Source organism: Stenotrophomonas sp. TWI273 (assembly GCF_039674765.1).
GTDB lineage: Bacteria > Pseudomonadota > Gammaproteobacteria > Xanthomonadales > Xanthomonadaceae > Stenotrophomonas.
Map to the genome: position 1 here is coordinate 1 of NZ_JBDJOA010000003.1, position 115343 is coordinate 115343.

General features: G+C 66.8%; 97 protein-coding genes, 2 tRNA genes and 1 pseudogene (1 of these 100 running past the window's edge). 45 read left to right on the forward strand and 55 right to left on the reverse strand.

Going from position 1 to position 115343, the window contains the following annotated elements:
* The first annotated feature begins 150 nt into the window (after positions 1 to 150).
* The 3 genes from ABE571_RS04585 to ABE571_RS04595 all read left to right on the forward strand — a co-directional run bounded on the left by ABE571_RS04585 (position 151) and on the right by ABE571_RS04595 (position 3646).
* Entirely contained in the window at positions 151 to 2022 is a 1872-nt protein-coding gene (locus ABE571_RS04585) for an ABC transporter ATP-binding protein (protein WP_346493299.1), read from the forward strand.
* Between the two features lie 95 nt (positions 2023 to 2117).
* Entirely contained in the window at positions 2118 to 2897 is a 780-nt protein-coding gene (locus ABE571_RS04590; protein WP_313210320.1) for a ferredoxin--NADP reductase, read from the forward strand.
* A 203-nt stretch (positions 2898 to 3100) separates the two neighbouring features.
* Positions 3101 to 3646: a TlpA disulfide reductase family protein gene (locus ABE571_RS04595; RefSeq protein ID WP_313210322.1), complete on the forward strand. Its 546-nt coding sequence runs from the start codon at positions 3101 to 3103 to the stop codon at positions 3644 to 3646.
* A 174-nt stretch (positions 3647 to 3820) separates the two neighbouring features.
* Here ABE571_RS04595 and ABE571_RS04600 read toward each other — a convergent pair whose 3' ends face one another.
* Positions 3821 to 4303 (reverse strand): glutathione peroxidase, encoded by a 483-nt coding sequence (locus ABE571_RS04600; RefSeq protein ID WP_313210324.1) that lies wholly within the window; start codon positions 4301 to 4303, stop codon positions 3821 to 3823.
* Between the two features lie 261 nt (positions 4304 to 4564).
* Here ABE571_RS04600 and ABE571_RS04605 point away from each other — a divergent pair, with 261 nt between their 5' ends.
* Positions 4565 to 6736, forward strand: a complete 2172-nt coding sequence (locus tag ABE571_RS04605) for a M3 family metallopeptidase (RefSeq protein ID WP_313210326.1) — start codon at positions 4565 to 4567, stop codon at positions 6734 to 6736.
* A gap of 122 nt (positions 6737 to 6858) precedes the next feature.
* On the opposite strand, the gene ABE571_RS04610 is transcribed toward ABE571_RS04605, so the two are convergent.
* The 5 genes from ABE571_RS04610 to ABE571_RS04630 all read right to left on the reverse strand — a co-directional run bounded on the left by ABE571_RS04610 (position 6859) and on the right by ABE571_RS04630 (position 10446).
* A complete protein-coding gene (locus ABE571_RS04610; RefSeq protein WP_346466671.1) occupies positions 6859 to 7254 on the reverse strand; it encodes a tetratricopeptide repeat protein in 396 nt (131 codons plus the stop codon).
* A 92-nt stretch (positions 7255 to 7346) separates the two neighbouring features.
* Positions 7347 to 7928, reverse strand: a complete 582-nt coding sequence (locus ABE571_RS04615; protein WP_346493300.1) for a hypothetical protein — start codon at positions 7926 to 7928, stop codon at positions 7347 to 7349.
* A 159-nt stretch (positions 7929 to 8087) separates the two neighbouring features.
* Complete coding sequence (gene cfa, locus ABE571_RS04620) at positions 8088 to 9206, reverse strand: cyclopropane fatty acyl phospholipid synthase (RefSeq protein ID WP_346493301.1); 1119 nt, start codon at positions 9204 to 9206, stop codon at positions 8088 to 8090.
* A 14-nt stretch (positions 9207 to 9220) separates the two neighbouring features.
* Positions 9221 to 10078 (reverse strand): DUF3298 domain-containing protein, encoded by an 858-nt coding sequence (locus ABE571_RS04625; protein WP_313218849.1) that lies wholly within the window; start codon positions 10076 to 10078, stop codon positions 9221 to 9223.
* A 65-nt stretch (positions 10079 to 10143) separates the two neighbouring features.
* Positions 10144 to 10446 (reverse strand): GNAT family N-acetyltransferase, encoded by a 303-nt coding sequence (locus tag ABE571_RS04630; RefSeq protein WP_121041132.1) that lies wholly within the window; start codon positions 10444 to 10446, stop codon positions 10144 to 10146.
* Positions 10447 to 10658: 212 nt separating this feature from the next.
* Here ABE571_RS04630 and ABE571_RS04635 point away from each other — a divergent pair, with 212 nt between their 5' ends.
* Positions 10659 to 10838 carry a hypothetical protein gene (locus tag ABE571_RS04635; RefSeq protein WP_313210339.1) on the forward strand — a complete coding sequence of 60 codons (180 nt, stop codon included), beginning with the start codon at positions 10659 to 10661 and terminating at the stop codon, positions 10836 to 10838.
* An 88-nt stretch (positions 10839 to 10926) separates the two neighbouring features.
* Here the strand turns inward: ABE571_RS04635 and ABE571_RS04640 are convergent, their stop codons facing one another.
* Complete coding sequence (locus tag ABE571_RS04640) at positions 10927 to 11550, reverse strand: rhomboid family intramembrane serine protease (protein WP_019182898.1); 624 nt, start codon at positions 11548 to 11550, stop codon at positions 10927 to 10929.
* Positions 11551 to 11557: 7 nt separating this feature from the next.
* Positions 11558 to 13120 (reverse strand): oligopeptide:H+ symporter, encoded by a 1563-nt coding sequence (locus tag ABE571_RS04645; protein ID WP_346493302.1) that lies wholly within the window; start codon positions 13118 to 13120, stop codon positions 11558 to 11560.
* A 177-nt stretch (positions 13121 to 13297) separates the two neighbouring features.
* Between ABE571_RS04645 and ABE571_RS04650 the strand changes: the two genes are divergently transcribed.
* Positions 13298 to 14146: an endonuclease/exonuclease/phosphatase family protein gene (locus ABE571_RS04650; RefSeq protein ID WP_313210343.1), complete on the forward strand. Its 849-nt coding sequence runs from the start codon at positions 13298 to 13300 to the stop codon at positions 14144 to 14146.
* Between the two features lie 81 nt (positions 14147 to 14227).
* Here ABE571_RS04650 and ABE571_RS04655 read toward each other — a convergent pair whose 3' ends face one another.
* Entirely contained in the window at positions 14228 to 14839 is a 612-nt protein-coding gene (locus ABE571_RS04655) for a superoxide dismutase (RefSeq protein ID WP_123730769.1), read from the reverse strand.
* Between the two features lie 268 nt (positions 14840 to 15107).
* On the opposite strand from ABE571_RS04655, the gene ABE571_RS04660 reads away from it, so the two are divergent.
* Both ABE571_RS04660 and ABE571_RS04665 read left to right on the forward strand, forming a co-directional pair.
* Positions 15108 to 15581: a ribonuclease domain-containing protein gene (locus ABE571_RS04660; RefSeq protein ID WP_313210346.1), complete on the forward strand. Its 474-nt coding sequence runs from the start codon at positions 15108 to 15110 to the stop codon at positions 15579 to 15581.
* Entirely contained in the window at positions 15578 to 16024 is a 447-nt protein-coding gene (locus tag ABE571_RS04665; protein ID WP_313210348.1) for a barstar family protein, read from the forward strand. The genes ABE571_RS04660 and ABE571_RS04665 overlap by 4 nt, the downstream gene beginning before the upstream one ends.
* A gap of 106 nt (positions 16025 to 16130) precedes the next feature.
* Here ABE571_RS04665 and ABE571_RS04670 read toward each other — a convergent pair whose 3' ends face one another.
* Together ABE571_RS04670 and ABE571_RS04675 are read right to left on the reverse strand one after the other, a co-directional pair.
* Positions 16131 to 17846 (reverse strand): hypothetical protein, encoded by a 1716-nt coding sequence (locus ABE571_RS04670; protein WP_346493303.1) that lies wholly within the window; start codon positions 17844 to 17846, stop codon positions 16131 to 16133.
* Between the two features lie 9 nt (positions 17847 to 17855).
* Positions 17856 to 18455 carry an NfuA family Fe-S biogenesis protein gene (locus ABE571_RS04675; protein WP_313210352.1) on the reverse strand — a complete coding sequence of 200 codons (600 nt, stop codon included), beginning with the start codon at positions 18453 to 18455 and terminating at the stop codon, positions 17856 to 17858.
* A gap of 90 nt (positions 18456 to 18545) precedes the next feature.
* Between ABE571_RS04675 and ABE571_RS04680 the strand changes: the two genes are divergently transcribed.
* The 3 genes from ABE571_RS04680 to zupT all read left to right on the forward strand — a co-directional run bounded on the left by ABE571_RS04680 (position 18546) and on the right by zupT (position 20228).
* Complete coding sequence (locus ABE571_RS04680; RefSeq protein WP_019182889.1) at positions 18546 to 18887, forward strand: 4a-hydroxytetrahydrobiopterin dehydratase; 342 nt, start codon at positions 18546 to 18548, stop codon at positions 18885 to 18887.
* A gap of 4 nt (positions 18888 to 18891) precedes the next feature.
* Positions 18892 to 19311 carry an energy transducer TonB gene (locus ABE571_RS04685; protein ID WP_313210355.1) on the forward strand — a complete coding sequence of 140 codons (420 nt, stop codon included), beginning with the start codon at positions 18892 to 18894 and terminating at the stop codon, positions 19309 to 19311.
* Positions 19312 to 19418: 107 nt separating this feature from the next.
* Positions 19419 to 20228 (forward strand): zinc transporter ZupT, encoded by an 810-nt coding sequence (zupT, locus tag ABE571_RS04690; RefSeq protein ID WP_019182887.1) that lies wholly within the window; start codon positions 19419 to 19421, stop codon positions 20226 to 20228.
* Positions 20229 to 20404: 176 nt separating this feature from the next.
* Here zupT and ABE571_RS04695 read toward each other — a convergent pair whose 3' ends face one another.
* Positions 20405 to 21343 (reverse strand): RluA family pseudouridine synthase, encoded by a 939-nt coding sequence (locus ABE571_RS04695; protein WP_019182886.1) that lies wholly within the window; start codon positions 21341 to 21343, stop codon positions 20405 to 20407.
* A gap of 443 nt (positions 21344 to 21786) precedes the next feature.
* On the opposite strand from ABE571_RS04695, the gene ABE571_RS04700 reads away from it, so the two are divergent.
* Positions 21787 to 25284, forward strand: a complete 3498-nt coding sequence (locus ABE571_RS04700; RefSeq protein WP_346493304.1) for an Rne/Rng family ribonuclease — start codon at positions 21787 to 21789, stop codon at positions 25282 to 25284.
* Positions 25285 to 25562: 278 nt separating this feature from the next.
* On the opposite strand, the gene ABE571_RS04705 is transcribed toward ABE571_RS04700, so the two are convergent.
* The 10 genes from ABE571_RS04705 to ABE571_RS04750 form a co-directional block, all read right to left on the reverse strand.
* On the reverse strand, positions 25563 to 26435 hold the full coding sequence (locus ABE571_RS04705) for an endonuclease/exonuclease/phosphatase family protein (protein WP_346493305.1): 873 nt from the start codon (positions 26433 to 26435) through the stop codon (positions 25563 to 25565).
* Entirely contained in the window at positions 26435 to 29617 is a 3183-nt protein-coding gene (locus ABE571_RS04710) for a discoidin domain-containing protein (protein WP_346464529.1), read from the reverse strand. The genes ABE571_RS04705 and ABE571_RS04710 overlap by 1 nt, the downstream gene beginning before the upstream one ends.
* Entirely contained in the window at positions 29614 to 30450 is an 837-nt protein-coding gene (locus ABE571_RS04715; RefSeq protein ID WP_123730759.1) for a carbohydrate ABC transporter permease, read from the reverse strand. Before ABE571_RS04715 ends, ABE571_RS04710 begins: the two co-directional genes overlap by 4 nt.
* On the reverse strand, positions 30447 to 31328 hold the full coding sequence (locus ABE571_RS04720; protein WP_123730758.1) for a sugar ABC transporter permease: 882 nt from the start codon (positions 31326 to 31328) through the stop codon (positions 30447 to 30449). The genes ABE571_RS04715 and ABE571_RS04720 overlap by 4 nt, the downstream gene beginning before the upstream one ends.
* Positions 31325 to 32647, reverse strand: a complete 1323-nt coding sequence (locus ABE571_RS04725; RefSeq protein WP_346493390.1) for a sugar ABC transporter substrate-binding protein — start codon at positions 32645 to 32647, stop codon at positions 31325 to 31327. Before ABE571_RS04725 ends, ABE571_RS04720 begins: the two co-directional genes overlap by 4 nt.
* A 27-nt stretch (positions 32648 to 32674) precedes the next feature.
* On the reverse strand, positions 32675 to 34288 hold the full coding sequence (locus ABE571_RS04730) for a glucoamylase family protein (RefSeq protein WP_121038093.1): 1614 nt from the start codon (positions 34286 to 34288) through the stop codon (positions 32675 to 32677).
* A gap of 226 nt (positions 34289 to 34514) precedes the next feature.
* Entirely contained in the window at positions 34515 to 37574 is a 3060-nt protein-coding gene (locus ABE571_RS04735) for a TonB-dependent receptor (protein ID WP_346464530.1), read from the reverse strand.
* Positions 37575 to 37664: 90 nt separating this feature from the next.
* Entirely contained in the window at positions 37665 to 38702 is a 1038-nt protein-coding gene (locus ABE571_RS04740) for a LacI family DNA-binding transcriptional regulator (protein ID WP_346493306.1), read from the reverse strand.
* Between the two features lie 148 nt (positions 38703 to 38850).
* Positions 38851 to 39120 carry a BolA family protein gene (locus ABE571_RS04745; RefSeq protein ID WP_070470362.1) on the reverse strand — a complete coding sequence of 90 codons (270 nt, stop codon included), beginning with the start codon at positions 39118 to 39120 and terminating at the stop codon, positions 38851 to 38853.
* The gene (locus ABE571_RS04750) at positions 39117 to 39416 is read right to left on the reverse strand and encodes a YciI family protein (RefSeq protein ID WP_019182875.1); all 300 of its coding nucleotides are present in this window, start codon (positions 39414 to 39416) and stop codon (positions 39117 to 39119) included. The genes ABE571_RS04745 and ABE571_RS04750 overlap by 4 nt, the downstream gene beginning before the upstream one ends.
* Positions 39417 to 39635: 219 nt before the next feature.
* Between ABE571_RS04750 and ABE571_RS04755 the strand changes: the two genes are divergently transcribed.
* Genes ABE571_RS04755 through ABE571_RS04765 form a run of 3 tightly spaced genes read left to right on the forward strand, consistent with a single transcriptional unit; the run spans position 39636 to position 43551 of the window.
* Positions 39636 to 40667: a ScpA family protein gene (locus ABE571_RS04755; protein ID WP_313218865.1), complete on the forward strand. Its 1032-nt coding sequence runs from the start codon at positions 39636 to 39638 to the stop codon at positions 40665 to 40667.
* A 15-nt stretch (positions 40668 to 40682) separates the two neighbouring features.
* Positions 40683 to 41702, forward strand: a complete 1020-nt coding sequence (scpB, locus tag ABE571_RS04760) for an SMC-Scp complex subunit ScpB (RefSeq protein ID WP_346493307.1) — start codon at positions 40683 to 40685, stop codon at positions 41700 to 41702.
* Positions 41695 to 43551, forward strand: coding sequence for a pseudouridine synthase (locus tag ABE571_RS04765; RefSeq protein ID WP_346493308.1), 1857 nt, complete (start codon positions 41695 to 41697; stop codon positions 43549 to 43551). Before scpB ends, ABE571_RS04765 begins: the two co-directional genes overlap by 8 nt.
* Before the next feature lie 86 nt (positions 43552 to 43637).
* On the opposite strand, the gene ABE571_RS04770 is transcribed toward ABE571_RS04765, so the two are convergent.
* The 3 genes from ABE571_RS04770 to ABE571_RS04780 form a co-directional block, all read right to left on the reverse strand.
* Entirely contained in the window at positions 43638 to 44072 is a 435-nt protein-coding gene (locus ABE571_RS04770; protein WP_123730749.1) for a hypothetical protein, read from the reverse strand.
* 368 nt (positions 44073 to 44440) lie between these two features.
* Positions 44441 to 45247: an amidohydrolase gene (locus ABE571_RS04775; RefSeq protein WP_313210395.1), complete on the reverse strand. Its 807-nt coding sequence runs from the start codon at positions 45245 to 45247 to the stop codon at positions 44441 to 44443.
* A gap of 17 nt (positions 45248 to 45264) precedes the next feature.
* On the reverse strand, positions 45265 to 46413 hold the full coding sequence (locus tag ABE571_RS04780) for a pyridoxal phosphate-dependent aminotransferase (protein ID WP_313210378.1): 1149 nt from the start codon (positions 46411 to 46413) through the stop codon (positions 45265 to 45267).
* Between the two features lie 102 nt (positions 46414 to 46515).
* Here ABE571_RS04780 and ccmA point away from each other — a divergent pair, with 102 nt between their 5' ends.
* From ccmA to ABE571_RS04835, 11 genes are all read left to right on the forward strand, one after another.
* Positions 46516 to 47145, forward strand: coding sequence for a heme ABC exporter ATP-binding protein CcmA (ccmA, locus tag ABE571_RS04785; protein WP_346493309.1), 630 nt, complete (start codon positions 46516 to 46518; stop codon positions 47143 to 47145).
* Positions 47142 to 47837, forward strand: coding sequence for a heme exporter protein CcmB (ccmB, locus tag ABE571_RS04790; RefSeq protein WP_313210382.1), 696 nt, complete (start codon positions 47142 to 47144; stop codon positions 47835 to 47837). The genes ccmA and ccmB overlap by 4 nt, the downstream gene beginning before the upstream one ends.
* A 123-nt stretch (positions 47838 to 47960) precedes the next feature.
* Positions 47961 to 48725, forward strand: coding sequence for a heme ABC transporter permease CcmC (gene ccmC / locus ABE571_RS04795; RefSeq protein ID WP_346493310.1), 765 nt, complete (start codon positions 47961 to 47963; stop codon positions 48723 to 48725).
* Positions 48722 to 48907, forward strand: coding sequence for a heme exporter protein CcmD (ccmD, locus tag ABE571_RS04800; RefSeq protein ID WP_346493311.1), 186 nt, complete (start codon positions 48722 to 48724; stop codon positions 48905 to 48907). The genes ccmC and ccmD overlap by 4 nt, the downstream gene beginning before the upstream one ends.
* Positions 48904 to 49365: a cytochrome c maturation protein CcmE gene (gene ccmE, locus ABE571_RS04805; RefSeq protein ID WP_121038127.1), complete on the forward strand. Its 462-nt coding sequence runs from the start codon at positions 48904 to 48906 to the stop codon at positions 49363 to 49365. The genes ccmD and ccmE overlap by 4 nt, the downstream gene beginning before the upstream one ends.
* Positions 49366 to 51279, forward strand: a complete 1914-nt coding sequence (locus ABE571_RS04810; RefSeq protein ID WP_313212256.1) for a heme lyase CcmF/NrfE family subunit — start codon at positions 49366 to 49368, stop codon at positions 51277 to 51279. It abuts the gene before it with no gap.
* A gap of 9 nt (positions 51280 to 51288) precedes the next feature.
* Positions 51289 to 51894, forward strand: a complete 606-nt coding sequence (locus ABE571_RS04815) for a DsbE family thiol:disulfide interchange protein (RefSeq protein WP_313212257.1) — start codon at positions 51289 to 51291, stop codon at positions 51892 to 51894.
* A 49-nt stretch (positions 51895 to 51943) separates the two neighbouring features.
* A complete protein-coding gene (locus tag ABE571_RS04820) occupies positions 51944 to 52345 on the forward strand; it encodes a cytochrome c-type biogenesis protein (protein WP_313212282.1) in 402 nt (133 codons plus the stop codon).
* A complete protein-coding gene (locus tag ABE571_RS04825; protein ID WP_346493391.1) occupies positions 52339 to 53355 on the forward strand; it encodes a tetratricopeptide repeat protein in 1017 nt (338 codons plus the stop codon). The genes ABE571_RS04820 and ABE571_RS04825 overlap by 7 nt, the downstream gene beginning before the upstream one ends.
* Positions 53356 to 53428: 73 nt before the next feature.
* Positions 53429 to 54541 (forward strand): homoserine O-acetyltransferase, encoded by a 1113-nt coding sequence (locus tag ABE571_RS04830; protein ID WP_346493312.1) that lies wholly within the window; start codon positions 53429 to 53431, stop codon positions 54539 to 54541.
* An 8-nt stretch (positions 54542 to 54549) separates the two neighbouring features.
* On the forward strand, positions 54550 to 55164 hold the full coding sequence (locus tag ABE571_RS04835; protein WP_313212259.1) for a cold shock and DUF1294 domain-containing protein: 615 nt from the start codon (positions 54550 to 54552) through the stop codon (positions 55162 to 55164).
* A gap of 52 nt (positions 55165 to 55216) precedes the next feature.
* Here ABE571_RS04835 and cydC read toward each other — a convergent pair whose 3' ends face one another.
* On the reverse strand, positions 55217 to 56890 hold the full coding sequence (gene cydC / locus ABE571_RS04840) for a thiol reductant ABC exporter subunit CydC (protein WP_346493313.1): 1674 nt from the start codon (positions 56888 to 56890) through the stop codon (positions 55217 to 55219).
* Positions 56887 to 58617: a thiol reductant ABC exporter subunit CydD gene (cydD, locus tag ABE571_RS04845; protein ID WP_313212261.1), complete on the reverse strand. Its 1731-nt coding sequence runs from the start codon at positions 58615 to 58617 to the stop codon at positions 56887 to 56889. The genes cydC and cydD overlap by 4 nt, the downstream gene beginning before the upstream one ends.
* A 226-nt stretch (positions 58618 to 58843) precedes the next feature.
* Between cydD and ABE571_RS04850 the strand changes: the two genes are divergently transcribed.
* From ABE571_RS04850 to ABE571_RS04870, 5 genes are all read left to right on the forward strand, one after another.
* Positions 58844 to 60433, forward strand: coding sequence for a cytochrome ubiquinol oxidase subunit I (locus ABE571_RS04850; protein ID WP_313212262.1), 1590 nt, complete (start codon positions 58844 to 58846; stop codon positions 60431 to 60433).
* A gap of 15 nt (positions 60434 to 60448) precedes the next feature.
* Positions 60449 to 61603: a cytochrome d ubiquinol oxidase subunit II gene (cydB, locus tag ABE571_RS04855; RefSeq protein ID WP_346493314.1), complete on the forward strand. Its 1155-nt coding sequence runs from the start codon at positions 60449 to 60451 to the stop codon at positions 61601 to 61603.
* 30 nt (positions 61604 to 61633) lie between these two features.
* Positions 61634 to 61747 (forward strand): cytochrome bd-I oxidase subunit CydX, encoded by a 114-nt coding sequence (gene cydX / locus ABE571_RS04860; RefSeq protein ID WP_019182852.1) that lies wholly within the window; start codon positions 61634 to 61636, stop codon positions 61745 to 61747.
* A gap of 48 nt (positions 61748 to 61795) precedes the next feature.
* A tRNA-Pro gene (locus tag ABE571_RS04865) sits at positions 61796 to 61872 on the forward strand.
* A 139-nt stretch (positions 61873 to 62011) separates the two neighbouring features.
* Positions 62012 to 62088: transfer RNA gene (locus ABE571_RS04870), tRNA-Pro, on the forward strand.
* A gap of 30 nt (positions 62089 to 62118) precedes the next feature.
* Here ABE571_RS04870 and ABE571_RS04875 read toward each other — a convergent pair.
* The 7 genes from ABE571_RS04875 to ABE571_RS04905 are packed head-to-tail and all read right to left on the reverse strand — an operon-like array spanning position 62119 to position 75013.
* Positions 62119 to 62514, reverse strand: a complete 396-nt coding sequence (locus ABE571_RS04875; protein WP_346493315.1) for a hypothetical protein — start codon at positions 62512 to 62514, stop codon at positions 62119 to 62121.
* Positions 62507 to 63025: a hypothetical protein gene (locus ABE571_RS04880; RefSeq protein ID WP_313212265.1), complete on the reverse strand. Its 519-nt coding sequence runs from the start codon at positions 63023 to 63025 to the stop codon at positions 62507 to 62509. The genes ABE571_RS04875 and ABE571_RS04880 overlap by 8 nt, the downstream gene beginning before the upstream one ends.
* A gap of 60 nt (positions 63026 to 63085) precedes the next feature.
* On the reverse strand, positions 63086 to 63469 hold the full coding sequence (locus tag ABE571_RS04885; protein ID WP_346493316.1) for a hypothetical protein: 384 nt from the start codon (positions 63467 to 63469) through the stop codon (positions 63086 to 63088).
* Between the two features lie 40 nt (positions 63470 to 63509).
* Positions 63510 to 63938: a hypothetical protein gene (locus tag ABE571_RS04890; protein ID WP_346493317.1), complete on the reverse strand. Its 429-nt coding sequence runs from the start codon at positions 63936 to 63938 to the stop codon at positions 63510 to 63512.
* Between the two features lie 14 nt (positions 63939 to 63952).
* Positions 63953 to 64360: a hypothetical protein gene (locus tag ABE571_RS04895; protein ID WP_019182850.1), complete on the reverse strand. Its 408-nt coding sequence runs from the start codon at positions 64358 to 64360 to the stop codon at positions 63953 to 63955.
* Complete coding sequence (locus tag ABE571_RS04900) at positions 64357 to 73209, reverse strand: hemagglutinin repeat-containing protein (protein ID WP_346493318.1); 8853 nt, start codon at positions 73207 to 73209, stop codon at positions 64357 to 64359. Before ABE571_RS04900 ends, ABE571_RS04895 begins: the two co-directional genes overlap by 4 nt.
* A gap of 55 nt (positions 73210 to 73264) precedes the next feature.
* Positions 73265 to 75013 (reverse strand): ShlB/FhaC/HecB family hemolysin secretion/activation protein, encoded by a 1749-nt coding sequence (locus ABE571_RS04905; protein ID WP_346493319.1) that lies wholly within the window; start codon positions 75011 to 75013, stop codon positions 73265 to 73267.
* A gap of 466 nt (positions 75014 to 75479) precedes the next feature.
* On the opposite strand from ABE571_RS04905, the gene ABE571_RS04910 reads away from it, so the two are divergent.
* The 5 genes from ABE571_RS04910 to pgaD all read left to right on the forward strand — a co-directional run bounded on the left by ABE571_RS04910 (position 75480) and on the right by pgaD (position 82713).
* Entirely contained in the window at positions 75480 to 76691 is a 1212-nt protein-coding gene (locus ABE571_RS04910; RefSeq protein WP_070470219.1) for an MFS transporter, read from the forward strand.
* 345 nt (positions 76692 to 77036) lie between these two features.
* Positions 77037 to 79070, forward strand: coding sequence for a poly-beta-1,6 N-acetyl-D-glucosamine export porin PgaA (gene pgaA, locus ABE571_RS04915; RefSeq protein WP_346493320.1), 2034 nt, complete (start codon positions 77037 to 77039; stop codon positions 79068 to 79070).
* Between the two features lie 10 nt (positions 79071 to 79080).
* Positions 79081 to 80976, forward strand: a complete 1896-nt coding sequence (gene pgaB / locus ABE571_RS04920; RefSeq protein WP_313212275.1) for a poly-beta-1,6-N-acetyl-D-glucosamine N-deacetylase PgaB — start codon at positions 79081 to 79083, stop codon at positions 80974 to 80976.
* 7 nt (positions 80977 to 80983) lie between these two features.
* Positions 80984 to 82231 (forward strand): poly-beta-1,6-N-acetyl-D-glucosamine synthase, encoded by a 1248-nt coding sequence (gene pgaC / locus ABE571_RS04925; RefSeq protein ID WP_313212276.1) that lies wholly within the window; start codon positions 80984 to 80986, stop codon positions 82229 to 82231.
* Positions 82228 to 82713, forward strand: coding sequence for a poly-beta-1,6-N-acetyl-D-glucosamine biosynthesis protein PgaD (gene pgaD, locus ABE571_RS04930; RefSeq protein ID WP_346482740.1), 486 nt, complete (start codon positions 82228 to 82230; stop codon positions 82711 to 82713). Before pgaC ends, pgaD begins: the two co-directional genes overlap by 4 nt.
* Before the next feature lie 96 nt (positions 82714 to 82809).
* Here pgaD and ABE571_RS04935 read toward each other — a convergent pair whose 3' ends face one another.
* The 11 genes from ABE571_RS04935 to ABE571_RS04985 all read right to left on the reverse strand — a co-directional run bounded on the left by ABE571_RS04935 (position 82810) and on the right by ABE571_RS04985 (position 94467).
* Positions 82810 to 84072 carry a glutamate-5-semialdehyde dehydrogenase gene (locus tag ABE571_RS04935; RefSeq protein ID WP_346493321.1) on the reverse strand — a complete coding sequence of 421 codons (1263 nt, stop codon included), beginning with the start codon at positions 84070 to 84072 and terminating at the stop codon, positions 82810 to 82812.
* A 115-nt stretch (positions 84073 to 84187) separates the two neighbouring features.
* Positions 84188 to 85336 (reverse strand): glutamate 5-kinase, encoded by a 1149-nt coding sequence (gene proB / locus ABE571_RS04940; protein ID WP_121038175.1) that lies wholly within the window; start codon positions 85334 to 85336, stop codon positions 84188 to 84190.
* 13 nt (positions 85337 to 85349) lie between these two features.
* The gene (locus tag ABE571_RS04945; RefSeq protein WP_313218896.1) at positions 85350 to 85610 is read right to left on the reverse strand and encodes a YciI family protein; all 261 of its coding nucleotides are present in this window, start codon (positions 85608 to 85610) and stop codon (positions 85350 to 85352) included.
* 69 nt (positions 85611 to 85679) lie between these two features.
* Entirely contained in the window at positions 85680 to 86975 is a 1296-nt protein-coding gene (gene argH / locus ABE571_RS04950) for an argininosuccinate lyase (RefSeq protein ID WP_293981763.1), read from the reverse strand.
* Between the two features lie 75 nt (positions 86976 to 87050).
* Positions 87051 to 88004 carry an N-acetyl-gamma-glutamyl-phosphate reductase gene (gene argC, locus ABE571_RS04955; RefSeq protein ID WP_346481715.1) on the reverse strand — a complete coding sequence of 318 codons (954 nt, stop codon included), beginning with the start codon at positions 88002 to 88004 and terminating at the stop codon, positions 87051 to 87053.
* Positions 88001 to 88600: a GNAT family protein gene (locus ABE571_RS04960; RefSeq protein WP_313212350.1), complete on the reverse strand. Its 600-nt coding sequence runs from the start codon at positions 88598 to 88600 to the stop codon at positions 88001 to 88003. Before ABE571_RS04960 ends, argC begins: the two co-directional genes overlap by 4 nt.
* Positions 88601 to 88605: 5 nt before the next feature.
* Positions 88606 to 89931, reverse strand: coding sequence for an acetylglutamate kinase (locus ABE571_RS04965; RefSeq protein WP_313212351.1), 1326 nt, complete (start codon positions 89929 to 89931; stop codon positions 88606 to 88608).
* 73 nt (positions 89932 to 90004) lie between these two features.
* The gene (locus tag ABE571_RS04970) at positions 90005 to 91093 is read right to left on the reverse strand and encodes an acetylornithine deacetylase (protein WP_313218901.1); all 1089 of its coding nucleotides are present in this window, start codon (positions 91091 to 91093) and stop codon (positions 90005 to 90007) included.
* A gap of 155 nt (positions 91094 to 91248) precedes the next feature.
* The gene (locus ABE571_RS04975) at positions 91249 to 92442 is read right to left on the reverse strand and encodes an argininosuccinate synthase (protein WP_313212353.1); all 1194 of its coding nucleotides are present in this window, start codon (positions 92440 to 92442) and stop codon (positions 91249 to 91251) included.
* Positions 92443 to 92522: 80 nt separating this feature from the next.
* A complete protein-coding gene (locus tag ABE571_RS04980) occupies positions 92523 to 93533 on the reverse strand; it encodes an N-acetylornithine carbamoyltransferase (RefSeq protein WP_123730719.1) in 1011 nt (336 codons plus the stop codon).
* Positions 93534 to 93894: 361 nt separating this feature from the next.
* Positions 93895 to 94467, reverse strand: coding sequence for a hypothetical protein (locus ABE571_RS04985; protein WP_313212372.1), 573 nt, complete (start codon positions 94465 to 94467; stop codon positions 93895 to 93897).
* A gap of 256 nt (positions 94468 to 94723) precedes the next feature.
* Here ABE571_RS04985 and cysS point away from each other — a divergent pair, with 256 nt between their 5' ends.
* The 3 genes from cysS (at position 94724) to ABE571_RS05000 (ending at position 97932) form a co-directional block, all read left to right on the forward strand.
* The gene (gene cysS / locus ABE571_RS04990) at positions 94724 to 96091 is read left to right on the forward strand and encodes a cysteine--tRNA ligase (protein WP_313212354.1); all 1368 of its coding nucleotides are present in this window, start codon (positions 94724 to 94726) and stop codon (positions 96089 to 96091) included.
* A 150-nt stretch (positions 96092 to 96241) separates the two neighbouring features.
* Positions 96242 to 96682, forward strand: coding sequence for a SufE family protein (locus ABE571_RS04995; RefSeq protein WP_313212355.1), 441 nt, complete (start codon positions 96242 to 96244; stop codon positions 96680 to 96682).
* Positions 96679 to 97932 carry an MFS transporter gene (locus ABE571_RS05000; RefSeq protein WP_123730715.1) on the forward strand — a complete coding sequence of 418 codons (1254 nt, stop codon included), beginning with the start codon at positions 96679 to 96681 and terminating at the stop codon, positions 97930 to 97932. Before ABE571_RS04995 ends, ABE571_RS05000 begins: the two co-directional genes overlap by 4 nt.
* Before the next feature lie 916 nt (positions 97933 to 98848).
* Here ABE571_RS05000 and dksA read toward each other — a convergent pair.
* Entirely contained in the window at positions 98849 to 100120 is a 1272-nt protein-coding gene (dksA, locus tag ABE571_RS05005; protein ID WP_346493322.1) for an RNA polymerase-binding protein DksA, read from the reverse strand.
* 272 nt (positions 100121 to 100392) lie between these two features.
* Between dksA and yidD the strand changes: the two genes are divergently transcribed.
* From yidD to ABE571_RS05020, 3 genes are read left to right on the forward strand one after another with little or no spacing between them, the layout of a single operon-like run.
* Positions 100393 to 100650, forward strand: coding sequence for a membrane protein insertion efficiency factor YidD (gene yidD, locus ABE571_RS05010; RefSeq protein WP_121038212.1), 258 nt, complete (start codon positions 100393 to 100395; stop codon positions 100648 to 100650).
* Complete coding sequence (locus ABE571_RS05015) at positions 100651 to 101997, forward strand: dihydroorotase (RefSeq protein ID WP_346493323.1); 1347 nt, start codon at positions 100651 to 100653, stop codon at positions 101995 to 101997. It begins immediately after the preceding gene.
* The gene (locus ABE571_RS05020; protein ID WP_313218910.1) at positions 101997 to 102842 is read left to right on the forward strand and encodes a M23 family metallopeptidase; all 846 of its coding nucleotides are present in this window, start codon (positions 101997 to 101999) and stop codon (positions 102840 to 102842) included. The genes ABE571_RS05015 and ABE571_RS05020 overlap by 1 nt, the downstream gene beginning before the upstream one ends.
* Positions 102843 to 102873: 31 nt before the next feature.
* Here ABE571_RS05020 and ABE571_RS05025 read toward each other — a convergent pair whose 3' ends face one another.
* The 5 genes from ABE571_RS05025 to efp form a co-directional block, all read right to left on the reverse strand.
* Positions 102874 to 103581, reverse strand: coding sequence for a squalene/phytoene synthase family protein (locus tag ABE571_RS05025; RefSeq protein ID WP_346481712.1), 708 nt, complete (start codon positions 103579 to 103581; stop codon positions 102874 to 102876).
* An 18-nt stretch (positions 103582 to 103599) separates the two neighbouring features.
* Positions 103600 to 104283, reverse strand: coding sequence for a phosphoglycolate phosphatase (locus ABE571_RS05030; protein ID WP_346493324.1), 684 nt, complete (start codon positions 104281 to 104283; stop codon positions 103600 to 103602).
* Positions 104276 to 105007 carry a bifunctional 2-polyprenyl-6-hydroxyphenol methylase/3-demethylubiquinol 3-O-methyltransferase UbiG gene (gene ubiG, locus ABE571_RS05035; protein WP_121038225.1) on the reverse strand — a complete coding sequence of 244 codons (732 nt, stop codon included), beginning with the start codon at positions 105005 to 105007 and terminating at the stop codon, positions 104276 to 104278. The genes ABE571_RS05030 and ubiG overlap by 8 nt, the downstream gene beginning before the upstream one ends.
* A 16-nt stretch (positions 105008 to 105023) precedes the next feature.
* On the reverse strand, positions 105024 to 106367 hold the full coding sequence (locus tag ABE571_RS05040; protein WP_346463774.1) for a TRZ/ATZ family hydrolase: 1344 nt from the start codon (positions 106365 to 106367) through the stop codon (positions 105024 to 105026).
* A 250-nt stretch (positions 106368 to 106617) separates the two neighbouring features.
* Positions 106618 to 107187 (reverse strand): elongation factor P, encoded by a 570-nt coding sequence (efp, locus tag ABE571_RS05045; protein WP_019182820.1) that lies wholly within the window; start codon positions 107185 to 107187, stop codon positions 106618 to 106620.
* A 126-nt stretch (positions 107188 to 107313) separates the two neighbouring features.
* Here efp and epmB point away from each other — a divergent pair, with 126 nt between their 5' ends.
* Positions 107314 to 108318, forward strand: coding sequence for an EF-P beta-lysylation protein EpmB (gene epmB / locus ABE571_RS05050; RefSeq protein WP_313212364.1), 1005 nt, complete (start codon positions 107314 to 107316; stop codon positions 108316 to 108318).
* Here epmB and ABE571_RS05055 read toward each other — a convergent pair whose 3' ends face one another.
* Genes ABE571_RS05055 through ABE571_RS05065 form a run of 3 tightly spaced genes read right to left on the reverse strand, consistent with a single transcriptional unit; the run spans position 108319 to position 112200 of the window.
* Positions 108319 to 110445 (reverse strand): EAL domain-containing protein, encoded by a 2127-nt coding sequence (locus tag ABE571_RS05055; RefSeq protein ID WP_346482746.1) that lies wholly within the window; start codon positions 110443 to 110445, stop codon positions 108319 to 108321.
* Positions 110442 to 111374: a phosphate/phosphite/phosphonate ABC transporter substrate-binding protein gene (locus ABE571_RS05060; protein ID WP_313212366.1), complete on the reverse strand. Its 933-nt coding sequence runs from the start codon at positions 111372 to 111374 to the stop codon at positions 110442 to 110444. Before ABE571_RS05060 ends, ABE571_RS05055 begins: the two co-directional genes overlap by 4 nt.
* A gap of 52 nt (positions 111375 to 111426) precedes the next feature.
* The gene (locus ABE571_RS05065; RefSeq protein ID WP_313212367.1) at positions 111427 to 112200 is read right to left on the reverse strand and encodes an RNA methyltransferase; all 774 of its coding nucleotides are present in this window, start codon (positions 112198 to 112200) and stop codon (positions 111427 to 111429) included.
* A gap of 119 nt (positions 112201 to 112319) precedes the next feature.
* Between ABE571_RS05065 and ABE571_RS05070 the strand changes: the two genes are divergently transcribed.
* On the forward strand, positions 112320 to 113147 hold the full coding sequence (locus ABE571_RS05070; RefSeq protein WP_019182815.1) for an inositol monophosphatase family protein: 828 nt from the start codon (positions 112320 to 112322) through the stop codon (positions 113145 to 113147).
* Between the two features lie 451 nt (positions 113148 to 113598).
* Here ABE571_RS05070 and htpX read toward each other — a convergent pair whose 3' ends face one another.
* Entirely contained in the window at positions 113599 to 114471 is an 873-nt protein-coding gene (gene htpX, locus ABE571_RS05075) for a protease HtpX (RefSeq protein WP_313212368.1), read from the reverse strand.
* A 93-nt stretch (positions 114472 to 114564) separates the two neighbouring features.
* Between htpX and gluQRS the strand changes: the two are divergent.
* A pseudogene (gene gluQRS, locus ABE571_RS05080) lies at positions 114565 to 115343 on the forward strand (tRNA glutamyl-Q(34) synthetase GluQRS) (its annotated part continues 141 nt past the right edge of the window); the annotation flags it as partial.

A 115343-nucleotide genomic window follows, 5' to 3' on the forward strand; every position in this document is an offset into this window, starting at 1 on the left:
GGGTGGGGCTGGGGGGGGGCGGGCGGGGGGCGGCCGCCGCTTGGTGGGGTCTCAACCGGGGGCCCCCCCCGGGCCGGCCACTACCGGGCTGCGGTCCGCGTGCACTGAATTCATGCATCAACCACGGTCACGGCGCGCACAATACCGCCCATGCCCGCCTCCCCCGCTGCCGGTGCACCCGGCCAGAAGAATCCCAGCCTGCGCGAGCGCGTCAATGCGATGCGCAACCTGCCCCCGTTCCTGCGCCAGGTCTGGCAGACCAGCCCCGGGCTGACCCTGGCCAGCCTCGGGCTGCGTGTGATCCGTGCGTTGCTGCCGGTGGCGATGCTGTATGTCGGCAAGCTGATCATCGATGCGGCGGTACTGCTCAGCCAGCACGATGCGGGCTTCCCGCCGTTCGGCGAGGCGCTCTCCAGCGGGCTGCTGAACCCGCTGCTCGGGTTGCTCGCACTCGAGTTCGGCCTGGCCATGGCCTCGGACCTGCTCGGCCGCATGGTCAGCTACGCCGATACGTTGTTGTCAGAGCTGTTCACCAACGTCACCAGCGTGCGCCTGATGGAACACGCCGCCGAGCTGGACCTGGAAGATTTCGAAGACCCCGACCTGCAGGACAAGCTGGACCGCGCACGGCGCCAGACCATGGGCCGGATGAACCTGATGAGCCAGCTGTTCGGCCAGGTGCAGGACAGCATCACCGTGGCCAGCCTTGCGGTCGGCCTGATCGTGTACGCGCCGTGGTTGATCCTGCTGCTCGCGGTGGCGCTGATCCCGGCGTTCATCGGCGAATCGCATTTCAACGCCGCCGGCTACAGCCTCAATTTCCAGTGGACGCCCGAGCGTCGGCAGCTGGAGTACCTGCGCCAGATCGGGGCCAGCGTGGAAACCGCCAAGGAGGTGAAAATCTTCAACCTCCATCGCTTCCTGATCGACCGCTACAAACGGCTGGCCGAGAAGTTCTACCTGGCCAACCGCGCCCTCGCGCGCAAGCGCGCGATCTGGGGCACGCTGCTCGCCGCGCTGGGGACGCTCGGGTACTACGCGGCGTATGCCTACATCGCCTGGCGCACGGTACGCGGCGATTTCTCGATCGGCGACCTCACCTTCCTGGCCGGCAGTTTCCTGCGCCTGCGCCAGCTGCTCGAAGGGCTGCTGATCGGCTTTTCGCAGGTCGCCGGGCAAGCGCTGTACCTGGACGATCTGTTCTCGTTCTTCCAGATCGAACCGGAGATCCATTCGCGCCCGGACGCGGTCGCCATCCCGCAGCCGATCACCCAGGGCTTCGTGTTCGAGAATGTCGGATTCCGCTACCCCGACGCCGAAAGCTGGGCGGTACGCCATCTGGATTTCGACCTGCGTGCCGGCGAAGTGCTGGCGCTGGTCGGCGAGAACGGTGCCGGCAAGACCACCCTGGTCAAGCTGCTGGCCCGCCTGTACGACCCCGACGAAGGCCGCATCCTGCTTGATGGCCGCGACCTGCGCGATTACGACCTGGATGACTTGCGCGCCAACATGGGCGTGATCTTCCAGGACTTCGTGCGCTACAACCTCAGCGCCGGCGAGAACATCGGCGTCGGCCTGGTCGAGGCGATGACCGACGACGCCCGCATCCGCGATGCCGCGCGCCGCGGCATGGCCGATGAAGTGATCGCCGGCCTGCCCGGCGGCTACGACCAGCTCATCGGCCGCCGCTTCAAGATGGGCGTGGACCTGTCCGGCGGTCAGTGGCAGAAGATCGCGATCGCGCGTGCCTACATGCGCGATGCACAGGTCATGATCCTGGATGAACCGACCGCGGCGCTGGATGCGCGCAGCGAGTTCGAGGTGTTCCAGCGCTTCAAGGAACTGTCCGACAACCGCACCGCGGTGCTGATCTCGCACCGGTTCTCCTCGGTGCGCATGGCCGACCGCATCCTGGTGCTGGCCGGCGGCCGGATCGAGGCCAGCGGCACCCATGCCGAACTGATGATCCAGGGCGGACGGTATGCCGAACTGTTCGAGCTGCAGGCCGCCGGGTACCGCTGAAACCCAGACGCGACAGGCCTGTCCGGCCAGTCAATGAGAATTTATCTCATTTGAGATAAACTAGACCCGACGAAACCGACCAGAACCCCACCCCCATGTCTTCCGCTTTTGGCGCCGAAACGGTGCTTGAGGTCCGTCACTGGACCGACGCCTACTTCAGCTTCACCACGACCCGCGACAGCGGCTTCCGCTTCGAGAACGGCCAGTTCGTGATGATCGGCCTGGAAACCGAGGCGCGCCCGCTGCTGCGCGCGTACTCCATCGCCAGTGCCAACTGGGAAGAAAACCTGGAGTTCTTCAGCATCAAGGTCCAGGACGGCCCGCTGACCTCGCGCCTGCAGCACATCAAGCCGGGCGACAAGGTGCTGGTCGGCAAGAAGCCTACCGGCACCCTGCTGATCAGCGACCTGCACCCGGGCAAGCACCTGTACCTGCTCGGCACCGGCACCGGCCTGGCGCCGTGGCTGTCGGTGATCAAGGACCCGGAAACCTACGAGCGCTTCGACAAGGTGATCCTCACCCACGGCGTGCGCTACGAAAAAGACCTGGCCTACCGCGACCTGTTCGAGAAGGAACTGCGCGAGCACGAATTCCTCGGCGATATGATCGGCGACAAGCTGCTGTACTACCCGGCCGTCACCCGTGAGGCGTTCCCCAACCAGGGCCGCCTGACCTCGCTGATGGAAAGCGGCGAGATGCAGAAGACCCTCGGCCTGCCGCCGCTGGATCCGGAAAACGACCGCGCCATGATCTGCGGCAGCCCGCAGATGCTGGCCGACCTGCGCACCGTGCTGGACAGCCGCGGCTTCCAGACCTCGCCGCGCATCGGCACCCCGGGCCACTACGTCTTCGAGCGCGCGTTCGTCGAAAAGTAATCGCGGCGCCGGGCTCCGCCCGGCTGATCGACGAACCTGCGCGCCAGCCGGGCAGCGCCCGGCTCTACGGGGCTGATTCGCCAACCGCAGCCCTGCCGGGTAGAGCCGACCGTTGGTCGGCTCCCGCGGCAACGATCGCATGCACGTTGGGCTATATTCCGCGTCAGCCCGGCAACGGCCGGGCCTGACCTGGAGCCGTACCGATGATCAGGAAGATCCGCCCCGCCCTCGCCTGCCTGCTGCTCGCCATGAGCCTGGCTGCCAGCGCCGCCGCGCCCGCAACGCCCTCACCGAAGGCCGGCGATATCCCGCCGCAGATCCTGGGCAAGGACCGCCGGGGCAATGTGGTGGACCTGGCCAGCCAGCGCGGCAAGGTCGTCATCGTCACGTTCTGGGCCTCGTGGTGCGGCCCGTGCCGCAAGGAACTGCCGATCCTGGGCCAGCTGCAGAAGGTCATCGGGCATGACGCGCTGCAGGTCTACGCGGTGAACCTGAAGGAACCGCGCGCCGATTTCGCCGCCATCGCCCGCAGCCGCAACGCCCCGCCACTGGACTACATCCACGACGCCAAGGGCGAGGTCAGCGACCAGTACGGCATCCAGACCATCCCGCACATGTTCATCATCGGCCACGACGGCAGCATCGCCGGCGTGCATCGCGGCTACTCCGAGCAGAGCCTGCCGAAAATCGTCGACGACATCCTCGCCCTCCTGCCCGAAGACGTGCGCAACCGCAAAGCAGGCGGCTGATTCCACCGCCGCGGTGTAGAGCCACGCCATGCGTGGCTGGAACGTTGGGCGAACCGGTGATGCGAGCCGGTAGAGCCACGCCATGCGTGGCTGGAACGTTGGGCGAACCGGTGATGCGAGGAGCCGGCCAGCGGCCGGCACTACCGGGATCACGGAGCCGGGCAGAGCCCGGCGTTACGCCAGCGCCGCCTCGATGTCGCCGCGCAGCGACTCGGGCTTGTCGGTCGGCGCATACCGCGCCAGCACCTGCCCATCGCGCCCGACCAGGAACTTGCTGAAGTTCCACTTGATCCCGCGCGTGCCCAATACCCCGGCCTTCTCGGCCTTGAGCCACTGCCACAGCGGATCAGCGCCGGCGCCGTTGACCTCGACCTTGTCCGACATCGGGAAACTGACCCCGTAGGTCAGCGAGCAGAATTCCCCGATCTGCGCCGCATCGCCCGGCTCCTGGTGCCCGAACTGATCGCAGGGAAACCCGACCACCACCAGCCCCCGTGGCCCGAACTCCCGCCACAGCGCCTCCAGCCCCTCGTACTGCGGCGTAAAGCCGCACTTGCTGGCCACATTGACCAGCAGCAACACCTTGCCCCGGTACTGCGCCAACGCCTGCGGCTGGCCGGACAGGTCCACGAACGGGAAATCGAAGGCAGTGGTCATGGCAGGGGATTCCGGTGGAAAGACCTCATCTTAGCTTGCCTGCTGGGCTCGTCCTGCACGGCTGGGGAGCCGGCCAGCGGCCGGCACTACTGCTCCCAATCTGGCCACACGCCGCTTTTTAAGGCGCCAATCAACTGTCCGGCGCCGCAGTTGCTTTCGCCATGCCCCGGCCGTGGTCCGGCCCAAACATGCCTTTCGACACAAGCCCCTCCGCAACGGCTCGGGTTACCCTCAAAGACTTGTCTGACCGGAGAATTCCCCTTGACCACCCGTCTTGCCCTCGCCGTCGCCGTGACCCTCGGCCTTGCCCTGCCCGCCTATTCGGCCACCGCCGCCACCCCGGCCGCGAACAGCGCCCAGCAGGCCAACCCGTTCTTCGCCGACAGCCCGCTGCCGCTGCACTTCCCGCAGTTCGACAAGATCAAGGACAGCGACTTCGCGCCCGCCTTCGACGCCGGCATGGCCCAGCAGCTGAAGGAAGTCGAGGCGATCGCCAACAACAAGGCCAAGCCGACCTTCGACAACACCCTCATCGCCCTGGAGAAGAGCGGTGAGACCCTGGACCGCGCCACCACCGTCTTCTTCAGCCTGGTCGGTGCCGACACCAACGACGCACGCAAGAAGCTGCAGGCCGATTACTCCGCCCGCTTCGCCGCGCACAGCGACGCGATCGCGCTGAACGGCAAGCTGTTCGCCCGCATCCAGACCCTGTACGACACCCGCGCCCAGCTCGGCCTCGACGCCGAGGGCGTGCGCCTGGTCGAGAAGTACTACGAGAGCTACGTCCGCGCCGGCGCCAAGCTGTCCGAAGCCGACAAGACCAAGCTCAAGGAAATGAACGCCGAACTGGCCAACCTGGGCACCAAGTTCAGCCAGAACGTGCTGGCCGAAGTGAACGCCTCGGCGATCACCGTCGATGACGTCAAGGAGCTGGCCGGCCTCTCGCAGGAACAGATCTCCGCCGCTGCCGAAGCCGCCAAGGCCCGCGGCCAGGACGGCAAGTACGTCATCACCCTGCTCAACACCACCGGCCAGCCGCCGCTGACCAACCTGGCCAACCGCGCGCTGCGCCAGAAGATCTACGAAGCCTCCATCACCCGCGGCAGCCGCGGCGGTGAGTACGACAACACCGCCCTGGTCTCGCGCATCATGCAGCTGCGTGCCGACAAGGCCAAGCTGATGGGCTTTGCGAACTTCGCCGCCTACAACCTGACCAACCAGACCGCCAAGACCCCCGAAGCGGTCAACGCCATGCTCGGCCAGCTCGCCCCGGCCGCCGTCGCCAACGCCAAGCGCGAAGCCGCCGACCTGCAGGCGATGATCGACAAGGAGCAGAAGGCCGCCGGCAAGCCCACCTTCAAGCTGGAAGCCTGGGACTGGGCGTTCTACAGCGAGAAGGTCCGCCAGGCAAAGTACAACTTCGACGAATCCCAGCTCAAGCCGTACTTCGAAATGAAGAACGTGCTCGAAAACGGCGTCTTCCACGCCGCCCAGCTTGAATTCGGCCTGACCTTCAAGCAGCGCACCGACCTGCCGGTCTACCACGAAGACGTCACCGTCTATGACGTGTTCGATGCCGACGGCAGCCAGCTGGCGATCTTCATCTTCGACCCGTACGCACGCGCCTCCAAGCGCGGCGGTGCGTGGATGAACTCGTACGTCTCGCAGTCCGAACTGACCGGCTTCAAGCCGGTGGTCGCCAACCACCTCAACATCCCCAAGCCGCCGGCCGGCAAGCCGACCCTGCTGACCTGGGATGAAGTGACCACCACCTTCCATGAATTCGGCCATGCCCTGCACGGCATGTTCTCGAACGTGAAGTACCCCTACTTCTCGGGCACCTCGGTGCCGCGCGACTTCGTCGAGTTCCCCTCGCAGGTCAACGAGATGTGGGCCGATGATCCGGTCATCCTGAAGAACTACGCCAAGCACTACCAGAACGGCACGGCCATGCCGCAGGCCCTGCTCGACAAGGTCGTCGCTGCCGCCAAGTTCAACCAGGGCTTCGCCACCACCGAGTACCTCGGTGCGGCCATGCTCGATCAGCGCTGGCACCAGATCGGCCCGGACCAGGTGCCGGCTGCCAAGGACGTCATGAAGTTCGAAGCCGATGCCCTGGCCAAGGACGGCATCTTCTACGCGCCGGTCCCGCCGCGTTACAAGACCCCGTACTTCAGCCACATCATGGGCGGCTACTCGGCCGGCTACTACGCCTACATCTGGTCCGAAGTGTTGGATGCCAACACCCAGAAGTGGTTCCGCGAGAACGGCGGCCTGAGCCGCAAGAACGGTGACCACTTCCGCCAGACCCTGCTCTCCAAGGGCGGCAGCGTCGATGCGATGGAGCTGTTCCAGAACTTCGCCGGCCACGCCCCGCAGATCGAGCCGCTGCTCGAAAAGCGCGGCCTGACCTCGGGTGACAGCAAGAAGTAAGCGTCCGCTGCAACGACGTGCAGTACAAAAAACGCCCGGCACTGCCGGGCGTTTTTTTTGGTTCTTCTACCCATGGCGATACGGACGTGACCGTAGGTACCAACCGTTGGTTGGTGCGACCCTCAATGCGCCTGCGGGTCGAACCAGGCTTCCCAGGTAAACGGTGAGGCAGCCATCGTGCGCGCCTGTTCGAACGCCGCCCTCGCCTGCGCCGTGCGCCCGGTATTGAGCAACGCCACGCCAAGGTTGAATGCCGCATGCCGATCGTCGCTACCCAGCGCCAACGCCCGCTGCAACACCTCACGCGCACGGGCGTACTGCGCGCGGTCACAGGCAACGGCGCCGAGCCCGGTCAGGAGCAGCGGATCTTCGCTGTGTGCCGACAACGCGGCCTCCAGCGTGGCCGTGGCCGTTGCAAGTGCAGCGTCCGCATCACGCGTACCGGCGAACGCGGCCTCCACCTCGCTGCGGGCGCTCAGCAACGCGTGGACTACGACGGAAGAAACGGCGTCATGCATGCGGCGCAATGCTAACGGGAAACACACCCGACCGGCGATGCCGGGCGGGATCAACGCGGCTGCCAGCGCTGTGCCGGCAGCCGCAACCGCGCTTAGTTCGAGGCGGTGGTATAGACGTAACCCAGCGGCGATCCTGCCTGGTCAACCTTCGCCTTCACCTTGAAGTGGAACGCCGGCAAGTTGGAGCCGCTCATCCGGCAGTTTTCGGTCTCGGTCACCTTGCAGGTGTACGCCTGCTCGGTCGGCTCGAAACCCATGCCGATGTACATGTCCAGATCTGGATTGGTGCGCAGCACGGTGGTGGTGTAACGGTTCGCCCTCGGCTTGATCACACCGGAGATCGTCTCACCTGCCATCAGCGTTACAGTCATGCCCGCCGTGCGTGAGCCGCCCGGCGCCGTCTGCAGGTTCCAGGACAGGCACACCATGTCGGACGGATCAGTGCACGCCACTTCTTCCACGTCGTAGGCCTTGCGCGCGGCCGACGCCTGGCTGGCCAGGGTGCAGGCGAACAGCACCGCGATGGCGCTGGCGAAATGGGTTTTCTTGTTGCTCGTCATCTGTTGATCAACTTCATGTTGGGAACGGATGCCATCGCGAACCGCAGCCGAGAGGCCACGGCGCGCAACGACCGCGCCAACTTGGCCATGCGGCGGCGGCGAAAAACTGCGCACCGAGCCACGTATCGTCCGGCCCCGCAGCGCAGCGTGCCCGCGAGGCATTGAACGACCCAACCGCGACACATCGTGATTCTTTCAGCCTATCGAAACTGAACGAATGCAATTTCGTAATAACGCCTCGAGGGGCGACACGCGGTATCCATGCCGATCCCGTCAGCGCGGCGCCACATACCCACCCGGCACCCCATGCGGCGACAGCACCAGCTGCCACAGCTGCGCATGCCGGCAACGGAAGCTGGCCATCGAGGCGGCCAGGTAGAAACGCCACATGCGCTTGAAGCGTTCGTCGTAACGCTGCGAATCCAGCTGCGGCCACGCGTTTTCCACGTTCAACCGCCACGCCTGCAGCGTCCGGTCGTAATCAGTGCCGAAGTTGTGCCAATCCTCCAGCACGAACAGCCCTTCAAACGCGGCGGTGAGCTGGGCGGCCGAGGGCAGCATCGAATTGGGGAAGATATAGCGCGCAATCCAGGGATCGGTGCGGTGGCGCGACAGGTTGCCGCCGATGCTGTGCAGCAGGAACAACCCGTGCGGATGCAGGCAGCGCCGCGCCACCTCGAAGTACCCGCGATAGTTCTTGTCGCCCACGTGCTCGAACATGCCCACCGAGAAGATCGCGTCGAAGGTCTCGTTGAGGTCGTGGTAGTCCTGCAGGCGGATTTCGATCGGCAGACCGGCACACAGCTGGCGCGCGTACTCGGCCTGCTCCTGCGAAATGGTGATGCCCACGCCGGAGACGCCATAGCGTTCGGCGGCGAACTTCAACGCTTCGCCCCAGCCACAGCCGATATCCAGCACATGCTGGCCGGGGCGCAATTCCAGTTTGCGGCAGATCAGGTCGAGCTTGGCCTCCTGCGCCCCGTCCAGGTCCTGCGCGTCGCGCCAGTAACCGCAGCTGTAGACCAGGCGCTGGCCGAGCATGGCCTCATACAGGTCGTTGCCGAGGTCATAGTGGCGCTTGCCGACTTCGAAGCTGCCACCGCCCGCCTGCAGGTTGAACAGGCGCGCCTTGAGTCCATCGGCCACTTCGCGCCAGCTGTGCACGCGCTCGTCCAGATGAGCCTGCATCAGGTGATACAGGAAGCCGTCCAGCAAGGCGGCGTCCCACTGGCCGTCCATGTAACTCTCGCCCAGGCCGAGCGAGCCCTGGGCCATGACCCGCGCGTAGAAGCGCGGGTCGTGCACCGTGATGTCCTGCGGCTGGTCACCGTCAACGGTGACCCCCGCCTCATGCAGCAACCCTGTGACCCGTCGTTGCAGCCCAGCGTCCACGTCGCCTCCGTCGATCAGCCCCGGGCGAACAACCCCGCGACATCCTGCCCCACGTGCGGCACCAGCACGGCGGCCGGGACGTCCACGGTCTGCGTGCCGTCCGAGTACGGCCCTACCTGGTAGGGCGGGAACACGAAGCGTATCGCAGAGATGCGCCCGTCGGAACCGGTCAGCGGCTGGAACTGGCTGAAGTTGTCGGCACTTGGCCCGGTGCCGTCGGCGATCATCCGGCTGGCATTGCGCAGCGATTCCTGCATCTGCGCCGGTTCCATTTCATCGCCGCTCAACCGGGTCGCCACGCGCTCGCGCAGCTGGTCGGCCACGTAATCGCTGATCGCCTTCCAGCCCTTGGCATCGGCCACCAGCTTGTCGGCGGTCAGCATCTGCTGCTGCTCCGGCAGCCACACAAAGCGCGCCACCAGCGGCTCACCGTGGGCGCCGCCGGTATAGCGGCTGCCGTCGGCGGTCACCACCACCAGCTGCGGCGTTTCCAGCACCTTCTCGAAGGTCAGCGAAAGCTCGTAGGGCATGGTCGGCTTGTCGTTGCCCAGCCCGTCCAGCGCCTGCTGCAGCTCTGCCCGCGCACTGTCGGCATAGCCACCCAGCGCCTTGGCCAAGCCCGGATACCGGGCGATGTCCGGCGGGTAGGTGATCCCGACCACGGCCTGCGGCGAGGTCTCGATCACATCGCGCAGCTCGACCGGTGCGTCTGGAGCCACCGCGGGCGCGACGGCTTCGGCGGCCGTGTCGACCGGCGCCGCCGGTGCTTGTGTGTCGCCGTCGTGCTTGTTGCAGCCTGCCAGCACCACCACGCCCATGGCCATGGCCAACGCGCTGGCGCGCAGCGCGCGACGGTTTCCTGCGATGTTCATCCTGAAATCCCCTTGTTGTAACCCACCATCATGATCGGCCATCCCTGAAGCATGACCCGCTGTCGTCATCGGACCAGCAGGTCGTCGTACTCCTCGTGCCGCTGCAGGAACGCCTCGGCGTAAGCGCAGGCCGGCACCACCTTGAATTTCTGTTCGCGCGCATAGCGCAGCGCCACCTTGGTCAACTCACCCGCCACGCCACGGCCGGCGATCGGCTCCGGCACCTCGGTATGGGTGATGATCATCCGCTTGCGCTTGATCTGGTAATCCAGCAGCGCCAGATGCCCTTTGACCCGGGCCTGGAAGCGGTGATTGGCCAGATCGTGCTCCACCTCGTAAGCCAGTCCGGGCGGCGTGACCGAAGCCATGAGCGGTGTCTCCTGCGGCGACTGCAGCGATAGTGCGCAGCCGGCCGCCATGATCGCGTGAAGCCTGAACAGGGGCAAGCAGCGACGTGCTGCGTCACATCCCGCCCTAAAGCCCGGCGCCTGCAGGCCGATACCGGAGTCGGACAGGGCGTGAAAGCTGGCATGGCTTTTGCGAAGACCTGCCTGTACGCACCCGCTTTCCGGAGGTCCGCATGGACAACACTGCACCTGCCCCCGCCCCCCACGGCGACGCCGACACATCGCTGCTGGAAGGCTTGTTCCAGTTGGCCGTGAATGGCCAGACCCAAGGCTGGGAATTCGACCAGATCGACAACGAGGTCTATGCCCGCCTGCTCAGCACGTATGGCGTAGACGGCAAGAAGGCCGCCTGACGGTTGCCGGGCTCACGACCAACGGTCGTGAGCTACCCCGGCCAGATACGTCGTCGTAGGTACCGACCGTTGGTCGGTACGCCCCGACTCAACCGCCGAGGCGGAAGGTCGGGTTGCTCAGCTCACGCAGGAAGTGGCTGAAGATGCTCGGCTGCATGGCCAGCATGAACAGCACACCGAAGGCCGCACCGGCCAGATGCGCGCTGTGGTTGATGCGATCGCCGCCGCGGCGGTCCATCCAGATGCTGTAGCCGACATAGAACACGGCATAGATGATCGCCGGCGCCGGAATGAACAGCACCAGGATGATCGACCACGGCTTGATCAGGATGAAGGCGAATAGCACCGCCGATACCGCGCCCGATGCGCCCAGGCTGAGGTAGTTGGGGTTCTTCTGGTTCTTCAGATAGCTCGGCAGGATCGACACCAGCAACGCACCCAGGTAGAACGCCGGATACGTCAGGTAGCTGCCGCTCAGCTGCAGCATCACCTGTTCGATGAAGCCGCCGAAGAAGAACAGCGTGATCATGTTGAACGCCAGGTGCGACAGATCGGCGTGGATGAACCCGTACGTGATCAGGCGATCGTACTGACGGTTGCGGTCCACCGCCGGCGGCCACAGGATCAGGCGGTCGGCGAGCGCACGGTTCTTGAACGCCATCCACGACACGATGACGGTAATGGCGATCAGCAGCAGGTTGACTGGGGTCATGTCAGGCTCAGGCGGTGCGGTAATTGTCGACCATACGATAGCGCTTGGCATACCAACCGAAGGCCAACGCCGCCAGGAACGCAAAGCCGGCGAAGAAGAACATCAGGAACGCCGCCTCGCTCAAGCCGGTACTGGCGATCTGGTGGGTCACCGTATCGTTGCGCACCGCCGCGTTGGACAGCAGCACCCACAGGTTGCCGATGGTGGTGGTCAGGTTCCAGAAGCTCATCACCACGCCCTTCATGGCCTGCGGCGCCTGGCTGTAGGCGAACTCCAGGCCGGTGGCCGATACCAGCACCTCACCGAAGGTCAGCAGCGCGTAGGGCAGCATCTGCCAGAAGATGGACATCACGTTGCCGCCATCAATCATCACCTGGATGCCACCGACCACGATCCAGGCCAGGCCGCTGAAGGCGATACCGGCGGTCATCCGGCGCAGCGCGGTCGGCTCGAAGCCGAAGCGGCGCAGCATCGGGTACAGCACCAGGTTGTTGAACGGGATCAGGATCATCACCAGCAGCGGGTTCAGCGCCTGCATCTGCGACGCAGTGAACCAGCTCGGCATGGCCATCTGCTGGCCCTGCAGCACCCAGGTCGAGGCCTTCTGGTCAAACAGCGAGAAGAACGGCGTGGTCAGGGCGAAAATCACCAGCACGCGCAGCACCGAGCGCACGCCCTCGACCGCTTCGGCCGGATGCACCGCACGGGCGCGGTCCAGCTGGATCCAGGTACCGCCACCGATACCGGCCAGCAGCAGGACCAGCGCGATGCACAGGCAGATCACGATGCCCAGGCTGCCCACCAGCCCCATCGAGGCCACCGCCAGCACCGCGCCGAGAATGGCCAGGGTACGCCCCGGACGGCCCTTGCCCGGCACCTGTGCCGACAGCGCGGTGCGCACCACGTTGCCGAACGAATGCGGGTCCTTCGGCGGCAGCGGCACAAGCACATAGCGCTTGCGGCCCATCCAGAACACGAAGGTGGCCACGAACATCAGAATGCCCGGGATGCCGAAGGCCCACGATGGGCCCAGGTTCTTCAGCGCCAGCGGGATCAGCAGCGAGGCGAACAGCGAGCCGAAGTTGATGATCCAGTAGAAGGCGTCGAACACGACCTTGGCCAGATGCTTGTTGCTCTGGTCGAACTGGTCGCCCATGAACGAGGCCACCAGCGGCTTGATGCCGCCCGCGCCCAGCGCGATCAGGCCCAGGCCGACGAAGAAGCCCTGGCGGCTGTCCTCGAAGATGGCCAGACAGGCGTGACCGGCGCAATAGATCAGGCTGAACCACAGGATGGTGTGGTACTTGCCAAAGAATTTGTCGGCCAGCCAGCCACCGAGCAGCGGGAAGAAATACACGCCGATCATGAAGCTGTGCATGATGTCCTTCGCCTCACCGGCGCGGCCATCGGCGGTGATCTCCTGCAGCAGCAGCGAGGTGATCAGGAACTGCACCAGGATGTTGCGCATCCCATAGAAGCTGAAGCGTTCGCAGGCCTCATTGCCGATGATGTAGGGAATCTGGCGCGGCATCTTGCCTTTGCCTGCGCTGGCGGCTGCGATATTGCTCATCCTGTGGGGCTGTCCTGCGAACACGAAAGGACCAAGATTACCGGAACCCCCTACCCCAGCGCACGCTGCACAGCTGCATGACAGGCGGCGCCGGACATGGCAGGCGGGCCCGAAACGACCGCGCGGGATGGCGCCCATGTCACGGATCGTCGACGGGGGAAGCGTAAACTTATCGTTATGCGCACGCACATCAAGGGTCAGACCCGACGTTGGACCGGCTGGATCCTGCTGCTGTTGCTGGCGGCCCCCGCCGCAGGCGCGCATGCGCGCCAGGCCGAGGAGGCCCTGCCCTCGCTGAAGATCGCCACGCTGGAACTGCCGACCCAGGACGATGCGCAGTGGCAGCAACGGCGGGACCAGGTGCTGCAGCTGCTCGAATCCATGCAGCCGGACGTGATCGCGGTGCAGCGCGTGCTGCAGACCCAGGGGCGCAATCCGGCCTGCTGGCTCGCCAGCCGGCTGCGCTACAGCTGCGATTTCGTCACCGCCGATCCGCCCAGCCAGCCGTTGCGCCATGGCAGCGCGATGCTGACCCGGTTGCCGGTCACCGATGACGCCGTCACCCTGCTGCATCCGCCCGGGCAGTTCAGCGCGGCCGGCATGGTACGGATCAAGCTGCGCGAAGAGCTGATCAACATCTACGTGGCCCGGCTGCGGCCGGAGCCGGATGACGCGCAGATCCGCCGGCACCAGACCAGCGACCTGATGACCTGGATCGGCGCGACCGCCGAGGGCCTGCCCTCGCTGATCGCCGGCGATTTCTCCGCGGAGATCACCGAACTGGTGGGCAGCACGCCGGGCTTCCAGCCAGCCCGCAAGAACCCCGGCGAACGCGTGGACCCGCCCTCACTGGCCGGCGCAGCGCGTGGGCACGGCCTGGACGTGCTGTTCCAGGTGAAGTACTTCGGCGGCATCCGCCAGGACAGCATCAAGCTGCCGGCCAGCGAGAGTGACCCCACCGCGATGCGCCTGGGAACCATGGCGACCCTGCGCCTGCAGACGCCGGAAAGCACCAGCGCGCCCTGACGTCGCAGCGCTGCGGGCGGCGCAACGAAAAACGGCCAGGCATCGCTGCCTGGCCGTTCGCGTTTCAGGTGACCGTGCCGATCAGGCAATGGCTTCCTGGTAACGACGCTCGACTTCATTCCAGTCGACGACGTTGAAGAACGCGCCGATGTATTCCGGGCGACGGTTCTGGTACTTCAGGTAGTACGCATGTTCCCACACGTCCAGGGCCAGGATCGGCGTGTTGCCGTCCATCAGCGGGCTGTCCTGGTTGGCGCTGCTTTCCACCACGACCTTCTTGTCCGGGGTGACGCTCAGCCAGGCCCAGCCGCTGCCGAAACGGGTCAGGGCCGCCTTGGTGAAGGCTTCCTTGAACTTTTCCAGGCCGCCCAGCTGCGAATCGATCGCCTTGGCGACATCACCGACCGGCGCGCCGCCGCCGTTGGGCGACATCACGGTCCAGAACAGGGTGTGATTGGCATGGCCGCCGCCGTTGTTGCGCACGACGCCCTGCAGATTTTCCGGCAGCGACTTGGTCTTCTTGACCAGTTCTTCCACCGGCAGGTCGGCGAACTCGGTGCCTTCCAGCGCGGCGTTGACGTTGTTGATGTACGTCTGGTGATGCTTGGTGTGGTGGATTTCCATCGTCGCTGCGTCGATATGCGGCTCGAGCGCGTCGTAGGCGTAGGACAGCTTGGGGAGGGTATAGGCCATGTGGTTCTCCTGGTAGCTCACTCACCCGGCAAAGACCGGGCGTTGCGGAGTCGATGATGGGGATGGCCGATAAGCTTACCAAGGGCCGTGTAAAGGAAACTTCGTCCTGCGCGGTCGATCGCGTGTCCGGATCGTGACGCGACAGTGACGGTGCACGCCGGGGGACGCGGGCTCCTTCGCCGTACAACACGCCTGTTCGGCTGGGCCTCACCGTGCGGGGCGATGATCGCAGTAGAGTAGTCGCCTCGCCCATCGCCCCTGGCCCCTCATGCGCAAGCCACTGCTGTTGTTGATCGCCATCGCGCTGCTGGTGGGCGGCCTGGCCGCCATCAAACTGGCCCAGCGCCCGCCCGCGCCGCAGTTCGCGCCCTCGCTGACGCAGCCGGATGCCGCGCCGCCCGCCGGCGCCGCGACGTCATCACCGGCATCGACCCAGGCAGTGCGCGATCCCCTGCCCCCCTTCCTGCCCGCCGAGGCGCGCGACACCATCGCGCTGATCCAGCGCGGCGGCCCGTACCCGCACCGGCAGGACGGCAGCATTTTCAGCAACCGCGAACAGCGCCTGCCGCAGCGGCCGCGCGGCTACTACCACGAATACACGGTGGACACGCCCGGCGCCGGCAATCGCGGCGCGCGGCGCATCGTCACCGGCGGCACACCCCCTACTGGCTGGTTCTATACCGATGATCACTATGAAACGTTCCGCAGTTTCGACGTTCCACCTGCCGGGAGCTGGCAATGACGCATGACGGATTCGAATTGGGCCTGCACGACATCAACAATGCCGGCATCTATGCGATCGGCAACGATGATGTCGCCCCGTTGTCGGCGGCGATGCGCGATGCCGGCCTGCGCGTGATCCAGATCGATCTGGACGGCTGCCACGACAAACGCACGCTGCTGATGCGCCTGGCCGCCCGCCTGGATTTTCCAACCGGCTTTGGCGGCAACTGGGATGCGCTGACCGACAACCTGCGCGACCTGGCCTGGCTGCCGGCCAACGGCTATGCGCTGTTCTTCAGCGACGCTGATGCCCTGCGCAGCGATGCCGGCGCCGATTTCGACACGCTGCTGGACGTACTCGACGAAGCCAGCCGGTACTGGAGTGACGGCAACGTGCCGTTCTGGGCGTTCGTGGCACTGCGCGATGCGGACGTGGAACCGGACGCGGACCCCGCACCGTAACGCCCAGCATCCGGTAGAGCCACGCCATGCGTGGCTGCGAGGCGCCTGATGCCTGACCCTAGGGCAGCCACCCATGGGGTGGCTCTACCGCCGATGAGGCGCAGCCTCATCGGCTGCCGTTGTCTTCCTGCAGCTCTTTCTTGAACGGGATGTCCGGCGGCGGCCGCGCGATGGCCGGCTGATCCTGCATGTTGGGATCGCTCAGGCCGCACCCGCCACCGAACTGCAACACGGAAATCACGCAGGAAATGGACGAACTCGTGCCCGGGATCGGAATCTCCACGGCCTTGATGCCCTTGCGCACCCACTCGGCCAGCAACGATTCGTTGGGGGCCCAGTACTTGTCGAACGAGGTCGGCGTGTAGTCGTACGGTGGGCGCTTGAGCCATGTGCCGGACTGTGCGATGCGCTCCTTGCTCCAGCCGTCCTTATCGCCGCCCGGTGCGCCACGCTCGCTGTTAGCGTGCCCGTCCTGGCCTGGCACGCGCACGCTGCCGTCGGCCTTGAACAGGCTGCCGCCCGTCCCTTGGGTCGCACTCACGGCCCGGCCATTGAGGTCGGCATCCTGCGGATGATTGGCCGCACCCCAGTCGTCGGACCGGTTGGGCGTGGTCCAACTGCCCGGGGGCGCCCTGGAGGGGCTCGACGCGGCGCGCGCTGCAGTCGCCGCCGTGGATGCACTCGCCGTACTGCTGGCATTGCTTGCCGCCGCCGGTGATGGCGGTGCCGGGCGCGGGGCGGCGTTGGGCACCGCGCGTTCGCGTACGGCGACCTCCGCCGATCGACCGGGCACCGCCACCTCGCGCGTGGGCACTGTGGCCACGCTCACCCCCGGCGCGGTCACCGGCCGGATCTCGCGTTCGCGCACCTGCACGTCACGTTGCGGAACGGCGGCCTCCACCCGTGGCCCGGGAATGGCCACGGTCGGTGTCGGCGCTTCTATCACGGTGACCTGCCGCTCCTGCACGCTCAGCTCGGGCGTGCGCACCTGCGGTTCGGCCGGGCGCGGCGCCGGTACGGTGGCACGCGGCGTCGGCGCCTCCACCGTGACCACGGTGCGCTCACGGACGGCAATGTCCTGTGGCTCGCGCGTCATGACACGCACGGCGGTGCGCGGGACGCTGGTCGGCGGCACCACGAAATCGGTCGTGGCCTGGGCCACCTCGGTCGCCTGGACGGGCTGTTCCACCGCGGGCGTGGCGGGCGCGGGTGGCGCCGGTTGCGGCTCGCTCGGCGGCGCCGGGGCTGCGGTCGGCTGCGGGGCCGAGGCTGTCTGCGCATCGGCCTCGGCCTGCGCCATCGCCTGGGCATTGGCCATCGCCGCAGCGATCGCCGCTTCCGCCGTGGCCGGCTCGGCAGCGGCGGGTTGCGCGCCTTCCTCCTGCTGCGGCGTGCCGCGTCCAACGAACGCCACCTGCACACGCCCGCTCTCACCGCCCTGGTCCGGTTCGGCAGGCGGCCGGATCAAGGCGACCCACAGCAGCAACAACGCGAACATCAGATGCAGCAACGCGCTGATCACGGCCGAGGTCCAGCGCATCCAGCGCTGATCGCGCGGCGCCGGATCCCAGCCCTGCCAGAGCAGGCGACGCATCGCCTGGACGAAACTCAGTTCCGGCAGGCGCCCGCCCCGCGGGAGCGGCTCGCGCTGGGCCAGCTCGGCCAGCACTTCGCTGGCCCGGAACGGCCGCGGCAATGGCGACAACGCGCGCAGCCACAGGCCCCATCCATAGGGGAGGCCGGTGGTTTTTTCGAGAATGCGCTTGTCCGGCTGGCGAGCCAGCAGCCAATCGAGGATGTCGTCAGCCCGGCGCAGTGGCACGCAGCGCGATCAGGCTGCCGTGCCGCGGGGAATGTACGGCGCGTCGCCACTCTCGTGGTCGGTCGCATCGCGTACCGCGGTGATGCCGGGCACACGCCCCATCAGGGTTTTTTCGATGCCCTGCTTGAGCGTGACGTCGGCCATGCCGCAGCCCTGGCAACCGCCGCCGAAACGCAGCAGCACCACGCCATCGGCCGAGACTTCCTGCACCGCGACCTTGCCGCCGTGCGAGGCCAGCTGCGGGTTGACTTCGTTCTCCACCACCCAGCGCACGCGCTCGACCAGCGAGGAGCCTTCGGTCGGCGCCTCGCCCTTGATCTTGGGGGCCTTGATGGTCAGCTGCTGGCTGCCCGTGGCATTGGTGACGAAATCGATCTCGGCACCATCGAGCCAGGCCACGCTGGTAGCGGCCACGTAGAGGGTGAAGCCATCGCAGTCCACGGCCCACTCGTCACCGAGCAGCTCACCGGGATCGGCGAACTCCAGGCGGGCATCGGCGCGCGGGGTACCCGCATCGACGGCGGTGAGGCGTACGCCCATGCCGGGCACGGCCTCACGTTCGATCAGCTTGCGGAAATAGGATTGGGCAGTGTCGGATATCTGGATCATCGGGCTATTCTAGCCAATCCCTTGTTATGCGCTCATTCGGTTTATACACCGGACCGCGCATTGTTCAGTCATACAGATGTGGAGGAACCCATGGCCGACCTGATTCCGCTGGCGCAAGCCCACTGCGTGCCGCGCAAAGGCAGCGACCACAAGCTCGGCACCGCCCGGGTCACCGAGCTGCTGGCGCAGATTCCCGGCTGGGAGCTGGCCGAGGCCGGCCAGGCGCTGACCCGCACCTTCCGCTTCGACAACTACCACGGCACCATGGCCTTCGTGAACGCCCTGGCCTGGGTGGCCCATCGTGAAGATCACCACCCGGACCTGGGCGTGCATTACGACCGCGCCGTGGTGCGCTTCTCCACCCACGATGTGGGCGGCCTGAGCGAGAACGACTTCATCTGCGCGGCGAAAGCCTCGGCCCTGACGGAGTAAGCCCATGAAACTGCAGTACCTCCTGCTGTCCAGCCTTGCCCTGGCCGCCCTGGCCGGCTGCAACAAGACACCCGCCGAACCGGCCGCCCCGGTCGCGGCACCCACCGAGGTCGCCGCGGTCAAGACGCCACCGCCGGAGTACCCGATCGAACTGGCCTGCCAGGGGATCGGCGGCACCAGCACCTTCAAGGTGACCATCGCCGCCGACGGCCAGCCCAGCCAGGTCCAGCTCGCCAGCGGCAGCGGCAACGCCCAGCTCGACGAGCAGGCGCAGAAGGCCGTACAGGCCTGGCAGTTCAAGGCGGCCACGCGCGCCGGGCAGACGGTTCCGACCACGATCCAGGTGCCGGTCAGCTTCAATCCGCCGCAGCCCAAGCCCGACCAGTGCTTCGCGGTCGAAGAACGGCTGCGTCGCGGCGGTTGATCGCCGCGTTGTGTTGAGGTCAGCCGCCGCAAACCTCGTGCTCCCTACTCCGCGCCCCGGTGATGTTGCCCGGGGCGCGCTGCACTTCTACAAGGACGCCTTGGCGGATGCCTGATATTTCCAGTGAAAACGTATGGATCGCCCTGGCGGTCACCCTGGCCGCCGGCCTGGCCACCGCCCTGGGCAGCCTGATGGTGCTGTTCTCGCGCCGGCCCAACCCGCGCCTGCTGGCGTTCGGGCTGGCCTTTGCTGGTGGCGCGATGGTTTTTGTCTCGCTGACCGAGATCCTCAACAAGGCGATCGACTCGTTCACCCAGGCCTACGACGCCCGGCTGGGCTTCGCCTATGGCACGGCGGCCTTCCTGGTCGGCGTGCTGCTGATCGTGGTGATCGACCACCTGATCCCGAACCCGCACGAGAGCCTGGACAAGCAGGACCCGCTGTTCCGCGACAACAACAAGGCCTACATCAAGCGGGTCGGCCTGCTGACGGCGGTGGCGATCACCGCGCACAACTTCCCCGAGGGCCTGGCCACGTTCTTTGCCACGCTGGAAAGCCCGTCGGTGGGCATGCCGCTGGCCTTCGCCATCGCCATCCACAACATCCCCGAGGGCATCGCGATCGCGGTCCCGGTGTATTTCGCCACGCAGAACAAGTTCTACGCGTTCGGCGCCAGCCTGCTGTCCGGCCTGGCCGAGCCGATCGGCGCGGCAATCGGGTATGTGGCCCTGTCCGGCGTGCTCAACCACGCCACGTTCGGCTGGGTGTTCGGGATCATTTCCGGGGTGATGGTGTTCCTGGCCCTGGACGAACTGCTGCCGGCGGCCAAGCGCTACGCCAAGGGCCACGAGACCGTGTACGGCCTGGTGGCCGGCATGGGCAGCCTGGCGATCAGCCTGGTGCTGTTCAAATGGTGAGGCCCGGGCGCTACCCCGATAACGCCGGACGCTGTTGCCCGGATAACGTCGGCGCCGGGCCCACCGCCCGGTAGTGCCGGCCGCTGGCCGGCTCTTCCCGATGTCGATCAAGGCTGGGCAGAGCCGGCCAGCGGCCGGCACCACCCGCCGTTCGGCGCGGGCTTATCCGCCGGCGCTTACTTCAACCGGTTCAACACCTCGACCAGCTCCTCGGCCAGCGGTGCATTGATCAGATACGGCGTCTTGCCTGCATCCAGCGCGAACTCCAGCGAGGCGGCGTGCAGGAACAGTCGTTTCAGGCCGATCTGCTCACGAAGTCGCTTGTTGACGTCCGGATCGCCGTACTTGTCGTCACCGGCCACCGGGTGACCCAGATGCTGGGCATGCACGCGGATCTGGTGGGTACGGCCGGTTTCGATGCGGACCTCGCAGTACGAATGCCCACCCTTGCGCTCCAGCACCTTGAAGTGGCTGATCGATTCCTTGCCGATCGGATTGACCTGCACGTGCCGCTCGCCGCCCTGGCGCAGACCCACGTGCAGCGGGGCATCCACGGTCATCGTGCCATCGGGCATGCGGCCGGCCAGCAGGGTCAGGTAGCGCTTGCGGATGCCGGCGCCGTGGTCTTCGCGCAGCAGTGCCTGCAGCTCGCTAAGCGCCGAGCGCTTCTTGGCCACGATCAGCAGGCCCGAGGTATCCCGGTCCAGCCGATGCACCAGCTCCAGGGTCTTGCCCGGGCGCAGGGCACGCAGAGTTTCGATGGCGCCGAAGCTGATGCCGCTGCCGCCGTGGCTGGCCACGCCCGACGGTTTGTTCAGGGCCAGCAGCCGATCGTCTTCGAACACGATGGCATCTTCCAGCCTTTTCATGAACGCCGCGGGCGGACCGGCCTTGTCGCCTTCCTCGTTGAGACGGACCGGCGGGACCCGGACTTCGTCGCCGCCCTCGAGCTTGCGCTCGGCCTTGGCGCGGCCGCCATTGACGCGGACCTGGCCACTGCGGACGAGCTTGTAGATCAGGCTGCGCGGTGCACCCTTGAGCTGGCCGAGCAGGAAGTTGTCCAGGCGTTGCCCGGCGCGGTCGGCCGGGACAGTGATGATACGTACGCTGGTCATGGCTTCAGCGGCTTTGGGGGTGGGCTCGGTAACGGTCATTGGCCTTTTATTCTGTTACACTCGGCGGGCGAGATAAGGGATTGATTTCGTTGGAAGTTGTTCTGGGCCAGAAGCCCGACTTCCCGCGATTCCGGCACAGTGCGCAGCCACCGCCCCCGGGGCGGCCATGTTAGCGGCTCACCGGCGGTCCCGGCCATCGCCGGATGTCTGACACGCATTCGCGCTGAACATGTCCCTGTGGCGCTCCAGCCTGGCTGAAAGCTGCCTCCGGCCCCGTTACACCCAAACCAAAACAAATGAAGCGCTCCCGCGGCCTGCCGTGGTGTTGTAGCGCTGGAAACCCCAAACCGCCCTCCCCGCGCATGCGCGATGGGCGGTGAAGCGTGACCAGAAGCGAAACCCCATGGCGTTCCGCGCGGTAGCAGCGCGCGAGGAACGCAAGAATGAAGCGAATGCTGATCAATGCCACGCAGGCTGAAGAGCTGCGGGTAGCCATCGTGGATGGCCAGACGCTGTACGACATCGACATCGAACAGCCGTCCAAGGAACAGAAGAAGTCGAACATCTACAAGGGCCGCATCACGCGCCTTGAGCCTTCGCTGGAGGCCGCTTTCGTCGAATACGGCGGCGAGCGCCATGGCTTCCTGCCGCTGAAGGAAATCTCCCGCGATTACTTCCAGGCCGGCGTCGACCACAACAAGGCCGGCATCCGCGAGCTGCTGCGTGAGGGCCAGGAAGTCGTGGTCCAGGTGGACAAGGAAGAGCGCGGCAACAAGGGCGCTGCCCTGACCACGTTCATCTCGCTGGCCGGCCGTTACATGGTCCTGATGCCGAACTCGCCGAGCGCCGGTGGCGTCTCGCGCCGCATCGAGGGCGAGGACCGCGCCGCGCTGAAGGAAGCGCTGGACAAGCTGAACATCCCCGACGACATGGGCGTGATCATCCGCACCGCCGGCGTCGGCCGCGATGCCGAAGAGCTGCAGTGGGATCTGGATTACCTGCTGCAGGTCTGGAAGTCGATCGCCGAAGCGGCGCTGACCAAGCCGGCCTCGTTCCTGATCTACCAGGAATCGCGCCTGATCGTGCGCGCCCTGCGTGACTACCTGCGCGCCGATGTCGGCGAGATCCTGGTGGACACCGAAGAGCTGTACGAGACCGCCCAGGAGTTCATGCAGCAGGTGATGCCGCAGACCCTGCGCAAGCTCAAGCATTACAAGGACGACATCCCGCTGTTCAACCGCTTCCAGATCGAATCGCAGATCGAAGGCGCGTATGAACGCAACGTCCGCCTGCCGTCGGGCGGCTCGATCGTGGTCGACCAGACCGAAGCGCTGACCGCCATCGACGTCAACTCCTCGCGCGCCACCAAGGGCAGCGACATCGAGGACACCGCCTTCCAGACCAACCTGGAAGCGGCCGAAGAAGTGGCCCGCCAGCTGCGCCTGCGCGATCTGGGTGGCCTGGTGGTCATCGATTTCATCGACATGGCCTCCAACAAGCACCAGCGCGAAGTCGAGAACCGCCTGCAGAACGCGCTCAAGTACGACCGTGCGCGCGTGCAGCTGGGCCGCATCTCGCGCTTCGGCCTGATGGAAATGAGCCGCCAGCGCCTGCGTCCGAGCCTGGGCGAATCCAGCCAGATCGTCTGCCCGCGTTGCGACGGCCATGGCCGCATGCGCAGCGTCGAGTCGCTGTCGCTGTCGATCATCCGCGTGGCTGAAGAGCATGCGATGAAGGAGAACACCGGGCAGGTGCTGGTCCAGGCCCCGGTCGAGATCGCCAACTACCTGCTCAACGAAAAGCGCAGCGCGCTGCGCGAGATCGAACAGCGCCATGACGCGCCGATCGTGATCGTCGCCGACGAGCAGCTGCACACCCCGCATTACGAAGTGACCCGCCTGCGTGAGAACGAGCTGGGCGAAGAAAGCGGCAAGCCGAGCTACCAGCGCGGCACCCCGCGCAAGCTGCCGGTGCACGCACTGACCAAGGCCCAGCTGAACATCCCGGTCGCCCCGGTGGTGACCCAGGTCAAGCACAGCCAGCCGGCCCCGGTGCGTGAAGCGCCGGAACCGGAAGCCGCACCGGCCCCGGTCGCCGCCCCCGTGGCCGCCCCGGCGGCAACCGGCGTGGTGGGTTGGCTCAAGCGCATCTTCGGTGGCGAACCGGCCCCGGCCGCCGCACCACAGCCGGGCAACCGCCCGGGCCAGGACGGCAACCGCAACGGTCGCAACAAGGACCGCAACGGCAAGGACCGCAACGGTCGCCGCGATGAGCGTGGCGACCGTGGTGGCAACGGCAATGCGCAGGCGCAGGGCCGTGGCAAGGACCGTGGTGAGCGCGGCGAACGCGGCCCGAAGGGCGAGCGTCGCGACGAGCGCCGCCAGGACACCGCCGCACCGGCCAACGGCAATGCGGCACAGGTGCAGGCACCCGCCCAGGGCAAGCCGCGCAACGAGCAGCAGCCGGCCAAGCCGCGCAATGAAGCGCGCAATGACCAGCAGCAGCCGAAGCTGAAGCAGAAGCAGGGTCAGAACGGCCAGGCCAAGCCGCAGCAGAACGACGGCGACAAGCCGGCCGTGAGCGAGAAGCCCGCGCGTCAGCCCCAAGCCGATGCACCGAAGCCGACCACCGCTGCGCCGGTCGCTGCCGACGCCGCCGTGATCGCTGCGGCTGCCGTGGTCGCCACCGATGCCGCCGCGCCGGCCGCCCACGTCCAGGAAACGGCCAAGGCCGCTCCGGCCGAGGACGCACAGCTGGGCGACACCGACGCCACCGAACAGGGTGACGCGCCGGCCAATGCCGAAGACGGTACCGGTGAAGGCGCTTCGCGTCGTCGTCGCGGCCGTCGCGGTGGCCGTCGTCGTCGTCGTGGCAATGGTGAGCAGGCTGCCGGCAGCGATGGCCTGAACGGTGACGACAACGGTCTGGATGACGAGGGCGACGACCAGGACGGCGATCAGGACGGCGATACCGCCGCCCCGGCCGAGCGCCAGGTCGCCAACAACGGTCAGCCGCAGCCGGAGTTCGAGTTCGACGACGAATCCGGCAACGCGCCGGCCGCCGCGCCTGCGCCGGTCCAGGCCCCGCGCCCGGCCCCGGTGGCGGCAGTGGCTGCCGCCGCTCCGGTCGCCGTGGTCAGCAGCCCGGTCGTGACCGCGGGTCATGCCGAGCCGACCCCGGCACCGGTGGCCGACAAGGCCCCGACCCCGGTCGTCGAGAAGGCTGCTTCCCCGGCCGTCGAGCCGGTCGCCGAGAAGGCCCCGGCCTCCTACAACGACCCGGTGCCGTTCGTGGAAAGCCCGAAGCCGACCCCCGCCGCTGCCCGGCCGGCTGCGCCGGTGGAAGCCGCGCGTCCGGTTGAACCGGTCGCTGCTCCGGCAGCCCCGGCCCCGGTCGCTGCTCCGGTGGCGCCGGCTCCGGTCGCTGCTCCGGCGGCTCCGGCGCCGGTCGCTGCTCCAGTGGCGCCGGCCCCGGTTGCTGCTCCGGCGGCCCCAGCCCCGGTCGCTGCTCCGGCGGCGCCGGCCCCGGTTGCTGCTCCGGCGGCTCCGGCTCCGGTTGCTGCTCCGGCGGCTCCGGCTCCGGTTGCTGCTCCGGCGGCTCCGGCTCCGGTTGCTGCTCCGGCGGCCCCGGTCGTTGAGACCACCCCGCAGGAAGTGAAAGAGCCGACCGTCGCACCGGTGCAGACCAGCATGCTGGATGCCGTGGATGCGACCCAGGCCCCGGCACAGCCGGCGGCCCCGCAGGCCCGCACCGAATCGGTCCCGGCCGGCCCGGTCGTGCACAACGGTCAGCTGTTCGGTTCGGCCGCCAGCGAAACCCCGGCGGCGACCAACGCTGCCGAACAGGCCGCGCAGGCCGAAGCCCGCGAGGACATCCCGACCGATGCCCCGCAGGCCGAGGAAGGCGACAAGGCCGACCAGGAAAAGAAAGACACGCTCTGATCCTGAGTGAGGGACGCAACAAACAGACAGCGGCCTTCGGGCCGCTGTCTGCGTTTGGGGTGTTGGATGACGCAGGCAGCGGCGTGCGTCAGGCGGTCATGAGGGCGGCACTGAGAGCAATCCACGCATGGCGTGGATCTACACACGCCATCGGACGCAACAAGGGTAGACCCACGCCACGCGTGGATCCTGCACGGGATACATCAAATGCAGAGCCACGCCATGCGTGGATGCGGCCGTTTGCGTGCTACGCCGTCACCGACGACGCGGCGCGCACCTCAGGGCGTCGTCGCGCCGGCGTTTCCGGTGCCCGGCGCGAACTGCAGCCGGGTCCACACGCCGTAATGATCCGACGCCCAGCGGCCGTCTGCGTACGGTTGGTCGAACAGGATCTTCGCCTCACGGGCGAGCAGTCGATCCTGCTGGAAGAAGATGTGGTCGATGCGCGAGGGCGCGTCGTAGTAGTGCCGGTTGAGCGTACTGACCTGGGCCAGTTCGTTGTTGACGTGCACGCTGCCGTAGCTGTCCCCGTAGTGGTTGCGCAGCTCGCTCAGGTCACCGGCATCCACCAGTGCATTGAAGTCCCCCGCCACGACCACCGGCGCGTCGCCTGCGCTCTGCGCGATGAAGGCCAGCAGATCCGCCACCTGCTCTCCACGGATGCGGCTGCCCACCTCGTCCGAACGCTCATTCAAGTGCGTTGCGTAGACGTTGACCGGGCGACCCTCCACGTCGATGCGCAGATGCGCCACGGTGCGGTAGTCGCCCAGCGGTGCCAGCAGATGGTCGTTGCGCGACAGCACCGGCCGCCGGGTCAGCAGGGCATTGCCGTAGCGCTTGAAACGCCCCGGCGGATCGGTCGAGACGAACTGATACTCATAGCCCAGCTTGCGCGCCAACCATGCGGCCTGGTTACGCACATGGGGCTTCTGGATCACTTCCTGCAGCGCGATCGCATCGGGCTGCAGTGCCTGCAGTTCACGCAGGATCACCTGGCGGCGGGCCGGCCAGTTCTCGCGATCGTGGTGAAGATTGAAGGTGACCATGGTCATCTCCTGCGCGGGTACCGCCACGGCGCTCTGCGCCAGTGCAACCAGGGGCGCGGACGCCAGCACCGCGGCCAGCAGGCCGCGCATCATCATCTTCCTCATTACGGTGCCTTGCGTTCCGCCCGGCGTACCGACGCCGGAATCTCGATCTCGACCTTGGCCGGCACCTGCATCACGCGCAGTTCGCCGCCCACCCATTCCGCCGGCTCACCATTGACGGTGGTGGCGCCCGGCTCGCCGCTGTACGGCCACGGCAGCACCACGCCACCGACCGGCGGCACCAGGCCGGCCGACACGGTCAGGGTGAGCTGCTTGTCGTTGCGGATCAGCGCGTAGTTGAGCTGCCCGTTCGGGGTGCGCAGGCCCTGCACGCCGACCCCCTTGCCTTCCAGCCAGCGCGACGGCACGCCCGCGGCCAGCACCAGGCTGTCGTCGATATCGCGGCTGTAGGCGAACATGTCCAATGCCGAACGCACGAAGTCCGAGGCCACCCACGCATGGGGCAGGTCCCCCAGGAAGAACGGTTTGCGCGGCGTGCGCGAGACCACTTCGGCCCACTGGTTCCACGGCTGCGGTGCACGGTCCTTGAAGAAGAACTCGGTCGCCTGCCAGGCGCGGTCGCGCCAGCCCAGGCGCACGAAGGCGGCCACGTTGCGCCACTCGTACGGGGTGTAGTCCTTCCACTCGCGCTTGCCATCGCGGCGCGCTTCGAACTCGCTCCAGTAGCGCTCGAACGTGTTGTTCAAGTAGGGCTGCGGCAGGCGCCCCTGCTCACCGGCCGGCGCCAGTGCGATGGTGGTCGATGTGGCATCGAAATCACCCAGCTCGGCCGAGCCGGGCAGGTAGTCGATCTTGTGCTGCGCGGTCGCCGCCAGCAGCGAAGCCTGCAGGTCGTCACGGAACTGATCGCGCGACTCACTGATCTGCATCGCTTCGGCCTTGCCGAGCGTGCTGGCGATGATCGCCGCGTCCTTGTAGCCGCGCAGCGCCCAGAAGTTGTCCCAGTACGAATGCATCGGCTTGGCCGAATAGCCTTCGTGGCTGATCGAGACCGGCATCATCCCGTAGAAGGCGGGGTTGCGCGCCCGATTTTCTTCGGTGCGTTCGCTCAGGCGCAACTGCTCCATGTACTGGTAGGCGCCCTGCACGTGCGGCCACATCACCTCCAGGAAGGTGGTGTCACCGGTGTAGCGCCAGTACTCGGCGATGTTGAAAATGAGCTCGCCATGGCTGTCGTTCTCCGGCACCGGATCGCTGCCGCGCGAATCGACGCAGCACGGCACCTTGCCATTGTCGAACTGATACGGCGCATACCAGTTCACGTACTGCCGCACCGCATCGCTGCGGCCCATGCGCAGCAGCCCTTCGGAGATCATTGCGCCATCGCGGATCCAGCTGCGCGAATACGAACGCGTGCCCGGCTGCAGGCTGGGGCCGATGCGCGAGATCAGCATGTGCGCCAGCGCGGTGCGCAGCGTATCGGCCAGCGGCTTGCCGGCCGCCGGGACCTGCAGCGTCACCTGGTCCAGCTTGGTCCGCCACATCGAGGCGACCTGCTGCTGCGCCTTGGCCGCATCGAAGGCCTTGGGCATCACCCAGTTGCCGGTCTGCGGCAGCACGATGGCGACCTCGCGGCTCTGGCCAGGCTCCAGCTTCCAGCGGTACAGCAGCGCGCCCGAGGCCAGGCCGGTGCTGTCCTTCACTTCGGTGGTGCCCGGCAGCTTGCCGCTGGCCAGGTGGACCACGTCGAACTTGCTGTCGAACGCGGTGGCGAAGGCCGCGTCCGGTGCCTGTGCCGGGTACAGGCGCGGCGTGCCGTTGACGTCGACATGGGTCGGGTCGAAGGACAGGTTGTTGATCGGGCTGACGCCGCCGACGGTGTTGAGGAACTGGGTCGGCGGGTTCACCTGCCACGGGCGCACGGCCAGGGCCAGGGTGTACTCGTGGGCGACCTTGTCGGGGTTGCGCAGGGTGTAACGACCGACCAGCTGCGCGTTGTCCGGCGTGCCCTGCACGAAGCCGGTCACCTGCAGGCCAGCCTTGTCGTGGGTCCAGCCGACGTTGGCGATCGGCAGGTAATCGTCCTGCAGCGACTGGTCGGTCTTGACGTCGGCCCAGCTCAGCAGTTTGTTGTCCACCAGCACGAACGGTTCGACGCTGAAGCTGGCCTTGGCGACTTCCAGCGCACCGTCTTCGCCGATCAGGGCCTGCTCGCGGCCGCCATCCAGACCCAGCAGCGTCCAGTACGGCTGCTCGCCGGTGAAGCCGCGCGGCACCGAACCGCGCGGCAGGTCGGCACCGACCGAACGGACGAAATCATTCGGGGTATCGGCGAACTCGAGCGGCTTGAGCGTGATATCGCGGATACCATAGCGCCAGCTCGGGCCGCCCTTGAGGTCGAAGCGCAGATAGCGCGCGTCCGTATCCGGCAGCGCCAGCCAGTCGCGGCCACCGCCGCCGGCGGTCACCTCACGCAGCGTATTCCAGCTGCGCCCATCGGCCGAGGAACGCACCACGTAGCGGGTGGCCTCCAGTCCGGGCAGCCATTCGATCACCGCCCCGCCAAACTCGCGCACCTTGTGCAGGTCCAGGCTGATGGTCTGTTCGGCCACGCCGCCGCTGATCCAGACCGTGTCCGGCTTGCCATCGACGATGCGGTTCTGCAGCGCGGTGGCGGTATCGGCGATCACCGACGGGCTCAGTGAAGACGTATCGGCCGGCGGCAGTCCCTGCAGCGTGAGCCGGTCGAAACAGACCGTGCCCTTGCCGCCGACCTTGCTGTAGATCGTGAATTCCACGGCCGCGCTGCGCTTGAGCGTCTTGTCGGTCTCCGGGCCCCAGGCCTTGTCGATCTGGCGCTTGCGGTACTGCACCGGCGTCCAGGTTTTGGGGAACGCATAGCCGGGGCGGTTGACCCACCACACGTTGTCGCCGCTGGCGTCGATCAGCTTGAACTGCAGATCGTTGGCAGGGGAATCGCCGCGCAGCTGGAAGCCGAACTGGTAATTCTCCGGGTACTGGATGCCCAGCTCGCGGCGGATGCCGACATAGCCGGACACGTTGTGGAAGTCGTAATCCACGCACAGCGCGCGGCCACCCCCACTACCGGCCACGCTGCGCAGCGAGCCGCTGACCTGGTCGGAGACGACCAGCTTCCACGGCGACATGTCATCGAAGCTGTCCAGCACCTTGGGTGCGGGCAACACCGGCGTCGCCGGCGGTGCGGCTGAGGCCGCCAGTGACCAGACCAGACCCAGACCCACCGCGACGACGGCATGCTTCACCCTTTGACACTCCCCAGCAACAGACCTTGGATGTAATAACGCTGCAATGCCAGGAACAGCAGCAGCACCGGAACCACCGTGACCACCGCGCCGGCCATCATCATTTCAACGTCCATGATGTGCTCGCGCGAGAGCGTGGCCAGGGCCACCGGGAGAGTGTAGTGCTCCTGGTCGGTCAACACGATCAAGGGCCACATGAAATCGTTCCAGGCAGCCATGAAGGTGAAGATCGACAGGGTCACCAAAACCGGCTTGAGCATCGGCAGCACGATCTGGAAGAAGATCCGCAGCTCCCCTGCCCCGTCGATGCGGGCCGCTTCGAGCAGCTCGTCCGGGATCGAACGGGCGTACTGGCGGACCAGGAAGATGCCGAACACCGTCGCCAGCGCCGGCACGATCACGCCACCGAAGTTGTTGACCAGGCCCAGCTGCTTCATCAGCAGGAACAGCGGCAGCATCGCCACCTGCGCCGGGATCACCAGCGCGGCCAGCAGCAGCTGGAAGATGCGCTCGCGGCCGGCAAAGCGCAGCTTGGCGAACGCATAGCCGGCCATGGTGTTGAGCAGCAGCGAGCCGAAGGTGATGGCCAGCGACACCATCAGGCTGTTGACGAAGTTGTTGGCCATGCCGGTGCGCGCGAACAACTCATGGTAGTTCGCGGTGGTCAGCGAGGACGGCAGCAGCGGCGGCGGAAAATGCGCCGCTTCGCCGGTCGGCATGAACGACACCGACAGCATCCACAACAGCGGCGCCAGGCTCAGGACCGCCAGCACCACCAGGCCACCATTGACCCACCAGGCATGCCAGCGCGATTGACCGATTTCACGACTCATACCAACTGCCTCTTGCGGCCGAAACGCAGCATGATGCTGGTCACGCCCAGGATGATCAGGAACAGCAGGAACGCCACCGCGGAGGCGCGCCCCAGGTTCCACCACTTGAAGCCTTCTTCAAACATGAAATACAGCACGCTGACGGTGCTCTGCAGTGGGTCGCCACGCGTCATCACGTAGGGCTCTGCAAACAGCTGGAAGTAGCCGGACACCGTGATCACGCCGACCACCAGCAGCACCGGGCCGAGCATCGGCAGGGTGATGTGCAGGAACTGCTTCCAGCGCGAGGCACCGTCGATACGCGCGGCCTCGTACAGGTCATGCGGAATCGCCTGCAGGCCGGCCAGGAAGATCACCATGTTGTAGCCGAAGTTCTTCCACACCGCGAACAGCATGATGGTCGGCATCGCCCAGTTCGGGTCGCCCAGCCAGTCGATCGGGCTGATGCCCAGATGGCCCAGGCCGTAGTTCACCAGGCCGTAGCTGGTATGGAACAGGTAACGCCAGATCACCGCCACCGCGACCAGGGTGGTCACCACCGGAGCGAACAGCGCGGTACGGAACAACGCTTTGAAACGGGCGGCCGGTGCATTGAGCAGGATCGCCGCACCCAACGACACCGCGATCGACAGCGGCACACCGACGATCACGAAGTACGTGGTATTCCACAGCGACTTCCAGAACATCGGGGTCTGCAGCAGATCGATGTAGTTGCCCAGGCCGACGAAGCGCAGGTTGTCACCGTCGGCCAGTGCGTACAGATCGAAATCGGTGATGCTCAGCGCCAGCGCCGAGAACACCGGCAGGCCGAAGAACACCGCGATGACCAGAATGGCCGGACCGGCGAACATCCAGCCGGCAAGCGAACGCTGCTTCATGGTGCCGCCTCCGTGGCCACCGCACTGGAGTGCGCCGTGTCGCTCGCCCCGGAGGATTCCTGCCGGTGCTGCTCATGCATCCAGCGGCGTTTGGCGAGGACCTTGTCCACGCGTTCGTCCAGCTCTTTCACTGCTTGATCCTGGTCTAGGCCACCACGCACCACCTGTTCGGTGGTGATCCGCATTTCCTGGGCGATCCGCTCCCACTCCAGCACCTTCGGGGTCGGCTTGACCCGCTCGAGCTGGTCGCGGAACGGCTGCGCCAATGGGTCGTTGGCCAGCGAGGGGTATTCCCAGGTGCTGCGCCGCGGCGGCAGGTCGCCGATGATCGAATGGAAGCGCTCCTGGATCGCCGGGCGCGACAGGAACTCGATCAGTTTCCACGAGGCTTCTTTCTGCTTCGAATCGCGGAAGATCACCAGGCTGGTCCCGCCGGCGATGCCCGCGCCCGGGCCATCCGGACCCGGCAGTGCGGCGGTGCCCCACTGCCCTTCCAGTTCCTTGGGCTGCAGCTTCTTGAACTCGCGGATGTTCCAGGGGCCGGACACGTAGAACACATTGAAGCCGCGGAAGAACTCGTCCCAGACGTTGGAGATCTGCGTCTCGGACATGCGCGGGGCCCAGCCCTGCGCGAACATGTTCTCGTAGAAGCCCAGCGTCCTGCGGAAGCCCGGGCTGCTGAAATTGCCACGGGTGTCTTCATCGCGCAGCAACGGATCGGGCTGCTGCAGCGCGAAGGAGAGCTGCTGCTCGAACTCGTTGATCGGCATCAGTACCGCGTAGCGGTTCGGGCCCTGCATGGCCTTGATCGCCGCCATCATCTCGTTCCACTCGGCCCAGCTGCGCGGCGGGTGGTCGTAGCCGGCCTTGGCGAGCATGTCCTTGCGGTAATACAGCAGGCGCGTATCCACGTACCACGGCACCCCGACCAGTTCGTCGTGGATGACGTTGGTATCCCAGATGCCCTGGAAGTAGTCGGCCGGGACCACCACCTTGGACTGCGCCACGTAGGGCTGCAGCGGGGTCAGGGTATTGAGTTCGGCGAACTCGGGGATCCAGGTATTGCCCAGCTGGCACACGTCCGGCAGCCCTTCGGCGGCGAACGCGGTCAGCAGTTTTTCATGCGCGGCCGTCCACGGGATGTTCTGCACATCGACATGGATGCCGGGATTTTCCGCTTCGAACTCACGGACCAGGCCGGTGACGACTTCGGCCTCGCGGCCCATCGCCCAGAAACGCACGGTGACCCCTTCCGGTTCTTTCCGGCAGGCACTCAACAACAGACTGCCGGCAATCAGCAGCAACAGACTCAACCCCAGCTTCGGGCGCGACGACAATGGCACTGCTTACTTCCCCTGCTGCTGGTTGCGGTTCGAATTGGAATTGTTTTTCTGTTCCTGGGCGGCCGCCGCGCGCGATTCGGCGATGCCGACCGAGCGGGCCGAGGCCGCCTTTTCATCTTTCTGCAGTTCCATCGGCTGATCCTCGCCTTCCGGGGTCAACCAGCCACCGCTGAAGCCGGCACGCTCCAGACCCTTGCGGATATGGGCGTTCTTCTTCATCACATCCCAGACGAAATCGTTCCGGTAGTTGGCGATCATGGTCAGGATCGGGCCCTGGTCGATACCGATGTAATCGCTGGCCACCCAGCCGCGATCCGGCACCAGGCGACCGGTCTTGATCGGAATGTCGTAGTTGAAACTCGGGTTGAACGAATCCAGGAAGCCGTAGCTGGAATAGATGTAGTCGCCGTAGCGCTTGTGCATCTCCACCGCGGCCGGGATGACTTCTTCCGGCGCGAACACGATCGAGGCGATCGCCGCGGTCGGCGCGATGGTGCCGTCATCGAAGTTCTCGCGCAGGCCCGCGCCGCGCGAAGAGTAATGGCGGAACTGGCGCTGCTCGCCGCGGTATTCCTGGGTGGTGTTCTGCGGGCCATCGCTGGCGGTCAGGCCCCACACGTTCTGGCCGTAATCCTTCCAGTTCATCGGGTTGGCGATCGCGTACTCGCGCTGCGCCAGGGCAGCCGAACGGCTGTTGAGGAAGTAGGTGCTGCCCCGCTCGCGCATGTAGGCATCCTGGATGTCGCGGAAGTCCACCCAAACATGCGTGTACTGGTGCCCGAACAGCGGGCCGAAGGACAGGTATTCCTGGCCCTGGTAGACGCCCCAGTCGTTGTCGTAGGTACGCGTCCAGACCGTCCAGGCGTCCGGGCTGACCGGGTGGGTCGGCGAGCCGAGCGCGAGGATGTAGACCATCATCGCCTCGTTGTAGCCCATCCAGTCGTGGTCGATGAAGCCGCTCTCCGGGAACCAGCCCATCGAGATCAGCGGCGCGCGCTGCTGCAGCCACGGCCAGTCCACGCGCTTGTACAGCGTATCGGCGATCTCGCGGATCTCTTTTTCGCGTGCGTCGTCACCATCGTAATAGGACTGCGCGAACAGCACGCCCATCATCAGCAGCGCGGTATCCACGCTGGACAGTTCCACCCAGCTGTCGTAGCGGCGGCCTTCCTGCATGTCCAGGAAGTGGTAGTAGAAGCCTTTGTAGCCGCCCTTGCCGGTGCGCTGCGGGCCCATCGGCAGGTCGCGGAAGAATTTCAACGTCAGCAGGGTGCGGTCGATCGCCTGGTTGCGGCTGACCCAGCCGTTCTCGATGCCGATCGGATAGGCGGTCAGCGCATAGCCCACCGAGGCGATGCTGGCGAACGGGCGCGACGGGTAACGGTCCGGGCTGAGCCCGTTGACCTCGTTGGTGGTATCCCAGAAGAACTGGAAGGTGCGGCGCTCGATATCGTCGAACAGCGGCGGCAGCTCCGGCTTCATCGGCCGCGGCGGCACATCCGCCTCGACCAGGATCACGGGCGGCTTGGGCTTGGCCGGCTCCTGCTGGGCCTGCGGCTGGCAGGCAGCGACGGCGAGACTGATCGTCGCAGCGGTCAACAGGTGGCGTGCCTGCATGGGCCAACTCCTTGTGCGTTGTTCGTGACTGGGAAGCATAACGTCCAATGACCTGAAATCGTTTACAGAACGCGTCCTTAAAAAACCACGCAGGCGTGGTCCAGAGCCGCGGGTCATTGCCCAGGCCGCTGCCACCCTCCGTGGCACCGGCCTGGACAATGGACTGGCCCGAAGGCCAGCCATTGCCATGAAACCGGCCCCGTCCGAAGACGGGGCCGTTGTTGCATCAGAAGCGGAAGCCGACTTCTGCCTTCACCTGACGCGGCGTACCGATGATGTCGCCGGTCTCGTTGTAGCTGGCCTGCAGCTTGCCGTTGGTCTTGACGTAGTTGTAGGTGGAGAAGTTGTCGAAGTTGAACACGTTGATGATGTCGATGCGCGCGTACAGCTCGGTCTCGCCCGGCATCTTGAACGTCTTCGTCGCCTGCAGATCGACCGAACGGTAGCCGAAGATCTTGCCACCCAGCAGGAACTTGCCATTGGCGTTGGGCACCGCGGCCTGCGGGGTCGGCAGGTTGTAGCCACTGGCCTGCGGCACGCCGTACCAGTCATTGACGGCAGTCGGGGTGGCCAGGGTGACCTTGCCACCGAAGGTGATGCCCCAGAAGCCCGCGTACGAACCGGTGACCACCAGGCGGTGGCGCGGCGCGCCGTTGGAACGGATGGTCGGGTAATCCTCGATCAGGCCGCGGTCGAACGCGTACTTCTCGTTGATGTCGCGGTTGTGGCGCGCGGTGGTCCAGGTGTAGGCCACCGAGGTACCCCAGCCGCTTTCCTGGGTGAACGGCTTCTGCGCCGACAGCAGGACCTGGGTCGCACGGGTCTTGATGCCCTGCTGACCGATGATCAGGCTGCCGAAGCCCGGCACGTTGCAGCTCCAGGCCTGGCTCAGGCCCGGGTCGGTGCCGCCGCACAGGCGCGGGTCATCGAAGAACTGGCCGGTCGGGTAACGGTTGCCCAGGGTGAAGGCGAAGCCGTCGTAGCTCAGGGTGCGGGAGATGGTGGCATCGGTCAGCCACTCACCCACCTGGTTGCTCATGCCGAAGCTGAACTGATCCGAGTACGGCACCTTGAGGTTGTTGTTCAGCAGATCGACTTCCAGACCGGCATTGCTGGTCGAGCCGACCAGGGTCTGCAGGTTGCCGATCCCGTTGAGCAGGTTCGGGTTCCAGTCGTAGCAGGCGGCCTGACCGTTGATGCAGGTGCCGGTCGACGGATTGCGGAAGTAGATGGTCGGCTGCGGCAGGGCCAGCTTGGTGGTTTCCAGCTGCAGGTTGTCGAACAGGTCGCGATCGTACGAACGACCGGCACCACCGTGGAACACGTGCTGCTCGTCGGCGTTGAGGTCATACGAGAAGCCCAGGCGCGGCTGCCAGGCATCCTTGAACGCCTTGCGGTTCTTGCCGGTGCTGATGTAATCGCCGATGTTCAGGCCACCCAGCGCCAGCGAATCGGCGTAGGTCTGGCCAGCGGCCGCACGCGGATCCTGCGAGTAGATCGCGTCGACCACCTGCTGCGGGGTGACGAAGTCCAGGTACGACGGGGTCTTCTCGTAGTCCCAGCGCAGGCCGAGGTTGAGCTGCAGGTGATCGTTGACCTGCCAGTCGTCCTGGATGAACAAGCCGATCTGCTTGGACTTCGAACGCACTTCGCCCGACACGCCCGACACGCCGGTCACCGGCTTGACGAACTGCGCCTTGTAGGGGATGGAATCCGGGAAGTCCGGATCGCCCAGGGTGTAGGTGAAGGTCGGGTTGATCTGCGCCGCGTCAGATGCGTACAGGTCGATCTGCTTGTACTTGGCGCCCATCTTGATGGTGTGATCGCCGGCCCACTGGATGCCATCCAGGGTCAGGTTGTCTTCGATCGACCAGCCCTTCTGGCCCTTCACCTGCGAATCCAGCGCCGATGCGCCACCGATCTTCACCACGGTGCGGTCTTCGGTGCCGTCCGGTGCGGTGTAGGTGATGCCGTTGGCCAGGGTCAGCGGGGTCGGGTTGTTGAACGAATCTTCATGGGTGACCATCAGTTCGTTGTAGTAACGCTCGCCGCTGTGGTTCCAGCGCAGGGCGTAACGACGGTCGGTGTTGACCACTTCACGGCCGGCTTCCGGCGCGGTCTGGCCGCTGAACTGCGACTGGGTTTCATCGCGATCCTGGAAGGTCAGCTCGATGCGATCGTTGTCGGTCGGCTCGAAGTCGACCTTGGCGAAGATCAGATCCTGCTGGAACGGCTGGCTGGCCGGGCCGAGACCGGCGGCGCCTTCCGGCGGCAGCAGGGCGGCAGCACGGCCGACCGCGCCGTCAGGCGCGATGGTGACCGGCAGGTCGAAGCGCTTGGCTTCATAGGTCACGAAGAAGTGAGCCTTGTCCTGGATGATCGGACCACCCAATGCAAACCCGTATTCCTTCTCGGCCGATGCCTCCTTCGTCTGGCCAGCCTGACGCTCGGCCGGGGTCTTGGCGCGCATGTCTTCGTTGGTGTAACGGTAGAAGGTTTCACCCTTGAACTCGTTGGTGCCGGACTTGGTGGCCGCGGTCACGGCCGCGCTCGACACCTGGCCGTATTCGGCCTTGTAGTTGCCGCTGATGACCTTGTATTCGCCGATCGCCAGCTGCGGGAACGGGTTGCCGGCGCTGCCGGACTGGCCGGCCACGCCGCCGCCCTTGACGTAGCTCTTCTGGCCCACGCCGTCGATGTAGACGTTGGTGCCGTCGGAGTTGGTGGCACCGCCACGCAGGGAGGTGTTGCCCTTGGCATCACGGGTGAAGATCAGGCCCGGCACCGCATCGGCGAATTCCAGGAAGTTGCGCGACACCTGCGGGGTGGTCTGGATCTGCTGCAGGCTGACGGTCTTGCCCACTTCGGAGGTACGCACTTCCTGCAGCAGGGTCGGTGCAATGACGTTGACCGTGTCCAGGTTGGTGGCGTTGGCGGTGCTGCCGTTGGCCGGCGCGCCGCTGAAGTTCAGGGTCGCGGTCGAGGCCACGGTGACGGTCACCTTCTGCGTCTGGCCATTGGCCACGACGTTGTAGGTGCCCGGGTCCAGGCCCATCAGCGAGTAGCTGCCATCGGCACGGGTGGTGGCGCGGCGCACGGTGCCGCTGGCCACGTTGGTGGCGGTGACTTCGGTGCCGGCGGCAGCCTCGGCGACCTGGCCGCGCAGCGACGAGGTGGCCGACTGCGCCATCACGCTCGGGGCGGCGCCCAGCATCAGGCAGGTGACCAGCGCGCTGGACAACAGACTGCGGGCGGGCGCGCGGTTGCGGTGATTGGAATACGTCATGTAACTCTCCGGGTGGTGGTGGCCGTCTTTGCGGCCCCTGTCGTTTTATGTGGTGCGTTGTTTTAGGGCGTCACGACCAACGGTCGTGACCTACTGCTCGGTTCTGGCTTTGCTCGAATCACGCACGATCAGGGTCGGCACGAGCGTCTGCTTGTCGCCGGCCCCTTCTGTGTTGTTGCCATCCATCAACTGCAACAGGCGCGTCGCGGCCTTATCGCCGAGGTCGGCGATACTCACCTGCATCGTTGTCAACGATGGGTGAACGAAACGTGCCAGCGGAATGTCATCGAAACCCGCCAAGGCGACATCGGTCGGCACACGGACACCTGCCTGCGCGAACGCATACAGACACCCCAGCGCCATCATGTCGTTGGCGGCGAACACCGCATCGGGCAGCGTGCCGGCTGCCAGCAACTCCTGTCCGGCGCGATGGCCGGAAGCTTCGTCAAAGTCACCGGGCAACTCGATCCCTTCGGCAGCATCGCCGAAGGCCGCCAGCGCATCGCGGAAACCGCGCAGGCGCTCACGGGCGTCGTAGTTGAGATCCGGACCGGAAATGAAGGCGATGCGCCGATGCCCGACGTCCAGCAGGTGACGGGTCATGGCCATCGCGCCGGCATGGTCATCGATGCTCAGCACCGGATGATCCTGCTCGGGCAGGTACGTGTTGATCAGCACCGTGGGCAACGACTGCGGCAGGTTGTCGGTCAGGAAGCCCGGGCTCTCGGCATACGGCGAAAGCACCAGCAACCCATCGACACGGCCGCGCATGGCCCGCAGGGCCGCGCCCTGCTGCTCCTGGTCACCGTGGTAACTGGACACGAGCAGATGCTGGCGACGCTCGCGGGCCACCCCGTCGATGCCACGCATCAGTTCGGAAAAGAATTCGCCATAGAGATCGGGCAACACCACGCCAATGGTGTTGGTCCGCCGGCTGCTCAGGCTCCGGGCCGCTGCATGCGGGGTGTAGCGCAGTCGCGCTGCCACCTCCAGCACCAGCTTGCGCACGGGCTCGGCAACATTTTCATGGCCATTGAGTGCGCGCGAGACCGTGGCAACAGAGACACGGGCCTCACGGGCGACATCTTTGATAGTGATCGCTGCCTTGTTCACTTCGCCGCCCTCCACGGCTTAGAGATCTGGGCTTGGCGCGGAATGTAAGCGTTTTCAAACCCGGATGTAAACACTACGTTAGCCTCATGTCGTACGGCGGTAACCAAAAGCTGTCCATGGCGGCCCCTTTCGGGACTGGCCAGGACAAGGCGGGACAAGGGTTTCAGCGGTTTTTGACCGGTGTCTCGGCTCGGATGGACAACGCATGGATATCGGTCTCCATCATCGTCCCCAGGGCCGCATAGACGGCCCGGTGGCGCGCCAGCGGGAGCTTTCCTTCGAAGGCGGCGCTGACCACGTGCACCTTGAAGTGCCCCCGGCCGTCACGCGCGCCCTCATGGCCGGCGTGGCGGTGGCTGTCGTCCTTGACCTCCAGCAGCTCCGGATCCAGTGCCTGCTGCAGCGCCTCGCGGATGCGCTCGACCCGGTTCACGGCAGGACCTTGCGGAACGGACGCACCTGGACGCGAACATAGACGCCCGCCTCTACATAAGGATCGGCGGCGGCCCAGTCCTGGGCGTGGGTCAGCGAATCGAACGCGGCGATCACCACGCTGCCACTGAAGCCGGCCGGGCCGGGATCTTCGCTGTCGATGGCCGGGCACGGGCCGGCCAGCAGCAGCCGCCCCTCGTCCTGCAGGGCCTGCAGCCGGGCCAGGTGAGCCGGGCGCGACGCCAGACGGGCCGCCAGCACATCCGTGCCGTCATAGCCTTCAATCACATACCACACGGGCAACTCCGAGGTCTTGTTGAATCAATCCCGGGCATTCTAGCGGGCTGGCTGGACACTGGCGCGGCAACCCCGTAGTCTTATGTCCATTGCACGTGGCTGGATGCAGCGCCCCGTCGGCAACCGGCTCCACCGCCAGCCGACGACCGATCCACTGCCCCACACCAGCACACGTAGACGACCTCCCCGTAGTTCTGTCGCTGCCCATCGCGGCGCGCCTTGCTGTTTGAAGTGTGGAATCGCGCCGACCCAGGCGTGTCATGGCTTGCCATCCTGCCGCCCGGGACCGTTCCGGACGCTGGCATGGTGCGGCGACCGGTCCGTTGCAATACTGACGTCTATTTGATGACTGCCGAACTCGCGCCCGACGCGAACCCGCCAATCCGAGTGCCCGCCCCACAGCAGCAGGAAATGCCGCTGGCCGTGGTGCATGGACAGCCGGTCCTGCAGATTCCGCAGGACCTGTACATCCCGCCGGACGCGCTGGAAGTCATCCTGGATGCGTTCGAGGGTCCGCTGGACCTGCTGCTGTACCTGATCCGCCGGCAGAACCTGGACATCCTGGATATCCCGGTCGCCGAGATCACCCGCCAGTACGTCGAATACATCAACGTCATGCAGGAGCTGCGCTTCGAACTGGCGGCCGAGTACCTGGTGATGGCGGCGATCCTGGCCGAAGTGAAGTCGCGGATGCTGTTGCCGCGGCCGCCCAGCATCGAGGGCGAGGAAGCCGATCCGCGCGCCGAGCTGGTGCGCCGGCTGCAGGAGTACGAACGTTTCAAGCAGGCCGCCGAGGACATCGACAGCCTGCCCCGCCAGGACCGCGACACCACCGTGGTCCACGCCTTCGTCCCCGACCGCGCGGCCGTCAAGCTGCCGCCGCCGGTGGATCTGAAGGAAATGCTGATGGCGCTGCACGACGTGCTCAAGCGCGCCGAGCTGTTCACCGGCCACGCGATCAAACGCGAGGCACTGAGCGTGCGCCAGCGGATGGGCGACGTGCTGGGTCGTCTGGAAGACGGCAGGTTCTACCGGTTTGAAACGCTGTTCACCGCCGAAGAAGGCAAGCTGGGGGTGCTGGTCACCTTCCTCGCCCTGCTGGAACTGGCCAAGGAACAGCTGCTGGACATCGTCCAGGAAGCTCCGCTGGCGCCGATCTATGTCAAGTCCCTGGCCGCCGGCAACACCAACGAACCGCTGCAGTTCAACAGCGAGTTCGACGACAACGACGCCGCCAACGCATCCGACTGAGCACCCGACCCACGTATGGATCAACCGCTGATCAACCGTATTGTCGAAGGCGCCCTGCTGGCGGCCAGTGAGCCGTTGACGCTGGCGCAGCTGCAGGGCCTGTTCCCGGAAGAGGAGCCGGCACCGCCGGGCAGCATCGAACGCGCGCTGGAACTGCTGCGCGAGGGCTGTCAGGACCGTGGCGTGGAACTGGTCGAGGTGGCCTCCGGCTTCCGCTTCCAGGTCACCAGCGAAGTGCATGGTTACATCACCCGGCTGTGGACGGAGCGCAAGACCCGCTACACCCGTGCCACGCTGGAAACGCTGGCATTGATCGCCTACCGCCAGCCGATCACCCGCGGCGAGATCGAACAGGTCCGCGGTGTGGCGGTCAGCAGCAACATCATCCAGGCCCTGGAAGAGCGCGAATGGATCCGCGTGATCGGCCACCGCGACGTGCCCGGCAAGCCGGCGCTGTTCGGGACCACCAAGGGCTTCCTGGATTATTTCGGTCTCAAGCGCCTGGACGAACTGCCGCCGCTGTCCGAGCTGCGCGACCTGGGTGAGCTGGAACCGCAGCTGCCGCTGGACAGCGAAGGCCAGCCGGCTGGTCGCCTGCCCGCCGGCGCGGCGAGCCCGGAGGCCGAACGGGATACGGACGCGGCCAATGACGACGCCACTCCGGCGCCGTCAGGTCCGTCAGACCCGGCAGACCCGCCAGGCCCGGTGGACCCTGTTGCCGCCCGGCTGGCCGCCCGCGTGGCGCTGGCCTCGGCGAGACTGGCGGAGCAACCGGCAGAACCGGACAATAGCGAGGCGGCCGATGCTTCGGACGCCTCCGACACCCCATCCCATGCGCCGTTGCCGCTTGCCGACGACGACGCGGATACGACCGCCAGCGATGGCGAACCCGATACCGCGCCGGGAGAGCGCGCGGCGCCCCAGAACGAAACCGAAAACAACGCCGTCGCGAAGACGACCGTGGCTGTTGACGAAGCCGATCCCGAACCAGAGGCCGACGCATCCGTTGCCGGCCGGAGCCAAGTAAATGAGTGACACCCCCCGCAAGCCATCGTTGAACAAGCTTTCGCTCAAGCGCGAAACCGCCTCCGAACAGCCCAAGCTCGAAGAGCGCCTGCACAAAGTGCTGGCGCAGGCCGGCCTGGGTTCGCGCCGCGCGCTGGAACAGCGCATCGCCGATGGCCTGGTCAAGGTCAACGGTGAAGTCGCGCAGACCGGCCAGTCGATCAAGAGCGGCGACAAAGTCGAACTGGACGGCCGTGGCTTCGTCGCCACCGCGCTGACCGAAACCTCCCGCGTGCTGGCCTACAACAAGCCGGAAGGCGAAGTGACCACGCGCGAAGATCCCGAAGGTCGCCCGACCGTGTTCGAAGCGCTGCCTGCCCTCAAGGGCGCGCGCTGGATCGCGATCGGCCGCCTGGACATCAACACCACCGGCCTGCTGCTGGCGACCACCGATGGTGAGCTGGCCAACGCGATGATGCACCCCTCCTACGAGGTCGAGCGCGAGTACGTGGTGCGCGTGCGCGCCCCGGAAGGCGAAGAGAAGGTGCCCGACAACATCGTTGACCGCCTCGCGCGTGGCGTGGCGCTGGAAGACGGCCCGGCCAAGTTCGACGAGATCGAACGCATCGGCGGCACCGATTCGCACGACTGGTTCCGCGTGGTGGTCAAGGAAGGCCGCAACCGCGAAGTGCGCCGCCTGTGGGAATCCCAGGGCTGCCAGGTCAGCCGACTGAAGCGCACCCGCTACGGCAAGGTCAGCCTGCCGCGCGAACTGCTGCGCGGCCAGTCGGTCGAACTGCCGGCCAAGCAGGTTGAAGCGCTGCGCGCCGAACTGAAGCTGGAAGAAGGTGCCCCGTCGGCACTGACCCTGCAGCCGGTGATCGGCCAGCGTCGTGCCGCCAAGACCACCGTGCGCGTGTCGCGCGACGGCGGCCGTGGCAACGCCTACGTCAACGGCCACAACTCGGCCGATGAAGGCCGCGAACTGCGTCGTTTCGACAATGTGCGCGAAGAGCGTGGCCGTGGCCGCGGTGGCAAGGGCGGCGGCTTCAAGGGTGGCCTGACGGTCAGCGGTGAAGCGGCGGCCAAGCAGTCGCAGCGCCCGTTCAAGGCGCGCCCGGACAAGGGCAACCGCGCGCTTCCGGAAGGCAACCCGGCCGCGTTCCGCAGCTGGTACGTGCCGGACGGTGTCAGCACCGGCCCGAGCGGCCACCGCAATGCCGGCCCGGGCGCAGCCCGCGGCCCGGGTGCGCGTGGTCCGGGCGCTGGCGCAGGCGCCGGTGGCCAGGGCCGTCCGTACGGCAAGCCGAAGGGTCCGGGTGGCGCAGGCGGCCCGGGGCGCGGCAGCTACGGCGGCGGTGCTGAAGGGCGTGGCGGTTACGCCGGCGGTGGCGGTGGTTACGGCGGCGAGAACCGCGGTGGCGAAAGCCGTGGCGGCTACGGCGGCCAGGGCCGTCCGGCCGGCGCCGGTGCCGGTGGCAACCGCGGTGGCCAGAGCGGCCAGGGTCCGTCGCGTCATCCGTACGGCCATCCGGGCAATGCCCCGAGCTTCCCGTCCGACCACGCCAATCCGGGCAGCAGCCCGTACGGCAGCGCGCGTCCGGCGGGTAACCGCGGTCCGGGTGGTCCGGGTGGCAATCGTGGTCCGGGTGGTCCCGGTGCGCGTGGCCCGGGCGCCAATGCGCGCGGCCCCGGCGGCCCCGGTGGCAACCGCGGTCCCGGTGGCCCGGGCGGCAACCGTGGCCCGGGTGGCCCGGGCGGCAACCGTGGCCCGGGTGGCCCCGGCGGTCGTGGTCCCGGCGGTCCGGGCGGTCGCCCGGGTGGCAACCGCGGCCCGGGTGGCGGCGGTCACCGTGGTGGCGGCCCGCGCGGCGGCTGATCAGTGAGATAAAAAAACCCCGGCTTCGGCCGGGGTTTTTTGTTGGGGCTGAGCGGTGCAGCCACGCAAGGCGTGGTCCTACCCCCTCAACGGCGTTCGATGGTGAACCGCCCCACGCCCACGCCCAGATCCCAGCCCTTGCCGGTTCCGGCCAGGGCCAGCGATACATCGCCCTTGGTCATCACCTGCGCATTGCTGGATTTGTCGGCGCCGGCGTGCGCTTCAACAGCCGCGTAGGAACCGATCAGGTCGTTGACCGAGTAGGCGCCGGAGAACTTGCCCTTGCCGTCGACGATCTTCGACTTGCCCACGGTGAGCCCGCCGCCCTTGGCGGTGATCTTGACCGGGATGCGGGTGCCGTTGTCGCACTGGATGGTGCCGGTACCCGAGGCGGTCTTGTACAGCACCGACCAGCCGGCGAGGTTGTAGTGCAGCTCGCAGTCAATGTTGCCGGCGGCCTGCGCGGCCGGGACGGCCGAGATGCCGGCCAGTGCGATCAATGCCAGGGAGAACTTCTTCATGCGGGTCCGCTCGTACTGAAGGGGTAACAAGCCGAATCTAGCAGCGCGCGCGTGTGGCGCGGATGATGCGCATCGCGCGCATCCGGCATCCGTTCAGCACGAGCGGCCCGGGTAGTAGTGCCGGCCGCTGGCCGGCTCCAGGCAATCCTGCAACGCCCATGAGTGCCGGCCGCTGGCCGGCTCCAGGCAATCCTGCAACGCCCATGAGCGCCGGCCGCTGGCCGGCTCCAGGCAATCCTGCAACGCCCATGAGTGCCGGCCGCTGGCCGGCTCCAGGCAATCCTGCAACGCCCATGAGCGCCGGCCGCTGGCCGGCGATGCGCACCGCCAGCAACGTGCAGAGCCGGCCAGCGGCCGGCACTACCGTTTCAGCTGCGTTCCTGCAGGCTGAAACTGTCGGCATCGAGCATCGCCGGGAAGCGCGCGCGGTGGGCGGCGAGTGCCGCGGCCGAGATCGTGGTGGTGACCACCTGCTCGGTTTCGCGCACTTCCACCTGCGGCTGGCCGAGGAAATCGATCACCGCACTGTCGCCGGCGTAATGCAGCTCGTTGCCGTCCACACCGATCCGGTTCACCGCCGCCACAAAGCAGAGGTTCTCGATCGCACGCGCACGCAGCAGCGTCTTCCACGCATAGGCGCGGGCCGATGGCCAGTTGGCCACGAAAATCTGCAGATCGAAATCCAGCTGATCGGCGCGCTCGACGTTGTAGCGGTTGCGGCAGAACACCGGGAAACGCAGGTCGTAGCAGACCTGCGGATTGATCCGCCAGCCTTTCCACTCCACGCACAGGCGCTCGCGGCCGGCGGCGTAGCGCTCGTGCTCGCCGCCGTAACGGAACAGGTGGCGCTTGTCGTAGTACTGCAGCTCGCCCTCCGGCGTGGCCCACAGCAGGCGGTTGTAGACGCCCTCGCCCACCCGCAGCTGCACGCTGCCGGTGACCGCCGCGCCCAGCCGCACGGCCTGCTCGCGGATCCAGGCGACGGTGGGGCCGTCCATGCCCTCTGCCTTGTCGATGGCATCGTTGGAGAAGCCGCTGGTGAAGGTCTCCGGCAGGATCACTAGATCGGTCTGCCCGGCCAGCGGCGCCAACAGCGCACCGTAATGCGCGCGGTTACCCGCCGGGTCGTGCCAGCGGGTGTCGCCCTGGATCAGGGAAATGCGCAGATCCTGCAGCTCGGTCACGGCACCCATCACAGTGCCCGCAGGCGGTCGATCGCCGCGTCCATCGTGGCGTCGTTCTTGGCAAAGCACAGGCGGACCAGACGCTGGCCGGCCGGGGCGGTCTCATAGAACGGCGACAGCGGGATCGCCGCCACGCCCTTCTCGATCGTCAGCCATTTCACGAATTCGTGGTCCGGCAGATCGCTGACGGCCGCGTAATCCACCAGCTGGAAGTAGCCACCCGGCACCGGCAGCGGTGTCAGGCGCGTGGTCAGCAGCTGCTCGCGGAAGCGGTCACGCTTGGCCTGGTAGAACGCACCGAGTTCCAGATGGTGCTCGGGCTCATCGCGGATCATCGCGGCGAAGCCGTACTGGGCCGGGCCGAAGCTGGTGAAGGTGTTGTACTGATGCACCTTGCGGAACTCGGCGGTCATCGCCGGCGGCGCAATGGCATAACCGATCTTCCAGCCGGTGCAGTGGTAGGTCTTGCCGAAGCTGGAAATCACGAACGCGCGCTCGCGCAGTTCCGGATGGCGCAGCGAGGATTCGTGGCGACGACCGTCGTAGATGATGTGCTCGTACACCTCATCGGAGATCAGGTAGATGTCGGTGCCGCGCAACACATCGGCCAGCGCCTGCATGTCCTCGGCGGTCAGCATCGCGCCGGACGGGTTGTGCGGGGTGTTGACCATCAGCAGGCGGGTGCGCGGGGTGATCGCGGCACGCACGCGGTCCCAGTCGACCGCGAAGGTCTGCGGGTCCAGCGGCACGTGCACGGCACGCGCGCCGGCCAGGTCGATCGCCGGCTCGTAGCAGTCGTAGGCCGGGTCGAGCACGATCACCTCCTCGCCGGGGCGGACCACGGCGTGGATGGCGTTGAAGATCGCCTCGGTGGCGCCGCTGGTGACGGTGATCTCGGTATCCGGATCCACCTGGGCGCCGTACAGATCCAGTGACTTCTGCGCGATGGCCTGGCGCAGCGGCGCCACGCCGGTCATTGGCGGGTATTGATTCAGACCGCCCTGCATCGCGGCGACGGTTTCATCGATCAGCCGCTGCGGTGCGGAGAAATCCGGGAACCCCTGGCCCAGGTTGACCGCGCCGTGTTCGGCGGCGAGCTGGGACATCACGGTGAAGATGGTGGTGCCCACCTTGGGCAGCTTGGTTTGCGGTTGCATCGGCAGCAGGGAAAGAACCGGGGGAACTCCCAGTGTACGCAAATCATCCTGCCCGTTCCCCCGATACAATGGCGGCCCATTCCGGTGCAAAGATCCCGCCCCTTGAACGCCCCTCCGTTGCTGGCCGCGCATGGCCTTGGCTTCAGTCGCAACGACGAACCCGTCTTCGGCCCGCTGGACCTGCACGTGGATGCCGGCGAAGCGCTGCTGGTGCAGGGCGACAATGGCGCCGGCAAGACCACCCTGCTGCGGGTGCTGGCCGGCCTGCTGCGCGCCGGCAGCGGCCAGGTCGATATCGATGGCAAGCGTGCCGGGCACAAGGAGCGCGCGAACTATGTGGCCTACCTGAGCCACCTGCCCGCACTGAAGCCGGACCTGGACACGCTGGAGAACCTGCATTTCCTGTGCGGACTGCACGGCCGCCGCGCCCGCCAGATGCCCGGCAACGCGCTAGCCATCGTCGGCCTGGCCGGCTATGAGGACACCTTGGTGCGACAGCTGTCGGCCGGGCAGAAGCGACGCCTGGCGCTGGCCCGCATCTGGCTCTCGCCCGCGCCGCTGTGGCTGCTTGACGAGCCGTACGCCAATCTCGATCTGGACGGCATCAACCTGGTGAACCGCATGATTTCCGCGCACCTGCGCAGCGGCGGTGCCGCCCTGGTCACCACCCACGGCGCGTACGCCGCGCCACCGGTGCGCACGCGCCTGCTGACCCTCGGAGCGGCGCCATGATCGCGCCGGGTACCGAACCGGGTCTATGGCAGACCGCGCGGGCGCTGGTCGCCCGCGACATGCGCCTGCTCTGGCGCCGCCGCGGCGATGCGCTGCAGCCCCTGCTGTTCGCGTTGCTGGTGGTGGTGCTGTTCGCATTGGCACTGGGCCGTGATCCCGAGGCGATGGCACGCGTGGCCGCAGCCGTGATGTGGCTGGCGGTGCTGCTGGCCGGCCAGCTGGCCCTGGATTCGCTGTTCCGCAGCGACGCCGAAGATGGCTCGCTGGAGCAATGGCTGCTGGCCCCCGTCCCGCTGGCCTGGCTGGTGCTGGTGCGGGTACTGGTGCACTGGGTCACCACCGCCCTGCCGCTGATCGTGATGTCGCCGTTGCTGGCGGAAATGCTGCATCTGCCGCATGACCAGCTGCCGATGTTGCTGGCATCGTTGCTGCTGGGAACGCCGCTGCTGAGCTTGATCGGCGGGGTGGTCGCCGCGCTGACGGTCGGCATCCGGCGCTCTGGTATTCTCGTGGCGCTGCTGGCCCTGCCGTTGTATGTGCCGGTGCTGGTGTTCGGTGCGGGCAGTGTGGCGGCGGTCGCCCGCGGCCAGGACCCGATCGGTGCGCTGCTGATGCTGGGCGCCGGGCTGGTGGTGGCGCTGGTGCTGGCCCCGCTGGCGACGGCCGCGGCGATCCGCATCTCGCTGAGTTGAGCGGTATGGCGTACTGTCGGTGGCGTGAACTGCGTTGTGAGCGTCACCTGCCTCCGCGTCAACCGTTGCCGAGCCACTCCACGTCCGTTCCATCGTCGCCCTTCGTTGGATAGCCACTGCCGCATGCACCCGATCGTCCGCTGGTTCCACCAACTCGGTTCGCCGCCCACCTTCGACCGCTTTGCCGCGCGCTGGTCGCGGGTGTTCTACCTGGCGGCGGTGCCGGTGCTGCTGGTCGGCATCTGGCAGGCGCTGGCGGTGGTGCCGGCCGACTCCAAGCAGCTGGACAGCTTCCGCATTCTCTATATCCACGTGCCGAGCGCGTGGATGAGCCTGTTCGTGTTCGCGCTGATGGCGCTGTACGCAGCGATCGCGCTGATCTGGCGGATCAAGACCTGCGAAATCCTGGCGATGGCCTGTGCCCCGCTCGGCGCCGGCTTCACCCTGATCACCCTGCTCACCGGCAGCATCTGGGGCAAGCCGACCTGGGGCACCTGGTGGGACTGGGACCCGCGCATGACCACCGAGCTGATCCTGCTGTTCCTGTACCTGGGCGTGATCGGCCTGTACCACGCCATCGAGGACCGTCGCAGCGCCGCGCGCGCAGCGGGCCTGCTGTCCATCGTCGGGGTGAGCCTGCTGCCGGTGATCCGCTATTCCGTGGAATGGTGGGGCAGCCTGCACCAGGGCCAGACCATCCGCCTGTTCGGCGAGTCGACGCTGGATGCCAGCATGGCGCTGCCACTGTGGCTGATGGTGATCGGCACCAAGCTGTGGTTCGCCGGCTCGCTGCTGGCCAAGGCCCGCGCCGACAACCTGCTGCGCGAAGCCGGCAAGGCCTGGGTCGCCGCCGGCCCCCGTGCCCCGCTGGAGGACAGCCGCCCATGACCCACCTGCCCTATGTGATTGCCGCCTATGCCGTGTTCGTGCTGGTGCTGGGCAGCGATGCCATCGGCTCCTGGCTGCGCCTGCGCTGGGCGCGCCGCCTGGCCGCGCGCCGCCAGCAGCGCCAGCAGGCCCGCGCTGCCGCCGGCCGCCCACCGCCGCTGGCACCGGAGCTGACCCGATGAATCCGGTCAGGCGTCGCCGCCTGCTCTGGGTGATGCTGCTCGTGCTGGCCTCCGGCCTGGCGACCGCGCTGGTCGCGATGGCCCTGCAGCGCAATATCGCCTACCTCTACACCCCCTCCGAAGTGCTGCGTGGCGATGCCGGCGATCACGCCCGGTTCCGTCTGGGCGGCATGGTGGTCAAAGGCTCGCTGCAGCGCGCACCCGGTTCGCTGGATGCGCACTTCGTGGTCACCGATGGTGACGCGACATTGCCGGTGATCACCTCGCGGATCCTGCCGGACCTGTTCGCCGAGGGCACCGCCGTGGTCGCCACCGGACGCCTGCAGGACGGCCGTTTCGTTGCCGAAGAAGTGCTGGCCAAGCACGACGAGACCTACATGCCCAAGGAAGTGGCCGACAAGATGGGTCAGGCACATATCAAACACGATGTGCCCGTGCCGGCGCCGGAGACGTACTGAGTGCTGCCGGAACTGGGGCAGATCCTGCTGGTCACCGCACTGTTGATGGCCGTGCTGCAGACCGTGCTGCCGCTGTGGGGCGCCCATCGCGGCCGCGCCACGTGGATGGCGGTGGCGCGACCGGCGGCGTACGCGCAGCTGGCGCTCCTGCTTGGGGCGTTCGGCGTGCTGACAGCGGCGTTCGTCACCCAGGATTTCTCGGTGCGCTATGTGGCGGAGAACTCCAACTCGCTGCTGCCGCTGGCCTACCGCTATTCGGCGGTGTGGGGCGCGCATGAAGGCTCCCTGCTGCTGTGGGCGCTGGTGCTGGCGCTATGGTGCGGCGCCGTGGCGCTGTGGTCCAAACGCCTGCCGGCCGAGGTGTCCGCCCGCGTGCTGGGCGTGCTTGGCATCATCAGCATCGGCTTCCTCGCCTTCCTGATCTTCACCTCCAACCCGTTCGCGCGGCTGCTCCCGGCGCCGCTGGAAGGGCGCGACCTCAATCCGCTGCTGCAGGATCCCGGGCTGATCATCCACCCGCCGATGCTGTACATCGGGTACGTGGGCTTTGCGGTGCCGTTCGCATTCGCGATCGCCGCCCTGCTGGAAGGCCGCGTGGATGCGCGCTGGCTGCGCTGGACGCGACCATGGACCAACGTGGCCTGGGGCTTCCTGACCATCGGCATCGCACTGGGCAGCTGGTGGGCGTATTACGAACTGGGCTGGGGCGGCTGGTGGTTCTGGGATCCGGTCGAAAACGCCAGCTTCATGCCGTGGCTGGCCGGTGCGGCGCTGATCCACTCGCAGGCGGTCACTGAAAAGCGCGGCAGCTTCGCCAGCTGGACGCTGCTGCTGGCCATCGCCGCATTCGCGCTGTCACTGCTCGGCACCTTCCTGGTGCGCTCGGGCGTGCTGACCAGCGTGCATTCGTTCGCGGCCGATCCTTCGCGCGGCACCTTCATCCTGATTTTCCTGGCCCTGGTGATCGGCGGCGCGCTGCTGCTGTACGCGCTGCGGGCCGGCGCGCTGACCAGCGAGGATCCGCGCCGCGGCTTCCTGCCGACCTCGCGCGAGACCCTGCTGCTGGCCAACAACCTGCTGCTCGCCGCCGCCTGCGGCATGGTTCTGCTGGGCACGCTGTACCCGCTGCTGGCCGATGCCTTGGGCCTGGGCAAGGTCTCGGTCGGGCCGCCCTACTTCGGCACGCTGTTCGTGGTGCTGATGGCACCGCTGGTAGCACTGCTGCCGTTCGGGCCGCTGGTCAACTGGCAGCGCGACCAGGCCTCGCGGCGGTTGGCGATGCTGGCACCGTGGGCCGGGCTGGCCCTGCTGCTGGGCGTGATCGCGTACTTCATGGCGCCGCAGGGCGCGTTGAAGACCGCCGCCGGCGTGACCGGTGCGGCCTGGGTCGCGTTCGGTACCGGGCGTTTCGTCTGGACCCGCCTGCGCGGCAATGGCAGGTTCACTGCCGAGATGGTCGGCATGCTGCTGGCCCATGGTGGGGTGGCCGTGTTCCTGGCCGGCGCGCTGCTGGTCGAAGCCTTGAACGTGCAGCGCGAAGTCGCGCTCGCCCCCGGGCAGTCGCTGGTGGTGGGCACCTATGAAGTGCGCTTCGAAGGCGTGGACCACCAACAGGGCCCGAATTACGTCGCCGATCGCGGGCACCTGCGCGTGCTTCAGCACGACCGCGAACTGGCCCTGCTGCATCCGGAAAAACGCCTGTACGCCAGTGGCGGACAGGTGATGACCGAGGCCGGCATCCACGCTCGCCTCAACGGTGATGTTTACGTGGCACTCGGCGAGTCGCTGGGCAACAATGCATGGGCCGTGCGCGTGCACATCAAACCGTTCGTCCGCTGGATCTGGCTGGGCGCGCTGCTGATGGCACTGGGTGGCTTCGTCACCGCCGCCGATCGTCGTTTCCGTCGTCCCTAGGAGTTTCCCGTGTCCGATCCCCGCCCCGCCTCCCGTCCGCTGCCGCCCGTGGCCATCGTCATCGGGGTGCTGTTCTTCTTCGGGCTGTTGGGGCTGATGATCTACGGGGTGATGAAATCCGGTGCGCCGGACCGCGATGTCCTGCCCTCGGCACTGATCGGCAAGCCCGCACCGGCCTTCGAACTGCCGGTGCTGCACGATCCGCACATCAAGGTCAGCAGCACCGAACTGCGCGGCGCCCCCTACGTGCTCAACGTCTGGGGCAGCTGGTGCGCGGCCTGCCGCGACGAACATCCGATCCTGACCAGATTCGCCGAAACCAAGCGCGTGCGCGTGATCGGCTACAACTGGAAGGACGAGCCGGCTGATGCCCTGCGTTGGCTGGAACAACTTGGCAATCCGTTCGTGCTGGTGCTGAGCGACATCGAAGGCCGCACCGCGATCGACTGGGGCGTCACCGCCGCGCCGGAGACCTTCCTGGTTGACGCCAGTGGCGTGGTGCGCTGGAAGTACAGTGGCGCGCTAAGCCAGCGCGTCATCGATACCCAGCTGATTCCGGAACTGGAAAAGGTGGAGCGTGCCAATGCCCAGCCGCAGCTGCCCGCCTCGCCGTAACCGGATGCTCCGCCAGGTCGGCGTGGCGCTGATCGCGCTGACGCTGTCCATGGCCTCGCCGGTGATGGCGCAGGCCGTCTCCGACCCGACCCCGTTGCAGTATCGCGATGCCGCCGAGGAAGCCCGCTTCCACGCGCTGGCCGCCGAGCTGCGCTGCGTGCAATGCCAGAACCAGTCGCTGGCCGATTCCAATGCGCAGATCGCACATGACCTGCGCCGCGAGGTGCTGGTGCTGATGCAGCAGGGCAACAGCGACGCACAGATCAAGCAGTTCCTGGTCGACCGTTATGGCGAGTTCGTGCTGTACCGGCCACCGATGGAGGCACGCAATGCGCTGCTCTGGTTCGGCCCACCGGTGGCGCTGCTGCTCGGCGCGGGCGTGCTGATCTGGGTGGTGCGTCGGCGCAGCCGCGGGATCGAACCGATGGACAAGAGCGAGGAGCGCTGGTGAGCCTTTGGATGGCCCTGAGTGCCGCGGTGGTCGCGGCGGCCGTTGCGGCATGCGTACTGTGGCCGCTGCGTGCGGGCGGCCAACACCGTCCCTTCGCGATCGCGATGCTGGCCCTTGGGTTGGCCGGTGGCGCGTTGTACCTGCTGGTCGGCACGCCGGATGCCGCCGAGCGGACGGCGGCCAGTAACGAACCCGCCACACTGGAAGATGGCGTGCAGGCGCTGGAAGAGGCGCTGGCGAAAGACCCGCAACGCGCCGATGGCTGGGCCCTGCTCGGCCGCTCGCAACTGGCGCTGGGCAAGCTCGCCAAGGCCACGGCCGCGTTCGACCGCGCGGTGCAACTCGCCCCGGACGACCCCGGCGTGCTGGTCGAAGCGGCACAGGCGCGCGCCCAGGCCGCACCCGGCAAACAGTTCGACGACCAGGCCCTGCAATGGCTGCGCCACGCCAACGCACTCGCGCCGGAGAGCGAACGCGCCGGCTGGCTGATCGGCATTGCCCTGCGCCAGCGCGGGCAGGACGCCGAGGCGGTAGCCGCCTGGGAAGCACTGCTGCCCCGCCTGGAGCCGGGTGCGGCGCGCGCGTTGCGCGAGCAGATCGCCATCGCCCGCGGCGCTGCCGGTCTGCCGCCGCTGGTGGAAACGCCTGCCCCTGCGGCGGCTGGCGACCACGCCCTCGCCGTGCAGGTGCGCTTCGCGCCCGGAACCGCAATGGATCCGGCCTGGGCCAACGCCACGGTCTTCGTGATCGCACGCGCGCCGGACGGCCCGCCGATGCCGGTCGCGGTGCAGAAGCATCCGGCCAGCCGGCTGCCGCTGCTGGTGACGCTCGGCGATGGCGACAGCCCGATGCCAACCAGCACGCTGTCCCAGCTGCAGGAGGTCGAGGTAGTGGCACGGCTGTCGCGCTCGGGCCAGGCCAACCGCCAGCCGGACGATGTGGAAACCGCGCCGGTACGGGTGCGCCTGCCCCACGCCGGGCCGGTCTCCCTGGTGTTTGATCGCCCCTGACCGATGCGCGGCCGCGACGCAGCGTGCCGCTCACCACTACGGCGCCATCGCGGCGCCCGGCTAAACTGCGTGCATGACTGAATTCATTCCCCCCGGCACCCGTTATCACGCCCTGCCCTCGCCGTTCGCGTTCAAGCGCGGCGGTGAACTGCACGATGCGCACGTTGCCTACGAAACCTGGGGCACGCTCGCTGCCGATGCCGGCAATGCGGTATTGATCGTCACCGGGCTCTCGCCCGATGCGCATGCCGCGGCCAACGCCAACAACCCGGCCGCCGGCTGGTGGGAGGCGATGGTCGGCCCGGGCAAGCCGATCGATACGGATCGCTGGTTCGTGATCTGCGTGAACTCGCTGGGCAGCTGCAAGGGCTCGACCGGTCCGGCCAGCATCGACCCGGCCACCGGGGAGCTGTACGGCCTGCGCTTCCCCGAACTGTCGATCGAAGATGGCGCACGCGCAGCGGTCGAGGTGGTGCGCGCATTGGGCGTGACCGAGCTGGCCTGCGTGATCGGCAACTCGATGGGCGGGATGACCGCGCTGGCGCTGCTGTTGCTGCACCCGGGCATCGCGCGCAGCCATATCAATATTTCCGGCAGTGCCCAGGCGTTGCCGTTCTCGATCGCGATCCGCTCGCTGCAACGCGAGGCGATCCGGCTTGATCCGCAGTGGAATGGCGGTCGCTACACCGACCAGGCCTATCCGGAATCGGGCATGCGCATGGCCCGCAAGCTCGGCGTGATCACCTATCGCTCCGCGTTGGAATGGGATGGCCGCTTTGGCCGCGTGCGCCTGGATTCGGACCAGGCCGATGACGATCCGTTCGGCCTGGAGTTCCAGGTCGAAAGTTACCTGGAAGGCCATGCCCGCCGCTTCGTGCGCTTCTTCGATCCCAACTGCTATCTGTACCTGAGCCGCTCGATGGACTGGTTCGACCTGGCCGAATACGCCGACGGCGACGTCATGGCCGGGCTGGCGAAAATCCAGGTGGACAAGGCGCTGGCGATCGGCGCGAACACCGACATCCTGTTCCCGGTACAGCAGCAACAGCAGATCGCCGATGGCCTGCGCGCCGGTGGCGCCGACGCACAGTTCATCGGGCTGGATTCACCGCAGGGCCACGATGCCTTCCTGGTCGACTTCGCCCGGTTTGGCCCGGCGGTCAGCGGCTTCCTGTCCTCGCTCTGAGTTTACCCATGCGCCTTCAAGGAAAGATCAGCGAGTGGAACGACGCGCGCGGCTTCGGCTTCGTACAGCCCAATGGCGGTGGCGAGCGATGCTTCGTGCATATCCGCGCCTTCGCTGCACGTGATCGCCGCCCGGTGCTGGGCGATGTGATCACCTATGACGTGCAGGCGGATGCACAGGGACGCCGCAATGCGGTGGCGGTGCGGTTCGCGCTGGCTCGGGATGGTGGTCGTCCTGCTGCACGCACTGCGGTGCGTGGTGCGGGGCCGGATCGACTGCCGCGCACCGCCATCGCACTGGTGTTCCTCGCAGGCCTCATTGCCGTGGCGATGTGGCAGCACTGGCCGACGTGGGTACCGGGTGCGTACCTGGGCCTGAGCGTGGTGACCTTTGCCTGGTACTGGTATGACAAATCCGCCGCCCAGAATGATCGCCAGCGCACACCGGAAAGCACGCTGCAGGGCCTGGCCCTGCTCGGCGGTTGGCCGGGTGCGTTGATGGCACAGGCCATGCTGCGGCACAAGAACCGTAAAGCCGCCTTCCAGCAGGTGTTCTGGGCGGCCGTAGTGATCAACATCGTGGCGCTGGGAGGGTTGATCCGCGACGGCAGGTTCTTCGGGTAGATCCACGCCATGCGTGGATGCTGTGCACGTAGTGTGCGGATCGCCTTCGGCGCTACCCTTCCAACCTTCCATCCCGCAACCGGTAACTCCGATGCACGATGCCCTCCGGCAATTCGTCGTGGGTGATCATCAACAGACTGCGCTTGCCCAGCGCATCCACCATGTCATGCAACAACGCATGCGCGGTGTCCACATCCAGGCCTTCGGTCGGCTCGTCCAGCAACAGGATCGGTGCGTCACGCAGCAGCGCGCGCGCCAGCGCCAGGCGCCGCGCCTGCCCGGCTGACATCGTGGCGCCGTTCTCGCCCACCCACGCCGCCAACCCGCCGATCTGCTCGGCCCAGGCATGCAGACGGACCTCCGCGAGCACCTGCCACAATCGTTCATCGCTGGCCCGTACATCGCCGAGCCGCAGGTTGTCGGCCACGGTGCCGGCGAACACGGGCGCGTTCTGCGGCAGCCAGGCGATCTGGCGATGCCAGTCGGCCTGGGCGAAGCGGCGGATATCGGTATCACCGTAACGCACGCTGCCGGCCTCCGGATCCCATAGCCGCAACAGCAGCGATGAGAGCGTGGTCTTGCCACTGCCGCTGTCACCGCGGATCGCAATCCGTTCGCCCGGCGCGAGTTCCAGTTGCACCTGGTCGAGCAACACACGGCCCTGGCCGGGCCAACGGAACACCACCTGATCGAACCGCAGCGTTGCAGGCACGGATGGCACGGTCACCGGCGCGGCGGCTTCCACCACGCCAGGCGCCTGGTCCACGATGGCCTCCAGCCGCACCGCGGCGACGCGGCCGGACAACCACGATTGCCAGGCCAAGCCGATCCCGGCCCACAGCTCCAGCAGTGCGACGGTCAGGAATACCAGTGCGGCCGCCAGCGCGGCATCCACGCTGCCGCGCTCGAAGGCATGCAGGGCCAGCCACAGCATCGCGACCAGGCCACCCGCGCCGCACAGACCGTGCAATGTATTGCCACTGATCAGCCGCCAGCGGCGACGCTTGTCACGCGACTTCAGCTGTTTGGCTGCCACCCGCACGCGCTGGTTCCAATGCTCACGTGCCTGCAGCGCGGCGAGGTCGGCCGCGCCTTCCAGCCCTTCGAAGGATTGGGTACGCAGCTGTGCCCGGTGCAGCGCGCGGTCGCGCTCCTGGTCGGCGGCGCCACGCACGGTCAGCCACGGTACCCCCAGCCCGATCAGCAAGGCGAGCACCGCCAGCAGAGCGGCCGCTGGCAGATAGATGATGCCCGCCGACACCACCGCGACCAGCGAGATGCCGCCCAGCGCCAACAGCGGGCCGATCGCGCGTACCAGCAGGCCATCGACCTCGCCGATATCCGACATCAGCCGCGCCAGCAGTTCACCGGTGCGTACACCGGCCAGACGGGCCGGTGCCAGCGGCAGCGCACGACGGAAGAACCACACGCGCAGGTCACGTGCGATGCGCAGGGTGACATCGTGGCCGACCAGCTTTTCGAAATAGCGCGACACGATGCGCGCCATGGTCAGCCCGCGGATGCCCGCCGAGGGCGAGAAAAAGTTGAACCCATTGCCGAGCCCGGCGGCACCGGCCAAGGCGGCGGCGGTGAGGAAACCACCGGACAGGCCGAGCAGCGCGGTGCCGGCCAGCATCGTCGTCCACAGCAGCAGCACGGTCAGCAGCAGCCGGCCACGGTGCCGGGCGAACACGCCCTTCAGCGAATCGATGTGCGCCGCCTTCATGGCGTTACCTCCGAGGCCAGGCGCGCACCACCGGCGGTCAGGGTCAGGCGGGTATCTGCCCAGCGCATCGCGGTCTCGCTGTGGGTGGCGATCACCACGCTGCGCCCGCGCGCGAACGCCGCCAGGGTACGCAGCAGATCGGCTTCGGTGTCCGGATCGAGGAAGGCGGTCGGCTCGTCGAGCAGCAGCAGCTGCGGATCGCGCAGCAGCAACCGGGCCAGGCCGATGCGGCGCGCTTCGCCACCGGACAATCCGAAGCCGCGCTCACCGATCACGGTGTCCAGCCCCTGTGGCAGTGCGGCAGCGAAGCGCATCACCTGGGCGGCCTCGGCCACGGCGCGCAGGTGCGCATCGGTCGCGCCCGGTGCGGCCAGGCGCAGGTTGTCGGCGATCGTGCCGTGGAACAGATAGGGGCGCTGCCCGGCGTAGCCCACGTCCAACCCCGGGCGCAGCACGATGCTGCCCTCGCGCGGGGGCAGCCACCCGGCCAGTGCTTCCAGCAACGTGCTTTTGCCACTGCCGCTGGGGCCGATCAGCGCCACGCGCTGCCCGGGCTCGATCTGGAATGAAAGCTGCTGCACCACATCGTGATGCGCACCCAGTGGTCGCAGGCTCACCCCACTTACGACGACCGGCGGGGCGTGCTGTTCGAGCAGTTCCGGAGCGCGCGCGGTGGCCGGCGATGCGTCCTCGGCCACGGGGGCGTCCGGCAACTCGCCAAGCAGGCGCTCCACTTCGGCCGCCGCGGCCAGCGCGTTGGCGCGGTCGTGGTAATGCGCGGCCAAGCGCCGCAGCGGTGCATAGAACTCCGGTGCCAGCAGCAGGCAGAACATGCCCACGCCGAGCGTCGGCACCTGTGCATGCAGCGACATCAGGCCGAGATAGCTCAGGCCCAGATAGAGCGCCACCATCGCCACGCTGACCGACGCGAAGAACTCCAGCACCGTCGAAGAGAGGAAGGCGATCCGCAGCACTTTCAAGGTGCGCTCGCGCACACCTTCTGCCGCCGTGGCCACACCGTCCAGCTCGGCCTCGCCTCGCCCGTACAGGCGCAGCAGACCGAGCCCCTTGATGCGATCGGCGAAGTGGCCGCTCATCCGCGCCAGTTCGCCCAGCTGCGCACGGCCGGCGGCTTCCGCGCCCCAACCGACCAGCATCATGAAAAACGGCACCAGCGGCGCGGTGAACAAGAGAATCAGTGCGATCACCCAATCGGTCCAGGCCACGGCGATGGCGATCAGCAGCGGGACCACGACCACTTCGATGCGGACGGGCTGATAGCCGGCGTAATAATTCTCAATCGCATCGGCATGGGCGAGCATTAGTTCACCGAGTTCACCGGTGCGCTGCTGGCGCAACCACAGCGGGCCACGCCCGAGCAGGCGCTGGTAAACCCGTTCACGCAGCGCCAGCCGCGCCGCATCGGCGACGTCACCAGCTGCCGCCTGGGTCGCGCTTCCCAGCAGGGTGCGGATGCCCAGCACCGCCAGCAAGCCCAGCAGCACGGGCGTGGCGTCGGCCAGTGGGCGGTGATCCACCAGCACCGCCTGGATCAACCAGGCGATGGCAGCCGCCTGCCCGATCAACAAGGCGCCGGACAGGCAGATGCAGATCGCCGCCAGCCGCTGCTTGCCGCGGGCGGCCGCCGCCAGCCCACCCAGCCAGTGCAGGCGACGGCGGCGCAGGGCGGTTGTCTCAACAATGGACGCGTCGGGGGGTATGCTCAAAACAAGTCACTGGCGGCCACAGGGAGGTTCCGTCGATTGTAGTAGGTGCTGGCCCCGCCCCCGTGCGGCCAGCGGTCGCAGGGGTGGGATGCATACGATCCCCGCGCAGGTCTGTTTGTACATTGATCTGAATCAAGGCTGTTTGAAGTTGCTGGTCACAGAATTCACCCCGTAGACCCCCCTTCCCGCCACCTGAAACGGCAAAACCCAACGAGGTAGCCAGGCCATGATTGATCAGACAGTCGTAGAACTGTCGCGGCTGCAATTCGCTCTGACCGCGATGTACCACTTCCTTTTCGTTCCCCTCACGCTTGGCCTGTCCTTCATGGTGGCCATCATGGAGAGCGTCTACGTCATGACCCGCAAACAGGTCTGGCGCCAGATGACGCTGTTCTGGGGCACGTTGTTCGGCATCAACTTCGCCATCGGCGTCGCCACCGGCATCGTGATGGAATTCCAGTTCGGCATGAACTGGTCGTATTACAGCCACTACGTGGGGGACATCTTCGGCGCACCGCTGGCGATCGAAGGCCTGATGGCGTTCTTCCTGGAAGCGACCTTCATCGGTCTGTTCTTCTTCGGCTGGAAGCGCCTGAGCCCGGTCAAGCACCTCACCGTGACCTGGCTGATGGCCCTGGGCACCAACCTGTCGGCGGTGTGGATCCTGATCGCCAACGGCTGGATGCAGAATCCGACCGGCGCGATCTTCAATCCGGAAACGATGCGCATGGAGGTGGTGGATTTCGCCGCCGTGCTGTTCAACCCGGTGGCCCAGGCCAAGTTCGTGCATACGGTCAGTGCCGGCTACGTGACCGGTGCGGTGTTCGTGATGTCGATCAGCGCCCTGTTCCTGCTGCGCAACAAGCACAAGGACATGGCACGCCGTTCCTTCGCGGTGGCGGCCGCCTTCGGCCTGCTGTCCTCGCTGTCGGTGGTGGTGCTGGGTGACGAAAGCGGTTATGCCGCCAGCGAACACCAGAAGATGAAGCTGGCCGCGATCGAAGCCATGTGGGAAACCGAGCGTGCGCCGGCCGACTTCACCGCCTTCGGCATTCCCAACCAGACCACCCAGCAGAACGATTACGCGATCAAGATCCCGTACCTGATGGGCCTGATCGCCACCCGTTCGCTGGACCAGCCGATCCCGGGCATCCTGGAACTGGTGGGGCGCGCCGAGAACCGCATCCGCGGTGGCCAGCTGGCCTACGGTGCACTGGAACGCGTGCGCAAGGACAAGAACGACGTCGAAGCGCGCGAGATGTTCGACCGCCATTGGCAGGATCTGGGCCACGGCCTGCTGCTCAAGCGCTATCGCGAGGACATCCTCAACGCCACCCCGGAAGAAATCTCCAAGGCCGCGATGGATACCGTGCCGCGGGTCGCCCCGCTGTTCTGGACCTTCCGCATCATGGCCGGGCTGGGCTTCTACCTGATCGCCTTCTTCGCACTGGCCTTCTACTACTCGTGCCGCCACAACTTCCAGGACAAGCGCTGGTTCCTCAAGCTCGCCCTGTGGTCGCTGCCGGCGCCGTGGATCGCGATCGAATGCGGTTGGTTCGTGGCCGAGTACGGTCGCCAGCCGTGGGCGGTGGACGGCGTGCTGCCGACCTTCTACGCCGCCTCGGGCCTGGCCCTGCATGAAATCCTGACCACGCTGGCGGTATTCACCGCGCTGTACACGGTGCTGCTGGTCATCGAAGTGAAGCTGATGCTCAAGGCGATCCGCAAGGGCCCGGACGACATCCTGCCGTCGCTGCAGGCTGCAGCCACGTCCCTTTCCCCCAATGCCGCTGCGCCGACCCACGGTCGGGCGTAAGGCAGGAGAACCCAGATGGAATTCATTGGACTCGATTACACCACGCTCCGCGTGATCTGGTGGCTGCTGCTCGGCATCCTGCTGATCGCCTGGGCGGTGATGGACGGTTTCGACCTCGGCGTCGGCACGTTGCTGCCGTTCGTGGCCAGAACCGATGACGAACGCCGGCTGGTGATCAACACCGTCGGCCCGGTGTGGGAAGGCAACCAGGTGTGGCTGGTGCTCGGTGGCGGCGCGATCTTCGCCGCCTGGCCGCCGCTGTACGCGGTCAGCTTCTCCGGCTTCTACCTGGCGGTGTTCCTGATGCTGTTCGGGCTGATCCTGCGCCCGGTCGCCTTCAAGTACCGCAGCAAGATGCCCGGCAAGCGCTGGCGCGAGAACTGGGACCGTGCGCTGTTCGTCGGCGGCCTGCTGCCGGCACTGATCGCCGGCGTGGCGGTGGGCAACGTGCTGGTCGGCGTGCCGTTCCACTTCGATGACAGCATGCGCATCTTCTACACCGGCACCCTGATCGGCCTGCTCAACCCGTTCGCGCTGGTGGCTGGGTTGGTCAGCGTGGCGATGGTGGTCTCGCACGGTGCCGCGATGCTGGTGCTCAAGACCGATGGCCCGGTGGCCGAGCGCTCGGCCCGCTACGGCAGCGTCGCGGCAATGCTGACCTTCGTGCTGTTCGCCCTGGCCGGCGTCTGGGTGGCCTTTGGCCTGCCGGGCTACCAGATCACCTCCCAGGTGGTCACCGATGGCCCGACCGACCCGCTGCTCAAGACCGCTGCCGTCGGTGCGGTCGCCGGTGGCTGGCTGCGCAACTACCAGAGCATGCCGCTGACCCTGCTGGCCCCGATCCTCGGGCTGGTCGGTGCACTGGCCAGCGCGGTGCTGCTGCGGGCCCGCCGTGGTGGCCTGGCCTTCCTGGCCTCGGGGGCCTCGATCACCGGCATCATCCTGACCGTCGGCTTTGCGATCTTCCCGTTCCTGCTGCCCTCCTCCAGCCAGCCGGGCTCCAGCCTGACCGTCTGGGACAGCTCCTCCAGCCACCTGACCCTGGGGATCATGCTCATCGCCACGGCCATCTTCCTGCCGATCATCATCGCCTACACCTCCTGGGTCTACCGCGTGATGAAGGGCAAGACCACGGCCGAAGAGATGGGCGACAACCCCAACGCTTACTGACGCGCCCCACGGCGCCATAGGAGACTTACCATGTGGTACTTCGCTTGGATTCTGGGTGCAGGGCTGGCTTCGGTCGTGGCCATTCTCAACGGCATGTGGTTCGAAGCCCGCGAGCAGAGCCGTACGGATCACGAAGAAGGCTAAAAAAAGGTTGCCGATCGGGTCTTCACACCGTATCCTTGTCGGCTCCTTCGGGGTGTAGCTCAGTCTGGTAGAGCGCTACGTTCGGGACGTAGAGGTCGCAGGTTCGAATCCTGTCTCCCCGACCACTTCGGTGGTCGTATTGAAGCCTGGGAACACGTTTCCAGGCTTCTTTATCAAGGGCCGTGGCAACACGGCACCGAAGGTGAAAAACGCGATCCCCCCTTGCCGCCGACCGGCGGGATCGATACAATAGGCGGCTCCTTACGGGGTGTAGCTCAGTCTGGTAGAGCGCTACGTTCGGGACGTAGAGGTCGCAGGTTCGAATCCTGTCTCCCCGACCATTTGATGGTCACAATCAAGCCTGGAAGACGTCACTGTCCTCCGGGTTTTTTTGTGCCTGGCGATTGGCAGGCCGGGTAGCGGCTGCGGATCTCCCCTTCGCAGCTGCCGGTGTAGCGGTACCCGCTGCGCATCATGCAGTGCTGGAGATCATCGAACGTGCGGCCCAGGGCCTGCTGGATCACCGCCGCGCTGGACTTCTGAGGCGTGGAGACGTGGTAACCACCATTGGCGGCCCCACCACATTCGCGCCAGTCGGCATCGCGGGCCGCGCCGTCATTGCCCATCTTCTGCCAGGTGTCGCGTGGCGGCACGAGGGTACGGCTGGCCGATGGATCGCCATTCATCCACATGCCGCCGATGCCGCAGGCGCTGAGGCTGAGGGCCAGGCACAGGGCGGTGACGGCGCGTGGGTGCAGCTCAATCACACACGCCCCGAAGATACGCATCCGCCCGTGCCTCGGGTGATGCGGCCGAGCGTTCAGGGGTCGCCGCGCGGAAAGTGATGCCAAGCTGCTCGGCGCTGCGTTGCAGCCCTTGCATCTTCGGCGACTGGCCTGCGACCGTGAGGGTCAGATAGGAAAGGCGCTGCTGCTTGAAGCTGCCGAGCGCCGACTGGACTGCTTTTCGTGTGACATCTTCGCTCTCACCGGCGACGACCAAGCGGGTCATCGGTGGCTCGGCACCCCGGGCCATGAGCGCCTTCAACTGATCCATCCATGCAGCCTTGCTCACCACCGAGCCCAGCATGAGGTTGGCCACGGGATTGCCTGCCGAGGGAACATCAATGTAGAAGGCCGCGCATCGCACCGCTTGTGCCGACTGCGGCGATTCGAGCAGCTCAGGATCAGCGCACGCTGCGCCGGCGATGCCCAGGAGAGTCAAACCAAGCGCGAGGCGGGCAGACGATCCAGATAGTGGACGAAAGAATGACTGCATGTTCTGGCTCCCAAGGATAGTGATACGCACTGGATGGAGGACCGCATACGCCTCGGCGCATCAGCGCTGCGACACGGACCCCTCCGCACGCTGGCATGCAGGGAAACGACTGGGAATCTCACCCTGGCAGGTACCGGTGTACTGATACTGTTTACCCAACATGCAACGTTGAATCTGATCGAATTTCGCACCGGAGCGCGCGGCCGTCTCAGCACCTGTAGTGCCTGGCAACACCGCATAGCTCCCCTTCTCCGTACCCCCGCAGGACACCCAGTCGAGCTGACGCGCTTCAGGTGTATTGGACGGGTGCTGCCAGCTTTCCATCAATGAAGGTGGGTTGGCCAGCCGCTCATACGCCGCTTTATCGCAGTAGATCATCGGTGTCTGCGGCCCACAGATGCGGCCATTGCCAATCACGCAACCGGACAGCAACGCGACTGCCAATGCAGCTCCAGCCGCTCTGATCTGTCGTTGCGCAGACGGCTCAATCAAGCAGCAATCTCCCCGAACCGGACTGGCAGGCGGGATAGCGGCCCGGAATATCGCCTTCGCAGGAACCGATGTAGTGATACTCCTTTCCCAACATGCAACGTTGCGCAGCGTAGAGTTTCTCGCGCGAAAGCTCGGCATCCTCTTGAGGAGTAGCCCCTCGCCGGTCTGCCGAAATGTTCCCACTTCGTTGGCCACCGCACGCCTGCCAATCCAGGTCGCGTACCAGGACGCTGGCATCCGGCCGGGTCCACTCGTGGCCCGGCGGGCTGAGGTGCCGGGTCGCAGCGGGATTGCCGTTCATCCACAACCCGCCTGCGCCGCAAGCGGTCACGCCCGACAGCACGGCCAGCACGGTCATTGTGCGACAAATGCGCAACGCGAAATGATTGCGGGAGATGAACGGCCTGGGGTAAAGCAGCATCCTGGTCACCGCACTCAGTCCACCGGGAACCCACCAGGCACGAACTCGAATCCTTTCCCGGTCATGCACGCATCACTCAGCTGACTCAGCCGCGTACCAATTTCCTTGCGCCGCTTTTTCTGCGCAGCGGTACGATCAGCGTGCCAGATCTTGGTAATCACAGAGCTCTCCTTCAGCAGCCCGGCGTACTCTTCATTGTTCCGCAATTCCTGACTGCATTGCTGCCTAGCCTGGTCCGCGTCGGCTTTGCTGGCACCTGCCTTACGCCAGTGCTGTTTGGTGGGCATGACGCGAACGGAACCGGCCGGAACGGGTCCAATGTCCGTTGTGGCCACCCGGCCCGGCGCCGCAGGTGCCGTGGCACATCCGGCAACAGTGATAAGCGCGGCCGCCGCCAGCATCGAGGTGTACTTCCTGATCATCGTTTTTCAGCCTCACGTTTGGGGACCTGCCTGACAGGTTGATTGATCTTACCGATGCCCCACACCTTGTCCGTGATGGACCGCAGCTCCGTACCGTCCGCGGGCAGGTAACCCACGTAGGCACTGTGCGACCCCGGGAAGCTGCCCTGATTCTTCTCGGAGGTCGCCGGGTTTCCGCCAAGAATGACGCGCCAGCTGCCTACGATGTCCGTCGGATGAGTGTTCTGCCATACCTCTCCCCTGGCGTCGCCAATCAACCCGACCAACCCCAGCGCTTGTTGTGCATTGGCTGCAGCCCCGTTGTAGAGGATGTAGCCGATGGGGAACATCTTCTGGTCGTCGCCTCGAAGCTGCAACATCGCATTGGTGAAGGTCATGCTGCCGCGGCTGTGATTGACGGCATTGAACTCCCATCCCTCCTCCCTGGCACGCTCCAGCAGCGCAATGTTGGCCTGCGATGCGGCCGTCACAGGCAGCATGACGCCCGTAAGGCTGCCCAGGATGCCATTGGCTTTGTCGTACATCGCATACAGCCCTTCGGCCACCTTGTTGCCGGTGTAAGGGTTCAGGATGTAATACACCCCGGACGCGTTGGCTTCATTGGTGTTCTGCTTCGCGCCTGTGGCAAGCGCGTAGGGCTCAGCGTTGAAAATGCCGTTGTTGAAGATGTACAGCTTGCCGTCAATGGCCTGGACATCCTCCAACGCCAGTTCGGTCTGACGGCAGTTGGTCCCGCCCGCTTCACAGGTCTGCAGGACAATGCGACTTTGCTCCGTCGCTGCTTTGTGCACCAGATCCGTCGTCCAGGCAGTGCCTTGGCGGAAGGCTTCGCCGGTGATCGCGTGCTCCGCAGCGGCACGCTCTTCGAGACGCTCAAGATCGATCAGCGCGGCAGATTGATGGGCGTTCAGCGTGTCGCGATTCAGCCCGGCCAGCTGTTGTTCTGCCCCCTTGCCAGTCAGCGCGCGCTGGAGCTCATCATCCGTGATCAACACAGCGCCATCGCTGATCGCCGCACGGGTTGTCCCCTGCGAGCCGTCACTGGCGTCGCCATGGATCAGCTTGTTGCCGATGATCGTCTTGGTGGCGCCATACAAGCCGGAGAAGGTTTCATCGGTGACACCGATTCCGCCGCTACTGGCCTTCGCGCTCGAAGCGTTCTCTATGTCGCTGACCACCAGTGCAGCTGTCTGAAGTCGATTCCTGCCGGCATCAATTGCTGCATCGCTGGAGCTGATCGCACCACCGACAAGCTGTGTCGTCCCATCCACATTGATCTGGAAGCCGCCGTCACCCGCACGAATGGCCGACTGCTCGGTGACACTGGCAAATTCACTGTCGCTCTTTTGGTTGAGCATGTAGGCACTGCCACTGAAACCCGCACCGAAAGTGACGCTGCCCCCGACGGTTCTGTCCTTGCTGTGGAAGCTGTGGGTATCCTGCAGACTCTCCACCGCCAGGTTGCCACCGACGTTCATTGCCACCTGCTCACCTGAAACTACCGCGCCACGCAGCGTGGTGTCGCCGCCCGATTCGATGACCAACGACTCTCCTGCAGTCAGGTGCGTCGTGTTCCAGTAGACGTCCTCGCCCTTGCCGCTGCCCCGCGAAGCACTGGCATTGGCCGTGATGCCGGCGCTGGCACCGCCCGAGCCCACAGCGATGGCCACGCCTACGCCGCCACTGGCGCTGCTGCTCTTGCGCTCCATCTCGATCACGTCACGGGACGCAAGAAGCGCGACGTCTCCGTCCGCCTTGAGGCGGATGTTGCCGTCTGCCGTTACGTCACTGCCCTGAATCGTGATATCCGACGCGTTGCCAGCGCCCGTGGCACTGACCCGGACGTCGCCGCCGGCCCGGATCGATGACGCTGCCGCCGTGTCGCTCTGCGTTGTCGTCCGGCTGTCGCTCTTGCTGGCCCCCACGGTGATGGAAATGTTCAACCCGCCAGCCGCGCCTGGATCCGCGCCGACCGCATCGACGCCTTCCTTCACCGCACCCGCTGCTGTCGCAGCACCCATCGCCTGCTTACGCCAGTCAGAGGTCTTGCTGGTCGCACTTGCCATGTTGCCGGCGGTCTGCAGTGCAGTGATCACCGGCGCAGTGACCGCAACAGTGAGACCGGCCTGCCTGAACTTGCTCTCCTGCGCCGTCGTCTGCGTTTCGCGGGCCTCCAGAATCGCGACCTCACGCGCGTGGATGTCCACATCGCCCTCCGGCGCGAGGACGTCACTGCCAATCTGGCGATACGCCCCGCCCGCCAGCAGCACGACATCGCCTGCGAGCGAGCCGACGGTCGACCCCGCCGCGGTGTTGCGCGCGGCCTTGTTGTCGTCGCTCTGCATCTGCGTGCCGGCCGTGATCGCAGCGCCACCGTTGTAGATCAGGCCACTCTGCTCCTTCTTCTTGAAGTGGCTTTCCGTCGCCGATTCGCGAGCGGCCTGGATCACCAGATCCTGGTCGGCGGCAATCGTGGTGCCGACATCGGAGATCACATCGCTGCCGGTGATGGTGACGTTGCGTCCTTGGATGGCCACTGTGTTCCCGCCAACCGTGCTGCCCTGGGCAACGGTTTCATCGAGGCTGTCGCGGGTGGTGCGGGTCGTGGTGTTGAGCAGGCCGCTATGCCGGTGCTTTCGACCCTCGCTCCAGTTGTAACTGTCTTCGGACACCCCGATGTTGAGGTTGCCGGTCGCCACCGCGACCAGGGCACCCTCGGCGCTGTTGACCGTCGCTGCCTGCAACTCCATGTCCCGACCTGCCTGTAGCTGGACATCGCCGACAGTCCGGACATTGGTACCAACGCCACGGCTGTACCCGCTGCGCAGATAGTTGTCGGCATTGCGCACGTTGTTCTCCTGCCGCGCCTCCCGTACGGTGCCCAGTGACAGGTCGCGGCCGGCGGCGATCACGGTTTGCCCACCGGAGCCCGCGTTGACGATCTCGGCTCCGTCAAGACGAACATCACGCACCGCGCTCGCCAGCAGCGTGCCCCCAGCCTCACTCACGAACAACCCGGCCACGCGGTCGATGTTGGTCCGGCTGAAGTCGCTCAACCCCGCGGTGTTCTGACCGCTGCGGGTGGTGGTGACCAGGTTCAGATCACGACCGGCGCTGGCGACCAGCACGCTGCGCGCATCGATCAGGCCGCCGAGGTTGTCCAGATCGGTACGCGCGTTGGCACTGACCGTGTCACCGCTGATGCGGCCGTCCAGGTTGCGCAGGTTCTGCGCGTCAATCTTCACCGCGGTACGGCCGGCGATGGTCCCGCTGTTGACCAGGTCGCCGCGCAGGTTCAGCTCCACCGAGCGGCCGGCCAGCAGCGTGCCGGTGCCGTCGATATCACCGGGGCGCACGCGAACGTACACCTGCGGAACCAGTGCGGTGGTGGTGCTGCCATCGGCCAGGGTCACGCGCTGCTCGACCAGCCAGACGATGTCGCTGGTGAGCTGGGCCATCTGTGCCGGGGTCAGCGCCACGCCGGGGCGCAGGCCCCAGGCGTCGGCGATGGTGGCCGCGTTGTCGAGCAGCGCGCGGTATTGCGCTTCATCGTCGGCATAGCCATCCAGGAAGCGGCGGCCGGTGAGCTGGGCGACCTGATCGCGGACCAGCTTCTGTTCGTAGAACCCATCGCCCAACCGCTTCTGCACGTTGGCCGGGTCCACGCCCATCTTCTGCAGCAGGTACTCCGAACCGAGCCAGTTGCGGTAATCGGCAAAACGCGGATCGGTTTCGACCAGGTATTGGCCGGCATTCGGCCCGCTCTGGAACAGGCTGGTCTGCGGCAGTTCGGCATCCACGCCGATGGTGCGGATCACGGTCGGCTGGTTGCCCGCCGCGCCCTGTGCACCGGTGCCCGCCGTGCTGCCGGGACCGGCCAGCGAGGCGACGCTGGCGCTGACTTCGGTCACCTGGCGCTGTCCACCGATGGCGCCGGCGTCGGCTGCGCCGCCGACCTGCCCACCGACGGTACCGGTACTGACCCCGCCCACCTGGTAGCCGCTGCCACCATCGCGCGTGTTCTGTTCGGTGCGGGTCACGCCCAGATTGATGGTGCGCACTTCATCGGCCGGGCGATAGGCGATCTTCCGGTCCCACTTGCGCTCGTGATAGCGCTTGAAACCACCGCGCCAGCGGCTGTAGGTGTATTGGCTGGTGCCTTCCTCGTGCACGCGGTACTCGCCGAATGCATCGATGTTGCGCAGGTTGCCGAGATCGCCCAGCAACGCGCCGCCAGCCAGGATCTGGCTCTTGTCGTTGATCAGCTCATCGCCACGCAGCGTCATGTTACCGCCGGAAATGATGCGACCCGGCGCGCTGGAGGTGACCTGGGTTTCGTACTCGGTGTGGGTGACGTCGTACTGCGTCCAATCCTTGACGTCGCCGCTGCCGTTCTTCCACCAGTACTTGCCGGCACGGCTCCAGCTGGACCAGGTGAACTCGCTGGCATCATGCATGCCGGGCGTGCCCTTGGGCTGGATGTACAGCTTCTTGGTCGGGCCCACCACCATCACTTCGGTGGTGGCGAAATGCTCGTTGCTGTTGAGCAGGCGCGTGGCATCGATACTCAAGCCACCCAGCGACTCGATGGTCGCGCTGGCGTTGTGCACCGAGCCGGCGCGACCGACTGCATGGCCCTGCGCATCCAGCGCACCGCCGATGTTGAGTGCGCTCTCGCCACCGCCAGCACTGAAGATCAGCGCCTGCTCGCGGTTGACCACGGTGCCGGCGCCGATGTCCAGGCGCTCACGCGCAGCAATGGTGGCCGCGCGGGTGACGCCCTCCAGCGTTTCATCACTGTTGACCAGGGTCGTGGCACCGATCGACAGGCGGTCGCCATAGATGCGGCCGGTGCCAACATTGAGGATCACATCGGCATCGATGCGGGTATCCACGCCGTCGATCAGCCCCCGGTTGCCAAGCACGCCATCGGCGCGCACCTGGGTGCGGAGGCCGCTGATCTCGCCGGTGGCGAGGTTGTCGATCTGGCGTGCATGCAGGTCCAGATCGCCGGCCTGCACTTTGCCTGCATTGGTCCACAGCCCCTGCGTGGAGACCGTGGCCTTGCCATTGGCGGTGATCTGGCCATCGTTGCGGTAATCCTGCTGCAAGGCCAGCACCAGATCGCCCTGCGACAACATCCGGCCGGTGCCATTGAGTGCGTTGGCATGCAGCGTCTGGTTGCCCGCGGACAGCAGCGTGCCGTCGGTGTTGCCGACCTGGCCGGCGCGCACGTCCAGACTGCCCGCCGAGGACACCAGGCCTTGCTGGTTGAACAGTGCATCGGTCGCCTGCAGCGCGATGCGCTGGTCGGCAGCGATCATGCCGCTGCTGTTGTCGATCTGCGCGGCGGTGAGGTCCACGTTGCGACCCTGCAGGCCGAGCGCGGTGCCGCCGCCGCTCGTGGCGCGGTTGTCGATGCGCGCGGCATGGGCGACCAGATCGCCACCGGCCACGGCCAGCCCGGCCTGGTTGACCAGCTCACCGCTCAGAGCGAGGGTCAGATTCTGGGCAGCCTGCAGGCGGCCGCCGCTGTTATCCAGGTGCTGCGCCTGCAGCAGCAGCGAGGAGCCGCTGCCGACCTGCCCGCCGCTGCGGTTGTCCAGCGAGGCCAGCCGCGCGTCCAGCGCCGTCTGCGCCTGGACAAGGCCGGCACGGTTATCCAGTCCACCGGCACGCAGGGTCAGCCCGGCACCGCTGACGATGCCGCCACGCGCGCCCGCGTCGGTATTGCCCAGCCGCTGGCCGTGCGTATCGATGCTCATCCCACCACTGGACTGCAGCAGGCCCGCGCGGTTCTCCAGCGCACCACTGCGGAGATCCAGGGTGCCGGCGGTGGCGGCGATGATGCCTTCACTGTTGTCCACGCCGCCCAGACGCGTATCCAAGGCGACGGAGGCGCCGGCCAGCGTGCCACGCACGTTGGTCAGCCCTTGGCTGGTCACCGACAGCGCACGCTCGGCCTGGATCACGCCGGCGCTGTTGTCGATGTCCGTCGCGCTGGCGAGGGTGACATCGCCCTCGACCGACGCCAGCGTGCCGGCATCGCGGTTGACGATGCGGCCGGCCTGCACGCGCAGCGCATCATTGGCGGCGATCGTGCCGGCACTGTTGTCCAGGGTCTGCGCGATCTCCACGTCGAGCATGTCGCCCGCGTTGACCGTACCGCCGCGGTTGTCGACGCTGCCCGCACGCAGCTGCTGCGCGCCACCGGAGGCGATCAGGCCGCCCTGGCGGTTGTCGAGCAGGCTACCCACGCCGAGTTGAAGCGCACTGTCGCCCGCCGCCTGGACGGTACCGGCCTGGTTGTCCAGCTGGCCTGCCTGCAGGTCCAGATCGCCCGCGCTGGCCAGCGTGCCGCGCTGGTTGTCGATCGTGCCGGTCACCTGCAGCGCGGAGGCCGCATCACCTGCTGCCAGAATCTTGCCGTCGCGGTTGGAAAGGTTGCCTGCCTGCACGGCCAGCGCGCCGTTGCCGACGATGCTGCCAGTGTCGTTGTACAGCGCGTTGGCCACGCGCAGGCCCAGCGCGTCGGAACCGGTGGCGATCAGTTCGCCACGGCGGTTGTCCAATTGGCCCGCATCGATCTCCATGCGGACGGCGGACGTCACACCACCGGAGACATCGAGGTTCTGGCCCTGCAGGTGCAGGGCGCCATTGCTGAGCAGCTTGCCGCCCGCGCCGGCCAGCGTCGCCGCGTTGATGTCCAGCCGCCCGCTGCCGGCCTGCTGCACCTGCCCGCCCGCGTTGTTCAACAGCGCTGTGGCGATCGCCAGGTCACCGTTGCTGGCGAGCGTGCCGCCACTGTTGTCGAGCGCGGTTGCCACCCCGATCCGGTTGGCCTGGTTGCCGGTGGCCAGCACTTGGCTACCGCGGTTGTCCATCGTATCCACCTGGAGGTCGAGCGTGCCCGCCTGCAGATCGGCCTGGCGATGATCGACCTGGCCGGCGCGCAGAGTGAGCGTACCGGCGGTGGCGATCTCGCCGCGCTGGCCCTCCAGCGTGCCGGTGGTGAGCTGCAGCCCATCGCTGCCGGCGTGCAGCAGCGCGCCATCGGTGTTGACCAGCACCGCGCTGGCCAGCGCCAGCGATGCCGCGTTGCTGGCAAGACTGCCGCCGGTGTTGTCGAGCGTGCCTGCCACCTGCAGCTGGGCCGGCGCGCTGCCGCTGTGGGCGATCCTGCCGCCGTGGTTGGACAGCTGCGCCGCGCGCACATCAAGCGCACCGCCGACATTCAGCACCCCAGTGTCGTTGCGCAGTGCCTCGCCCTGCACGCGCAGGTCACGCTGCGTGGTCAGCTCGCCCTGCCGGTTGGAGAGCGTGCCACCCTCCACGGCCAGATCGCGCACCCCGAGGCGACCGCCGTCGTTGTCCAGGTCGCTGGCACGCAGGTCGATGTCGCCCCCGGCCAGCACGGCGCCGCCATCATTGTCGAGCAGTCCCGCGATCACCACGCGGCCCTGCGCGAGCGGCGCGGTCGTCGGTGGAGTGATGACGGGCGTGCCGCCGTCGGTGCCCCCCGTGCCGGTCCCGGGCGTGCCGGGGCCGCCCGGGCCCGCCCCTTCGCCCGGCGTGGTCGGCGCGGTGCCGTCCTGTTGGGCCAGCGCCCCGATACTGCCCTTGTCACGGTTCTGCAGCCGCGCGCTCTGTACCGCCAGTGCCTGCACGCCCGCCTGTTCGATGCGCCCGTCGCGGTTGGCCAGCGAGGCGGCCTCCACATCCAGGCGGGTGCCGTTGAGCTGGCCGCCGCTGTTGTCCACGTCCTGGCCGGTGCGCAGGTTCAGTTCACGCCCGGCGCTGACCAGCCCTTCGTTGCGTACACCGCCGGTGGCAGCGATGCGCGTATCGTCGCGCGCCTGCAGTTTGCCGGTGTTTTCCAGCCGGCCATCGACAGTCACGACCAGCTCCCCGGTCTGCGCCCCGAGGTTGCCCGCATTGCGCACGCCCACGCCGTGCTCGGTGCCCATGAGCAGGATCTTGTTGGCGTACATGCCGCCCAGCTGGGCCACATCGAGCGCGTACTGCGGCGCATTGCCTTCGGCGGCCTGCGCCTGCACACGGCTCAGATCGGCGCTCACCGTATTGGCGCCGGTGGTGACCTGCAGCTGCTGTGCCCACAGGCCCGCGTTGAGCTGCACCGAGCGCGCGATCAGATCGGTGTAGTCGACCCGGCTGGCATCCATGCCGGCGCCGAAGATGTGGATCGCACCGCCTTGCACGCGGTATCCCTCCAGCGCGCCGCCGTTGAACATCGGGGTGCCGGTGGTCAGGGTGATGCGGTTGGCGTTGATGAAGCCGCAGCCGTCGCAATCGATACCAGCGGGGTTGGCGATCACCACCTGCGCACGGTCGCCGGCCACTTCCACGTAGCCGCGCAGCTGGCTCGGGTTGGCGCCATTGACCTCGTTGAGGATCACCCGCGCAGTGCCGCCGGCCAGCCACGGATTGCCCTGCACCCAGCCGCCGAGCTGGGACTGCGTGTTGCCGCGCGAATTGTTGAGGATGACGCCCTGCTGGTCGACATCGAAGCGCTGGTAGGTATTGCGCGAGACACCGGCCGCACTCGGGGTCTGGATGTTGATCTGCGGCGTGCCGTTGGCGGTCTCCAGCACGGTCGGGCGCTGGTTGCCGGGCGCATTCGGATCGGCCACCACCTGCGCCGCGGCCAGGCCGCTCACGCCGACCCAGCCCAGCATCACCCACAGCGCGAACGCCATCGGGCGCAGTGCCGCCGTGCGATCGCCATCCTGCCCGGTACCGGCGCCGCCGGGGCGCGGCGTGATTTCCGCGGCGACCTGCCAGAGCATGAGGGCGTGGTTGAACACGAGGCGGTACAGATGCTTGTTCATGACAATTCCTTTGTGTGCGTGCGGTCGGTGCGGCGCGAACGCGCCCGCACTGAAATCAGAACGACCAGCTCAGGGTGAATCCGGTGACGGTATAGGCGTTCTGGAAACCAGAGGGCTTGTTCAACGGGGCGCCGACGAAGCCGTCCCAGTACAGGCCGCGATACGACCCGCGCAGGCCGATCACGCTGCCCGCCAGGTCATTGCCTACCTGCCATTGCGTGGCGCTGCCGCCGACATGGCCGTAATCGGCGCCAACGTAGAATTCCTGCCCGCCGCCCAGGGCCAGGCCGATGTCGTTGCGGATGAGCCAGCCGCGCTCACCCATCAAGGACATCTCGCCATCGAACCCGCGCACGGTGTAGCGCCCGCCGATCGCGAAGCGGTCCTGCGGCACCAGCCCGCCACGGTTCCATTGCGCTCGCCAGCTGCCGGTGTAACGCAGGCGCTGCTGGCCGAGCTGGAACGGGACGCTCAGCTGTGCGTCGGCGAAGTAGATCTTCGGGTGCGAGGTGGCTTCACCGAACAGCTCCTCGGGCGCTGCGATCGAACCGAACGCCCCGGTGCCGCGGCGGAAGCCGACGGTGCCATCGAGCGTGGCCTGGCCGATGAAATGACGGTGGTTCAGGCCGAGCTCCCAGCCGCCCATGCGCCGGCGCTGGACCAGGATTTCGGTGTCGTCGATGAAGTTGCGCGAATCGCGCTCCCACGCACGCAGGTACATGCTGGTCTTGCTGTCCGCATTGCGGAACAGCAGGCGCGTGGCGCGCACTTCGGCGTTGTAACTCTCGCCGCTGTAGAGATACGACTGCTGGTTGCCGGCCACGGTCTGCTCGTACTCGTAGCCACTGCGCGTCGCGCCGAACAGCCAGTAGCCGACGGGAATCGAGTAGTGGAAGGTGAAGCCCTTGGTACCGCGCTTGCCGCCACTGAACACGTCGTGGTTGAGGTTGACGTAGAACAGGTCGTTCTGGCGCAGCGCGTGGTCCAGCGACATCGTCGCACCGGCCTGGGTCTTGCCGGTGGCCTTGCTGCCGGAATCGTCCAGGCTGAGGTTGAAACGGACCAGCCGCTGCTGCGACCACTGCACCACCAGGTCACTCTGGCCAGGTGCGGCGTCGTCACCTTCGGCCGGGCTGATCTGGATGTCGGCCTCGGCGGTCGGCACGCGCTTGAAATTCTCCAGCCCCTGTTCGATATCGCGCAGGTTGAGCAGGTCGCCACTGCGTGCCGGGATCGCGTTCCACAGGGTGGCGTCACGATGGGTGCCCTCGGCGAAACGGATCTGGCGGAGCGTGCCGGGCACCACGGTCAGTGCCAGGGTGCCGGTGGTGAGGTCCTGCGGCTGGGCCAACACGCGCGTGGTGACGAAGCCGCGCTCGACGATCGCGTTCTGTACCCGCGACATCACCACGTTGATACCGGCGGTGCCCAGACAGCGGCCGAGCGCCGGATCGCCTTTGACGTTGGCTGCGGGCAACGCCCACTGGAAACGCTCGGCCTGCTCGCCCTCCAGGGTGATGCGGTCGATCACGAAGCAGGGTGCTTCGTCCTGGGGCAGCCGCTCCGGTGCGGCCACCGGCGCGTCCTGCAGACGTGCATCGGGCCGGGTTTCAAGCTGCTCGCGCAGGGCGCGTTCGCGCTCCTGCTGGCGGAGCAGCTCCTGATCCGGGGCGGGCAGCTGCTGGGCACTGGCCGGCAGATAGACCAGGGCCAGCGCGGCCGCCAGCGGGGCCAGAAGGAGGGTGCGCCGGGAAGCGCCATGGGAACCGGCGCGAGCCGGGGTGGGTAGTACGTTGTTTGGCATGCAGGATCTCGAACGTGGGCTGGCACGAACCATCGTTCGCTATAGACCGCCCCTATGGAGGCCCGCCAATTTAAGAGCTATTCGCGACATGAGAACCGTCAAAAACCCCACCCTTCCGGTAAGACAACCACCCGTTCGCTTGTAGGAATTTTCCTAAATAGTCATTTTTTTGACGCAGCGCACATGAAAGGGGACCGCGTGGCCCTTGTTGTGAAGGCGTTTTCACACGTAGCACGGCGCGCGGCGGGGCATCGTGCCCGCGGCCGGTCCCCTCGCCTCCGAGCCGCACCACCGCGCCCCACCCCGCGCGACCTGCCGGGGTCTAACCCGTACAATGGCCGGTCCTGGCCCCGCCTTCGGCGGCGGCCAGTCCCCTACCCCGCAGACGCCGGCCACTGGCCGGTCTCTGCCGTTGCACCCGCGCGCCCGCATGGCCGCGGTGCGCCACCTGTCAGGAAACATGCTGATGACTCACCCCACCCCACCGTCCCAGTCCCTGCTGCACGGGCGCCTTCTCGCCTTCGCTGCGATCCTGCTGGCCGCGTTGAACCTGCGCACCGCGGTCACCTCGCTGACCCCGCTGCTGGATGTGCTCGGCCAGACCTTCGGCTTCGGCACCACCATGACGGGCGTACTCGGCATGCTGCCGACGGCGGCCTTCGCGTTGTTCGGGGTGACCACCCCGGCCGTCGCGCGTCGCCTGGGCCTGGAGCGCACCGCGCTGCTGGCGATGAGCCTGGCCACCGTGGGCCTGCTGCTGCGCTCGATGGCCGGCGGCGTGGGCAGCCTGCTGTTCGGCTCGGTGGTGGCGCTGGCGGGTATGGGCATCGGCAACGTGGTGGTGCCACCGCTGGTGAAGCGTTACTTCGCCAACCGCGTGGGCACCATGAGCACGCTCTACATCACGGTGCTGCAGATCGGCACGATGATGCCGGCCCTGTTGGCGGTGCCGGTCGCGCAGCAGGCGGGCTGGCGCGTATCGCTGGGCATCTGGGCGCTGATGTCGCTGGCTGCGGCACTGCCGTGGCTGATGCTCTCGCGCGCACGTCCGCACCCGGACACGATCAGCGCCGCCAACGATCCCTCCAGCGCGCCGCACGGCAAGGTCTGGAAGACGCCGCTGGCGTGGGGCATGACCCTGATGTTCGGCATGACCTCGTTGATGACCTATTCGATGTTCACCTGGCTGCCGCGGATCGTGGTCGAGGCCGGTGCAACACCGGCGTTCGGCGGCATCATGGTGGCGATCTTCGCGGCCTGCGGCCTGCTGCCATCGCTGACCATGCCGGCCCTGGCCGTGCGCCTGCGCAATCCCTTCGGGCTGGTGTTGATCGGCTTCAGCGCGTTCCTGATCGCCTTCGCCGGCCTGTTGTTCGCCCCGATGAAGGCCCCGTGGCTGTGGGCGGTGCTGCTCGGCATCGGGCCGTCCACGTTCCCGCTGGCCCTGACCCTGATCAACCTGCGGACCCGCACCCCCGCCGGTTCGGCCGCGTTGTCCGGCTTCATGCAGGGCGTGGGCTATGCCTTCAGCTGCCTGGGCCCGTTCCTGTTCGGCTGGCTGCACGCGGTCAGCGGCGGCTGGCACCTGCCGTTCGGCTTCCTGGTCCTGTGCGCGGTGGTGCTGTTGTGCGCCTCGTGGGTCGCCTGCAAACCGCAGAAGCTCGAAGACCAGTGGTAAGCGCCCCGGCGCGTCCATCTACACGCGTTGTGCGCAACTGCTGACGTAGCGTGTCGCTAACTGACCCGGTGGGCTGCACCGGGCAGCGTTCGGAGCCTCTGGCGTCGCCAGCAGGCTGAACAGCTTCATCGCGATGGAGTGCGCCGTCCTTGGTTGCGACATGGCCTGAATCTGTAGCGATTCAATGACTTGCCCCTCCCCTCCGGGTTCCACCCGGGGGCTGATGGGTCGTACCCGCGTCTTAACGATTTGGCAACAACTGCGCAGTCAGGCACGATTGGCATGTGATGTGCGTCACACTTTTGACGCAACACACCTTTGAAAGGATGCTCCAAGGGGGGTTCCATGTACGACCATCGGCCGCTGGCGCTCTGCGTCGGCCTGGCATGCGCGACACTCGCTTTTTCCGCTCCGGCGGCTGCAGCCACTGCGCGGGACAACGCATTGGCCGAGATCGGCCAGTTCCGGGACCATGCCCAATGGTTGGATGCACTGGCGGCGATCGAGCGGGCACGGGTGCAGTCGCCCGACGACGCATTGCTGTATCGCCTGCAGGTGCTGACCCTGGCGGACATCGGCAACGCGCACCGCGCCTGGCAGCTGTACCTGGCGCGCCCCACCCTGTTCGATGCGGCACAGAAAGAACGGCTGGAAGGCAATTATCTGGCCAAGCTGGTGGGCTGGAGTCTGGCCTATGGCCCCAGCGAGGACACCCGCCTGGATGAAGCCGATGCCGCGCTGGTGCAGATGCAGCAGTACCTCGAACGCGATGGCACCACCGTGCAGCAGGCGCCGCTGCGGATCCGCCATGACCGGCTGATCCTGCTCAACCGGCTGGGCCGCCATGCGCAGGTTCGCGAGGAGTACCGCACGCTGCTCGCCGACGGCCACCCGGTGCCGAACTATCTGCTGGCCGCCGTCGGCGATTCGCTGATGGCCACGCAGCATCCGGCCGAGGCGATCCCGGTGCTGGAAGCCGCACTCAAGGCTGACCCGTCGCTGCCGCAGGCGCGTTCGGAACTGGCCTATGCGTATCTGGAGGACGAGCAGGCCGACACCGCGATCGCCCTGCTGAAGAAGTGGCAGGCCGATGAGCCCGCGTGGCGCTGGGCCAACGGTGCCAAGGCACCCTATCCGAACTGGCCGCGCTACGAGGCCGACCTCAACCTGGCCATGGTGCGTGCCTACAGTGGCGACCTGCCCACTGCGCAGCGCGATCTGGAGAAGATGGTCGAGATCGGGCCAGGCAATACCGGCTCGCAATCCTCGCTGGGCAACATCTACCTGATGCGTGGCTGGCCACGGCGGGCGCTGGAGCGCTACAGCATGGCCAACACGCTGGACCCGCGCGACGTACCGGCGCGGCTGGGCCAGTACGACGCCTACGTGCAGGTGCAGCGCGATGACCTCGCGCGCCCCATCCACGACACGCTGCTCGCTGCCTACCCCAACCAGCCCTCCGTGCAGCGCATGGACCGCAGCTGGCGCGCGCACCGTGGCTGGCAGTGGCATGCCTACGCCGAAGGCGGGCGCAGCTCCGGCGGTGGCGGTGCGTCACCGCTGGGCAACGATGACGGCCGCTACGGCGTTGAAGTGCAGTCGCCGGTGCTGGACGACCGCTGGCGCCTGGTCGCGTTCGCCGATCGGCGCAGTGTGGATTTCCAGGACCAGACCATCGACCCGCTGCGGATCGGCGTGGGCACCCGTTACCGCTACGGGCGTGCCGATGCCGAAGCCTTCGTCAACCGCGCCAACGACCACATCGGCGATACCGGCCTCAGTGCCGGGTTCGGCTGGCAGTTCAGCGATCAATGGCATGCCGGCATCACCGCCGCACGCAATGATCCGGATGCCTCGATGCAGGCGCGCGTCTCAGGCATCACCGCCGACAGCATAGCGCTGACAGCCGACTATCGCCGCGATGAACGTACTCACTGGAGCCTGGGCGCCAGTCAGTTCCGCTACGACGACGGTAATCGCCGCGATACCGTCAGCACCGCCATCGAACAACGCCTGATGACCCGGCCGACCGTGTTCGTGGATGGCCTGGGCAGCCTGTACGCCAGCCGCGGCAGCCGCGACGACGTGCCCTACTTCAACCCATCCGAGGACCACTCGGTGGAGATCGGGCTGCGCGTGGACCAACAACTGTGGCGTCACTACGAACGCCACTTCCGCCATCGCCTGACGGTCTCGGTGGGGCAGTACTGGCAGCAGGGCTATGGCAGCGCGATCGTGCCTTCGGCCGAGTACCGCCACGAGTGGCAGCTCGGTGAAGGCCGCATTTTCGAGTACGGCATCCGCTGGTCGCGACCGGTCTATGACGGACAGCGTGAACGACATATCGGCCTGGATGCCGGCCTGCGGTGGGGAGAATGACATGCGGCACATGGACTTGAAGCGTTGGACCCACTGGCTGTTGCTGGCCCTGCTCACCGTGGTCCTGCCGGCCCAGGCACAGCAACCGCCGGCCGTACTTGATGCGGCCGACAACGGGCTGCTGGTGCTCAGCTACCACGACATCCGCGACGAGGTGGCCGAACGCGGCGACCCGGATGCCTATGCCGTCAGCACGCAGAACTTCGCCGCGCATCTGGACTGGCTGTCGGCCCACGGGTATCACCCGGTCTCGCTGTCGCAGCTGATCACCGCCTCGCAGGGCGGCACGCCGCTGCCGCCCAAGCCGGTGCTGCTTACCTTCGATGATGGCCTGCGCAGCGTGTACAGCAAGGTGTTTCCGTTGCTGCGCGCCTACAACTATCCGGCGCTGGTGGCGGTGATCACCGACTACGTGGATATGCCGGCCGGGCGCCAGATCGATTACGGCTACCGCCCGTTCACCCGCGAGGATTTCCTCACCTGGGCGCAGCTGCGTGAGATGCAGAAAAGCGGACTGATCGAACTGGCCAGCCATACCGACAACCTGCACCACGGCGTACAGTCCAACCCACAGGGCAACTCGACGCCGGCGGTGATCACGCGCATCTACGATCCTGCCCGCAAGACCTATGAAACCGCAGGCGAGTACGAGGCCCGCCTGCGCGCCGATCTGGGCCGCAGCGTGGAGCGCATCCAGCGCAATGTCGGCGTCAGCCCCAAGGCGATCGTGTGGCCGTACGCCGCCTACAACGCGCTGAGCAACGACATCGCCGAGCAGCTGGGCATGCCGGTCTCGTTCGATCTGGAAGGCCGCAGCACGCCGGTCAAGCGTGATCTTCACGGCCTGGCGCGCCTGCTGGTGACCAACAACCCAACCGTGGTGCAGCTGGCCTACGAGCTGCGCCGCGATGTCGAGCGCGATGGCATGCGGGCGCTGCAGATCGACCTGGATGCGGTCTACGATGCCGACCCGGTGCAGCTGGCCAAGAACCTGGATGCGCTGATCGAGCGGGTCAAGAAGATCGGCCCCACCCACGTCTTCCTGCAGGCCTTCGCCGATCCGGACGGCAACGGCTCGGCCGACGCGCTGTACTTCCCCAACCGCCATCTGCCGATGCGTGCGGACCTGTTCAACCGGGTGGCGTGGCAGCTCAAGACGCGCGCCGGGGTGAAGGTGTTCGCGTGGCTGCCGGTGCTGGGCTACGAGCTCAAGGACCCGGCCATCCGCAAGGCGCTGGCCATCGAGAGCCCGGAAAGCGACGGCATCTTCCGGCTGGACTTCACCCGGCCGCAGGTCCGCAGGATCATCGATGACATCTACGAAGACCTGGCGATCAACGCGTACTTCGAGGGCCTGCTCTTCCACGATGACGCCTACCTGCGCGACACCGAGCTGACCCAGTTGCCGCCCGAAGACGATGACGGTGCACGCACCCAGGCGCTGATCGACTTCACCCTGGAGCTGCGCACCGCGGCGCAGCGCTGGCGGCCGAAGCTGGGCACCGTGCGCAACCTGTATGCCCAGCCCGTGCTGGAACCGCAGAGCGCGAGCTGGTTCGCCCAGCGTCTGGACCTGTTCAACAAGGCCTACGACCACACCGCCCTGATGGCGATGCCGTGGATGGAAGGCAGCCGCAGCCCGGAACGCTGGCTGGACCGGCTGGTGGTGGCAGTGAAGCAGCACGATCCGCAGTTGTCGCAGACGATGTTCGAGCTGCAGACGCTGGACTGGCGCACCGGCAAGCCGATCCCCGGCGACCGCCTGCGCGCGCAGATCCGCCGTCTACAGGCGCAGGGCGTGCGTCATTTCGCCTGGTATCCGGATGACTTCATCGCCGGACGTCCCTCCACGTATGACGCGCGCGCGGCCATGTCGGCCCGCAGCTTCCCGTACGAGGAAAAGTGAGGTCGCCATGCATCCTCTTCTCTACACCTTGTTCCAGTTCGCCTTCTTCTACCCGATGGTGATGGCGTTCTTCTGGATGTCCGGCGGCCTGTATTACTTCTTCCGGCGCGAACGCAAGGCACGCGACCGCGATGATCCGCCGCCGATGGCTGAGTATCCGTTCGCGTCGATCCTGATCCCGTGCCACAACGAAGCGGAGAACCTGGAAGACACCCTCGGTTCGGCGCTGAAGCAGAACTACCCGGACTTCGAAGTCATCGCCATCAACGATGGCAGCAGCGACGATACCGGGGCACGGCTGGATGCCCTGGCCGCCCTGCACCCACGCCTGCGCGTGGTGCATCTGGACCGCAACCTGGGCAAGGCCAATGCGCTGCGCATGGGCGCGCTGGCGGCACGCTCGGAGTTCCTGGTGTGCATCGATGGCGATGCGATGCTGGAGGAGTACGCCACCCACTGGATGGTCTGGCACCTCACCTCGGGCCCGCGCGTGGGCGCGGTCACCGGCAACCCGCGCATCCGCAACCGTTCCACCCTGCTGGGCCGGCTGCAGGTCGCCGAGTTCTCTTCGATCATCGGCATGATCAAGCGCGCGCAGCGGGTGTATGGGCGCATCTTCACCATCTCCGGGGTGATCGCCGCGTTCCGCCGTACTGCGCTGCATCGGATCGGGTACTGGTCCGACGACATGGTCACCGAGGACATCGACATCAGCTGGCGCCTGCAGATGGATCATTGGGACATCCGCTACGAGCCCAATGCGCTGTGCTTCATCCTGATGCCGGAAACGCTGAAGGGGCTGTGGCGGCAGCGCCTGCGCTGGGCCCAAGGGGGCGTGGAAGTGCTGCTGCGGCACGGTGGCTCGCTGTTCCATTGGCGCAAGCGCCGCATGTGGGGCGTGCTGCTGGAGTACATCCTCAGCGTGCTGTGGGCGTACACGATGCTGGCCATCATCGTGCTGTGGGCACTGGGCAAATTCATGACACTGCCGCCCGAGCTGTACATCGCCACGCTGCTGCCGCAGTGGCATGGCGTGATCCTGGCGCTGGTCTGCCTGCTGCAGTTCGCCAGCAGCCTGATCATCGACCGCCGTTACGAAACGCATATTGGACGTAATTACTTCTGGGTGATCTGGTACCCGATGGCGTACTGGCTCATCAGTCTGTTCACGACCCTGGTGGCGTTCCCCAAGACGATCTTCAAGCGTCGTGGCAAGCGCGCGGTCTGGGTCAGTCCTGACCGGGGTATCCGATGAACACTGTCAAATCCACCCGCCGCTTCGACTCGCGGCTGATCCAGAAACCGCGCCAGCAGCCACGCCTGCAGCGTACTGCCTGGGGCTTTGTGACCATCGCCTTCTGGGCGTTCTACTTCTACCTGTGGGCACCGCTGGTCACGTTGGTTTCCTGGCTGCTGGGCGGGCAGATGGCCTGGACGCAGCTGTACGAACAGAAGCAGATGATCGACCCGTTCGTGGTGATCGCCCTGCCGGTCATGCTGCTCTGCTGCGCGGCGCTGCTGATCGCCTGGGCCGAGTACAACCGCATGCGCTTCACGGGCAAGGAGCGTCGGCTGCCGCATGACGATGTGACCCGCGAAGAGATGGCGCATGACCTCGGCGCGAGTGCCTCAGTGGCCGCGTCGCTGGCCGATGGCAAGTCGGTGACCCTGCACATGGATGAGCACGCGCGGCCGGTACGGGTCACCGCGCAGGCATTGGCGGGCGCGCACAGGTAATCGCGCGGGTGTTGCCAGACCGGTAGTGCCGGCCGCTGGCCGGCTCCACGGGTTGCCACGATGGGAAGGAGCCGGCCAGCGGCCGGCTCTACCGGGTCACGCGCGCGTCTGGCCTTCGCCGCGGACGACGAAGCGCTCGACCGTCAGTGCTTCCAGGCCCATCGGGCCATAGGCGTGCAGCCGGGTGGTGGAGATGCCGATCTCCGCGCCCAGGCCCAGCTCGCCACCATCGGAGAAGCGCGAGGAGGCGTTGACCATCACCACCGCCGAACGCAGCGCATGCACGAAGCGTTCGGCGGCGACCGCGTCCTCGGTGGCGATCACTTCGGTATGGTCCGAGCTGTACTGCTGGATATGCGCCAGGGCGGTGTCCAGGTCATCCACCACGCGCACGGCGATGATCAGATCCAGATACTCGGCGGCGTAATCGTCCTCGCTGGCCACGTCAGCATCGGGCAGCCACTGGCGTGCCACCGCATCGGCGCGTAGCTGCACACCACGTTCGGCCAGCGCCTTCGCCGCCAAGGGCAGGAAGGTCGGCGCGAGGTCGGCATGCACCAGCAGCGTCTCCAGCGAGTTGCAGGCCGACGGCCGGCTGCACTTGCCGTCCACCAGCAGGCGCAGCGCCAGCGCAGGATCGGCGGCGCGGTCCACGTACAGATGGCAGACCCCTTTGTAATGCTTGATCACCGGTACGCGGGCATGCTCGGCCACGAACCGGATCAGCCCTTCCCCGCCGCGCGGAATCGCCAGGTCGATCAGGTCGTTGAGCTGCAGCAGGGCCAGCATGGTCTCGCGGCGCAGATCCTCGACCAGCGTCAGCGCTGCATCGGCAATGCCGGCCTCGCGCAGCGCGCGCTTGAGCGACGCGGCAATCGCGGCATTGGACTGGATCGCCTCCGAGCCACCGCGCAGGATCACGCCGTTGCCGGCCTTGATGCACAGCGCCGCCGCATCGGCGGTCACGTTCGGGCGCGCTTCGTAGATCATCACGATGACGCCCAGCGGTACGCGCACCTTCTGCACCTGGATGCCATTGGGACGCACGTCATCGCGGGTCACCTGCCCGACGGGATCGGGCAACGCGGCGACCTCGCGCAGCGCGGCGGCGATACCGGCCAGCCGCTGCGGGTTCAGGGCCAGGCGGTCCAGCATCGCCGTGCCGACGCCCTTCTCCGTGGCGGCGGCCAGGTCGCGTGCGTTGGCGGCGAGAATCGCATCGGTATCCGCGTCCAGCGCCGCGGCCATCGCTTCGAGCAGATCGGCCTTGGCGGCGGAGGACAGCTGAGCAAGTTGCTGGGCAGCCTCGCGGCAGGCCAGCGCTTGGGTGCGGATGTCGGTAGTGGAACTGGCGACCATCTCAATATCCTTGAAAAAACACGGTAGAGCCACGCCATGCGTGGCTGGGGGAGGTCGAACGGCCCAGGCTGCGCAGCCACGCATGGCGTGGCTCTCCCGTGGATGTTCTTACGCTTTACAGCAACACCAGATCGTCACGGTGGATGACGTTGCCACCGTAGTTGTAGCCGAGCACGCTTTCGATGTCGCGCGAGTGGCGCCCGGCGACGCGGCGGATATCGCTGGCTGAGTACTGGCTGACACCACGGGCCAGGCAGACCTCGCCGGCCTCGGTGCGTTGCCGGATCTCGACCATGTCACCGCGGCGGAAGTCCCCTTCCGCGCCGACCACGCCGCCGGGCAGCAGCGAGGCGCCCTTGCCACGCAGCGCATCGGCCGCACCGGTATCGACCAGGATCGCGCCCGGTTCCAGCGGCGCGTGCCGCAGCCAGTACTTGCGCGCGGCCACGCGGGTCTGCGCGGCGTGGATGCGGGTGCCGAAGAGGCGGCCTTGGCTGAGCGCGCGCACCACCTCGGCGCTGCGCCCGTTGAACAGGCAGGTCTCGATGCCGACACGCCCGGCCTTGGCCGCGGCCTCCAGCTTGGTATGCATGCCGCCGGTGCCCGCGCCGCTGCCGGCCCCCCCGGCCATCGCCAGCACCTCGACGGTCAGCTCGGGCACATCGTGGATCGGCCGTGCCTGTGGATCACGCCGCGGATCGGCGCTGTACAGGCCGTCGATGTCGGTGGCGATGAACAGCACGTCGGCGTCGATCAGCGCAGCGACGGTCGCAGCCAGATTGTCGTTGTCGCCGAGCTTGAGCTCATCCACCGAAACGGTGTCGTTCTCGTTGACCACCGGCAGCGCGCCCAGCCGCAGCAGTTCGTTGAGCGTGGCGCGGGCATTGAGATAGCGGCGACGGTTGCGCAGGTCGTCATGGGTCAGCAGCACCTGCGCCACCGGGCGTTCGAAGAAGCGCTGCCACAGCCCGATCAACTGCGCCTGGCCCAGCGCCGCCAGTGCCTGCCGTGCGGCCATCGCCGCCCCGGCTTCCAGCGCGCGCGGCACGATCGCCCGACCCGCGGCAACCGCGCCGGAGGACACGATCACCACTTCACGCCCGGCCAGGACATTGGCCGAGACGAACTGGGCCAGCCCCAGTGCGTGGCGGGGCGAGAGGCCGCCGCCATCGGCCGCCAGCAGGCTGCTGCCCACTTTGAGGACGGCGCGTTTCCACTGCGGAACGGCTTGTTCGGTGAACGGCGAAGGCACGGACTGGTTCATGGGGTCGGTGCGCTCAGCGCGTACTCCATTCGTGGATACGGGCGGTGGCACTGCCCTGCACCAGCAGTGGATCGGTGTCGACCAGCGCCTGTGCAGCGGCCAGATCGGCGATGTCCTGCAGCACGTAGGCGCCACCGCTCTTGTCGGTGAAGCCACCGGTCAGCAGCAGCTGCCCGCGGGCCCGCACCTCATCGAGAAAGCGCACGTGCTCGGCACCGACCTCATCGCGGAAGTCCGGCGTGCGGGTGACCATCACCAGATAACAGATTTTCATGTGAGTCCTTTTCCCGGGCGCGCCCGGCAAGACGTTACAAGAACGGCGGCCTTGCGGCCGCCGTCGTGATCACACCAGTGCGGCCCAGCGGGCGCGCAGCTCATCCAGCCGCAGGTCGGCGGCCGCGCCGGGCGACACGCGCGCGGCCAGGCTGCCTTCGGGGGTCCGCCCCTGCCCGGCCGTATCCGCCGCCGCGGCGGCGGCCTTGTAGGCCTCGCGGAACGGCACACCGGCCACCGCCGCTTCCACGGCGACATCGGTGGCGTACATGCCCGAATCGATCGCCGCACGCAGCTTGTCGTCGCGCCATTCCAGGTTGGCCAGCAGCGCCGGCAGCAGTTCCAGCGCGGCCAGACCGCGGCCGAAGCCATGGAAGATCGCGCCCTTGCTGCTCTGCAGATCGCGGTGATAGCCCGACGGCAGCGACAGCAGCTGCTCGATCTCGGTGCGGGCCGCGGCCACGCTGGCGTGGGTGGCCCGCATCAGTTCGATCACGTCCGGGTTGCGTTTGTTGGGCATGATCGAACTGCCGGTGGTGTACTGCGCCGGCAGCGCGACAAAGCCGAACTCGCCGCTGGTGAACAGCGACAGGTCCCAGGCGATGCGGCGCAGATCCAGCGTGGCGCCGCCAAGCGCTTCCAGGGCGGCCAGCTCGAACTTCCCGCGCGACAGCTGGGCATAGATCGGCGAGATCTGCATCCGCGCGAAACCGAGTGCCTCGGTGGTGTGCGCGCGGTCCAGCGGCAGGTTCACGCCATAACCGGCGGCCGTGCCGAGCGGATTGGCGTCGACCAGGTTGAAGGTGTCGTGCGCGCGGATCGCGTTGTCGATGAAGGCTTCGGCCCAGCCGGCCCACCACATGCCCGCCGAGGACACGACGGCGCGCTGGATGTGGGTATAGCCCGGCACCGGCAGGTCTTTTTCGGCCTCGGCACGATCCAGCGCCACCTTGGCGATCTCGCGGCTCAGCTCGGCCACGCGCAGCAGCTTGTCCTTCAGCCACAACCGGGTCGCCACCAGGATCTGGTCGTTGCGGCTGCGCCCGGTGTGGATCTTGCGACCGGCATCGCCGAGGCGCTCGGTCAGGCGCGCTTCGATCGCCGAGTGGCAATCCTCGAAGCGCTCATCCAGCACGAACGCACCACTGCGGAAATCCTCGGCCAGCACATCCAGCTCGCGCTGCAGGCCGACGCGTTCGTCGTTGCCGAGAATGCCGATGTTCTCCAGCCCCTGCGCATGCGCCTTGCTGGCTGCCACGTCGTACAGGAAGAACTCGCGGTCCAGGATCACATCATCGCCGGCCAGGAAGGTCTGGATCTTGGCGTCTACCGCCACGCCGGGCTTCTGCCACAGAAGGTCTGCCATGTCTTGCTCCGTAGGCGGATTCGCTCCGCCGGGTTGTCAGGGCGCGCGCAGGGGGCCGCGCGGCGCCGTGGGAATTCAGTGCGGGATCGAGGCCAGTTCGTCCAGGCCCAGTGCCAGGTTGAGGTTCTGCATCGCCTGGGTGGCCGCGCCCTTGAGCAGGTTGTCCAGGGTGGCCACCACCACCACGCGCTTGCCGCCCGGGGCCACGTCGAAGCCGCCGATCTGCACGCCGTGCCGGCCCGCAATCTGGCTTACCCAGGGCGCTTCGTCGATCACGTCGATCAACGCTTCGTTGGCGTAGTACTTCTGATAGAGCGCGATCACGTCCTCGCGCTTGACCACCGTGTTGAGCCACAGGTTCACGGTCATGGTGATGCCGCGGAAGTGCGGCGCCACATGCGGCATGAACTCGACCGGCACGCGCAGGTGCGCAGTGACTTCGCGCTCGTGCACGTGGTTGGTCAGCGCATACGGCATGAGGTTGTCACGCAGCAGTTCCGGATTGTTCTTGTCCGAGGGCGTGGTGCCCGCGCCGGAGTAGCCGGACACACCAAAACACTGCGGCGGGCCGGCCAGCTGCTGCAGCAGCGGGCTGATCGCCAGCTGCATCGCGGTGGCGTAGCAGCCCGGATTGCTGAAGTGCTTCTGGCCCAGGTAGTCGCCCCGGGTCAGCTCCGGCAGGCCGTAATACCAGCTCGGCTCGAAGCGGTGATCGGCCGACAGATCGACGATCACCGTGTCCGGCCTGGCCGCGTCCAGCGCGGTGACGAACGGCGCAGACAGGCCATTGGGCAGTGCCAGGATCACCGCATCCATGCCCTTGGCGGCGACAGCGTCGGCGTCGAGGTTCTCGAACTGCAGTTCACCGTGCCAGTCGCTGTGGTGATCGCTCACGCGCTGGCCGGCCAGTTCGCGCGAAGACACGAAGCCCAGCTGCAGGTGCGGGTGGGCGGCGATCAGCTTGATCAGCTCGGCGCCGGTGTGCCCGCGGGCGCCGACGATGCCGACGGTGAAGGTCTTGGTGCTCATGCGTGTGCGTCCAGGCGGTGCTGCAGGTGGCGTTTCACCCCCTGCCATTCCGCATCGATGATGGAGAAGATGACGGTGTCGCGCGGGGTGCCATCCGGGTGGCGTTTGTGGTTGCGCAGCACGCCGTCCTGCTTGGCCCCCAACCGCGCGATCGCGGTGCGCGAGGTGAGGTTGAACCAGCTGGTCTCGAACACCACGCTCAGGCATTCCAGCCGCTCGAAGGCATGCGTGAGCAGCATCAGCTTGGTTTCGGTATTGATGCCGGTGCGCTGGGCGGCCTCGCCGTACCAGGTGTAGCCGATGCTCAGGCGCGGCACCTCGGCGTCCAGATCGTAGTAGCGGGTGGTGCCGACCACTTCATCGGCCTCGTTGAGGACCGCGAACGGCAACACCTTGCCCTCCGCCTGCGCCTGCAGCGCGGTCTGGACGTAGGCGGTCATGGTCTTCGCACTGGGCACCTGGGTGTACCAGAGCTTGGACAAGGTGCCATCCCCCAGTGCACCGCGCAGGCCATCGATATGCGCCATCTGCAGCGGCTCCAGCCGGGCGTGTGTGCCGGCCAGTGTGGGGACCTTGGTCCAATCGGCGAGATTCATGAGGTTCAGCCCTCCAGGCTGGGGGTGCGTGCGGCGCAATGCTCGACGTACGCTTTGATGCGGTCGAAGCCATCGGCGCCGAACCAGAACACCTTCCAGTGGCCCTGCTTGTAGCAGCCATCGGATTCGGCGTAGTAGAAGTGATTGATCGGGTTGCCGTTGCGTGAGCGCCAGAACAGCTGCGGGGTTTCGTCCAGCATGACATTCCAGACCGCGCGGCCCAGGCCCTCGCCCTGCGCATCGTCGAGCACCGCGAACTTGTCCAGGTAGACGCCTTCGGGCTCGTCGGTGAGGATCACCGCGGTGCGATAGTTCTCGCTCACATAGGCGCGCAGCAGCTTGGTTTTCTGGAAATAGTCCGGCACCAGGGTGCGGCCGAAGCTGGATTCGATCAGCTGCTTCAGGCGCGGCAGGTCCAGTTCGTCCCAGGCGGTGGCGCGCAGCACTTTCTCGCCCTTGCGCACCAGCGTGCCCGAACCCTTGTGGGTGAACAGCTCCTTGGCCAGGTCCGCCGGGCGCGTGATCGACACCGAGGACTCCAGTGGCAGGCGATCCAGAAGGTCCTTGATCTGTTCGATCTTGACCCGCATGCCGCCATGGATCCACGGCTGCTGCATCAGCTGGTCGTACTCGGTGGACAGGTTGATCGAGTCGATCACCTTGCCCTCTTCGTCGAGCAGGCCGCCGGTGCCGGTCAGGAAGATGATCTTGTACGGCTGCAGTTCCTGCACCAGCTCGTTGGCGGCGAAATCGGCGTTGACGTTGAGGATCTGCCCGCAGCGGGTTTCGCCCAGGCTGGTGATCACCGGGATCGAGCCGGCGCGCAGGCTGGCTTCGATCGGAGCCAGGTTGACCTTCTTGACCTCACCGACCAGGCCGTAGGTGGCCTGGTCCAGATACTCGGCTTCGAACACGCCGCCGGTGATCGAGGTTGCGCGCGCACCGTTCTGCTGCAGGGCTTCGACCAGTTGCAGATTGGAGGCCTGGAACACCCGGCGCACGATCGCCAGCCCTTCGGCCGAGGTCACGCGCAGGCCGTTGACGGTCTGCTTCTCGATGCCGGCCGCCGACAGTTCGGCATCCAACTGCGGACCGGCGCCATGCAGCACGATCGGGGTCAGGCCGACTTCCTGCAGGAACGACAGTGAGGAGGTCAGCGCCTCCAGGTCATCGCGCAGCACCGCGCCGCCGACTTTGACCACGGCGAAGCGTTTGGCGTCCAGCTGCGAGAAACGCTTGAGGTACTGGCTGATCTCCTTCGCGCTGGCCATGCTCGAGAGCAGGCGCACGATGGTCTGACGGGTCTGGCGGTGGGGCTGGGAAGAAGGCATTTCGATATCGTCGCAGGCGGCCGGGGCCGCGATGGGAGTTCCGTCAGTGGGGGACCACGACGGCGTCATTCGATCAGGCGCCGTGCGCGATGATGCGGTGCACGGATTCGGCGTAACGCTGTAACTGCTCCAGCGTCACGAACTCATCGGCGGTGTGGGCCTGGGCGATGTCGCCCGGGCCATACACCAGCGTGGTGTAGCCGCCGGCCGAGAACAGTGACGCCTCGGTCCAGAAGTCCACCGCGTTGCCGATCGGAATATCCAGCGCATCGGCCACGTCGCGCGCGGCCAGGCGGCGGTTTTCCGCTTCGGCGATGTCGCCGGCCGGGAAACTGGGGCCCCGGAAGGTCTCGGTGAACTGCGCCGCGGCCGGTTCGGCAAAACCGGCGAAGGTCGCCAGCAACGCATCGATATCCATCGACGGCAGCGGACGGAAGCCGAAGCGCACCTCGGCGGCGGGCGCGATCATGTTGGCCTTGATGCCGCCTTCCACGCGCCCGATGTTGAAGCGCAGGCCGGTCAGCCCGCCGAAGCGCGCATGCGACAACGACTCGACATGGTCCAACGCGCGGTTGCCCCAGCGCATCGCCTGATGCAGTGCACTGGCCGCCGCGTCCTGCTTGCCCGAGGCATGCCCGGCGCGGCCGGTGAACTGCATCAGCACCGAGCTGATGCCACGGTGCGCGAGCACCGCTTCGCTCATGGTCGGCTCGGCCACCAGCACCGCTTCATACGGAATGCCACGGGCCAGGAAGGCGGCGATGCAACGCGGATCGTTGGCTTCCTCGTCGCTGGAGAACAGGAACGCGGCATCGCCATCGCTGGCGTTGGCAGCAGCCACCAAGGCCGCCGCAGCGCCCTTGATGTCACACACGCCCAGCCCGATCACGCGGTCCTCGGCGCGCCGCATCACGTGCGGGTCGGCCGTCCAATGCGGCGAGTCCGGCACGGTATCCAGGTGCACGTTGAACAGGTACTTCGGGGTGCCACGCACCGCATACAGGCTGACCGCACCGTCGCCATGGTCGATCACCTCCACGTTGAACCCGGGCAGGTTCGCACGCAGGTAATCGAAGATGCCGCCGGTGGTGATCGCCCGCGGCGGATTGCGCGTGTCGAAGGACACGAGCTGCTGCAGATGATCGAGTGTCTGTTCCAACATGTGTCTGAGTATCCGTAGGGTTCAAAATCGGTAGTGCCGGCCGCTGGCCGGCTCTGCAATGATCCGGCCGTTCCAGGAGCCGGCCAGCGGCCGGCACTCCCCCTCCATCGGCTTTGCGAGGCGCCGGCCAGCGGCCGGCACCCCGGTGAATCGCCTTAGCGGTTGACCTGGGCGTACAAGGTCGAGCTCATACCAAACAGCTTGATGAAGCCTTCGGCCTCTTCCACGCCCCAGTCGGCCGACTGTGCATAGGTGGCGCCCTTGGCATTGAGCAGGTGCGGCGACTTCACGGCCACGGCATCGACACGGCCACCGCGGGTTTCCAGCACCACTTCACCGTTGACCTTGGCCTGCGAGGACTTCAGGAAGGCTTCGATGTCGGTCTTGAGCGGGTCGTGGTAGAAGCCTTCGTACACCAGCTCCACCCACTTGCGCGCCACGTCCGGCTTGAAGCGGTTCTGCTGCTTGGTCAGCACGGCGTCTTCCAGCGCGCGGTGCGCGGCCAGCAGCGAGACCAGGCCCGGCGCTTCGAACACGATGCGGCCCTTCAGGCCGATCACGGTGTCACCGGTGTAGACGCCACGGCCCACGCCGTACGGGGCGAACAGCTTGTTGAGCTTGGCCAGGATCTGCTCACCCGGCAGCGCCTTGCCGTCCAGCTCGACGGCTTCGCCCTCGACGAACTTCAAGGTGACCGTCAGTGCCTGTTCCGGCCATTCGCTGCGCGGTGCGCACCAGCCACGGGCACCCTCGCCCGGGGCTTCCCAACGGTCGATCTCGCCGCCGGACATGGTCAGGCCCAGCAGGTTCTCGTTGATGGTGTAGGCCTGCTGCTTGGCGCGCACGCCGAAGCCGCGCTCTTCCAGGTACTTCTGCTCGTAGGCGCGGGTCTGGGTGTGTTCCTTCTGGATTTCGCGGATCGGCGCGACGATCTGGTAGTCGCCCAGCGCCTTCACGGCCAGGTCGAAGCGGACCTGGTCATTGCCCATGCCGGTGCAGCCGTGGGCGATGATGTTGGTACCCAGCTCGGCGGCGCGCTTGAGCGCGGCATCCACGATCAGGTAACGGTCGGACACCAGCAGCGGGTACTGGCCCTGGTAGCCCTCACCGGCCCACACGAACGGCTTGACGAAGCCGCTCCAGATCGCCGGGCCACCATCGACGGTGACGTGGCTGGTGACGCCCAGTTCGGCCGCACGCTTCTCGATGAAATCGCGCTCCTCGTCATCCACGCCGCCGGTGTCGGCGAACACGGTATGCACGTTGTAGCCGCGCTCCTGCAGGTACGGCACGCAGAAGCTGGTGTCGAGTCCACCGGAGAAGGCCAGGACGATGTCTTTGTTGCTCATGGGGGTCAGGTCCAATAGGGAAAAAAGTTGGGTAGAGCCGACCGTTGGTCGGCTGCAATGTTCAATACCCGTTGATGGCGTTACCGGCCGATCAACGCCGACATGATCGCCTTCTGCACATGCAGGCGGTTTTCAGCTTCGTCGATCGCGATGCACTGCGCCGAGTCCATGACGCCGTCGGTGGCCTTCACGTTGCGGCGCAGCGGCAGGCAGTGGCTGAAGACGCCGTTGTTGGTCAGCGCCATCTTGGCTTCGTCCACGATGAAGTGCTTGTACTGGTCGCGGATCGGCTTTTCCGGTTCCCAGTTGCCGAAGAACGGCAGCGCCCCCCAGCTCTTGGCGTACACCACGTCCGCGCCGGCGTAGGCGCTGGCGATGTCATGGCTGACCTGCAGCGAACCGCCGCTCTCGGCCACGTTCTGCTCGGCCCAGCCCATGTAGCGCTCATCCAGGATGTAATCCGGGGTCGGGCACAGCAGGGTCACGTCCATGCCCATGCGGGTGGCGATGGTCAGCGCCGAGTTGGCCACCGCGGTGTTCAGCGGCTTGGGGTGATAGGTCCAGGTCAGCACGTACTTCTTGCCGCGCAGGTCCTGGGTACCGAAGTGTTCCTGCAGCGCCATCACGTGGGCCAGTTCCTGGCACGGGTGGGTGATGGTTTCCATGTTGATCACCGGCACCGGCGAGTACTTGGCGAAGCTCTTGAGCACTTCGTCTTCGCGGTCCTTGGTCCAGTCGATGAACTTCGGGAAGGCACGCACGCCGATCAGGTCGACATAGCGGCCGAGCACTTTGGCCACTTCGGCGATGTGCTCCTCGGTGTCCCCGTCCATCACCGAGCCCAGGTTGAACTCGATCGGCCAGGCGTCCTTGCCCGGCTGCAGCACGATCGCGTGCCCGCCCAGCTGGAACGCACCCAGCTCGAAGCTGGTGCGGGTACGCATGGAGGGGTTGAAGAACACCAGGGCAATCGACTTGCCCTTGAGCTCGTCACCCAGTTTGTTGCGCTTGAACAACGCGGCCTGGGTCAACAGGGCATCCAGGTCGGTGCGGCTCCAATCCTGGGTGTTCAGGAAGTGCTTCAGGGACATCGATCGATCCTTTGCGGCTGGTTTTCCACCGTCACCGGCGGAGGTTGGGGGCGCCGGGGCGCGTTCAGGGCTCAACAAAACGTATACAGATGAAACTTTTCAGATCGTAGAAACGAAAAAACCCAGCGCGGGGGCTGGGTTTTCCAAACAGGCAGCACGAAGCTCCGGTTACCCAGCGAAAATGTGGGGTTCCGGTCGGCGGGCACGCGACGTCATGCCCGTAGCCATACGGGCGGCGCTGGTGTCGTGCTGGAAGTCGGTGAGTTTCATGGCCGCCCATCTTTGCATGCACCCGGAGTGCGTGCAAGGCCTGAATGACAATTCAGGTTGAAGGCATCCACGCCCGGGGCGATGCCGGGGGTCACGGGTTGGCGCCACCGGCCTGATCGTTGCCCACCCAGGGGGTGATCGAGACCCGGATCTTGAGGCGGTTGCCCGGGTCTTCCGGCAGGCGGGAACGGTACTTGGTGCCCTTGTAGACGTAGTCCACGTCGTAGGCGATCGGGCGGCGGAACTCACGGCCGACCGGGATGATCTTGCAGTCCCGGGTCAACAACGGCCCGGTGTTGGCCGGCGTGGCCTCGACCACCACCGTCTCGGCGTAGCCGCTTTCGTCGGTGCTGCCGTCTTCCCGGCGGAAGATCGAGCGTACCGAATCCATGAAGCGGCCGAAGCGGCCTTTGTCTTCCTGCGGCTCCTCGCCGGTGACATTGACCGGCGCGAGCGTGCGGGTGGAGACCGGCTCGCAGTGCTCTTCGGTGCGGGTGGCGCGCAGGGTCTGGAAGACCGGCTCGACGTTGAGCACCTGGGCGTAGTCGAACTTGACGTTCTCCACGATCACCACCCGGTTGCGCACCTCACCCTCCTGGGCGCACGCCCCGAAGGCGGCACTTCCGAGCAGGCAGACCAGCGTCAACAACGAAGCGGATTTCATTGGCAACAGGGAAAAGGACAAGAGGGATAGTTTAGGCAGTGGCAAGCACAAGGGGCTGAACATTACCCTTCCGTGACGTTTCTGCCCATAGGCCGACCCCACCCGCGGGGCCGGAAGCCCGCCACGACGGGCCGGAACGCCTGAAGCCTTCAGCCACACCGCCAGCGGCCGAGGCCGCCGGCCTGCCGTGCCCCACATCCCCCCAAAGCCCCCGACACGTTCTAAAATCGACCGCTTACCCCCGCTCCCGACCCCCATGACCCTGCGCCTGCACAACAACCTGACACGCCAGCTCGAACCGTTCACCCCGCTCGATCCGACCTGTCCGACCCTGTATGTGTGTGGCCCCACGGTCTACAACTACGTCCACATCGGCAATGCCCGTGGGCCGGTGGTGTTCGGCGTACTGGCCGACCTGCTGCGTCGCCGCTTCGGCGGCCTGCGCTATGCGCGCAACATCACCGACGTGGATGACAAGATCAACACGGCCGCGCGCGAGCAGAACGTGCCGATCAGCACCATTACCGACCGTTTCGCCGCCGCCTACCGCGAGGACATGGCTGCACTGGGCGTGGTGCCGCCGGATATCGAGCCGGAAGCCACCGCGCATATCCCCCAGATCGTGACCATGATCGAGCAGCTGATCGCCAACGGGCATGCCTATGCGGCCGAAGGCCACGTGCTGTTCTCGGTGAGCTCCTACACCGACTACGGCAAGCTCTCGCGCCGCGACCCGGACGAGATGCTGGCCGGTGCCCGCGTGGATGTCGCCCCGTACAAGCGCGACCCGGGCGATTTCGTGCTGTGGAAGCCCTCCAGCGACGACCTGCCGGGCTGGGCATCGCCGTGGGGCCGTGGCCGCCCGGGCTGGCACATCGAGTGCTCGGCGATGGCCGCCGCGCACCTGGGGCCGACCATCGATATCCATGCCGGCGGCGTGGACCTGCAGTTCCCGCACCACGAGAACGAGATCGCCCAGAGCGAGTGCGCGCACGGCGGGCAGACCTTCGCCCGGTTCTGGCTGCACAACGGCATGCTCAACTTCGGCGGCGCCAAGATGAGCAAGTCGATCGGCAACATCGAGCGCGTGCACGATCTGGTCCGCCAGCATGCCCCCGAGGCGCTGCGCTATGCGCTGCTGTCGGCCCACTACCGGCAGCCGCTGGACTGGTCCGATGCGCTGATCGAGCAGTCGGTGCGCACCCTGGACCGCCTGTACGGCACGCTGCGCGATCTGGTCGAGGTGGACGCCGCTGCGGTGATTCCGACCGAGATCGAGGCCGCACTGGATGACGACCTCAATACGCCGCAGGCGCTGGCCGAGCTGGCCCGTATCGCCGGTGAGGCACGCAAGGCTGCCGACGCCGACAAGGCGCACTGGAAGTCCGCGCTGCTCGGTGCCGGCCTGGCGCTGGGCCTGCTGCAGCAGGATCCCGCGGCCTGGTTTGGCACCGCAGGCGGCAACGACGACGATGCGGCCATCCAGGCCCTGATCGATGAACGCGCCGCGGCCAAGCAGGCCCGCGACTTCGCCCGCGCCGATGCGATCCGCGACCAGTTGGCCGCCGAGGGCATCGTGCTGGAAGACACCGCCCAGGGCGTGCGCTGGTCGCGCAAGCGCTGAAAGACCGCCCGGCTGACCGTCGGGCGCTACCGGACACCGCCCGATCCACTGGGCACTGCCATGACATCGCCCCGGCCACGGACGGCCGGGCTGCCTCCCCCCGCAACTGCACGGTCACCCACGGACGGCGAACACCGACCCGGAGCCCCCATGACCCCCACCTCCCCGTTCCCGCTCGAACCCACCGCTGCTGAAGCCCAGGCCGCCATCGCCGAGGAATTCGCCTTCTTCGGCGACTGGTCCGAGCGTTACCAGTACCTGATCGACCTCGGCCGCAAACTGCCCACCTTCCCGGAAGCGTGGAAGACCGAGGAGCATCGTCTGCTTGGCTGCCAGTCCATGGTCTGGATCGTGCCGGAGGGCAATGCCGAGGCGCTGCGCTTCCACGCCATCAGTGATTCGGCGATCGTCTCCGGGCTGATCTACCTGGCCCTGCGCGTCTATTCGGGCCGTTCGGCGGCCGAGATTCTGGCCACCGAGCCGAGCTACATCCAGGACATCGGGCTGTCGCGCCACCTGTCCCCGACCCGCAGCAACGGCGTGGCGGCAATGCTGGCCTTCATCCGCGACACTGCCCAAGCGCAGTCGTGACGCTCTCCGCCGATCCGCAGGAGCCGGACAGCGCCCTGCAGCTGCTGGCCCGCCCGGGCTTTTCGCTGGTGCTGGCCTACCGCATCTTCGCGATGCTCTCCTACCAGATCGTCGCGGTGACGGTCGGCTGGCATATCTACGAAGTCACCCGCAATCCGTTCTCGCTGGGCCTGGTCGGCTTGGCCGAAGTGCTCCCGTTCTTCTGCGTGGCGCCGTTTGCCGGCTATCTGGTCGACCACCTTCCCCGCCGCCGGCTGGGCATGGTCGCCTGCAGCGGGCTGGTGATGACCGCACTGGTGCTGACCGCGGTCGCCCAGGGCTGGCTGCCGTTCCACGGGGTGTGGCCGATCTATGCGGCGATCGCACTGACCGGCATGGTCCGCGCGTTCCTCTCGCCGATCTACAACGCACTGTTCGCCCGCGTGCTGGAGCGCACGCAGTACGCGCGTGGCGCGGGACTGGGCGCGGTGGTGTTCCAGACCGGCATGGTGGTCGGCCCGGCACTGGGCGGCGCCCTGGTGGCGTGGGGCGGCAAGGGCGTCGCCTATGGCGTGGCGGTCGGCGTGTCGCTGATCGCGCTGGGCTGCCTGGCGGCGCTGCGCGTCTCCGAGCCGGTGCATACGGGCCCGGCGGCGCCGATCTTCAAGAGCATCGCCGAGGGCGGCCGTTTCGTGCTCGGCAACAGGATCATGGTCGGGGCGATGGCGCTGGACATGTTCTCGGTGCTGCTCGGCGGCGTGGTGGCGATGCTGCCGGCGTTCCTGCACGAAATCCTGCACCACGGGCCGGAGGGGCTGGGCGTGCTGCGGGCGGCGCCGGCGCTGGGCTCGGTGTGCGTGGGGCTGTGGCTGGCGCGTCGGCCGTTGCAGCGCAATGCGGGGCGTGTGCTGTTGTTCGCGGTGGCCGGCTTTGGTCTGTGCGTGATCGGGTTCGGCCTGTCATCGAATTTCTGGCTGTCGGCGGCGATTCTGTTGTTCTACGGTGCGTTCGACGGTGTGTCGGTAGTGGTGCGTTCGACGATTCTGCAGTTGGCGACGCCGGAGGAGATGCGTGGTCGGGTGTCGTCGATCAATGGCATTTTCATCAGTTCGTCCAATGAGTTGGGCGCGTTCTATGCGGGCACGATGGCGAAGCTGTTGGGGCTGGTCCCGGCGGTGGTGCTGGGGGGCTTTGCGGTGTTGAGCGTGGCGGGCATTACGGCCTGGAAGAATCCGACGCTGCGGCGGTTGAATCTGCGCGATCTGCATTGACGGATTTCCTGCCTGGCTGATCGGCTGATCAGCTGCCCGGTTGGTTGGCCGCTCGGCCGTTTGGCCGTTTGGCTAATTGACTGGCGCTGCGCGGTTGGGTTGCCGGGGCTGTGAGTCGGCGCCTGTTTATGCCTGGGGTTGGGCGGCCGGGCACCGCAGTGCAGGACCCGCCGTGAACCCATCCATGGGGGCTCGTAGTGCGGCATCCATGCCGCACACGGTCCTTCACTGCGCTACCCGTCCACCCATGGACAGTGGGTTGCTTGCGCGGAATCAACAGCGAAAAGCGAACGGCAAACAGCAGATAGCGGACGTCTCACGGCTTATCACTCACGGCGTACAGCGCCGGTTGATGGCTGTTGGCTGTTGGCTGTTGGCTGTTAGCTGTTGGCTGTTGGCTGTCAGCGCTTGGCTTTGGCTGTTAGCTGTTAGCTGCTGGCTTACGGCTTACGGCTTCGGCTTCCCTTCCGGGTGCCAGCGTATTGCGAATTACGAATTGCGCAATTCTCGGCGCGCCCGCCTCGCCGGTAGATTCACGCCATGCGTGGATATCGCGCGCACCGCTGCACAAGCATCCAGACCAGCGCGGCACCCAGGCAACCTTGGCGACTGACTCAGAGCGTGCCGAAAGCGGGAGTCCAGGCTCTTCCAGCCGCCCACCCGTGAACGTATCGGGAGTGGGTCGGGTAGCCCGGTCCGGGACCGTGTGCGGCATGGATGCCGCACTACGAGCCCCCATGGATGGGTTTACGGCGGGTCCCGGACCGGGCTGCCCGACCCACTCGAGCACCAGACAGCAAGGCGCCAACGCCCTTCACGACCAACCCGAACCAACCCGAACCAAAAACAAACAGCCAGCCAAAAAAAACCCGGCCGAAGCCGGGTTTTTCGTAGAACAGCACAACCAACAGCGCGATCAGTCGCCCTGCTGCTTCTGCAGATGCTCCCAACGCTCCTGCGCATCGATCGTGCGCTCAGCGGTCAGGCGGGCTTCCAGACGATCCAGGCCAATCTCTTCGCCCGTATCCACACAGAAACCGTAATCGCCATCTTCCAGACGCTTCAGCGTGCTGTTGATCTTGCCGATCAGCTTGCGATAACGATCGCGGGTACGCAGTTCCAGCGAGTTCTCGGTCTCGCGGGTGGCGCGCTCGGCCTCATCGCCGATATCACGCACTTCTTCCTGCAGGTTCGCGATGGTCTGCTTGGATTCCTCCACCAGATCATTGCGCCAGTGCTGCAGGCGCTGGCGGAAGTACTCCAGCTGCAGCGGGCTCATGTATTCCTCTTCCGCGCTCGGCTTGTAACCGTCGGGCAGGATCGGACGACCGGTGGCTTCGTCAGTCTTGTATTCCACCACCTTCACCTTGGTGCGAGGGGCCGGGGCGGCCGAACGCGCTGCCACGGCAACGGCGACCTTGCCGACCGGACGGGACACGGGCTTGGGGGCGGACTCGGACTTGGCGGGGGTTTTTGCAGGCGATTTCGAAACGGGCACGGGATTCTTGTTTTGCGGGGCCTTGGAGGCGGCGACAGGGGCGACCGGCGCCGGCGTGGACGCCGGAGAAGGTGCCGCCTTGGCCGGGCTCTTGGCCGGGACAGACTTGGCCGGCGCCGGCGATGCCGGCTTCGGTGCGGACTTCACTACGGGTGCTGCAACCGGCTTGGTGGCCGGCTTGGATGCCACGGGCTTGCTGGCGGTCTTGCTGGCCTTCACCGGCGTGGCCGGTACCTGCTTGACTGCGGTCTTCTTCGCCGGTGCCGGCTTGGACGCCGGTTTGGCGACAGCAGGCGTCACGGTCTTCTTGGCTGCCGTCTTGCTGGCAGCGGCTTTCTTGACGGGCGCCTTGCTCACCGGCTTGCCTGCCGCGCGCTTGGCGGGCTTGGCAACCGGCTTGGCGACCGTCGACTTCTTGGCAACGACCTTCTTGGCGACGGTCTTCTTGGCCACCACCGTCTTGGCAGCAGGCTTCTTGGCGACAGCCTTCTTGACGGTCTTGGCCGGCGACGTGCTGGCCGCCTTTTTAACGGGTGCCGTCCTGGCCGCCGGTTGTTTGGATGCAGGCTTGCCAGCCGGCTTGGCGGCCGACTTCTTGGCAACGGACTTGGCCGCCAACTTCTTTACAACAGGCTTGGCGGTTTTCTTGGCGGCCTTGACGGCCTTCTTTGCAGTTTTTTTAGCAGCCACGAAACGCTCTTCCTTGGATTCCCCGGGGCCCGGGAAAGCGGGCCTTTATAGCCTACCCGACCAGCAGCAGCAACCACACCGCCTACTCCGTTCAGCCCCGGAGTCGCAAGGCGTGCGACCGGCCCGCCTGGCAGGCGGGCCAACGTGCGCAGTTCGGTACCTGACCCGGCGACACCGCCGGGGCGGCCCGTCGCGCGCGTGGGTGCGGACGGGTCCAACGCCCCATCCTGCGACAAATGCGCCCTTCATGCCAACTGGAATAAGATTGGGGGGTGATCTCACGCCTGCTCATCGCCCTGCTGCGCTTCTACAAGCGCTTCATCAGCCCGCTGCTGGGGCCGCGTTGCCGCTTCATGCCCAGCTGTTCTGAATACGCCATGCAAGCCATCGCCACCCATGGCCCCGCGCGCGGCAGCTGGCTGGCCGCGCGCCGGCTGGGCCGCTGCCATCCCTTCCATCCCGGTGGCATCGACGAGGTGCCCCCGCGCGCCGCGCACGACGCCACCTGCCGCTGCACAGGAAAACACTGAATGTCCTCCACGCTCATCGTCAACGCCCGCCTGGTCAACGAAGGCTCCGTCACCCAAGGTGACCTGCGCATCGAAGATGGCCGCATCGCGCAGATCGGCCCCGGCCTGGACGCCCGTCCCGGCGAAACCGTGGTCGACGCCGCCGGCCGCTGGCTGCTGCCGGGCATGATCGACGACCAGGTCCATTTCCGTGAGCCCGGCCTGACCCACAAGGGCGACATCGCGACCGAATCGGCCGCGGCCGTCGCCGGGGGCCTGACCAGCTTCATGGACATGCCCAACACCAACCCGCCCACGCTCAACGCCGAAATCCTGCAGGCCAAGTACGATGCCGCCGCCGGCCGCGCGCGCGCCAACTACGGCTTCTACATGGGCGCCAGCAACGACAACCTGGCACACATCCAGTCGCTGGATCCCAAGACCGCGCCGGGCATCAAGGTGTTCATGGGCGCGTCCACCGGCAACATGCTGGTGGACAACCCGGAAACGCTCGATGCGATCTTCCGCGACGCGCCCACACCGATCATCACGCACTGCGAAGACACGCCGATGATCGATGCCAAGGCCAAGGAGTACGCCGAGAAATATGGCAATGCACTGAGTGCCGAGCAGCACCCGGACATCCGCTCGCGCGAGGCCTGTTTGAAGTCCTCCGAGCTGGCCGTGTCGCTGGCCAAAAAGCATGGCACCCGCCTGCACGTGCTGCATATCTCCACCGCCGATGAGCTGGCCCTGTTCGAACGCGGCCCGCTGATCCGCGCCGATGGCAGCCGCAAGCAGATCACCGCCGAAACCTGCATCCACTTCCTGCGTTTCGACCGCAGCGATTACGCGCGGCTGGGCAACCTGATCAAGTGCAACCCGGCGATCAAGGAAGCCAGCGACCGCGAAGCGCTGACCCGCGCCGTGGCCGATGACGTGATCGACGTGCTCGCCACCGATCATGCGCCGCACACCTGGGAAGAAAAGCAGAAGCCCTATGCACAGGCGCCGTCCGGCCTGCCGCTGGTGCAGTACGCACTGGTCGCCGCGCTGGAACTGGTGCACGAAGGCAAGCTGGAGATCACCCAGGTCGTGCAGAAGTTCGCGCACGCACCGGCGCAGCTGTTCGACGTGAGCCAGCGCGGCTACCTGCGCGAAGGCTACTTCGCCGATCTGGTGCTGGTCGAAGATGTGCCCTTCACCGTCAAGCGCGAAGACGTGCTGTCCAAGTGCGGCTGGTCGCCGTTTGAGGGCACCACCTTCCGTTCGCGCATCGCCTCGACCTGGGTCAACGGGCAGCTGGCGTGGGATGGCGAGAAACTGGTGGGTTCGCCGAACGGCCAGCGCATGAGCTTCGACCGCTGATGCGGGCACGGGTGTTGAGCGCGGCCCTGGCGGCCGCAGGCGTCGTGGCGATGGGCAGTCTGCTGCCCTCGCCCGCCGTGGCCCAGGCCGATGCGCGTGTGGTGTTTCCGGCCAGCGCCTCGCAGGGCGCGATGGTGATCGGCAAGGTGCCGGCCGGCAGCGTCGTGCAATACGGCGGCCGCACCCTGCGCGTGAGCGGGTACGGCAGCGTGGTGTTCGGCATCGGCCGCGATGAGAAAGGTCCGCTGCAGGTGCAGGTGACGCGCCCGGACGGCGGCAGCGAAACGGCCAGCATCGCGGTCACCCCGCGTGACTGGCCGACCGAGCGCGTCAACGGCGTGCCCCCCAAGACGGTCAATCCGCCGCCGGCGATTGCCGAGCGGATCAAGCGTGAGCAGGCGCAGGTCACCGCCGCGCGTGCCCGCGATGACAATCGCGCCGACTTCGCACAGGCCTTCATCTGGCCGGTGCAGGGCCGCATCAGCGGCCGCTTCGGCAATGCGCGCGTCTATAACGGCCAACCCGGTTCGGGCCACTCCGGCATGGACATCGCGGTGCCGACCGGCACCCCGGTGAAGGCACCGGCCGCAGGCGTGGTCACCTTTGCTGGCCCGGACCTGTACCTGACCGGCGGCACGCTGCTGCTGGATCACGGCTTCGGGATCAGTTCGAATTTCCTGCACCTGTCGCGCATCGACGTGAACGTCGGCGACCGCGTCGAGCAGGGTCAGGTGATCGCCGCCGTCGGTGCGACCGGTCGCGCGACCGGCCCGCATCTGCATTGGGGCATGAACTGGTTCGATACCCGCATCGACCCGCTGCTGGTGCTGGAACGCGGGAAATAACGAAGTGCCGGCTGCTGGCCGGCACGCACGCTCAGCCGCGCGCCGCCCACCAGGTCAGCCACAGCGTCCGCATCGGCGTGGCCTGGTACTGGCGGTCCTGCGCCCAGGTCTGCTGGCGGGCACGGGCCAACGCGGCGTACAGCCGGCGGGGCCGCGGGCCGGCAACCCGCGCCGGCCACTTCGCGAGCAGCTGCTGCGCCCACTTGCGCGGTGCCGCGGTGTCATCCTCGGCCAGCAGCGAACGCGGAATGGCGGCGACGCCACTCTCGTGCAGCCGCTGGGCCAGGGTCTGCACCAGCACCGGGGTGGCGACATCGCCACGCGCCGGGGTATCGAACATCACCGCCTCGACCGCGGCCACAGCGGCCGCATACGCCTGCAGCGAGCGCAGCGCCTGCGCCGGATCGACCGGCACCGCACGCGCGTCGATCAGATCCGGCAGCGTCTCGGCCATCTGCGCCCACGGCGCGCGCACCGGCTCGAGCACGCGGCCCAGCGGATGGCGCGAGCGCTGTGCGGACCAGCTGCGCAGCTCTTCGCCCCACCACGCCAGTTTGGCATCGGAGGGCATCGGGTCGCCGGCGGTATTGAGGATGTCGTCGAACTCCTGCAGCAGCGAGAACCACGCCACCACCAGGGTGCGCTGGTTCTCGGGCACGAAGCGTTCGGCCACCTGCCACTCGGGCCAGCGGGTCCGCCACTTGTCCAGGAAACTGTCCAGGGCGCTTGGAGTACTCACGGTGTATTCCTTGAAAGGCTAGAGCGTGCGCGGAAGCGGCCACGCCTTGGCATGTTGCAGGTGTTCGGGAAGTGCGATCAGCGTATCGGCGCCCCAGGCCACGGGATCGTCGGCATCGAGCCGATAGCCCCACAGCGCGGCGACCGAGGCCATGCCGGCGGCGTTGGCGGCGACGATGTCGCGCTCGTCATCGCCCACGTAGATGCAGGTGCCCGGGGCGATCCCCATGCGCTCGGCGGCGGCCAACAGCGGCAGTGGATGCGGCTTGCGCTGGGCCAGGGTGTCGCCGCCGATCAGCACCTTGCAGCGCTGTTCCCAGCCCAGCTGCGGCACGATCAGCCGGGCCAGATACTCGGGCTTGTTGGTCACGATGCCCCACGCGCAGCCGGCCGCATCGAGCGCGTCGAGCATGCCGGCGATGCCATCGAACAGCACGGCATGCTGGCCGATCAGGCCTTCGTAGCGCGCCAGGAACTCCGGCACCAGCGCATCACGCTCGGCCTGCCCCAGCGCGGGAAAGGCCACCGATACCATCGCGCGCGAGCCCTTGGAGACCACCGGGCGCAACGCCCCCAGGGTGATCGGCGCGCGCCCGCGAGCGGCCAGCATCGCGTTGGCGGTGGCCAGCATGTCCGGTGCGCTGTCCAGCAGGGTGCCGTCCAGATCGAACAGCACCGCCGGCGGGAAACCGAACTCAGACACGTGCCGCGTCGTCCGGCTTGACCGCGTGGGCCAGGTAATTGATGTCGGTGCGCGTGCTCAGGCGGGCACGGTTGCGCCACGGCTCGTAGGCCATGCCACTGACATCGCGCAGGTTGAAATCAGCCTCACGCAGCCACTTGCCCAGCTCGGCCGGCTTGATGAAATCCTGGTAGTGGTGCGTGCCCTTGGGCAGCAGCCGTGCCACGTACTCGGCACCGACGATCGCAACGGCGAACGCGGCCGGGGTGCGGTTCACGGTGGACAGGAACAGCTGCCCGCCCGGCTTGAGCAGACGGTGGCAGGCGGCGATGATCGCGCCCGGGTCCGGCACGTGCTCGAGCATTTCCATGCAGGTGACGACATCGAAGCTGCCCGGCTGTTCGGCGGCCAGGTCTTCAGCGGCCTGCACGCGGTAGTCGACCGTGACGCCCGACTCCAGCCCGTGCAGGCGGGCGACCTTGACCAGTTCCGGGGCCAGATCGATCGCGGTGACGTCCGCGCCTTCCTTGGCCAGCGCTTCGCTGAGCAGGCCGCCGCCGCAGCCGATATCGAGCACGCGGGCGCCACGCAGGGTGACGCGCTGGGCGACGTACTGCAGGCGCACCGGGTTCAACGCGTGCAGCGGCTTCTGCGGGCCATCGACGTCCCACCAGCGGTTGGCGAGCGCGGCGAACTTGTCCAGTTCGGCCTGATCGAAATTGGTGGAAGCATGGGGCGTGTTCATGGGGATCCTTGATGCATCAAGCACGGATGTGTCGGATACGCTCGCGCCACTGGCGGGCGTTGGCGACGATCGCGGCGGTGTCCATGCCGACCAGTTCGCGCTGGACCAGCTTGGGCTGGCCGGCGATCCAGACATCGCTGACCTGGTGGCGGCCGGCGGCGTAGACGAGCTGCGAAAGCACATGGTGCAGCGGTTGGGTTTCCAGCGCGGAGAGATCCACGCAGACCAGGTCGGCCTGCTTGCCGACCTCGATCGAGCCGATGCGGTCGCCGAAGCCCAGCGCCCGCGCGCCGCCGAGGGTGGCCGCGCGCAGCGTGGTGGCCGCGTCCAGCGCGGTGGCGTCATTGGCCACGGCCTTGGCCAGGATCGCCGCGGTGCGGTTCTCGCTGAACATATCCAGGTCATTGTTGCTGGCGCAGCCGTCGGTGCCGATCGCCAGGTTCACACCGGCGCGCTGCAGCGCGCAGGCCGGGCAGAACCCGGAGGCCAGCTTGAGGTTGGATTCCGGGCAGTGCACCACGCTGACGCCGCGCTCGGCGCACAGGTGGATTTCGGCCTCGGTCAGCTGGGTCATGTGCACCGCGATCAGGCGGTCGTTGACCAGGCCGAGCCGATCCAGACGCGCCAGCGGACGCTGGCCATGCAGCTTGATCGAGTCGCTGATTTCCTGCGCGGTTTCATGCGTGTGCAGGTGCACCTGCATGTCCAGCTGGTCGGACAGCATGCGCACGCGTTCGAAGTTCGCGTCGTTGACGGTGTACGGCGCGTGCGGGGCGAACGAGGTGCCGATCAGCGGATCGTTGCGCCACTGGTCGTGCAGCTCGCCGGCCTTGGCGAAGTACTCGTCGTCGGTCTTGGCCCAGGCGGTCGGGAAATCGATGATCACCGCACCGACCAGCGCACGGAACCCGTGCTGCTTGTAGACGGCGGCCTGGACGTCGGAGAAGAAGTAGTTTTCGTTGGCGCAGGTGGTACCGCCGCGCAGCATCTCGGCGATCGCCAGGGTGGTGCCGTCGGCCACGAACTCCGGGCCGATCACCGCCGCTTCCACCGGCCAGATGTGCTGCTGCAGCCAGACCATCAGCGGCAGGTCGTCGGCGACGCCCCGCAGCAGGGTCATGGGATTGTGGGTATGCGCATTGACCAGGCCCGGCATCAGGGCCGCGTCGGGGCGGGATACGGTCTGCTTGGGTGCAAAGCGCTCGCGCGCTTCGGCACGCGGCAGGATCGCGACGATCTCGCCGCCACGCACGGCCACGGCATGGTCTTCCAGCACCACCGCATGCGGCTCGATCGGGACCACGTAACCGGCTTCGATCAACAGGTCACAGGCTTCGGGAATGCGGGCGGTGTCGGTCATGCGGGCTCACTTGTCTGGGCGGACGACCCGAGGGTGTGGGCGACCGGGACGCTTGGAGGTGGAGCCGACCAACGGTCGGCTCTACCGGGTGCGGTGTCGGCCGGTGCTGCAGCCGACCAACGGTCGGCTCTACCGGGTGCGGTGGTCGGCCGGTGCTGCAGCCGACCAACGGTCGGCTCTACCGGGTGCGGTGTCGGCCGGTACCGCAGCCGACCAACGGTCGCCTCTACCGTAATCCGGCTTTGCCGGATTACTTGCCTGCGCGTGCGGAGTATTCGCCCGAGCGGGTGTCGACCTTGATGATTTCATCCTGGTTGACGAACAGCGGCACGCGGACCACGGCGCCGGTTTCCAGGGTGGCCGGCTTGCCGCCGCCGCCCGAGGTGTCGCCACGGACGCCCGGATCGGTTTCGGTGATCTTCAGTTCCACGAAGTTCGGCGGCTGGACGAAGATCGGCTCGCCGTTCCACAGGGTGACGATGCAGGACTCTTCGCCCTTCAGCCACTTCTCGGCGCCGCCCATGCCGGCCTTGGTGGCCTGGACCTGCTCGAAGGATTCGGGGTCCATGAAGTGCCAGAACTCTCCGTCGCTGTACATGAAGTCCATGTTGGTATCCACAACGTCGGCCTTCTCCACGTCATCGGTGGCCTTCATGGTCATTTCGACCACGCGGCCCGACTTGATGAAGCGGTACTTCATGCGGGTGAAGGCCTGGCCCTTGCCCGGCTTGACGTATTCGGTCTCGGTGATGACCGCTGGTTCATTGTTGACCAGGATCTTCATCCCGTTCTTGACGTCGTTCATGCCAACAGTGGCCATGCTGAAACTCCTGAATGGGCAAACGCCGCGCAGGCGCGGCGAGCCGGATAGAATGGGAAATCCCACCGACACCGGTGGGGTGACTCGATATTTCTGACCCACATGATAACCGCAGGCCCCCATTCCATGCAGCTTTCCGCCACGCCCCTGGCCGCCCCCGTCCGCTGGCAGCAACGGTGGCGCGAGGCGATCCGCGACCCGCGCGAGCTGCTGCGCCAGTTGGGGCTGGATCCGGCGGAACTGGGCGTTTCGGACGAGGCGGCCGGCCAGTTCGCGGTGCGTGTGCCGCAAGGCTTTGCAGCCCGGATGCGTCATGGCGACCGGCATGACCCCCTGCTTCGCCAGGTCCTGCCGATCACCGACGAGCTGAAGGTCGTGCCCGGCTTCAGCCTGGATGCGGTGGGCGACGGGGCGGCCAAGAAGGCCACCGGGGTCATCCAGAAGTACCGCGGCCGCGCCCTGCTGGTCACCACCGGCAGCTGCGCGATCAACTGCCGGTACTGTTTCCGCCGCCATTTCGACTACGGCACCGAGAACGCGGCCCGCGAGGGCTGGCGCGATGCCGTGGATGCGATCGCGCAGGACCCGGACATCGACGAGGTGATCCTGTCCGGCGGCGACCCGCTCTCGCTGGCCACCCACAAGCTGGTGGAGCTGACCCAGGCCCTGACGCAGATTCCGCACCTGCGCCGCCTGCGCATCCACAGCCGCCTGCCGGTGGTGCTGCCCGAGCGCGTGGACGACGCGCTGGTGCAGTGGATCGGCTCGCTGCCGTGGCCGGTGGCGTTCGTGATCCATGCCAACCACGCCAATGAGTTCGACGCATCGGTGGACGCCGCGATGGCGCGCCTGCGTGAGGCCGGTGCCACCTTGCTCAACCAGGCGGTGCTGCTGCGCGGGGTCAACGATTCGATCGAGGCGCTGCAGGCGCTGAGCGAGCGCAGTTTCGCGGCGGGCGTGCTGCCCTATTACCTGTATCAGGTGGACCGGGTCGAAGGCGTGGCCCATTTCGAAGTGGCCGACGACACCGCCAAGGACCTGCATGCGCAGCTGACCGCGCGCCTGTCCGGCTACCTGGTCCCCAAGCTGGTCCGCGAGATCTCCGGCGACAGCAGCAAGCGCCCGGTCTGATCAGCTGCCGGCCTCGAGCAGCTGCACCACGTCCGTGGCACTGACCGGGTGGCTCAACCAGTAGCCCTGGGCCAGGTCGCAGCCGCGCTGGGCCAGCAGATCGAACTGCACTTCCTGCTCGATGCCTTCGGCCACCACGGTGATCCCCAGTGCATGGGCCATGGCGATGATCGCCGTGGTCAACGCCAGATCGTCCGGGTCACGCTGCATGTCGGCCACGAAGCTCTTGTCGATCTTGACCCCGTCCACCGGCACCTGGCGCAGGTGGCTCAGGCCGGAGAAGCCGGTGCCGAAGTCGTCCAGCCAGACTTTGACGCCCGTCCGGTGCAGCTTGTCCAGCAGCGCGGCAGCCAGCATTTCATCGCCGATCACGGCGGTTTCGGTCAGCTCCAGGTGCAGGCGCGAGGCCGGCAGGCCGGTGTCGCGCAGGCAGTCGGCGACCAGCGTCGGCAGCTCGCCACCGCGCAGCTGGCGCGGTGACACGTTGACCGAGACGAACAGGCCTTCGCCATCGGCACCCGGCGGCCACTGCACCGCCTCGGTACAGGCCGCGCGCAGCACCTTGGGGCCGATCACTTCGATCAGGCCACTCTGCTCGGCCACTTCGATGAACACCGAGGGCGGAATCGTGCCCAGGGTGGGGTGTTGCCAGCGCAGCAGCACCTCCACGCCGACCATGCGGCGGTCGCGGGTCCGGTAGATCGGCTGATAGGCCAGCCGCAGCTCGCCGCGCTCCCAGGCGCCGCGCAGCTCCTGTTCCATGTGCACGCGGCGCTCGACCGCGTGATCCATGGCCCGGCTGTAGTACCGGTAGCAGTTCTTGCCCGCCATCTTGGCCTGGTACATGGCGATGTCGCCGTTCTTGAGCAGCGTGGTGGCATCGGCGGCATCATCGGGAAACAGGGTCACGCCGATCGAGGTGCCCAGGAACAGCTCGCGGCCCTGCACCACCAGCGGCTTGCCCAACTCACGCACGAGAATCTCGGCCAGCTCACGGGCGCCGGCAGGAACATCGCCGTCACCGATCAGGATCACGAACTCATCGCCACCGAAGCGCGCCAGCAGCGCTTCATCCCCACCGGCCTGGGCCACCGCCGCGCTGATCCGCTGCGCGAACTGCAGCAAGGCCTCGTCACCGGCCTCGTGGCCCAGCGTGTCGTTGACGCGCTTGAAATCGTCCATGTCAGCGAACAACAGCCCCAGCCGATGCCCGGAGGCCCGTGCCGCCATCAAGCGATGATCCAGCGCCTCGCGGAAGGCCAGCCGGTTGGTCAGCCCGGTCAGGGCGTCGGTATAGGCCATGTGCCGCACCTCCCGGTCGTGCCGGGCAATCGCCTGGCTCATGCGACCGAACGCGCGCATCAGCTCCCCCACCTCATCCTGGCGCCGGATCTCCGGCATCTGCAGGGTGTAATCGCCGGCCTCGATCTGGCGGGCGGCGCCGGCCAGCCAGCGGATCGGCGTGACCAGGGTGCGCTGCACGTAGATGATCACCACGGAGCCGATTCCGACCAGCAGGCCGAGCATCAGCAGCAGCCAGCCCAGGTGCCGCTTGCCGACCTGCTGCAGGCGGTCGCCCAGGGTCTGGTTGGCCTGCTGCTCCATGGCCTGCACATCGTCCAGCGCCATGCCCACGCGCACGCCGCCGATCCGCTGGTTGCCGATCATGATCGGCATCGCGTTGTCGAGCACCTTGGGCGACTGCTGCACCACCAGCCCGCGCGCGCCGGCCGCGCCCGCCGCGAGCGGATCGGTCATCGGCTGGCCAAACTCGAGCACGTCCAGCGTGCCGTCGTGGATCAGCCTGCCGTTGTCATCGAACACCAGCACATAGCGCACCACCTGCTGCCGCGAGGTATTGCGCACCAGCGCACCGACCTGCTCCAGGTCGTTGTAATAGAGCGGATTGGCCAGCGCATCGGACAGCTCCCGCGCCAGCGCTTCGCCCCGGCTGCGCACACTGCGGTCGAACAGGTCATGGATGACCGTCCCGCTGAGGTGCTGCACCTCCCCCTGCATCGTCGCCTGGCGCCCCAGCACCACGGCCACGATCGCCACCACGACCAGCATCGCGCCGCCCATCGCCAGCACGAAGCGGGCCTGCATTCCCGAACCCAAGCGACTCATTCCACTTCCATCCGCACGCGCGTCAAGCCTTGTTTCAATTCATCCAGCCGGTGCTGCATCTGCGCATCCACCCGGTGGAACCCGGACGTACCAAAAAATGTTTTCAATGCCGGCTGCGCCTGCGGATCCGATGCGGCATCCAGCAGAACCTGCTGCAACCGGTCGCGCACCTTCGGATCCAGGTCGTCACGCACCATTTCGACCGCACGCGGATACGGTTCGGTGCGATGGATGATGCGGAAATCGCGCAGGAAATTGGCCGGAATGCGTTTGGCATCGGACCAGTCCACGCTGCTCACCGCACCGGCATCGACCAGCCCCTTGTGGACGAACGTGGCGATGTTCGATTCCGACCGCGCGAACACGTAACCCACCGTATCCGGTGCGGCGACATCGCCGATCGAGGCCAGGATTTCCGGCGTCTCGCCGTGCTGCAGCAGGGTCATCACCGGCACCAGATACGCGCTGGTGGAGGCTACGTTCTGCAACGCCAGGGTATGCCCACGCAGGTCTTCCAGCGTCTGGATGGGGCTGTCGCGGCGCACGAAAAACACGGTGTGGTAGTCGCGAACGCCGCTGCGCTCGGTCAGCAGCAGCGGCCTGGCGCCGCTGCGCAACCCCAGCGCGACGGCAGTACCGGAGGTCTCGGTCACCCAGTCGACACGGCCGCGGCGCAGGTAACTGCCCATCTGCTGGGTGTCGCGCGCCATCAGGATGCGGCCTTCGGTGATACCAACATCGTGCATGCGCGGAATCACGTAATCGAGCAGGGGCTGCAGTTGCGCATAGTGTGACCTGGGGTCGTCGCTGATCCGGCCCAGCACCAGCACCTGCGCCGGGCCGGCCCACACCGGGCCGGTCATCGCGGCGATGGCCAGACACAGCACTACGCTCTGCAGCAGCCTTCGCAGTCCCGACAAGCCCATCACTCCCCCCAAGGAATCGAGACAGACTACCCGAAAAAATGAGAACTGCGTCAGCTTACAGGGGCTTATTCGTCGCCAATCGCGCCATGCGCTGTGCGTCGGAGAGGATGCCGCGCAGCAAGCGCACTTCCTGTTCGCTCAATTCGGTGCGCAGGAACAGACGGCGCAGCTTGCGCATCGCCGATTCGGGGGCACGGCCCTTGTGGAAATCGATCTCATCCAAGGTGTCACCCAGCTGGCCGAACAGGCCTTCCACCTGGGCATGGCTGGCCGGCGCTTCGCCGAAGCCGGGGTCGGCCGGGACGGCGACAGGGGCATCGGCCGCGCCGAGAATGGCCATGCGCACTTCATAGGCCAGCACCTGGACAGCGGCGGCCAGGTTCAATGAACTGAAGTCCGGGTTGGACGGAATATGCACGGCGGCGTGGCAGAGCTGCAGCTCTTCGTTGGTCAGGCCGGTGCGTTCACGGCCGAACACGAAGGCCACTTCGGCCGGCTCGGCGGCCTTGGCCAGGACGCGCTGAGCAGCCACGGCCGGCAGCAGCTCTTCCAGCTGGACCCGGCGCGAGCGGGCGGTACAGCCCAGCACGAAGCGGCAGTCGGCCACGGCCTCGGCCAGGGTCGCCACCACCGGCGCGTCGCCCAGGACGTCTTCGGCACCGGCCGAGCGGCGGAAGGCCTCTTCATCCAGCGGTTTTTCAGGGGCGACCAGGACCAGGCGGCCCAGGCCCATGGTTTTCATGGCGCGTGCGGCCGCCCCCATGTTTCCGGGGTGCTGGGTGCCGACCAGGACGAAGCGGATGCGGGCGGGAGCGGTTTCTACGGACATGAACAGGCCAAATGCGAGCAGGACAGCGACAAATGGTAAACTGTGCGACCGGCCTCTGCGCCGGGACCGCTCTTTTCCCCCGCCAAACCCCTACTCTGCCTTTACGGGAGCTTTTCGCCATGCAGAAACCCGCCGTCACCGTCATGGTCAAGGCCGCCCGCCTCGCCGGCAACGTCCTGTTGCGCAACATCAACAAGCTCGAGGCGTTGAACGTCGTGCAGAAGGGCCGCATGGACTATGCCAGTGAAGTCGATGCAGATGCGGAAAAGGTCATCGTCAAGGAACTCAAGCGCGCCTATCCCGAGTACGGGATCATGGGTGAAGAAGGTGGCGTGCAGTCGGTCAACCGTTACATGTGGGTCATCGATCCGCTGGACGGCACCAGCAACTACCTGCGCGGCTTCCCGCATTACTGTGTGTCCATCGCCCTGGTCGAGAACGGTGAGCCGATCGACGCGGTGATCTTCGATCCGCTTCGCAATGAGCTGTTCACCGCCAGCCGTGGTGCGGGCGCGGTGTTCAATGACCGCCGTATCCGGATTGCCGAGCGCAAGGATCTGGGCGGCGCGATGATCCATACCGGTTTTGCCCCGCGTGAGCGTCAGCGCACGAGCGCGCAGCTGAAGGCGGTGGACGCGCTGCTGGTGCAGGCCGAAGACGTGCGCCGCACCGGTTCGGCGGCACTGGACCTGGCCTATGTGGCCTGTGGCCGTGCCGATGCGTACTTCGAGGCCGGTGTGAAGGCCTGGGACATCGCCGCCGGTGTGCTGCTGGTCCGCGAGGCCGGTGGCCGCGTCTGCGATTTCAAGGGCGCTACGCCGGCCCGTATGGACAGCCGTGGTCCGGAGACGCAGCAGATCGTGGCTGGCAATGTGAAGATCAGCGATGCGCTGCAGAAGGTGCTGGTCAATACGGGCTACGCGGCGGAGTTCGACGCGAAGTTCTGATCGGGCTGGATCTGATCTGCATGATGACGGCGCCTTCGGGCGCCGTTGTTGTTTGTGGGCGGTCATCGTGCGCCCTGCTGGACACGTCGTCGTGCACCCTGCTCGGCGTGCCACGGTAGTGCCGACCGTTGGTCGGCTGCTGTTGAATTGCTGCCAACGGCAGCGGCAACAGCAACAGCAACGGCAGCGGCAGCGGCAGCGCTTCCATTGCTGAGGGCGAGAGGCCGTTGGGTAGCCTGGGCCAAGACGCGCCGTAAACCCATCCCTGGGGGCTCGTGGGCGCCCTCCATGGCGCCCTGACGGTCTTGGCCCAGGCTACCCACCGGCCTCTCGACAGATCTTGATGTGGCGGATGGAAGCGCTCGTGCTGCTGAGTCCACTCGGGGCACCTGCTCGCCCAACAAAAACGCCCGGCGGAAGCCGGGCGTTCTGGTCAGCGCACTGCGGTGGGTTACACCACGGTGTTGTTGGCGGCGCGCAGGGCGGCGATGCGCTCGTCCAGCGGGGGGTGGCTCATGAACAGCTTCTTGGCAGCGCCGCCGGCGATGCCGAAGGCGGCGATCTGGGTCGGCAGGGTGCTCTGGCCGTGGTTGACCTTGAGGCGTTCCAGGGCGGCGATCATTTTCTGGCGGCCGGCCAGGTGGGCGCCACCGGCGTCGGCGCGGAATTCGCGGTGACGGGAGAACCACATGGAGATCATGGTGGCGAACAGGCCGAACACCATTTCCAGGACGAACACGATGATGTAGTACGCAAAGCCGCGGCCGCCGCCTTCGCGGTTGCCGGACAGGGCGCTGTCGATGAAGCCGCCGACGATGCGGGCGAGGACGATCACGAAGGTGTTGAGTACGCCCTGCAGCAGGGCCATGGTGATCATGTCACCGTTGGCGACGTGGGCGATTTCATGGCCGAGCACGGCTTCGGCTTCGTCTTCGCTCATGTTGTGCAGCAGGCCGGTGGACACTGCGACCAGGGCCTTGTTGCGGTTGGCGCCGGTGGCGAAGGCGTTGATCTCCGGGCCTTCGTACACGGCCACTTCGGGCATGCCGATGCCGGCTTCACGGGCCTGGCGCTCCACGGTGGCCAGCAGCCAGCGCTCGGTCGGGTTGCGCGGCTCGGTGATCACGACGGCGCCGGTGGAGCGCTTGGCCATGAACTTGGAGAGCAGCAGGGAAATGAACGAGCCGCCGAAACCGAAGATGGCCGCGAAAACCAGCAGGCCGCTCATCTTGTTGGGATCGACGCCCACTACCGACATCACGATGCCGGCCAGGATCAGCACCGCAAAGTTGGTCAGCAGGAAGAGAGCAATGCGACTGAACATGGGAAAAGGACGCTCATGGGAGGTTGATGAGTGCAAATCTGCGGGGACTTCAGCTTGAATTCAAGTCGCAAACTGACCGACGATTCATAGTCCATGTCTGATTCCTCCTATTACGGGCGCTTTGCGCCCTCGCCTACCGGCCCCCTGCACCCCGGCTCGCTGCTGGCGGCGCTCGGCAGCTGGCTGCTCGCCCGCCACGCCGGCGGCCAGTGGCTGGTGCGGGTGGAGGACGTCGATCCTCCTCGAACGGTGCCTGGCGCGGTGAGCGGCCAACTGGCCGCACTGGCCGCCTTCGGGTTGCGCAGTGACGGGCCGATCGTCCATCAGAGCCAGCGCGATGCGCTGTACCAGGGCGCGCTGGACCGCCTGCTGCGCGAGGGCAAGGCATTTGCCTGCCATTGCAGCCGCAGCGAGCTGGCTGCGCAGGGCGGCATCCATCACCACTGCGTGCCCCGCGCCGCGCGTGCGCAACCGGCGGTGCGGCTGCGGGTAGCGCCGGGCAGCGTGGTGCGATTCGACGACGGCTTGCAGGGCCGGATCGTGCAGGACGTGCACGCCGAGGTCGGCGACTTCGTGCTGCGCCGGGCCGACGGTTACTGGGCGTATCAGCTGGCAGTGGTGGTCGACGATGGCGCGCAGCATGTGACCGACGTAGTGCGCGGGGCGGACCTGCTCGATTCCACGCCGCGCCAGATCCTGCTGCAGCAGGCCCTGGATTTGCCGACACCGCGCTACCTGCATCTGCCGCTGCTGCTCGGTCCGGAGGGGCGCAAGCTCTCCAAGTCCGAGGCGGCGCTGCCGGTGGATCCCGCCCAGCCGCTGCCAGCGCTGCGGCGGGCATGGGCGCAGCTGGGCCAGGATCCGGCGATCGG

What these genes read in the sequence shown, in the direction of transcription:
- ABE571_RS04585 (WP_346493299.1), top strand. Translation starts at nt 151, where the DNA reads ATGCCCGCCTCCCCCGCTGCCGGTGCACCCGGCCAGAAGAATCCCAGC.
- ABE571_RS04590 (WP_313210320.1), top strand. Translation starts at nt 2,118, where the DNA reads ATGTCTTCCGCTTTTGGCGCCGAAACGGTGCTTGAGGTCCGTCACTGG.
- ABE571_RS04595 (WP_313210322.1), top strand. Translation starts at nt 3,101, where the DNA reads ATGATCAGGAAGATCCGCCCCGCCCTCGCCTGCCTGCTGCTCGCCATG.
- ABE571_RS04600 (WP_313210324.1), bottom strand. Translation starts at nt 4,303, where the DNA reads ATGACCACTGCCTTCGATTTCCCGTTCGTGGACCTGTCCGGCCAGCCG.
- ABE571_RS04610 (WP_346466671.1), bottom strand. Translation starts at nt 7,254, where the DNA reads ATGCATGACGCCGTTTCTTCCGTCGTAGTCCACGCGTTGCTGAGCGCC.
- ABE571_RS04625 (WP_313218849.1), bottom strand. Translation starts at nt 10,078, where the DNA reads ATGAACATCGCAGGAAACCGTCGCGCGCTGCGCGCCAGCGCGTTGGCC.
- ABE571_RS04630 (WP_121041132.1), bottom strand. Translation starts at nt 10,446, where the DNA reads ATGGCTTCGGTCACGCCGCCCGGACTGGCTTACGAGGTGGAGCACGAT.
- ABE571_RS04635 (WP_313210339.1), top strand. Translation starts at nt 10,659, where the DNA reads ATGGACAACACTGCACCTGCCCCCGCCCCCCACGGCGACGCCGACACA.
- ABE571_RS04640 (WP_019182898.1), bottom strand. Translation starts at nt 11,550, where the DNA reads ATGACCCCAGTCAACCTGCTGCTGATCGCCATTACCGTCATCGTGTCG.
- ABE571_RS04645 (WP_346493302.1), bottom strand. Translation starts at nt 13,120, where the DNA reads ATGAGCAATATCGCAGCCGCCAGCGCAGGCAAAGGCAAGATGCCGCGC.
- ABE571_RS04650 (WP_313210343.1), top strand. Translation starts at nt 13,298, where the DNA reads ATGCGCACGCACATCAAGGGTCAGACCCGACGTTGGACCGGCTGGATC.
- ABE571_RS04655 (WP_123730769.1), bottom strand. Translation starts at nt 14,839, where the DNA reads ATGGCCTATACCCTCCCCAAGCTGTCCTACGCCTACGACGCGCTCGAG.
- ABE571_RS04660 (WP_313210346.1), top strand. Translation starts at nt 15,108, where the DNA reads ATGCGCAAGCCACTGCTGTTGTTGATCGCCATCGCGCTGCTGGTGGGC.
- ABE571_RS04665 (WP_313210348.1), top strand. Translation starts at nt 15,578, where the DNA reads ATGACGCATGACGGATTCGAATTGGGCCTGCACGACATCAACAATGCC.
- ABE571_RS04675 (WP_313210352.1), bottom strand. Translation starts at nt 18,455, where the DNA reads ATGATCCAGATATCCGACACTGCCCAATCCTATTTCCGCAAGCTGATC.
- ABE571_RS04680 (WP_019182889.1), top strand. Translation starts at nt 18,546, where the DNA reads ATGGCCGACCTGATTCCGCTGGCGCAAGCCCACTGCGTGCCGCGCAAA.
- ABE571_RS04685 (WP_313210355.1), top strand. Translation starts at nt 18,892, where the DNA reads ATGAAACTGCAGTACCTCCTGCTGTCCAGCCTTGCCCTGGCCGCCCTG.
- zupT (WP_019182887.1), top strand. Translation starts at nt 19,419, where the DNA reads ATGCCTGATATTTCCAGTGAAAACGTATGGATCGCCCTGGCGGTCACC.
- ABE571_RS04695 (WP_019182886.1), bottom strand. Translation starts at nt 21,343, where the DNA reads ATGACCAGCGTACGTATCATCACTGTCCCGGCCGACCGCGCCGGGCAA.
- ABE571_RS04700 (WP_346493304.1), top strand. Translation starts at nt 21,787, where the DNA reads ATGAAGCGAATGCTGATCAATGCCACGCAGGCTGAAGAGCTGCGGGTA.
- ABE571_RS04705 (WP_346493305.1), bottom strand. Translation starts at nt 26,435, where the DNA reads ATGAGGAAGATGATGATGCGCGGCCTGCTGGCCGCGGTGCTGGCGTCC.
- ABE571_RS04715 (WP_123730759.1), bottom strand. Translation starts at nt 30,450, where the DNA reads ATGAGTCGTGAAATCGGTCAATCGCGCTGGCATGCCTGGTGGGTCAAT.
- ABE571_RS04720 (WP_123730758.1), bottom strand. Translation starts at nt 31,328, where the DNA reads ATGAAGCAGCGTTCGCTTGCCGGCTGGATGTTCGCCGGTCCGGCCATT.
- ABE571_RS04730 (WP_121038093.1), bottom strand. Translation starts at nt 34,288, where the DNA reads ATGCAGGCACGCCACCTGTTGACCGCTGCGACGATCAGTCTCGCCGTC.
- ABE571_RS04735 (WP_346464530.1), bottom strand. Translation starts at nt 37,574, where the DNA reads ATGACGTATTCCAATCACCGCAACCGCGCGCCCGCCCGCAGTCTGTTG.
- scpB (WP_346493307.1), top strand. Translation starts at nt 40,683, where the DNA reads ATGGATCAACCGCTGATCAACCGTATTGTCGAAGGCGCCCTGCTGGCG.
- ABE571_RS04765 (WP_346493308.1), top strand. Translation starts at nt 41,695, where the DNA reads ATGAGTGACACCCCCCGCAAGCCATCGTTGAACAAGCTTTCGCTCAAG.
- ABE571_RS04770 (WP_123730749.1), bottom strand. Translation starts at nt 44,072, where the DNA reads ATGAAGAAGTTCTCCCTGGCATTGATCGCACTGGCCGGCATCTCGGCC.
- ABE571_RS04780 (WP_313210378.1), bottom strand. Translation starts at nt 46,413, where the DNA reads ATGCAACCGCAAACCAAGCTGCCCAAGGTGGGCACCACCATCTTCACC.
- ccmB (WP_313210382.1), top strand. Translation starts at nt 47,142, where the DNA reads ATGATCGCGCCGGGTACCGAACCGGGTCTATGGCAGACCGCGCGGGCG.
- ccmC (WP_346493310.1), top strand. Translation starts at nt 47,961, where the DNA reads ATGCACCCGATCGTCCGCTGGTTCCACCAACTCGGTTCGCCGCCCACC.
- ccmD (WP_346493311.1), top strand. Translation starts at nt 48,722, where the DNA reads ATGACCCACCTGCCCTATGTGATTGCCGCCTATGCCGTGTTCGTGCTG.
- ccmE (WP_121038127.1), top strand. Translation starts at nt 48,904, where the DNA reads ATGAATCCGGTCAGGCGTCGCCGCCTGCTCTGGGTGATGCTGCTCGTG.
- ABE571_RS04820 (WP_313212282.1), top strand. Translation starts at nt 51,944, where the DNA reads ATGGCCTCGCCGGTGATGGCGCAGGCCGTCTCCGACCCGACCCCGTTG.
- ABE571_RS04830 (WP_346493312.1), top strand. Translation starts at nt 53,429, where the DNA reads ATGACTGAATTCATTCCCCCCGGCACCCGTTATCACGCCCTGCCCTCG.
- ABE571_RS04835 (WP_313212259.1), top strand. Translation starts at nt 54,550, where the DNA reads ATGCGCCTTCAAGGAAAGATCAGCGAGTGGAACGACGCGCGCGGCTTC.
- cydC (WP_346493313.1), bottom strand. Translation starts at nt 56,890, where the DNA reads ATGAAGGCGGCGCACATCGATTCGCTGAAGGGCGTGTTCGCCCGGCAC.
- ABE571_RS04850 (WP_313212262.1), top strand. Translation starts at nt 58,844, where the DNA reads ATGATTGATCAGACAGTCGTAGAACTGTCGCGGCTGCAATTCGCTCTG.
- cydB (WP_346493314.1), top strand. Translation starts at nt 60,449, where the DNA reads ATGGAATTCATTGGACTCGATTACACCACGCTCCGCGTGATCTGGTGG.
- cydX (WP_019182852.1), top strand. Translation starts at nt 61,634, where the DNA reads ATGTGGTACTTCGCTTGGATTCTGGGTGCAGGGCTGGCTTCGGTCGTG.
- ABE571_RS04880 (WP_313212265.1), bottom strand. Translation starts at nt 63,025, where the DNA reads ATGCAGTCATTCTTTCGTCCACTATCTGGATCGTCTGCCCGCCTCGCG.
- ABE571_RS04890 (WP_346493317.1), bottom strand. Translation starts at nt 63,938, where the DNA reads ATGCTGCTTTACCCCAGGCCGTTCATCTCCCGCAATCATTTCGCGTTG.
- ABE571_RS04895 (WP_019182850.1), bottom strand. Translation starts at nt 64,360, where the DNA reads ATGATCAGGAAGTACACCTCGATGCTGGCGGCGGCCGCGCTTATCACT.
- ABE571_RS04900 (WP_346493318.1), bottom strand. Translation starts at nt 73,209, where the DNA reads ATGAACAAGCATCTGTACCGCCTCGTGTTCAACCACGCCCTCATGCTC.
- ABE571_RS04905 (WP_346493319.1), bottom strand. Translation starts at nt 75,013, where the DNA reads ATGCCAAACAACGTACTACCCACCCCGGCTCGCGCCGGTTCCCATGGC.
- ABE571_RS04910 (WP_070470219.1), top strand. Translation starts at nt 75,480, where the DNA reads ATGACTCACCCCACCCCACCGTCCCAGTCCCTGCTGCACGGGCGCCTT.
- pgaA (WP_346493320.1), top strand. Translation starts at nt 77,037, where the DNA reads ATGTACGACCATCGGCCGCTGGCGCTCTGCGTCGGCCTGGCATGCGCG.
- pgaB (WP_313212275.1), top strand. Translation starts at nt 79,081, where the DNA reads ATGGACTTGAAGCGTTGGACCCACTGGCTGTTGCTGGCCCTGCTCACC.
- pgaC (WP_313212276.1), top strand. Translation starts at nt 80,984, where the DNA reads ATGCATCCTCTTCTCTACACCTTGTTCCAGTTCGCCTTCTTCTACCCG.
- pgaD (WP_346482740.1), top strand. Translation starts at nt 82,228, where the DNA reads ATGAACACTGTCAAATCCACCCGCCGCTTCGACTCGCGGCTGATCCAG.
- ABE571_RS04935 (WP_346493321.1), bottom strand. Translation starts at nt 84,072, where the DNA reads ATGGTCGCCAGTTCCACTACCGACATCCGCACCCAAGCGCTGGCCTGC.
- proB (WP_121038175.1), bottom strand. Translation starts at nt 85,336, where the DNA reads ATGAACCAGTCCGTGCCTTCGCCGTTCACCGAACAAGCCGTTCCGCAG.
- ABE571_RS04945 (WP_313218896.1), bottom strand. Translation starts at nt 85,610, where the DNA reads ATGAAAATCTGTTATCTGGTGATGGTCACCCGCACGCCGGACTTCCGC.
- argH (WP_293981763.1), bottom strand. Translation starts at nt 86,975, where the DNA reads ATGGCAGACCTTCTGTGGCAGAAGCCCGGCGTGGCGGTAGACGCCAAG.
- argC (WP_346481715.1), bottom strand. Translation starts at nt 88,004, where the DNA reads ATGAGCACCAAGACCTTCACCGTCGGCATCGTCGGCGCCCGCGGGCAC.
- ABE571_RS04960 (WP_313212350.1), bottom strand. Translation starts at nt 88,600, where the DNA reads ATGAATCTCGCCGATTGGACCAAGGTCCCCACACTGGCCGGCACACAC.
- ABE571_RS04965 (WP_313212351.1), bottom strand. Translation starts at nt 89,931, where the DNA reads ATGCCTTCTTCCCAGCCCCACCGCCAGACCCGTCAGACCATCGTGCGC.
- ABE571_RS04970 (WP_313218901.1), bottom strand. Translation starts at nt 91,093, where the DNA reads ATGTTGGAACAGACACTCGATCATCTGCAGCAGCTCGTGTCCTTCGAC.
- ABE571_RS04975 (WP_313212353.1), bottom strand. Translation starts at nt 92,442, where the DNA reads ATGAGCAACAAAGACATCGTCCTGGCCTTCTCCGGTGGACTCGACACC.
- ABE571_RS04980 (WP_123730719.1), bottom strand. Translation starts at nt 93,533, where the DNA reads ATGTCCCTGAAGCACTTCCTGAACACCCAGGATTGGAGCCGCACCGAC.
- ABE571_RS04985 (WP_313212372.1), bottom strand. Translation starts at nt 94,467, where the DNA reads ATGAAATCCGCTTCGTTGTTGACGCTGGTCTGCCTGCTCGGAAGTGCC.
- cysS (WP_313212354.1), top strand. Translation starts at nt 94,724, where the DNA reads ATGACCCTGCGCCTGCACAACAACCTGACACGCCAGCTCGAACCGTTC.
- ABE571_RS04995 (WP_313212355.1), top strand. Translation starts at nt 96,242, where the DNA reads ATGACCCCCACCTCCCCGTTCCCGCTCGAACCCACCGCTGCTGAAGCC.
- ABE571_RS05015 (WP_346493323.1), top strand. Translation starts at nt 100,651, where the DNA reads ATGTCCTCCACGCTCATCGTCAACGCCCGCCTGGTCAACGAAGGCTCC.
- ABE571_RS05020 (WP_313218910.1), top strand. Translation starts at nt 101,997, where the DNA reads ATGCGGGCACGGGTGTTGAGCGCGGCCCTGGCGGCCGCAGGCGTCGTG.
- ubiG (WP_121038225.1), bottom strand. Translation starts at nt 105,007, where the DNA reads ATGAACACGCCCCATGCTTCCACCAATTTCGATCAGGCCGAACTGGAC.
- ABE571_RS05040 (WP_346463774.1), bottom strand. Translation starts at nt 106,367, where the DNA reads ATGACCGACACCGCCCGCATTCCCGAAGCCTGTGACCTGTTGATCGAA.
- efp (WP_019182820.1), bottom strand. Translation starts at nt 107,187, where the DNA reads ATGGCCACTGTTGGCATGAACGACGTCAAGAACGGGATGAAGATCCTG.
- epmB (WP_313212364.1), top strand. Translation starts at nt 107,314, where the DNA reads ATGCAGCTTTCCGCCACGCCCCTGGCCGCCCCCGTCCGCTGGCAGCAA.
- ABE571_RS05055 (WP_346482746.1), bottom strand. Translation starts at nt 110,445, where the DNA reads ATGAGTCGCTTGGGTTCGGGAATGCAGGCCCGCTTCGTGCTGGCGATG.
- ABE571_RS05065 (WP_313212367.1), bottom strand. Translation starts at nt 112,200, where the DNA reads ATGTCCGTAGAAACCGCTCCCGCCCGCATCCGCTTCGTCCTGGTCGGC.
- ABE571_RS05070 (WP_019182815.1), top strand. Translation starts at nt 112,320, where the DNA reads ATGCAGAAACCCGCCGTCACCGTCATGGTCAAGGCCGCCCGCCTCGCC.
- htpX (WP_313212368.1), bottom strand. Translation starts at nt 114,471, where the DNA reads ATGTTCAGTCGCATTGCTCTCTTCCTGCTGACCAACTTTGCGGTGCTG.